The organism is Halomonas sp. GT, assembly GCF_002082565.1.
Classification (GTDB): domain Bacteria; phylum Pseudomonadota; class Gammaproteobacteria; order Pseudomonadales; family Halomonadaceae; genus Vreelandella.
Map to the genome: position 1 here is coordinate 3,796,152 of NZ_CP020562.1, position 115,343 is coordinate 3,911,494.

Here is a 115,343-nt window from a genome sequence, read left to right on the forward strand (position 1 = left end):
GACTGGCAACAAAGGCTTGATTACATAGCGAGGCATTGGCCGCTGGATTACCGCCTGTGGCGTGAAAGTCACTGAAAGCAGCCGACTGGTTGACGAATATCCCCCCATCCAGGTTCAACGAAAGCGGCGTCGCCACGTCCATCGCCAACTCTTCGAACTGCTCGGCCACTGCCTCATCAGTCGTATAGCCACCTAGGGTTATCGCGCCCTTTTCCCGGATCACGTCACGCGCCAGTTCAATGCTATGCGCGGTGTTCTCAGTCGCGATAACAAAGCTGATGGGGCCGAAGCGTTCCTCACCATAGGTAGCCTTCTGTGCTGCATCTACCTTGAGGATAAGCGGCGTGTGAATGCGGGCGTCAGAGTATTGGGCGTGTTTTCGTGACTCGCTATCCAGGACTATTTCGCCCAAACCACGGCACTCATCAATCCGTGCTTGCGTGTCTACTGACTGCAGGGCACCTAACACCGTGCAGGCGCGGTCATTGTCACTCAGAAATGCCTGTACAGCTTTCGCAAGCGCTGCCGCCACGTCGTCAAAACTCAAATGGCCATCCGCTGTTTCAATACCATTTTTGGGTACATAAATAGCCTGAGGGGTCGTGCACATCTGCCCGGAATAAAGGCTCAGCGAGAAGGCAAGATTCGCAGTGACCGCTTTAAGGTTATCCACGCTGTCGATAATGACCGTGTTGACACCGGCTTTCTCAGCGAACACCTGAGCCTGAGTAGCGTTATCTATCAACCAATCGCCAAAGGTATTGGAGCCGGTGAAATCGATCAGCTTGACCGCAGGATCAAGCGCCAGCGTTTTCGTCAGCGGCGCATCTACCGTGTCGGGTGCCAAACTCACCAGGCAGGGATCAAAGCCCGCTTCTTCAAGCACCTGCTGAGCAACTCGTGTCGTTATCGCCAATGGCAGAATAGCGCCAGGATGCGGTTTAAGAATGACGGGGTTGCCTGTCGCCAGACTGGCAAACAAGCCGGGATAAGTATTCCAGGTGGGAAAAGTAGAACAGGCCACCACCAACGAGATGCCGCGTGGCACGATGTGAAAACGCTTATCCATGACAATGGGATCATGCTTGCCCTGGGGCTTAACCCACTGTGCGGTAGCAGGAATCTGCGCCATCGCTTGCCAAGCATAGGCCACGGCTTCAAGGCCGCGATCCTGAGCATGCGGCCCACCTGCCTGAAACGCCATCAACGGCCCCTGGCCGCTGGTATGCATCACCGCCTGGGCGATCTCCGGGCTCATGGCATTAAGGCGCGACAGGATTTCCAGACATACCCCCACACGCGCGTCAGCCCCGGCATCCCTCCAATCACGCATCGCCACTTGCATGGCCGCTATCAGTTCGTCGGGGTTTGGCTGGTTATAAGTAATGCCAAGCTCGAACCCATAAGGTGAGACTTCGCCGCCCACGTGGTGAGTGCTGCCAACACTATTCAGCGTAAATGGTTGGTTGAGCAGTGACTCAAATCTCGATGGTGCCGCTTTAACGGCATCTTCGGGGTATTTGCGCATGCTTTCTGGGTAGGGCGTCCAAAAATTACGGCTAGAGATGGCGCCGACAGCCTGGTCAAGAATGTCACGGTGAAGGTCAAACATCTGCTGCGCTGATTGCGTCATGGGGCGCTCCTGCACTCACTTATTTTTTTGATACGCTATACCAATTAAGACTAACTTTCCCGTAACAAAACATCAAACGCTTTCCCTGACACCCTTGCTTAAGAATTAGCCCGCCACGATCGATAAACGCGATATATACGGGCTGAAGATCGCTTTTTGGGCCAATTCTCCACCTTTCATACCATGGTCTAATAACTATCACTCACTCGCTATAAATACATACAAATCATTGTTAACAAGACATAAATTATCAAAAAAACCGTTAAGCGACACACTAACAACAATGAAGATATATTGATGTGTATCAAAATAAATCTATACTCGGCAGATATTCATCCTGTGCGCCACAGGCCGAACTGAGGTAAAAATGCCCACTACTCTAAAAATAACTCCGCCCCTGGAAGGCGTTTTATGCATCACGCTGAATCGCCCAGACGCACTGAATGCGCTGAATACCCAGCTGCTTGGCGAACTCGCCGACACCCTGAACAGCGCCGATAGTGACGACAACGTTCGCGCCGTGGTGATCACCGGAAGTTCGAAAGCATTCGCCGCCGGTGCGGATATTAATGAAATGGCTGAGCGTGACCTAGTCGGCATGTTGGAAGATCCTCGCCAGCACCACTGGGCCACCATTACGCGTTTCCGCAAACCAATCATTGCTGCCGTTAACGGCTACGCCTTGGGCGGTGGCTGTGAGCTAGCCATGCATGCCGACATCATTATTGCCGGTGAAAGTGCCCTGTTCGGCCAGCCTGAAATCAATCTGGGCATCATGCCCGGTGCTGGTGGTACCCAGCGTCTGCTTAGAGCGGTGGGCAAATCACTGGCTACCCAAATGGTGCTAACTGGCGAGCCCATTTCTGCTCGCCGCGCCCTTGAAGCAGGCCTGATTAGCGAGATTACCCAGCCCGAATTAACCCTTGAGCGCGCCATGGCCATTGCAACGCGCATTGCCGCCAAGGCACCGCTGGCCGTGCGCTTGGCGCGGGAATCGCTACACAAGGCGATGGATACCGACCTAGCCACTGGCCTGCGCTTTGAACGCCATGCGTTCACCTTATTGGCGGGCACTGCCGACCGCAAAGAGGGCATTCGCGCTTTCCAAGAAAAACGACCTGCCACTTTTCAAGGGCACTGACACAAGGATATTACCCATGAGCCAAGCGCCCCTGCTTTACACCGTGGAAGATGGCGTCGCCTGTATCACGCTGAACCGCCCCGATAGCCTGAACAGCTTCAACACTGAAATGCATGCCGAGATGCGTAAGGCGCTAAAAGCCGTGCGTCAGGACTCAAGCGTTCGCGCTTTGTTACTGACCGGCAACGGACGAGGCTTCTGCGCTGGTCAGGATCTTTCCGACCGAAGCGTCGCGCCCGGCGAGCAAGCCCCCGACCTCGGCGAGTCGCTTGAAAAACGCTACAACCCTATGTTGCGCGCTCTTAAAGACATGCCGTTCCCAACCATTTGTGCGGTGAACGGTGTGGCGGCGGGAGCCGGTGCCAACATCGCCCTGGCCTGCGACATCGTATTGGCTGCTCGTTCGGCAAGTTTTATCCAGGCTTTCTGCAAGATTGGATTAATTCCCGACTCCGGCGGCACCTGGACTCTGCCTAACTTAGTCGGCATGGCCCGGGCTAAGGGCCTAGCCATGCTTGGCGACAAGCTGCCCGCCGAGACTGCCGAACAGTGGGGCATGATCTGGCGCTGCGTCGATGATGAGGTGCTTCAGGAAGAAGCCATGAACATGGCTCGCCACTTGGCCACTCAACCAACGCGCGGCTTGGCGCTTATCAAACGTGCCCTGCACGCCAGCAGCGATAACAGCTTCAACGAGCAGCTCGACCTGGAACGCGACCTACAGCGCCTTGCCGGACGCACGGAAGATTACCGCGAAGGCGTCAGCGCTTTTATCGAGAAACGTCGCCCCACCTTCAAGGGAGAGTGATATGCCAGCCCTTCCCACGTCGGCCGTTATTGGTGTGATTGGCGCAGGTGCCATGGGTGCCGGTATCGCTCAGGTTGCCGCCCAGGCTGGTCACTCAGTCATCCTGCATGACAATCAACCGGGCGCCGCCAAAGCGGGCATTGAGAACATTCGCCGCCAGCTGGAAAAGCGTGTTGCCAAAGGCAAGATGACCCAAGGCGATGTGGATAACATCATTACTCGCCTGCAGCCCGCCGAGGCTATCGATGCCTTGGCCGACAGCCGTTTGGTTATCGAAGCTATCGTCGAGAATCTTGAGATCAAACGTCAGGTGTTCGCTCAACTTGAAGCGTTATGCTCACCGGATACCTTGCTCGCCAGTAATACCTCGTCGCTGTCGATTACCTCCATTGCCGCAAACCTTGAACACCCAGAGCGCATGGCGGGACTGCACTTCTTCAACCCCGCCCCCGTAATGAAGCTGGTGGAAGTGGTGTCTGGCCTGGCGACTACCGCTGAGGTTGCTGAGACTCTTTACGCCACTGCCAATGCCTGGGGCAAGATTGCAGTTCACGCCAGCTCCACCCCTGGGTTCATTGTTAACCGCGTGGCACGACCATTCTATGCCGAAGGGCTACGACTGCTGCAGGAAGGTGCCAGCGATGCCGCCACGATAGATGCGCTGCTGCGTCAGGCGGGTGGATTCCGTATGGGGCCTTTCGAGCTAATGGATCTGATCGGTCATGACGTTAACTACGCGGTGACCCGCTCGGTGTTCGATGCCTACTACGGCGATACCCGTTTCGAGCCTTCCTTAGTACAGCAAGCACTGGTGGAAGCAGGACGCTTGGGGCGCAAATCCGGCCAAGGCTTTTTTGACTACGCGGGTGAAAACGCTGCGAAGCCACAGCCTAAATTTGCAGCACCAGCAAACGTGGAACTACCAGCACTTGTCGTACAGGGCGACCCTGGCGTGATCGCTCCACTGTTGGAACGCGCCCAGGAAGCTGGCCTCGACGTCGTTCGTCGCGAATCACTCCAGCCAGATGGCACGCCTCGCTTATATCTGGGTGATCTAGTGCTGGCCCTTAGCGACGGGCGGTGCGCCGCCGAGCGCGCGGTCAATGAAGGGCTCGACGCCCAGGTACTGTTCGACCTGTGTTTGGACTACCGCAGCGCCAGCGCCATCGCACTTGCTGCCAGCCACACCACATCACCCGAGGCTCGCCAACTGGCGACGGCTTTCTTCCAACGCTTGGGGATAGACGTGGCCTGGCTAACCGACACCCCGGGGCTGGTGGTACTGCGCACCGTAGCCATGCTCGCCAATGAAGCTGCCGATGCCGTACTCCAGGGTGTCTGCAGTGCCCAGGATGGCGACCTGGCCATGCAGGCTGGCGTCAACTACCCCCGCGGCCCCTTGGCCTGGGCAGACTCACTGGGTCTGCCCTTCGTTCACCGCACCCTGACGCATCTACAGCAGAGCTACGGCGAAGAGCGCTATCGCAGCTCGTTTCTGCTGCGGCGCAACGCCTTGAGCGAGGAAAGCTTTCATGAGTGATACCCAACTGACCCCACAACAGCTGGCGGAAGCCTGTGCCGACGCGATGTTTTCCCGCGACCATGCCAGCCAAGGACTGGGCATGCGTATTACTCGCGTGGCCCCCGGCTTCGCCGAACTGACCATGACCGTGCGTCAAGACATGGTGCAAGGGCACGGCAACTGCCATGGCGGATTTCTATTTACCCTGGCCGATTCCGCCTTTGCGTTCGCCTGCAACAGTTACGATGAAGCCACCGTCGCCGCTGGCTGCAGTATCGACTATCTCGGCCCCGGCCAGCTAGGCGACGAGATCACCGCCACTGCCGAAGAGCGCAGCCGCCGTGGGCGCACCGGCATTTACGACATTACGTTGCGCAATCAGCACGGCGATACCATTGCCTTGTTCCGCGGACGTTCCTACAAAATTCGCGGCAGCGTACGCCGCCTGGAAGATACTGACGCAGAAAATACTGCTGCTGGAGATAACCGATGAAAGACGCGCTGATCATTGATGCCATTCGTACCCCGATAGGTCGCTACGGCGGCGCACTTTCCAGCATGCGTGCCGATGACCTGGGGGCCATTCCCATGCGCACCCTGAGGGAACGCAACCCAGGTGTCGATTGGTCGCTGATTGACGATATCTTTTACGGCTGCGCCAACCAGGCGGGTGAAGATAACCGTAACGTGGCGCGCATGTCCGCGCTGCTGGCCGGGCTGCCGGTCGAGGTGCCCGGCACCACCATTAACCGGCTTTGCGGGTCTGGTATGGATGCAATAGGCAATGCCGCCCGCACCATTAAGACCGGCGAAGCGGGGTTGATGATCGCCGGAGGGGTGGAGTCGATGTCCCGGGCACCCTTCGTGATGGGCAAGGCCGAACAAGCCTTCTCACGCCAAGCCGATATTTTCGACACCACCATCGGCTGGCGCTTCATCAATCGTGCCATGAAAGCCCAGTTCGGCGTGGACTCCATGCCCGAAACCGCTGAAAACGTGGCGGAACAGTTTGGTATTTCCCGGGAAGACCAGGACGCCTTCGCCCTGCGCAGCCAGCAGCGTACCGCCGCCGCTATCGAGGCTGGCCGCTTGGCCGAAGAGATTGTTCCGGTTGAAATCCCCCGCCGCAAACAAGACCCGCTGGTGGTGGATACCGATGAGCACCCGCGCGCTACCACAACTGCCGAGCAGCTTGCCAAGCTACCCACACCTTTCCGCGAAGGCGGCAGCGTGACAGCAGGTAATGCCTCTGGGGTTAACGATGGCGCCTGTGCGCTGCTGTTGGCATCTGTCGAGCAGGCTGAACGTTTCAGCCTCACGCCACGCGCTCGTGTGGTGGGTATGGCCACCGCTGGCGTGGAGCCGCGCATTATGGGGTTCGGCCCCTCTCCCGCTACCCGTAAGGTACTCGCCCAGGCCGGACTTACTCTCGACCAAATGGACGTTATCGAACTCAATGAAGCCTTTGCTGCTCAGGCGCTGGCAGTCATGCGTGACTTGGGGCTGAGCGATGATGCTGAACACGTCAATCCCAACGGAGGGGCCATTGCACTTGGCCATCCGCTGGGTATGAGTGGCGCTCGATTGGTGACCACCGCTCTACATGAACTGGAACGTCGGCAAGGGCGCTTTGCGCTATGCACCATGTGTATTGGTGTTGGACAGGGCATTGCTCTGATCATTGAGCGCTTATAAGCCCCTCATCCTGACCATGGCTCATAAAACGTAGCCCAATAACAACTTGCTTGACCGGAGATCCTGATGAATCAGCCCGCTACGCGTATCGACACTGCGACTCTCGACCCCTTGGAAACCGCCAGCGTCGACGAGCTACGCGCCACTCAGGTCAAGCGCCTGAAGTGGAGCTTGAAGCACGCTTACGACAATGTGCCGTTCTACCGTCAGTCTTTCGACAAGGCTGGGGTACATCCCGACGATATCCACACGCTGGCAGATCTCGCCAAACTGCCGTTCACCACCAAGGCCGATTTGCGCGACAACTACCCGTTTGGCATGTTGGCCACGCCGATGAGTGAGATCGTTCGCATCCATGCCTCTAGCGGCACCACCGGGCAACCGACGGTGGTGGGCTACACCCAAAAGGATATTGATGTGTGGTCCGATGTGGTGGCGCGCTCAATCCGTGCCGCGGGCGGCAGCCGCAACGACAAGGTGCATGTCGCCTATGGCTACGGCCTGTTCACCGGCGGGCTGGGCGCTCATTACGGTGCCGAGCGCCTGGGCTGCGCGGTCATCCCCATGTCGGGCGGACAGACTGAGAAACAGGTTCAGTTAATTCGTGATTTCCAGCCGGACATCATCATGGTCACCCCCTCGTATATGCTCAACATCGCAGACGAGATGGAGCGACAAGGGATTGACCCGCGCACACTGCCCCTGCGCACTGGCATTTTCGGTGCCGAACCCTGGACCGATAGCATGCGCACGGCCTTAGAGCAGCGCCTGGGCATTGACGCCCTCGATATTTACGGCCTCTCTGAAGTAATGGGGCCCGGCGTGGGCATGGAGTGCCTGGAAACCAAAGATGGCCCGACCATCTGGGAAGATCATTTCTACCCCGAGATCATCGACCCAATCAGCGGTGACGTCCTGCCAGACGGCGAATACGGCGAGTTGGTGTTCACCACCCTAACCAAAGAAGGCCTGCCGGTGATTCGTTACCGCACCCGCGATCTGACCCGCCTGCTGCCGGGCACAGCGCGCCCTATGCGCCGCATCGACAAGATCACTGGCCGCAGCGACGACATGCTGATTATTCGCGGTGTGAATGTGTTCCCCTCTCAGATCGAAGAGCAACTGCTCAAGATCGCGTCGCTTTCACCCCACTACGAGATCGAAGTCAGCCGCCAAGGCAATATGGACATGGTGCTTGTCCGGGTAGAGGCGAATCATCATGACATCGCCCGCGACCCCGTGGCCTGTGAACAAGCAGCGAAACAGCTTCAGCATGCCATCAAGACATATATTGGTATCAGCACCCAGGTTGAAGTGTGCCCGGTAGAGAGCGTGATGCGCTCGCTAGGCAAGGCCAGACGCGTCAAGGATCTTCGCTGATTCAGGCACTAATGCTTAAAAGCCTCGTATTGCCATAGATCGACAAGCTAGACCAATGCCCTTGCAGGCACCCTTGCAAGGGCTTTTTTATTCCCAAACAGCCAGCTTTGATGAAAAAAGATAGAACATTAAGAATCACTTAATTTACCCCCCTTTTCCTTTACAAACCAACCACATTGGCTTTATCCGTAATCACAAAGTCTTAAAGTGACACACAAAAATAGTTATTGATAAAATATTTTGTGTCACTATACTTTAAACAAGATAAGCCACACTCCCTGATAGTCCGACGCCGCGGAGGTCTCTATGTACGCGCAGCTCGTTGAAACCGGCTCTAACAAACTTAAAACGCTTGATGAGATGGGTCCTGAGGAACGCCAGTTCCAGGAGCGCATCAATGATGAAATCAAAATAGAACCTAAGAATTGGATGCCGGACGCCTATCGCAAGACGTTGATCCGTCAGATCTCTCAACACGCGCACTCCGAGATCGTCGGTATGCTTCCGGAAGGTAACTGGCTGACACGTGCGCCGACCCTTAAGCGCAAGCTGCAGCTAATGGCCAAGATTCAGGATGAGGCGGGTCATGGCCTGTACCTCTATAGCGCCATGGAAACTCTGGGTGCCGACCGCGACGAAGAGATCGACAAGCTTCACGATGGCCGCGCCAAGTACTCCAGTATCTTCAACTACCCAACGCTCAACTGGGCTGACATGGGCACCATCGGCTGGCTGGTCGACGGCGCAGCCATCGTCAATCAGGTACCGCTACAGCGCACCTCTTACGGCCCCTACGCGCGCGCCATGATTCGCGTGTGCAAGGAAGAGAGTTTCCATCAGCGCCAGGGTTATCAAATTCTGTTGACCATGATGCAAGAGGGCACTGACGACCAGAAAGCCATGGTGCAGGACTCCATCAACCGCTTCTGGTGGCCATCACTAATGATGTTCGGGCCATCTGACGAAAACTCACCCAACAGTGCTCAGTCGATGGCCTGGAAGATCAAACGCCACAGCAACGATGAGTTGCGCCAGCGCTTCCTCGATCAAACCGTACCGCAGCTAGAGTTGCTGGGCTGCACCGCTCCCGACCCGGATCTCAAATATAACGAAGAGACCGGCCACTATGAGTTCGGTGAAATCGACTGGCAGGAATTTTTCGATGTCGTGAAAGGCAACGGCCCCTGCAACCGCGAGCGCATTGAAGCACGTCGTAGCGCCATTGATAACGGTGCCTGGGTGCGTGAAGCCGCCGTGGCCTATGCTGCCAAGCGTCAACGCCGAGCAGCCTGAGCTGGCAACGTCTGATTTTTAAAACCCGACTTTTAAAACACTATTTTTTAGAACAATAGGGAGTCTCGCGAGACTCCTATGACCACTGAGGCATCTCTCATGGCTGACTGGCCCCTCTTCGAAGTTTTTATACGCAGCAAACACGGCCTTAACCACAAGCACGTCGGCAGCGTACACGCCGCTGATCGCAGCATGGCAATCGAAAATGCCCGCGAGCTTTATACCCGTCGTAATGAAGGGGTGAGCATCTGGGTGGTTCCGGCCAGCGAAATCACCGCGTCTTCTCCTGATGAGAAAGAGCCGCTGTTTGACCCGTCTAACGACAAGGTCTATCGCCACGCATCCTTCTACAAACTGCCGAAAGAAGTCGGCCACATGTAAGGAGGTAGGCTGTGATGAAGAACATGGCTCTGAAGAACATTGCTCAAAAAACACAAACCCCGTTGACCGACTACCTGTTACGCCTTGGGGACAGCGCTTTGGTGCTTGGCCAGCGCCACGCGCAGCTGTGTGGCAAGGCTCCAGCGTTGGAAGAAGAGCTGGCCTTAATGAATGTAGGGCTCGACCTCTTCGGACAGGCACGCAACTGGCTTGGCTATGCGGCTGAACTGATGGTTGCTGACCTGGTAACTGACAATATCGATGCCGATCATCTGGCCTTTCGCCGCGATGCCCAGGACTTTCGTAATCTGTTGATCACCGAGCAGCCCAACGGTGACTTTGCAGACACCATAGGACGTCAGTTCCTGTTCGATGCTTGGCACGTTCATCTACTTGATGGCTTGGCTGGGTCCAGCGACCCGCGAATTGCCGAAGTGGCTGCTAAATCGCTTAAAGAAGCAACGTACCACCTTCGCCGCTCCTCTGAATGGGTGATTCGCCTGGGCGATGGCACCGAAGAAAGCCACACCCGTATGCAGCGCGCGCTCGACAACCTTTGGCAGTTCACCGGCGAGCTATTGCAGGTCGACGAGATTGATCAGGCCATGATAGAAGCCGGCATCGCGCCTGATCCTGAAACCATTGCCGTGCGCTGGAAAGCGACGATAGAAGAAGTACTTGAGGAAGCCACGCTGGAGCGGCCTTCCTACGACGCCTGGATGTATACCGGCGGCAAAGTCGGCCATCACACCGAGCACCTGGGCTTTCTGTTGGCGGAAATGCAATACCTGCCGAGGGCATATCCCGATGCGACCGTCTGGTAACCCACCGCCTGCGCCTGTCAGTGATGGACCTATCGATAACAGACCTATCGATAACAGGCCTACCGATGATTGGCCTTCAAGCGACTTGATCGGCAGCGACCGTCGCGGGCTGCCACCCGCCGGTGAAAAAGGCGATATCGACGCCGTGCTGGCGGTTTTAGAGCAAGTGCCAGACCCAGAAGTGCCGGTGGTCAGCGTGGTTGAACTGGGAATTGTGCGCGATATCGACTGGGTGGACGATCGGCTGGCGGTCAATGTGACCCCCACCTACTCCGGCTGCCCGGCGACGGAAGTTATCGAACAGCATATTCATGAAGCGTTGGTGGCCGCTGGTTACTCAGACCCGCTGATTCAGCGCCGCCTTTCACCTGCCTGGACCACCGATTGGTTGACCGACACCGGGCGAGAAAAATTGCGCGCTTACGGCATTGCACCACCGGTGGGAAGTGCTGGCAAACGCAGCCTGACGGGGCAGTCTGACCCGGTAGTGCCCTGCCCTTTATGTGGCAGCAACGCGACCGAACGCGTCAGCGAATTCGGCTCTACGGCTTGCAAGGCGCTCTACCGCTGCCTCGATTGCCTGGAGCCTTTCGATTATTTCAAGTGTCTGTAAAACGACGAGACCATTTCCCATGAGCCGATTTCACGCCTTGACCGTCAAGGATGTACGCAAGGAAACCCATGATGCCGTTTCCATTGCTTTCGACATTCCCGACGACCTGCTGGACGCCTTTCGCTTTACCCAAGGCCAGTACCTGACACTGCGCCGCGACATCGACGGAGAGGATGTCCGCCGCTCATATTCAATCTGCACCGGCGTCCACGAACACGAGCTAAGAGTCGCCGTCAAGCTGGTGCCAGGCGGTAGCTTCTCCACCTTTGCCAACCAGCAACTGCAGCCTGGGGAGCAATTAGAAGTGATGCCGCCACAGGGCAAGTTCTTCGTGCCTCTCGACCCAAGTCGTGAAGGGCACTATCTGGCGGTGACCGCAGGCAGTGGCGTCACCCCCATCATGTCGATTGTTGCCACGACGTTGGAAAGCGAGCCGAAAAGTCGTTTTACCGTGATTTATGGCAACCGCTCTACCACGGGCACGCTGTTTCGCGAACGTCTGCAGGATCTCAAGGATCGTTACCTCGAACGCCTCAACATCATTTACGTGTTCAGCCGCGAACAACATGAAATCGATCTTTACAACGGCCGTATCGATGCCGATAAGTGCAACGCGCTGTTTGACCGTTGGGTAGACGTACCCAAGCTCGACGCTGCGTTTATCTGTGGGCCGCAAGAGATGACCGAGATCGTGCGCGATGTCCTGACCCAACATGGAATGCCAAAGGAGAAGGTGCACTTTGAGCTGTTCACTACTGGGCTGCCGACAGCAGGCGCCAAGCGCCGCCAGGCAGCCAGAGCCGGTCAACTTGAGGCTGAAACTTCGCATATCAAGGTGATTATCGACGGCCGCACCATCGAATATAACCTGCCCCGCAATACCCAGAATATTCTGGACGCGGGTAACGAGCACGGCGCCGACCTGCCGTTCTCGTGCAAGGCGGGCGTGTGCTCTACCTGCAAATCAAAAGTCATCGAAGGTGAGGTGGAAATGGACGCCAATTACGCCTTGGAAGATTACGAAATAGATGCCGGCTACGTACTGTCCTGCCAGTGCTATCCGATCAGCGACAAAGTGGTGCTCGATTTTGACGAGGTATAACCCCTAGTCCACCTACTTCCAAGCCGGCGACTGCGTCGGCTTTGTTTATGTTGTACGGGAGAACACGCAATGCCAGTTTTGCAAAGTTACATCGCAGGCCAGTGGCTCGGACAAACCGAGTCCAAAGCCCTTATCAGCGCCATCAACGGCACCACCGTTGCGCATACTCACCAAGAAGAGATCAATTTCCGCGAAGCGGTGGCGTACGCCCGCAACACCGGCGTGAAGAACATTCTGGCGCTGGATTTTCAGCAGCGGGTTGCCATTCTTAAGGCGCTGGCCGCCTATATCCAAGAGCGTAAGCGTGAGCTCTATGCCATCTCTCACCACACCGGCTGCACCAAGGCCGACTCCTGGATCGACATCGACGGCGGTTTCGGCACCCTGTTTACCTACGCTTCCACGGGCCGCAAGGAACTGCCCTCAGGCAATGTGGCCCACGAAGGCCCAGTGACCCAATTAGGCAAAGAGAACCACTTCAACGGCACCCACATTCTGGTACCCCGCCGCGGCGTCTCGGTGCATATTAATGCGTTCAACTTCCCTATCTGGGGTATGTTGGAGAAGTTCGCGCCCGCCTTTCTGGCAGGCATGCCGTGTATCTTCAAACCGGCAACGGCGACGAGCTACTTAACCGAAGCAGCCGTACGCGTCATCAACGATTCTGGCCTGCTGCCGGAAGGTGCGCTGCAACTGGTGATCGGTGGAGCCGGTGACCTACTCGACCACCTGGAAGAGCAGGACTTTGTCACCTTTACCGGCTCGGCAAGCACTGCCCTAATGCTGAAAAGCCACCCTAACATCATGGCCAAGAGCATTCCGTTTAACGCCGAGGCGGACTCGCTCAACAGCGCCATTATGGCGCCAGATGTAAGTCCTGAAGACGAAGAGTTCGAGATTTTTGCCAAAGAAGTGGTCAAGGAGATGACCGCCAAGTCAGGCCAGAAATGCACCGCGATCCGCCGAATTTTAGTGCCTGCCGAGCATCTCGATACATTGGCAGACACAATCAAGGCGCGCCTTGCCAACATCGTCGTCGGTGATCCTCATCAAGAAGGCGTGCGCATGGGTGCACTCTCTTCCCGTGATCAGTTGAGAGACGTTAATCATGCGATCGAACAGCTGCTAGAAACCAGTGAGTGTGTCTTTGGCAGAGACGGCAGCTTCAAGCCTGTCGGCCAAGAGGTGGAAAAGGGCGCGTTCATCTCCCCCCACTTACTGATCAACCGCCAGCCACTGAACGACGGTGGCGCGCACGACATCGAAGCTTTCGGCCCCGTCGCGACGTTAATGCCCTACAGCGGCATTGATGAAGCTTTGACCATCGCCGCCAAAGGCAAGGGCAGCCTAGTAACCACGCTGACCACCAAAGACCCCGCCATTGCTGCCAAAATGATCCCCGTGCTGGCGGCCCAGCATGGCCGCTTGCAGATTCTGGATGCCCAGGCAGCAAAGGAATCCACTGGCCACGGTTCTCCGCTGCCGATGCTCAAGCATGGCGGCCCCGGCCGCGCAGGTGGTGGCGAGGAGCTCGGCGGCATTCGTGCTGTTCACCATTACCTACAACGCACCGCTATCCAGGGCTCTCCGACCATGCTCGCGGCCGTCACAGGGGAATATGTGCGTGGTGCGAAGGTGATCGAGAACGATATTCATCCGTTCCGCCGCCACTTCGATGACCTGCAGGTTGGCGAGTCACTGTTAACCCACCGTCGTACCGTCACTGAAGCCGATATCGTCAATTTTGGCTGCCTTTCCGGCGACCACTTTTACATGCACTTCGACGATATTGCCGCAAAAGAGACCCAATTTGGCCAACGCATTGCCCACGGCTACTTTGTACTGTCGGCAGCTGCTGGTTTGTTTGTTTACCCAGGCGAAGGTCCCGTATTGGCTAACTACGGCCTGGATACGCTGCGCTTTATTACGCCTGTGCTGGTTGGCGACACCATCCGCGCCCGCCTCACCTGTAAGCGTAAGATTGACCAGGGCCGGGCATCTCCTGACGGCCACCCGCAAGGCGTGGTGATGTGGGACGTGGCAGTGACCAATCAACATGATGAGCTGGTCGCCAGCTACGACATTTTAACGTTGGTCGCTAAACGGCAGTAACGGCTCAGCCTAATAGCCAGACATAAAAGCAAGGCAAAAAAAATGACAGGGCAAACGCCCTGTCATCTTTTTGTATCGTACGAAAGTTAATAAAACCGTTTTAATACATCAGTCGCGGTAGGAAAAGCACGATAGCAGGGAAGATAAGCACTAACAGTGCGCGTATGGTTCCCGCGACCCAGAACGGGGTGACACCGCGGAAGATCGTGCCTGTGGATACGTCTGGCAACACGGCTCGCAACACGAATACATTCATACCGACAGGGGGCGTTATCAAACTGATTTCGATAACGATGACCACAAGAATACCGAACCACACCAAGTCGTAACCCAGCCCTGCGACGACAGGGAAGAATACTGGTACGGTGAGCAGCAGCATCGACATACTTTCAAACACGCACCCCAGCACGACATAGATCGCGATAATCACCAGGATGACCACAAAAGGCGCCACATTCAGGCCGTTAACCAGTGCTAGCAGGTCGCCAGGCAGCCCTGCTCGGTTGATGAAGTTGGCAAAAATCAGCGCCGTTAGTACTACTGCAAACAGCATCGCGGTGGTGCGCACGGTGTCCATTAATACATTCATCAATACTTGCGGGGTCAGCGCCCGACGCATTAGCGCGATCAGGAATGCACCCATTGCACCGATACCGGCAGCCTCAGTGGGCGTAAACACCCCGAGGTAAATACCGCCAATCACGAGTACAAACAGTGCTAGCGTACTGCCTACGCTTTTTAGTGCCTTAATCCGCTCTGGCCATGGCACTTTCTCTGCCGCAGGGCCAGCAGTGGGGTCGCGCCAAAGAACCCACTTGATGGCACCAATATAAAGAAAGATGCCAAGAATGCCGGGGATAAAGCCAGCGGCAAAAAGCTCGCGAATACTGGTTTCGGTCAGGATCCCATAAATCACTAGCATGACGCTGGGTGGTATCAATATACCCAAGGTGCCACCCGCCGCGATGGAAGCGGCAGCAAGTGAATCCTTATAGCCATACTTGCGCATTTGCGGCATGGCGACTCGGCCCATGGTGGCACACGTCGCTAAGCTCGATCCGCATATCGCGCTAAAACCACCGCAAGCGACGATTGTCGCCATTGCCTGACCACCCTTACGGTGACCTAGGAAACCATTTGATGCTCGAAACAAAGCATCGGATAAGCCTGCATGAGAAACAAAGTTGCCCATTAGAATGAACAATGGAATGACGGACAGGCCGTAATCCATGGCGGTGTCTACTACCCGGCGCGCCGCCATTGCTTCAGCAGCATTCCAGTTACCCGTTAATAGATAGAACCCGGCGAAACCAACGATCCCCATCGCGAACGCCAGTGGCACACGCAGGAACACAAGTATCAACAATACTGCGAAACCGTACAACGCTTCAGTCATGGGGCTCTCCTATACTCAATGGGCCACCTTTTTCGATTACCTTAAGCCCCTCAAGCAAATAGAAAGCGGCTCGCATAAGGGTCAGTAGTGCTGAAAGCGCGAGCATGATAGCGATCAGCCCGATCAGGTAACCCCGAGGTATGCGCAGAAACTCCGTCACATCCCCCCATGAAAAGGCACGCTCTGCCAACGCCCATACACGCTGAGCCATCAACCACAAAGCTGCCGTCACTATCAGGTTAACGATCACTTCACGTAGCCAGATAAGTTTTGCAGGAAATACCGCATCGAGCAGATCAACGCTGACATGCTCTTGACGCCAACAAACGACTGGCAGCGAGAGAAATACCAATGCCGCCAGCATTAGCTGGGTTAATTCAACAGCACCTAGAATGGGGGAATTAAAAAAGTAGCGGCCGCCTACGTCAGCAGTGGTCAACAGCATCATGCCAAAGAGGGTAGCGCCAGCCACCCCCTCTAATGTCAGCTGCAGAACCCGACTAACGCGCGTAGCACGTGCCATTTGGGTTTGCATGGTCACTCTCCATCTAGCGCCAGTGGGGATTTACTTTGCGTCGTCTGGTACTAATTCATCTGGCACTAGGCTGCTAACACTCTCTTCTTCCGCTGCAGCGTTAAGCTGTTCGCGATAGAACTCGATGGCGGCCATCGCATCCACATTGCGGTTTTCTGAAACAGACTCCGCCCACTCAGCGATCATGCTGTCACTCATGCTTTTCAGTGTATTGAGATCTTCGTCACCGAGTTCAGTAAAGGTATGGCCAAGCTCTTCAGCAAAGTCGACGCCACGGACATCCGACACATCCATCATGTAGCCGAACAGACGCGATAAGCGCTCACCTGAGACGGATTCAACGGCTTCACGATCTTCTGGCGACATTTCATCCCAGATCATGGGATTAACAACGATGGTGAAACTACCGCGATAGAAGCCACCATCTACTTTGAGGGTGTAGGGGAAAATCTCTGCGACACGGAAGCTACGCAGCCCTTCAGGAACAAGCATGGCCCCGTCGATGACGCCCTGAGAGCCCGCTTCATAAACACCTGTGGGCGGCAAGGCGACACCGGTTAACTCTAGGGCGTTGGAGAGATCCCCCATCACGCCACCGCCAACGCGAATGCGCTTACCTTTAAGGTCTTCTAAGGTTTCATACTGTTCGCTGCTGAAGATCCAGCCGGGACCGTGGACACCGGCAGCAACAACATCTACACCACGGTGTTCACCAGCGGCTTCCAGGTACTCTTGATGCGTATGCCAATAGGCACTGGAGGCATTTTCAGATGAAAACTCTTGAAAGGTGGGAAACTCCGGCAGCTTGGTTAACTGAAAGCGGCCAGTGTTATAGCCGTGGAAAACCCAGGTAGCATCAGCGATACCATCAGCGACCATCTCCATTTGTGACGCTGGGGGCCCCATATCATGTATCACGTCTACTGTAACGCGGCCTTCTGTCGCTTCTTCAATCCACGCTTTCCAGGTTGGCCAGACGATGGTGTTAATGCCGTGATTAGGGCCCGCCCAGGTACTCACGGTGATTGTCGTTTGCGCCAAGGCGGTGGTGCTCAGCGTTGCAGCGGCGATAGCGCCAATCATCAGGTTTGTTGTTTTATTCACTTTTCTTTCCTCTGGTCGTCACGAAGTGGTAGCGCAAAACATGATACTTTATTTTTATCTTTTTCAAATCTAGTGAATCACGTTATTTATCACAATGCCTGCAGATATGTGGATCATGCAACGACCCATCGACTAATAGATGTTAATACTTAAGTATTAATCCTAATATAATTATTAATTTACATGGTGTTATATGAAAAACAGTCGACTTTTTGAGTCACTACCAACGGCTATTGGGAGATCATTTAGAGCCCGCCTTTTGTTACAAAAATCACATTCTTTTTGATATCAATGACACGCCACTAACAAAATACGGGCACTTTTTACTATCTTGGCTGGTCTTTCCTGTGTCTCGCTTTTAACCAATTCTCTCCAACTGACGCTCAAGCTTGCGCATGGTATTGAGCAAGTCACGATATTCGCCAACGCTTAGGGTAGACACCAGATCGGCTTCCCACGCCTGAGCTTCGGGCACTAGTTTATTAAGTAGCGCTTGCCCTGCATCTGTCAGATGTAAATCATGAAGTCGCTGATCTTGCTGGGATGGCGTGCGGCTTATCAGCCCACGTTCTTCCAGCGACTGAATAGCGCGAGATACGCGAGCCTTATCCATATTGGTGTAGGCACAGACCTTCTTCGCGGTTAAATCATCACAGTGGCTTAACCACGCAAGCACGCGCCACTGGGCGATGTTGAGATCATAAGACTCGGCATATAGCTTCTCTAACGCCTGACTGATGCGGTCAGCTAAACGGTTAAGCTGATAGGGTAAAAACTGGTTGAGATCCAGCTCTGCCCTGGATGAAGACTCCAGAGCCGTATCGCTTTCTGCTTTATCCATCGTCATTGTGTTTCTCCTAGAGCCACCGCTTGTCAGGGGGTAGTGATGATAAAAATCAGCACCATAGCTGGGAATATGGGCACCAGCAACGTACCTATCCATACTGCCCACCTTGAGGAAGAGAGTCCTCTTGGCTCCATCCAATAACGCTGTTTCCAACAACGCTGTTTCGAATAAAACGACTCATCGCTTACTCGCCGTCACCACACAAAAATGTCATCAGCGTTAGGCTGCCCACGCTCGGAAAAGTCCTAACAGGGTAAGGCAGAACAGTGCCGACAGATACTCTCTTATGCAACCAATTTACCGATTTTAATTATTATACTTAGGTATTATTTTGCAATAATCGTCTGATTTATTGAGATTTATTGTTAATTTTATGCATAAGAAAGACCGGCTCGGCCATGGAGTACTGGACATTTAGTTTCATTAGAAACTATCCTCCTGGCATATAACATTCCAATAAACACCTGAACCACCCTGTTAGCACCGGAGATACCATGAGTAAGAAATTCGCGTCCCATGCCGATACCGAAGAGAAACAGATCAGTTTCACCAAGCTGGCAGAGGGGCTCTATGCTTACACGGCCGAAGGTGACCCCAACACGGGCATCGTGATTGGCGATGACAGCGTGATGGTCATCGACACCCAGGCAACCCCCATCATGGCCCAGGACGTTATCCGCCGAATCCGCGAGGTGACTGACCTACCGATTAAGCATGTGGTAATGACCCATTACCATGCCGTGCGTGTTCTCGGCGCTTCTGCATACGATGCCGAAAATATCTATGCTAGCCAGAACACCTATGACCTGATTGTCGAGCGCGGCCAGCAGGATTATGAATCCGAGGTTGGCCGGTTCCCCCGCCTGTTTAAGGGAGTGGACTCCGTACCTGGTTTGACCTGGCCAACCATTGTCTTCCAGGAAAAGCTGACGGTGTTTATGGGTGAGCGTGAGGTACAAATCATCCACTTAGGCCGCGGACACACCAAGGGCGACACCGTTGTCTGGTTACCGAAAGAAAAAATCATGTTTTCCGGTGACCTCGTTGAGTATGGCGCTACCCCATACACCGGCGATGCTTACCATGAGGACTGGCCTACAACACTTGATCGCCTGCAGGCCATGCAGCCTCAAAAGCTGGTACCCGGACGTGGCGATGCGCTGCAAACTGCCGAGCAGTGCCAGGAAGCCATTCAAGGCACCCGCGACTTCTTGAATGATATGTATGGAAGCGTCAAAGCAGGCAAGGCGGCGGGTAAATCGCTCTCCGAGTGCTACGCCGAGACCTACGCGGTTCTTAAGCCGAAGTATGGCCACTGGGTTATTTTTGATCACTGTGTACCTTTCGATATCACTCGCTGCTACGACGAGGCAGGAGGCGAATACCCTGATCCACGTATCTGGACGGCAGAGCGCGATACCGCTATGTGGCACTCCCTGCAGGACGCCGTCGAAAATCAGTAAGTGCTTACTAGAGACACCCACTGATCATGCCCAGCTGTCGGGTGTAACGCACCCGACGCTGTAGGGGAGCAATAGATGCCAACAACCTATAAAAATCCTGTCTATCCTTACCGACGCCCGTCTGAACTCGATGTTCAAGACGTTCGCCATTGTCCAGTGGTGATTGTCGGAGCTGGTCCTAGCGGCCTCGCCGCCGCCATCGATCTGGCTAAGCAGGGCATTCACTCAATTGTCCTGGACGATAACAACACCGTAAGCGTGGGGTCGCGAGCGCTGTGTTTTGCCAAGCGATCACTGGAAATTATTGACCGTTTAGGGTGCGTCGAGCCGATGCTTGAAAAAGGCGTCACTTGGCAACATGGCCGCGTTTTCTTTCAGGACCGCGAGGTCTATGACTTCAACCTGCTGCCAGAAGATGGCCACCGCATTCCCGCCTTTATCAACTTGCAGCAGTATTACTTTGAAGAGTTTCTGGTCAACCGCGCCCACAACTTTGCTGAGCAAATTGATCTGCGCTGGAAACATAAGGTCATTGAGGTCGATGCTCAGCCTGACAGCACCGCTCTCACAGTCTCTACTCAGGATGGTGATTACTCGCTGACCTGTGACTACCTGCTTGTCTCGGATGGCGCCAACAGTCGCATCCGCGACATGCTAGGCCTTGAGTGCAAAGGCCAGGTATTTCAAGACCGCTTCCTGATTGCGGATGTGGTGATGAAGGCTGACTTCCCGACAGAGCGCTGGTTCTGGTTTGATCCGCCCTTCCATCCCAACCAATCGGTGCTGCTGCACAAAGAACCAGACAATGTTTGGCGTATCGACTTCCAGCTAGGCTGGGATGCTGACCCGGAAGAAGAAAAGAAAGAAGAGAACATTCGCCCGCGCGTGCAGGCAATGCTTGGCCAGGATGTGGAGTTTGAGCTTGAGTGGGCCAGTGTCTATACCTTCCGCTGCCGGAAGATGGATAACTTTATTCATCACAGCGTGATATTTATGGGCGACGCCGCTCATCAGGTATCACCCTTTGGTGCCAGAGGTGCCAACGGCGCCCTGCAGGGCGTGGAAAACTTAGCCTGGAAACTGGCTCGCGTTCTCAAAGCCCAGGCGCCAAAAACACTGCTGTCCACGTATAACACCGAGCGCCAGCACGGCGCGGCAGAAAACCTGCTTAACTCTACCCGTGCCACTGACTTTATTACCCCGAAGAGCCATATCAGCCAAGTATTCCGCGATGTGACGCTAGAGCTGGCTGAGAAACATGCCTTCGCACGTAGCCTAGTCAACAGTGGCCGCCTTTCCATGCCGTGTCGCTATGACAGCTCACCGCTGAATACCCCCGATGTTGATGGTGGCCCAAGCGAGGTGCGCCCTGGCAGCCCAACCAAAGACGCGCCTATTCGATTGGGCGAACAGAACGCCTGGCTACTCAACCAGTTTGGCGATGGCTTTACGTTGCTGCTTGACGGCCGCGTTGAGGATGAACATGCCGCCACATTATTCAAAGACCTGGGTGTCCTGCTAGACCGCTGCTTTGATATAAACCTAGTGATCGTTGGCCCCACGCCACATGCGCTTAGCACGCTACCGCGTACTACCGTTATAAACGATACCCAAGGATTAGTGACGCAACGCTACGGCCTGAAAGCAGGTGCCGGATACCTTATCCGTCCTGACCAGCACGTTGCTGCTCGCTGGCACGCTATCACTGCCCACCAGGTTGAAGACGCATTAGACCGCGCGCTAGGCGTTTATCTTGCGGGTACCGCTGACACTACCTTTCAGGAAAGCTGCCATGCCAAAGCTTGAATTAAATCCCAACTTCACTGACCCGGATGCTTTTTACGCGGCACTCACCGCGCTACATCGCGACCGCAGCGAAGCCGAAAGCGAACGCATCAATGCCCGCCTGATTCTGCTACTGGCTAACCACATCGGCGATCAAACCGTGCTCGAAGAAGCAATTTACCTTGCGGTTGGTGATGGCGATTAATCGCCGCTTCTTAGATCTATAAAAAGATAGATCTATAAAAAGATAGATTTATAAATAGATAGGTTTAACAAAATATAGATTTAACAAAATAACGTTCAAATAAAGCAGGCCTTAACAATGACTGAACAATTGAAATATCAAAATGGCTTTCATAACCACTTTTCAAGCGAAGCGCTGCCGGGTGCACTGCCGATTGGGCAAAACTCACCGCAAAAGTGCGCTTACGGTTTATACGCAGAACAACTCACTGGTTCCGCTTTCACTGCGCCCCGGCATCAAAACTTTCGTAGCTGGCTTTACCGCATTCGCCCTTCAGTTGTTCAGAGCGCGTATCAGCCACTGGAAAATAACAACGTACACACAGCCCCGTTAGAGAAGCCTGCGGCGGACCCCAACCAAATGCGCTGGGACCCGGTTGCGATACCGGATGCACCGACTGACTTTATCGATGGCCTGTTTACCATTGCGGTAAACGGAGATGCGGCCACCCAGGCTGGTGTGGGCGTGCATGTTTATACGTTCAATGAAGACATGACCGAACGTTTTTTCTACAACGCGGATGGCGAACTGCTCTTCGTTCCGCAAATGGGCGCTATTCGTTTACGCACCGAGTTTGGTGAACTCGAGATCGATAACGGTGAGATTGCCGTTATTCCTCGCGGTGTGAAATTTCAAGTGCGTAAAGCGCAGGGTGTTGACGCTGCACGGGGGTATATTTGCGAGAACTACGGCAGTCCTTTAGAGCTACCCGGCCTCGGCCCCATCGGGGCCAACGGCTTAGCCAACCCGCGTGACTTCCAAAGCCCCGTGGCAGCCTATGAAGACCTGGAAGGTGATTACCGTTTAGTCGCTAAGTTCTCTGGCCGTTTCTGGGAAACTAAACTAAACCATTCGCCGTTAGATGTGGTGGCGTGGCACGGCAACTGCGCGCCGTATAAATATAATCTCGCTAATTTTAACACCATCAATACGGTGAGCTTCGATCATCCAGATCCGTCAATCTTCACCGTATTAACGTCCCCCTCCGATACGCCGGGAATGGCCAATCTTGATTTTGTGATCTTCCCGCCGCGCTGGATGGTTGCCGAGAACACCTTCAGGCCGCCATGGTTCCATCGCAACCTGATGAGCGAGTTTATGGGGCTTATTCATGGCGAATACGATGCGAAAGCGGAAGGCTTCACTCCAGGTGGTGCCAGCCTGCACAATTCAATGTCACCACACGGCCCGGATGCTGAGACATTTGAGAAAGCTTCCAACGCTGAGCTGAAGCCACAGTTCCTGGGGGATACCCTGGCCTTCATGTTTGAAAGCCGCTACTTCTTCCACCCAACCCCTGCGGCTCTGGATGCTGACTTCCGCCAACGTGACTATGTGGATGTTTGGTCAACGCTGCGTTCGCACTTCAACCCAAACCAGCCCTGAAACTTATCGCCCCCTGACGACAAGGATTGAATGACCATGAAACTTGCAACACTTAACAAAGGCCGCGACGGCGAACTTATCATCGTCTCCCGTGACCTCTCCCGCGCGGTGAGCGCTGTTGATATTGCTCCCACGCTTCAGGCGGCCCTTGAAAGTTGGGAAGCCGTTAGCTCGCAGCTCGAAGAACGCTATGCACAACTGAACGGTGGCGATGCCGACGGTGCTTTTGAGCTTGACCAGCGTGCCCTGCACTCTCCTTTACCACGTGCCTATCAGTGGGCCGACGGCTCCGCCTATCTGAACCATGTCCAGCTGGTGCGTCAGGCACGCAATGCCGAGATGCCCGAAACCTTCTGGACCGATCCGCTTATGTACCAGGGCGGTAGCGACTGCTTCCTGGCCCCCACCGAAGATATTGAGGCGGTGAGTGAAGAGCATGGTATCGACTTTGAAGGTGAGATTGCGGTCATTACGGATGACGTGCCGATGGCAGTCACTCCCGAGGAAGCCGCTAAACACATTAAGTTAGTGATGCTGGTCAATGATGTCAGCCTGCGTGGCCTCATTCCGGGTGAACTCGCGAAGGGCTTCGGCTTTTTCCAAGCTAAGCCCGCCTCTTCTTTTTCGCCCATCGCGGTGACCCCAGATGAGCTGGGCGATGCTTGGCAGGATGGCAAAGTACACCTGCCGCTGACCGTGCACCTGAATGACGAGAAGTTTGGCGAGCCAGAAGCCGGGCCGGATATGATTTTCAGCTTCCCTCAGCTGGTTGCCCATGCCGCCAAGACTCGTTATCTCGGCGCGGGCGCTGTGATTGGCTCGGGCACGGTTTCCAACCCAGACCCTGACGGCGGCCCTGGAAAGCCGGTGGCTGATGGTGGCGTAGGCTATAGCTGCTTGGCCGAAGTGCGTATGGTCGAGCAGATACTGTACGGCCAGGTGAAAACTCCCTTTATGCGCTTTGGCGACCGGGTACGCATCGAGATGTTTGACCGCGATGGCAACAACCTATTTGGTACCATCGATCAGCAAGTCGTAAAGTACCAGCCCAAATAAAAAAGCAATATGAGAAAGACAACATAAGGAAGGCAACATGACGACGCTCTACGGCTATTTCCGCTCGTCGGCTGCTTACCGGGTGCGGATCGCCTTAAACCTGAAAGGCTTGGACTACGATCAGGTTCCGGTCAATCTGGTGAAAGGCGAGCAGCGTGGTGGCGAGCATCTGGCGCGGAACCCTCAGGGGATGGTGCCTAGCCTGGTACTGGACGATAGCTCAGTAGTTAACCAGTCGCTGGCGATCTGCGAGTATCTCGATGAGGTACACCCCGAGCCCGCGCTGCTACCGGTTGATGCGTTAGCGCGCGCAAGAGTTCGTGCGCTTGCGCAGTCGGTGGCTTGCGAGATTCACCCACTCAATAACCTGCGGGTACTCAAGTATCTCGTCAGGGAGCTGGGGGTGGATGAGGCGGCGAAGTTGGCGTGGTATCGCCATTGGATTACCGAGGGCTTCGCAGCCCTGGAAGCGACGCTCTCTACTGACCCCAGCAGCGGCGACTTTTGCCATGGCGACACCCCAACGCTTGCGGATATCTGTCTGATTCCCCAGGTGTATAACGCAGAACGCTTCGAGTGCGATTTGTCAGCCTACCCGACGATCCAACGCATCGCTGCCAATTGTCGTTCGCTGCCAGCCTTCGAAAAAGCGGCACCCGAGGTGCAGCCTGACGCCAGCTAAATCAAGCAAAAACACGCTATACTAAGCAGGCTAACATAAGCGGGCGTCTTTCCATTCGGGAAGGCGCCCGCCTCGTGTCCGAAGGGGCATCACGTCCAACCATAAGGAGTTAAGGGGTGCTAAAGCTGCCCTCTACCGCCACCGTCATGGCCCTGGCCGCGGTGACTGCGCTCGGTCCGCTAGCGACGGATATGTACTTGCCAGCCATGCCCGCCATGACAGAAGCGCTGAATACTGGCCCAGACCGAATACAGCTGACCCTTAGCCTCTATATGGCTGGATTCGCTCTGGCCCAACTATTGTGCGGGCCAATCTCTGATCGCTTTGGCCGCCGACCGGTGATGATCGCAGGTTTATCGCTGTTTCTCGCTGCGAGCCTACTGTGTGCCTGGGCGCCTAGCGTCGAGTGGTTGCTGATAGGTCGCTTTCTACAAGCCTTCGGCGGTGCTGCTGGGCCGGTATTAGCACGGGCATCGGTGCGTGATATTCATGGCCCTATCGAGGCTGGGCGCATTCTCTCCTATATGGCAAGCACGATGGCCCTCGCCCCTGCTCTGGCCCCTGTGGTGGGCGCAGGGTTACTGCTGTTTTTTGGCTGGGAATCGGTGTTCGTGGTGCTGGCGCTCTACGCGGCAGTGATGCTGGCGGTGCTCATTTTCATGCTGCCCGAACCCCTGGCGATAGAGCAGAGGCAGTCGATCCATCCAAGAACAATAATGGCAAACTTTCGCCTACTGCTAAGCCAACGCGCCTTTCTTGGCTACACCTTGGTGAATGCGGCCGCTTTTTCCGGGCTGTTCGCGTACCTTTCTGGCTCATCCTTTGTGCTCATCGAGTACATGGGCGTCGCTCCTACGTTGTATGGCGTGCTGTTTACGCTGATTGTCGCGGGCTTCTTCGTCGGCACTCTGGTCAGCGGCCGCTATAGCCACCGCTTGGGTCGTGATCGCCTTATCACTCAGGGAACAGTGGTCTGTGCAACGGGAGGCATCGTCATGGCGGGTTTGGCTGCCGTTGGCGTTCATCATCCGTGGGCGGTAGTGGGGCCGCATATGGTGTTCATGCTGGGAGTAGGCATTTTGATGCCGCAAACAATGGCTGGTGCACTGGCGCCCAACCCTCAGTGTGCAGGCGCGGCGTCTTCTTTATTTGGTTTCTTGCAAATGACGATTGCCGCTGTGGTAGGCGGATTAGTCGGGCAATTCCACGACGGCAGCTCGCGCACCATGGCCTTGACGATCGGGCTGATGGGGCTACTCGCCTTGCTAAGCCACTGGCTGCTGGTACGCCGCCGAAAAGAGACGTAGCTGAATCAACTGTATCTACCTAGCAAAAGGCCACGCATTGCGTGGCCTTTTTTACCTATATTGAGTTGCCTTAAGCAGCTTCGACAGCGATGGTCTTCGAGCGACCTTCACGTAGTTCCTTCAACAACGTCTCACGGCGCTCGTTGGCTTTCTCAGCGGCAGTTTCGCGGACTGGCCCGAAACCACGAATCTCTTCCGGCAGCTTAGCAAGCGCTAAGGCCGTGGCGTGATTCGTGCCATCAAGACGGGCCACTAACTCATCAATCAACTGCTCATAGTCAGCCAATAAAGCGCGGTCGAGCTTCCTGTCAGCGCTGAAGCGGAAAGGGTCAAGCGCGGTATTGCGCAAACCGCGCATCTTGGCCAACGCACCCATTGCCTTCAGCACCCAGGGGCCAAAACGGCGCTTCACCGGACGCCCTTGCGCATCTTTACGACCACCCAGCAGCGGCGGTGCTAAATGGAAGGTTAGCTGGTAATCACCTGAGAACGTCGCTTTGACCTCATCCAGAAAATCGCTCTGGGTGTAAAGGCGCGCCACTTCATACTCATCTTTATACGCCATTAAACGATAGAGCTGATGGGCGACGGCTTCACTCAATGATTGGCCACCTTTTAGCGCGGCTTCTGCTTCACGCACTTTCGTTACCTGAGTAACGTAACGCTCAGCCCAGGCACGGTTCTGATAGCGCTCCAGGTGGCGACTATTACGTGCAACCACGTCGTCCAGTGTGGCATTCGCGGACAGTGGCATCGTGTCCAAATGCTGCTGAAGGTAGTCGGGCTCCACTGCTGCCAAGCGGCCCCAGGCAAATGCCTGACGGTTCTTCTCCACGGCGACGCCATTAAGCTCCAGAGCACGCTGCAGTGCAGGTTCAGAAAGCGGCACCAGCCCCTGCTGCCAGGCAAATCCAAGCATCATCATATTAGAAAATACCGTATCGCCCAGCAGCTGTTCGGCTAGGCGATTGGCATCCAGAGAAGCAAAGCGTTCATCTCCTACCGCTTCACGCAACATGTTAAGGCGCTTGCTGGGCTGCATATCAGCATCGCGATAAAGGACATAATCCGCCGTGGCTAGCTCGGCCAGATTCGCCACAATACGCGTGGTCGGCTGCAGCACATTCAGCGCTTTCTGCGAACTCGCCACAACCATATCGCAAGCGATCATCGCATCGGCCTGACCGGCTTCGATACGTACCTGATTCAGCTCACTGGGCTGGGATGCCAGACGCACATAACTAAGGACTGCCCCGCCTTTTTGCGCAAACCCCATAAAGTCGAGCACGCTGCTGCCCTTGCCTTCCAGGTGAGCTGCCATGGTGATCAGCTGGCCGACAGTCACCACGCCCGTGCCACCAACGCCCCCCACCAGCAAGTCATAAGGGGCCGTCAAAGTGGCAATGGCAGGGTTAGGCAAATGCGCTATACGTTGCCAAAAGGCGTTATCGGCCGTGACGCCCTGGCCTTTACGCAGCCCGCCACCTTCAACAGTGACAAAACTGGGGCAAAAACCACCGACGCAGGACATATCCTTGTTGCAGGACGACTGATCGATTTTGCGCTTGCGACCTAGTTCGGTCTCGCGAGGCACCACCGATAAACAGTTGGACTGTACGGAACAATCACCACAGCCTTCACAAACATGATGGTTAATGAACACTCGGCGGGCTGGGTCTTCCATCAAACCACGCTTGCGCCGACGACGCTTCTCAGCCGCGCATGCTTGGTCATAAATCAATACGGTGCAGCCAGGAATTTCGCGCAGTTCACGCTGCAACGTGTCCATTTCTTCGCGGCCGTGAAAGGTAACGCCCTTGGGGAATTCCTTTTCATGCCCCCGGTATTTCTCCGGTTCGTCACTGACCACCATGACTCGGCGAACGCCTTCATCCAGCGATTGCCGAGCAATCATGGGCACGTTGATTTGCCCATCCACAGGTTGGCCGCCCGTCATGGCGACTGCGTCGTTGAATAAAATTTTGTAGGTAATATTGACGTTGGCAGCCACTGCTTGGCGCACCGCCATTGAGCCCGAGTGAAACCAGGTGCCTTCGCCTAAGTTCTGGAAAATATGACCGTTGCCGGTAAAGCGGCTCTTGCCCACCCAGTTAACACCTTCGCCACCCATCTGAATTAACGATTCGGTGCTGCGGTCCATCCACGACGCCATAAAATGACAGCCGATCCCCGCCAGGGCTTTACTGCCTTCCGGCACCTTGGTCGAGCTGTTGTGTGGGCAACCAGAGCAGAAATACGGCATGCGGCGTACACCACCAAGCTCTTTAACGCCGGCGCGGCAAGCATCAACGGTTGCCAGCTTGTCGCTAAAATCAATGTTGAAAAAGCGCGCTAAACGCTCGGCGACAAAGCCTGCCAAGAGGCGCGGGCCCAGCTCTCCAACAAAGGGAATCAGCGGTTTGCCAGTTTCATCCTGCTTGCCGGTAACGATGACCTCGCCTGGATGGTCGGGTTCCGACATGTACTCCTTCAACTGGCTTTCAATAATGCCGCGCTTCTCTTCAATGACCAGCACTTCGCGCTTGCCATGAATAAACTCAAGAATGCCGGGGCGATGGAGCGGCCACACCATCCCGACCTTGTATATTTCTACCCCCAATTCACGCAGCTTCGCTTCATCCAGCCCCAATAAACGCAGCGCCTCAAGTAAATCCAGGTGGCCCTTGCCTGTGGTAACCAGCCCAAATGTCGCCTGTTCTTGGCGAAATAAGTACTGATCAATCGGGTTGGCCGTGGCAAACGCCTGAACGGCGGCCAGCTTGTGCTCAAGACGGGTCTCAAGCTGCGGCCCCGGCAAGTCAGGCCAGCGATAGTGCAGCCCTCCTTCCGGCGTATCGAAAGCTGGCGTTACATACTCAGGCAAAGGTGGCACCTCCACCGACGCGCCGCTCTCTACGGTTTCAGAAACGGCTTTGAAACCCACCCAGCAACCCGAGAAGCGTGACAGTGCATAGCCCCACAGCCCAAAGCGCTCATATTCCGCCAACGATGCGGGGCTTACGACCGGCATAAACCACGCCATAAAGGCGACATCCGACTGGTGTGGCATTGAGGATGACACACATCCATGGTCATCACCCGCGACCACCAGCACACCACCCGTCGGCGAGCTACCGTAGGCATTACCGTGCTTTAACGCATCGCCCGCGCGATCAACGCCTGGCCCTTTGCCGTACCACATGCCAAACACGCCATCTACTTGCTTATCGGGGTCTGTCTCCACCTGCTGGCAACCAAGCATCATGGTGGCAGCCAAGTCTTCGTTGATCGCAGGGACAAAATCGATGTGATGCGCTTCCATAGCGGCTTTCGCCCGCCAAATCTCTTGGTCCACACCGCCCAAGGGCGAACCACGATAGCCACTGATAAGCCCTGCCGTGTGGCGGCCATTGTGGCGATCAAGCTCCGCTTGGCGTAAGGCGATGCGCACCAATGCCTGGGTGCCCGTTAGAAAGACACGGCCTTCACCGCGGGTATAGCGATCAGCGAGCTGATAGTCATCAAGAAGATTGTCATTGAGAGAATTGTCATCGAGTGCATTATCGAGAGGCGGGGTAATAGAACCCGCCTGCTCAGCAATTGAGGGGGTTGTCATGAGAGTTCACCAGTACGGTTGAAGAGTTATGGTTGTAATACGCTTGAGTCTAGCCAAGAGCGCACTAAAGGTGCTTGCTAATTCACTCTTCAAACATCTGGTTATTAATCATTACTTTCATTTTTTTAGTTTTGACGCAATGATGTTCAACAAACCACAAATAAATGAAATGACACGATGAAAGAAGTAACCAAAGAAATCACCTTAGACAGGCATGATCAGCGCATTCTTACCCTGCTTCAGCAACAGGGTCGCATTACCAATAATGAGCTTGCCGAACAGATCGGGCTTTCCCCCGCCGCCTGCTGGCGACGCGTAAAGGCCTTGGAAGAGAGTGGCGTTATTCGCCGCTTTGCAGCGTTGGTGGAGCCCAGCCTAGTGGGCCAGCCACTGTCGGCACTGGTCATGGTGACGTTGGTTCGCCACCACATCGACAATACCGTCGAGTTCGAAAATCGCATTCTGCAATATCCAGAAGTGCTGCAGTGCTATGCCACCACCGGCAACGCCGATTTCGTATTGCGGGTAGTGATCGAAGACATGGCGGCTTATGACCGTTTTCTGAATGAAAAACTCTTCACCTTGGATGGTATTTCCCAGGTTAGCTCTAATTTCGTGCTACGTAATATTAAAGAAGAGACCGCTATCCCGATTCGTTGAAACCAGACGCGCACCGTAGCGTTGACATAATAGCGATAGCTAAGCCATTCCAGGTTAAAGAGGGGAAGGACTTTCTCCTCTTAACATCCCCCCTTATTTATATCCCCCTTTATATCCCTTTCTTAACTCGCCTGTGCTTGCCTTTAACTGCCCTCTTCATCCATTTGAATACCCTCGCGTGCCTCATTCATCGCTGCTATTACCTGGTTGATATCGGGTATCCGGTGGGCCAGTGCCAGTGCCAGCTGGGCAAGCAATCGTGTGTGCTGCGCCTCAGGCACCGAATCTAGCGTGACAGCCAGCTGTTCATAAACCTGTTCAAGGTCGGCAAACGGCAAAGCCGCTTGTGAAGAGGCTGTTGATGTCGATATCGCTGTCATGAGCATTCTTCTCCCAGTGCTGTCTTGAAGGCGGTGCTAAGGGAAGCAGCGTTAAGTGCTTTCCAGCGGGCAGTAATATGACGGTCAGGTCGTACTAAGTAAGCGCTTCCAGCACTGGCATCATAACCATCAAAGCAAGCACCCTGGTGATCAATCAATGTAGTAAAAAACGCCGGGCTGGCATGACGGGCAATCACCAACACATCCAGACTGCTGTAGTGTTTCTGAAGGTCAACTAAGGCGGCCTGTAGTTCAGGCGTGACGCCACCATCCTCACTAAACACCAGCAGGTTAAACCCCGTTCCCAAGTGGTCGAGCAAGAAGTTGTTTTCGCCTAATCGGCGATTGATTAACGGTGCGCCAGGTATCGGGCCTGCGCTAAACCCCTTGTCATCCTCTGCCGTCACTGAGCTTTCAGCATAGGTGTAGGGAGTGACCTGCCGTGGGTCGGCAAAACGACTTGCGTAGTCGTTACGTAGAGCCAACGATAACGCGGCATCTCGCATCAATCGATACCCCTGACTGGGAGGGGTCATAAAGCGGGTGCTCTTACCGGCATTCGCGAAGACCTCTAATGTGGCACCACGCCGCTCTGGACTATAGCTCTCCAACAGTTTCTCGGAAGCCTCGCCTTTGAGCACCCAGGCTAGCTTCCAGGCGGCGTTAACCGCATCGGCCAGCCCGTTGTTAAGCCCACGCACACCAAAAATAGGGACTAAATGGGCGCTGTCGCCAATAAACAGCACACGACCATGGCGATAATCGTCGAGGGCCAGCGTGTAGGCTTTGTAAAGGCTCCACCACTCAAGCTCCCACTCCCCCTCTTCGCCTAGCATCTCAATGATCATACCAACGCGTTCGCGAATAGCGCTCTCGGTAACGGCTTGATCCGGGTTTTCACCGGGCAACAGTTGATAGTCGATGCGCCAGATATCATCAGGCTGTTTATGCACCAGCAGAGTAGATTCAGGCATTACCGAAGGACTAAAAAAAGCCCTGCGCTCAGTTGGAAAGTCAGATTTCATGCGTACATCAGCAATCACATAGCGCCCTTCATAGGACTCACCGTGCAAGGGCAGGTCAAACGACTTGCGCACAACACTACGCCCACCATCCGCCGCAAGCAGATAGTCGGCTTCTAAGTGATATTCGCCCTCTGGGGTAGTCACACGCAGTGTTACGCCGGTATCACTTTGCGTGACATCGCTAACGGCCTGCTGCCAGCGCATTTCAATTAACGGACTTTCCATCGCCTTGTCGACCAGAAACTGCTCAATATACTGCTGTTGCAAGTTATACATTGGCAGAAAGCGCTCGTGCTCTGAGTGTGGCATCTCAAAACGATAGACTTCCTGATCATGGAAATAGGAGCGCCCTCGCGTCCAGCCAAGCGCTTTGTCGATAAATTGCTGCTCGACGCCTAATTGTTGGAGTATTTCCAAGCTATGACGGGAAAGACAGATCGCCCTGGAACCGTCATTGAGCGTCGCCTTATCATCAAGCAGTACAGACTGAACACCTTGACGCGCGAGTTCCAGCGCGGCGGCGACGCCAACGGGCCCTGCCCCCACAATGGCAACCCGGTGCTGCTTTCTCTCACCTTTCAATTCACCGGGACATACAAAGGGAAAATGCGGATAATCAAAATACAACGAGTCAAGCTCACCCTTGCCTGCTGGTCGCATGACATACTCCTATTACTGTTATTTTTAAAATTGGTGTTTTACGGAGGGCATATGGGCCGTATAGAGCGCTAGCCTACACTGAAGGTTTCGGGGGGGTTGTCCCGTAAAAAACGGGACATGACTGCCTTTAGCCACCAGCAGCTTTAGCTCATCTCGTGATGGCGGGGGACATATGAAAGAAACGACTAACACCCAGCTAATCGAACTGGGAAACCTTCTGCCAAGTGTGGCGACCTGCATTGAGGCCGTGGAAAGGGACAACTTCGAAAGCCAACTGCTCGCGTTACTGCATCAAGCCGTTGGTATCGAACAATGTATGATTTTTGGCTACTCGACGAGCGGTGAGATCGATTGTTTACTGGCCGCCAATCATCAGCTTCCACGCGTTGCTGATCGTCTGGCTCACATCTACGTAAGTGGCCTGTTCCGGCAGGATCCGAATTACCTGCAACTAAGCCAACTGGCAGGCCAGCCGGAAAATACATCTACCGACGCCTTGACCACCATGCAGGTTGAGGCAATGTCACCGGCATATCGTAGTCATCTATTTGCGTTTCCAGATCTTGTTGACAAGGTATCACTCAACATTGCCGCCAAAGAGGGCGCTTATTATCTTAATCTTTATCGAGGTACACGGAGAGGCCCCTTCACCTCAGCTAATCTGGATTGCTTAAATAGCTTAGCCCCGCTGTTGACCAGTTTAATTCGCCGCCATTACAGCAATGCCCCTGCCAGGCCCGAGCGGCTTAGTTCTTGCGAGGCTGCCGCGCTGGCCCCGCTATCCGAACGCGAGCGTCAGCTGTGCCTCTATCTACTACGTGGCCACACGCTCAAAACAGCGGCGGCCAAACTCGATATCGCTTTTTCAACCACTGAAACCTACCGCAAGCGTGCCTACGCCAAGCTCGGCGTAGCATCTAAGGCAGGCTTAGTCGCACTTTGCAAAGCGGGTACCTAGAATAAGATCTTCATAACGCTGTCATCGTCACTTGGTAGCAACCACGGCCCCGCCTTTTTGTTTCACTTGAAACCAACTTGATCCGCGTCAAGATAGTTTATCTCTCGTCGGTTGATACTGATGTCATCATCAAGAACCGCCGAGGGAGATTGACCATGGATACTGCTCAGCACACAGATACCACCTCTTGGTGGGGACGCCTCACAGAGCGCTGCTATACATCATCAACCACGACGTTAGCCCGCAACATAAAGCAGGAAGCAGGGGCTAGCTATGATGCACTTATCAATGATCTGGAAAGACCGCTAGAGCCACGCTTTGAGCAGGCAGTGGCAAGGCAGCTAGCCGCAGGCCAACCCGCCCATTTCAGACCAGCCAAAACCTTAATGCCTGTCATGATGCAGCGCTTCGGTCTTAAAGAAAGTGAGCTTCATGGAAATGGTCTGATGAATCATGCCGACTATGTTGCACTGCGTGACACCTGCAACGCCTGTGCCGCCGTTAGCGATTGCTGGAAAGCAATGCGAGCAAATGCAGAGCTAGATGAGTGCCGTCACCTATGCCCCAACGCAACTGCCTTTGATGCCTTAGCGGCACGTTAACGCAAAGCGCTCCCTCGATAGTCGATGGGAGCGCTTTAATGTCTTACGAGGCCTGATGACGCAGTCGTGGGCTAGCCAATTCTCCCACTACGGTAATAACCACCAGCAGCGCTAGCAGCCACGGCCACTGAGTGCCTACCTGGAGGGTGGCGAGGCCCAGCGCATCGATGAAGATTAATACGATGCCTAACGGGCTGACATAACGCACCATAAACAGCCACAGCATGTGCTGGGTGTGGGAGAGTCCTAGTTCTTCCCTGAATAGCTCAGTACGCAGCAGGAAGCCAGCCATCAGTGCCATACCTAAGCCGCCCAACGGCATCATCCAACGGGAGGTCAGGTAATCCAGCCAATCGAAGAAAGTGCGGCCTGCTACCGTCCAATCCGCGCCCATGTTGAACGACAGCATAGCCAAGGTGCTCACCAACCACAGCACGATGCCCACACCCCAGGATGCCCGTTTACGCGTCATCCCTTTGCTTGCAACGAGCCAGGCCACGGTCGCTTCGATCATCGAAATTGACGACGTAAGCGCGGCCATCGACAACATCACGAAGAACAGGACGCCAAACAGCGTACCAAACGGCATTGCTTGGAAGGCCAAGGGCAAGCTCATAAAGATCAATCCTGGCCCTTGGCCGGGATTCATTCCGTTAGCGAAGATAATCGGGAAGATAGCCAAGCCAGCCATCAGCGCGACAACGGTATCAGCAATAGCCACACTGAATGTCGTGCGCGCAATAGAGTGACCTTCTGGCAGATAAGAGCCATAGGTAAGAATGGCACCAGACGCAAGCGACAAGGTAAAGAAAGCATGCCCCAGTGCCGCTAAGAGCCCTTCACTGCTTAACCCGTCGGTATTGAAAGAGAACAGAAAAGACCAAGCTTCGGCAAAGCCACCAGAGAAAGCACCGTAGCCAATCAGTATGCCCAGCATGATCACCATGCCCGGCATCATCCAGCTGACACTCCTTTCAATCCCTGCTTGTACGCCTTTACCAACGATTAACATGGTCAGCACCGTTACTAGCGTGCTCCAGGCGCCTAACGTGAAAGGGTTCGCATTATTAGCGGCGAAAATTGCCGCCATGTCATCGACGCTGTTGCCCGCCAGTCCGCCGCTCAGCATTTTCCACAGATAGGAAAATGACCAGCCAGCAACGACAACGTAGAACGACAGAATCATGAAACCACACAGCATGGCCATCCAACCGAAAATCGACCAGAAACTGCCACGTCCCGACTCGTGCACCACTCGACGGATAGCATCAATCGGGCTGCCCCTGCCACGTCGGCCAAAGCTTATTTCAGCCATCATGATAGGAACACCTACCGCCAATATGCAGGCCAGATAGACCAGCACAAAAGCGCCACCCCCGAACTCGCCAGTGATGTAAGGAAACTTCCAGATATTACCCAAGCCCACTGCAGAACCAGTGGCTGCCAGCACAAACCCCCAGCGGCCCAGCCACAGCGTTTTGGGGGGCGTATTTGTCGTTGTCATTGGGAAACCTTATAAATTTGTATTGTTTTTAGGCTATTTATTATGAGCAGCTAGAACAGCTACTTAAGAGCGATTAGCTGCCTATAAAAGCCAACCAACTGCGGTCAACCAGTCATAAAGAGCAATCTATAAAGAGTCTATGGAGATAGCCATAGAGCAGGAATGGGGTTAAATCGCATTCGGGAAGATGTTACCCGTAGAACCGGCGCGCAGCTGTAAACTAATCGTTACACTCAAAAGAAAATACCCAAGGGCGGGGTCTTACTGTTGTATTTTTCTGACAAACTGTAAACAAATCGTGACAGTTAATTCGCCTGTCGTAAGGACTTTTTTAAGAATTCTCTTAAGTAGTGTCTTGAATGTGGTTTCACGTACGGTTTCAAGTGCCGTCTTGAGCACCAATACCGTAACGTTTGAGTTTATTGGCGATGGTTGTGTGGGAAACACCCAACCGCTTTCCTAGCTGGCGGCTGGAGGGGTACTGCTGATACAGCGTACTCAAGATATTTCTTTCTACCTCGCCTAGCATGTCGCTCAAGCTTCCCTCTAAAGGAATACCCGCCAGCTCAGAAGACTCCTCGCTGTGAGGAAGGCGCAAATGCACCGGTTGAATGGCTTTCTCTTCACATAGCGACACCGCCTGGAACAACACATTTTCCAGCTGACGCACATTGCCCGGCCAGTCGTAGCGGGTGATCTTTTCCAACGCAGCAGGCGAAAGTTCAGGCAAAGGGCAACCTATCTGACGCGCTGCACGATCAAGCACATAAGCTGCCAACTCTTCGATGCCATCTAAACATTCGCGTAAGGGTGGGACCTGTAGCAACAGCACATTAAGCCGATGATAGAGATCCAGCCGAAACAACCCTTCACTACACAGCTGCGGCAGGTTCTGTTGAGTGGCACAGATTACCCGGACATCCAGGAAGGTTTCCTCGTCACTACCCACACGCCGGAAGCCGCCATCTTGAAGAAAACGCAACAGTTTCGTCTGCAACCGCGGGCTCATTTCACCCACTTCATCGAGAAAGACGGTGCCACCTTCGTTAAGCTCCAGAAGGCCAAGCTTGCCTTCTGGCCGAGCGCCCTCGAAGGCACCGGGTGCGTAACCGAAAAGCTCTGTCTCGGCCATTGATTCAGGCAGCCCGGCACAGTTAAGTACCACGAACGGCGCTTGCCCGCGGGGGCTTGCCAAATGACAGGCTCTGGCCACCAACTCTTTTCCAGTCCCCGTTTCCCCTGCAATCAGCAGCGGGGCATCCAGTGGTGCCATGCGCCGCGCCTCATTGATCACAGCTTCCAATCGCGAACTCGATTGAAAGATGGCCTCAAAGCCACGCAGTTCCTGGCGCTGCACTTGATAAATACGTGCACCAATACGGTCGGCACGGTGCAACGTCACCACCGCCCCGGCTAAAGAGTCTACCTTGGTATCTTCAGTGTGCAGTGGCGCGATATCGGCAAGATAAGTGTCGCCTTTCAGTTTGATTCGCAGCCCATTGATACGTGAGTTGTTGCGGCGAATCACATCGGGAAGGTCGACTTCGTCAAGGTAACGATCTAGCGAGAGCCCTGGCACTTCTTGAACGCGCACCCCCAGTACCTGAACGGCGATACGGTTGGCCGCTACAATCCGCCCCTGCATATCTATCGACATGACAGGGTCGGAAAGCGAGGACAACAACGCATCTAACTCCAAATGACGACGCTCGCTAGGCATCAAGCTCGCGCGTTTGACGCCAAAGACGCCTGGGATAGCTTCTAGTACCGGCTTAAGCGTACTCAACTGGGCATTAAGCAACTTTGGGACATGCAAATAGATGGTATTGCCCTGCTCGCCCCCGACTTCGCCCCGCGCGACATTTATGCGGTAGTCAGCAAACTGGGCCACTATATCGCGAAGAATGCCGATACGATTCTGGCAGTAAAATTTAAGACGCATAGATCCCTCACGGCATAAAAAAGCAGCTACCTAAGGAGCCTCTGGTAGGCGTTACCTGCAAAATCGGCGATTTCAGACTCAGCCTAGCCACCACCCACCGGCAGCCCCTGCTCTTCTTTCATACTACGCAGTATGATTTCAGAGCGAACCTGGGTGACATTAGGATGAGGTAATAAATGATGGTGAATAAAGTCTGAAAACTCGGTGAGATCCTTGGCGATAACGTGCAACACATAATCTGCATCCCCCGATACAGAATAGGCCTCACGCACCATGGCGTGCTTCGTCAGTAACGTCACAAAATCATCATCCATGCTTTCACCATGCGCTTTGAGATTAACGCGAGTGATCGCACGCAAGCCAAACCCTAGACTGGAGGCATCCAGCCTCGCCGAATACCCCTTAATCACCCCTTCGGCTTCTAACCGCGCTTTGCGCCGGGAGCATTGAGAGGGAGACAGACTAACGCGCTCTCCCAGCTCTGAGTTAGTGAGGGCCGAGTTCTTTTGTAACACTGATAAAATTGCAAGATCATATCGATCCAAAGAAATCCCGTGCATATAACACTCCAGTTGCGCACAAGCTGTGCGCTATTTGGCGTTATCTTAGGTTAGTTTGCAACCTAATTGCACCGCCTCTTCCCTATACTGAGTTTGTTCACTTACAAGACAATACTTGTCCACTTATAAGACAATAATAGGAGAGACAGCGATGGGCCCTTTTCCTCATGACGCGCCAAAAGTAACCATAAGCGATGCAAACCCAGCGGGCACCGATGGTTTTGAATTTGTTGAATTTGCCCATCCTGAGCCGGAAAAATTAGACAGCCTGTTTAGGCAAATGGGCTTCGTCCCCGTTGCAAAGCATCGTGACAAATCAATCACCGTTTATCGCCAGGGTGACATCAACTACCTGCTTAACAGCGAGCCTAACTCCCATGCGTCAGCGTTTATTGAAGCGCACGGCCCCTGTGCACCGGCAATGGCTTGGCGTGTTGTTGATGCTCAGCATGCCCTAAAACGTGCCGTTGCTTTAGGGGCTGAAGAGTTCACTGGCAATAAGTCCATCGATGCACCTGCCGTTATTGGCATTGGCGGTTCGCTGCTTTACTTTATTGATACGTATGGCGAAAAAGGCAGTTGCTACTCAAGCGAGTTTGAGTGGTTAGATGAGGAAGATCCTAAGCCTAAAGGGTTTGGTTTTTACTATCTTGATCACCTCACTCATAACGTTATTCGCGGCAATATGGACACGTGGTATAAGTTTTATCACGACACCTTTAACTTTCGTGAAATACGCTACTTCGATATCACCGGTAAAGTCACCGGTCTTACCAGCCGCGCATTAACCTCTCCCGATGGTAAAATTCGCATCCCGATTAACGAAAGTGCCGACGATCACAGTCAAATTGAAGAGTACTTGCGCGAGTATAACGGCGAAGGTATTCAGCATATCGCCATTGCAACGAACGATATTTATACCGGCACTGACTTAATCGCGGACGCGGGGCTTGAATTCATGCCTGGCCCGCCGAGCATCTATTATGAAAAATCACTTGAGCGCGTAAAAGATCACCAGGAGCCTCTCGATAAACTTCGTAACCGCGGCATTTTGATTGATGGCGAAGGTGTCGTGGGCGGTGGCGAAACCAGAATTTTGCTACAGATTTTCTCAAAAACAGTGATTGGCCCGATCTTCTTCGAGTTTATCCAGCGTAAAGGCGATGATGGGTTTGGAGAGGGCAATTTTAAAGCACTTTTCGAATCCATCGAAGAGGACCAAATTAACCGAGGCGTGTTGCAAAGTACTGCAGAATAGCAAAAACGCTAAATAACAAAATTAGCGCTGACGAAAAGGAAACACTGTGCAAGACGCTTGGCGTAATTATGCAAATGCCCCCCAAGAGGGGGCTATTGTTTGCCCTTCTCATCTTATAGAAGAAGGCAATGCACACTGCATAGAAGTTATTAGTAACGATGAATCTTTCCCCGTCATTTTAACGCGCATAAATGGTGTCATTTATTGCTACGTTAATGCCTGCCCCCACCAGTATTTACCATTAAACTACCGGTCAGACAGTATCATTTCGTCAGATAGAAGCCGTTTGCTATGCAGTGCCCATGGCGCAGCGTTTGATATTAAAACAGGCAACTGTTTAACGGGGGCTTTTGATATACTTGATGCAATACCGGTATTTGAAGATCTAGAAAGTAATGTATGCATTGGTTAAGCTGATATTAAATTAAACTCTTTTAAGAAACTTCTCCTCTTTCTAGCAATTATCAATTAACACCTACTCGCGATGACCAAGTAGGCGTCTTCTGACGCCTATAAATCGCGATACTCATTTGCCCTCCTTTTCCTCGTTAGACGCTGATGCCCGCCACCTTACAAAAAAATTGCCCCTGTCGGTTCAGAAAGCGACGGCTGATACGTCGTGTGTTATGAACAAAATGTAATGATTATCATTTCATGAAATTTACTGGCGTTACTAACACTCGGCGCCACAGCAAGAGACGCAATCAATAGCTACCGGCGAACCTGCTGCTTTGCAGCGCAACGGATAAACGAGATGACACCATGACGACAAAGGTTCTAGACGAGAGCAAGTCCCTCAGCAGCGCATTCGCCCCGCTGGCAACAAACCAACTGTTCAATGCCGACCATTCAGAAGCCTATTGGCAGCAGGCCACTCGTTGCATCGACTTAGTAAGGCGCAAGGTCGCCCAAGTAGACCGCCCCTTCACTGGCGCTCGCCCAGAAGAGCTGCGCGGATTGTTCCAGGCCATCGATCTTGACGCTCCGCTTGGCAGCCTAGAGCCTGCGCTGCAAGAGTTGTCACGGCTCTATTTGGATGACGCCGTTTACTTCCACCATCCTCGCTACGTGGCACACCTCAACTGCCCCGTTGTGCTACCAGGCATCCTCGCCGAGGCGATTCTCTCACCGATCAACTCGTCCCTGGACACCTGGGATCAGAGCGCCGGAGGCACCTTCGTCGAACAGTCGCTCATCGACTGGACCGCTGCCCGCATTGGCTTAGGCCAGGACGCCGACGGCGTCTTCACCAGTGGTGGTACCCAATCGAACCTGATGGCGTTGATGATCGCCCGAGACCATTACGGCGCATCTCTTGAGGGGCACGGCGGCAATAAACATGAGGGCCTGTCGGCAGACTTTCGGCGACTGCGCATTCTCGGCTCGGAGGTCAGTCACTTTAGCTTGCAGAAGTCGGCGGCAATTCTTGGGCTTGGCTATCAGGCGGTGATGCCGGTGGCTTGCGACGACCACTACCGTATGAGCCCCGAGTCCCTCAAGACGCGCCTAGAAGAGTGCGTGGCGATGAACCTGATTCCCATCGCTGTGGTCGCCACTGCTGGCACCACCGACTTCGGCAGCATCGACCCCCTTGAGGAGATCGCCGCACTTTGCCGGGAGCATGGTATCTGGCTGCACGTGGATGCCGCTTACGGCGGTGGGCTGCTGTGCTCGCGACGCTACCGTCACCGTTTAGCGGGCATCGAGCACGCCGACTCGGTCACTATCGACTATCACAAAACCTTCTTTCAACCAGTGAGCTGCAGCGCGTTCCTGGTAAGGCGTCGCAGCGACCTGCGCTATCTGACCTATCACGCCGACTACCTTAACCCGCAATGCCAAGCCGAGGCGGGCACCCCTGACCAGGTCAACAAGAGCCTGCAGACGACCAAGCGCTTTGACGCCCTCAAGCCATGGCTGACCCTGCGCATCATGGGCGCCGATGCGCTCGGCGAGATGTTCGAGCGGGTCATCGACTTGGCTAGCGAGGCTTACAACGAGCTGGTCCGCCACCCAGACTTCGAGGTGCTGCTCGATCCTCCCATGAGCACCGTGGTGTTCCGCTACCGCCCGGCGAGCCTGCAAGAAGCAGAACGACATGAACCAGAACGACACGAAACAGAGCTAGACGAGCTCAACACCCACGTGCGCTCGACACTGTCCCGCAACGGCGAAGCGGTAATTGCCGCCACTCGCGTCGGAGGGCGGCTTTACCTCAAGTTCACCCTACTCAACCCGGATACCAGCCTGAAAGATCTGGTGGCCATCATCGAGCGTATCTCTCACCACGGCCAAGCATGGTGCGATGCCCAGACGCCAACCCGCGCAGTAGCTTCCTGATTCCAGCGAGATATGACCATGACACAGACTGTCCACGACTTTATCGCCATTGGCCTTGGCCCCTTCAATCTTGGCCTAGCCTGCCTCACCGACCCAATTGATGAACTTGATGGCCTCTTCCTAGAACGCCAAGACGGCTTCGACTGGCATCCCGGCATGCTGCTTGAAGATGCCACTCTGCAGACGCCTTTCATGTCAGATTTGGTCACCATGGCCGACCCCACCAGTCGCTTCAGCGTCCTCAACTACCTTAAACAACAGGGTAAGCTCTACAACTTCTACATCCGCGAGAACGTCTTCCTGCTGCGTAAGGAGTACAACCATTACTGCCAGTGGGCAGCCGCCCAACTAGACAGCATCCGCTTCGGCACCGAGGTGACTCGCATCGATTATGACGAGCTCACGGGAATTTACCGGGTGAGCTGCTGCGATACCCGTAGCGGCAAAGCCCACATCCACCTGGCACGGCGTCTGGTACTTGGCACTGGGACTAGCCCTTATCTGCCAGAGGGCTGCCGAGAGGTGGACCCACGCCCGCTGCACTCCAGCGAGTATTTAAAGCATAAGGCCGAGTTGCAGCGCCAGGAGGCTATCACCCTGATTGGCAGCGGCCAGAGTGCCGCCGAGATCTACCATGATTTGCTCGCTGACATTGACCGCTTCGACTATCGCCTCGACTGGATCACTCGCTCGCCCCGCTTCTTCCCACTGGAGTATGGAAAACTGACCCTTGAGATGACATCACCGGACTACATCGATTACTTCCATTCCCTGCCCGAAGCCACCCGCAACGGGTTAATGCAGCGCCAAAAGAGCCTCTACAAGGGCATCAACCTGGAGCTGATTGATGCAATTTACGACCTGCGCTATGCCAAGGCGCTAGGCGGCGAGGTTCACTCTGACCTGCTCACCAACACCAACCTAGAAACCTGCCGCTATGATGCCGAGCGCGGCGAATACGACCTGACCCTGTGGCACACCGAGCAGCAGCGCCACTACCGTCACCGCACCCCAGCGCTGATCATGGCCACCGGCTACCGCTACCATATGCCGGACTTCTTAACGCCCATCACCTCGCGCATTGCCTTCGACACCGCCGGACGCTACGCCGTAGGCCGTTTTTATGACATCGACGGCGGGCGCGGCGAACTTTTCGTGCAGAACGCCGAACTGCACACCCACAGCCTGGTGGCTCCGGATTTGGGCATGGGGCCCTATCGCAATGCCTGCATCATCCGTGCCTTGACCGGTAGAGAGGTCTACCCCATCGAGAAGCGCATCGCCTACCAGCACTTCGGCGCTCCGAGCGAGGCTGTCTTTGAACCGATGGACGCGGAGCCTGCATGAGACCGACGCCCTGGCTGGTAAGTGTCACTGCCGTGGCGGTGGTCAGCGACTCCATGCTACTGCCCTTCTACCCGCAGTTCTTTGCCGATAGATTCGGTGTGACCGACCCCGCCCACGTCGGCGGCTACCTGGCCATGAGCTGCCTGGTGGTGATGCTGGCACTGCCCATCTGGGCATTGCTGGCCCGACGGTTCGGCACTCTGCAGCTGCTGGTGGGCACCCAACTCGTCGCTGGCGGTCTGAGCCTGTCCTGCGCGCTGGTCACTTCACTGCCGCTTTTCTGGGGGCTGTCACTGGCCATGCTGGTGGCCAAAGCCAGCTACCTACTGGTCTACCCGTACCTCATGCACTTTGAACCCCAGGACCGCCACGCCACCCTAATCGGCATGCTCTCAGTGGTGGTACATGCTGGCGGCATTCTTGGTGCCATCGTCGGTGGCCTGGTACTGGAGCTCTGGCACCCGGCTCGCGTGTTCCAGCTGATGGCGGTGAGCGATATTCTCCAGGTGGCGGTTTGCCTGCTGTTGCTCAGCCGCGGACAAGTGCCCCACGCGGCGCCCGCCACCCCAACCTCTCCCAGCGCCAGCGGCGCTATTTTGCGCCTGGGTGTGGTGATGCTGCTGTTCACCTTCAGCGCCTATCTGGCACGCCCCTTTTTCGCCCAGTACTGGGCGCTAGTCTCAGGCCAACCAAGCGCGACGCTAGCTGGCGCTGTCTTCGCTATCCCCGGCGGCGTTGCCGTGGCACTGCTGGCGTTCGACCTGTTGGGCCGACGCCCAAGTGGTGCGGCCATTGTCCTGCCACTCGCAATTGGCCTAACGGGCCTGCTGCTCCAAGCCAGTGGCGACATTATCGCCATTCTCGCGGGTCGGCTGCTATTCGGCTGGGCACTGTTCCGCGTCTCTGTGCGCCTAGAAGTGCGCCTATTTCAGCTCAGCACACCAGCACGCTACGCCAGCGACTTCAGCAAAATCCATATCTTCCAGGGTCTCGGCGTGCTCATCGCCTCCTGGGGCGCTGGTCGCTTGGTCGATACCCAGGGCCTGGCCAGCCCCTTTTTCGTCGCGGCGCTAGGTTTCGCTCTCTGCGCCCTCGCCTATCGTCTGCTGCTGGCCGGATCACCGGCGAACCACCAAGCGCAGCCAACTGATCCCGTTTCTGCAAGGACCTAACCATGAATCTCTTTCAACCAACCCCGACCACACGCATCACCTACAGCCGCCACGCTCAGGGGCTAGGCTGCTTCAGCCTCCGCCCGCTGCACCTACCCGAGGACCTGCCCCTGATACACGATTGGGTTACCGCACCCCGAGCAAGTTTCTGGGGAATGCAGGGCCACTCGGCTGAGCGCGTTCTTGCCTTCTACCGCGACCTGCAGGAAAGCAATCAAGCACAGAGCTACCTAGGACTATTCAACGATCAACCTGCCTTTCTGGTGGAGTGTTACGACCCGCGCCACGACCCTATCGGTGAGCACTATGATGTGGCCGAGGGCGACCGCGGCATGCACTTCTTGGTGGCGCCTACCAAGACGCCACTGACCGGCTTCAGCGTCCAGGTGATCACCACCATCCTGGCCTTTATGTTTGAGGACCCCGCTACACGGCGCATCGTGGTAGAGCCGGACGTCAACAACCGCAAGATACATCCGCTCAACCGCCGAGTAGGTTTTGTTTACGAACGCGAAGTGCAGCTGCCCGAGAAGACCGCCCACCTCGCCTTCTGCGACCGCGAAGCGTTCGCCTCGGCGGTGAGCCGCGAAAACCCGCGCCTCACCCAGGTACTGGCCGCCGACCCCACACGGGTCACTTCCCACCTAACCCCCGACCACTGGGCTCAGGCCAACCGCTGTCTGACCCGCAAGGCGATTGCTGAGTTCTCCCATGAGCGCCTGCTGGCCCCCGAGGCACTGCACGTGGATACCAAAGGCAACGGCAACTACCGACTGACCGCCCCGAACGCGGCGGTCGAGTACCACTTCCGCGCCCGTCGTCTGGCGCTGGATCACTGGATGATCGACCTCAACTCTCTTGATAAGCGGATCGATGGCGTCTCAGCCGAGATCGACGCACAGCACTTCATCCTCGAATTCCGCCAGCCCCTGGGGATCAGCGATGAGATGCTGCCGGTTTACCTGGAAGAGATTGCCAGCACCCTGTTTGGTGGCGCCTACAAGCTCGACGACAACCGCCCAGATGCCGACGGGTTGGCCGATGCCGACTTCCAGACGCTGGAGGCGGCCATGACGGAGGGCCATCCTGTCTTTGTGGCTAATAATGGCCGCATGGGCTTTGATGCCGTTGATTACCACGCCTTTGCCCCGGAGGCCGCAGCACCCATCACCCTGGTATGGCTCGCAGTACATCGCGAAGACGCTCATTTCAGTGTCATCGAGGGCCTAGACTACGAAACACTGCTACGCGAGGAACTCGGCACAGCAACATTGAATGACTTTCACCAACGGCTGGAAGATCGTCATCTCGACCCCACGGACTACCTGCTGATGCCCGCTCACCCGTGGCAGTGGTTTCACAAGCTAGCCATCACTTTCGCCGCTGAAGTGGCGCGGAACCGCATTGTTTGCCTGGGCTACGGCCACGATCAGTATCAGGCCCAGCAGTCGATCCGTACTTGGTTCAACGTGAGCCAGCCAAATCGGCGCTATGTGAAGACCGCACTGTCGATTCTCAACATGGGCTTTATGCGCGGCCTCTCGCCCAATTACATGCGCGCCACACCGACCATTAACGACTGGATCAAGGCATTAGTCGACGGCGACCCTGAGCTTCGTGCCCAGAGCTTCACGATTCTGCGCGAAGAGGCTGCAATCGGCTTTCGCCGCGATGCTATCGAGCCAGCCTTCGATAGCCGCAGTGCCTACAAGAAGATGCTGGCCTGCCTTTGGCGAGAGAGCCCCATGCGCTACCAGTGCGAAGGTCATCAGCTGATGACAATGGCCGCCTTGCTGCATGTCGATGCACATCAACGCGCGCTGCTACCGCAACTGATCACTATTTCCGGGCTTTCCACTGCCGACTGGCTGGGTCGCTACTTAAGAGTTTATCTGCGCCCGTTGCTGCACTGCTTCTACGTCTACGACCTAGTCTTCATGCCCCACGGTGAGAACCTGATTTTACAGCTCAAGGACGGCGTACCGGTACGCGCCATCATGAAGGACATTGCCGAAGAGATCGCCATCATGAATACCGAGGTGGAGCTGCCCGAGGCCATTTCGCGAATCCGCCTCGATATGCCCGAGTCGCTCAAAATATTATCGATATTCACCGATGTGTTTGATTGTTTCCTACGTTTCATGGCGGGGATTCTTGTCGAGCAAGGCGGCATAACGGAAGACGCCTTCTGGGAGCAAGTTGCACGCTGCGTCGTTGATTACCAGCAGGACCATCCTGAGTTCGCAGAGAAATTCGACCAGCACGATCTGTTCGCACCTGCGTTCACCCTCTCCTGCTTAAACAGGCTGCAGCTCAGCGACCATCAGCAGATGCTCGACTTGGCCGACCCCGCAAAAAATCTCAAATTTGCCGGCAACCTAGCCAACCCCATTGCTGCTTTCCGGCCCACCACATACGCCAAGGCAACTCAACCAATGGCGCTAACCTGAGCTGTCACCACCGGGCCCGCAGCAAGGGCGGGCCCTACAAGCACCAACATCATTCGAGACCCTGACACTATGACCGTTTTCCCATGACTGACCGCCTGGATCTCACCCGACTTTATCGATTGCACGCCGGTGATCTAAATGGCTATTTACGACAACGGCTTCGCTGTCCTGCCCTCGCCGATGATCTCTGTCAGGAGGCGTTCTTGCGCCTGAGCCAACGGCCATGCAACGAAGGCCTTGAAGAGCCACGCGCCTATCTGTTTCGCATCGCCAATAACCTGATGATTGATCATCATCGCCGCTGTTACTCACGTATTGACCACCAGCCACTCGATGACCCTCATCTTTGCCTCGCCTGCCCCTACTCTTGCCCAGAAACGGCGACCGAAAGCGCCCTGTGCCAGCGCCAATTGCGGCGAGCCATGGCATCGTTGCCACCACGGCTTCTCCAGGCGTTGACCTGGCACCGTCTTGAAGGGCTGACCCAAGCCGAGATCGGCCAACGCATTGGCGTTTCTGAACGCATGGCGGGGCGTTACATCGCCCAGGCGCTTGAACGCTGCCGCAATGAGCTGGCCGGGTCTGCGCCCTTGTGCCAGGAATAGACGCAAATCTGATCATTGCCTATCATTTTGCCGGCCTGTGCGTCAGTCTATTCACTGACACTTGTTATCGATGAACAATTACACCGCCAAGGCATAACGTTGGCGCACAAGGAGAACGGCAAGCGATGGGGCGCAACCAAACGGTACTCAATGCCTTACTTCTCCTGCTACCTCGGCTGGCGCATTTTGCTTGGCGTGTAGTGTGTCATTTCCTGAAAAATCGCGGCATCCTGCTTGCCGGTGGCGTGGGTTACAACATTTTGCTCTCCATCGTGCCGCTATTTGCAGTGTTGGTCGTGCTGTTAACACAAGTAGTGGATCAACAGCATTTGCTCAACGTTCTTGCGGTACAAGCGCGCCACCTCGCACCGGCCCATGCCGAGGTTTTGATGGACGCCGTTCGCGGCTTGCTGGAGTCTCGCGACGTCATCGGTATTCTTAGCTTACCCATTCTGCTGCTCTTCAGCTCCTTTGCCTTTCGCATGCTTGAAGATGCCTTGGCGATTATCTTCCATGCGCCAGAAAGCCCCCACATCAAGCGCAGTGTGTGGGTGTCGGTGATGCTGCCTTATGCTTTCATGTTGGTGTTAGGGGCAGGGTTGCTGGCCTTAACGCTGGTAGTCACCCTGGCCAGCTCGCTCAATACACTGATGATGGCGCTCTTTGAGCGAGAACTACCGTTTGCGGGCTTCTCCGAACCAGTACTCAACTTATTCAGTTTTGCCGGGGTTTTCTTGTTGTTCAGCGCTATCTATAAGGTGCTACCGGTCGTGCGTATCGCGTTGCGCCGAGCGATCATCGGCGGTTTCGTCGCGGCACTGCTATGGGAAGGCGTGCGGCTGCTCCTGGTTTACTATTTCACCCACCTCTCGTTCGTCAACGCCGTTTACGGCTCCCTAGCAACGCTGGTCATTGTGCTGCTCAGCTTGGAAGTCGGCGCTATCATTTTATTACTAGGCGCTCAGGTCATTGCTGAGTTGGAGCGCAACACGCGCCTCGGCCTGCCTTGGCATATTGACCCCGACCGACAACCCATCACCCACGTTGATTAAGACATTGCATTTAAATGCCGCCATCTTTTGATGGCGGCATTTATTTGAGCGCTATTTATAAGAGGGCTGCCCTCTTTATGCTCGCCTAGCGTCAGGCCGTCGCATGAACCATCTGGCGGTCACGTCTGGCACTCCACACCAGCGTCATCAGAAACAGTGCCAAGCCCAAGAAGTCCAGTAGCAAGTTTCCGTGAGGCCACAGCATTAAAGCACCAATGGGGAACATGGCTAGGCGCAGCCACCAGGGCAACTCGCTTTCCAGATAACCTTCCAGCCCTGCGATAATGGCGTAAATACCGAATAACGCGAAGGCAAACACGACCAACATCTCGGTCGGCGTCCCGGTGATCATTGGCGACCACACAAACAGCAAGGGAATAATGTAGAGCCCCTTGGCGATTTTCCAGGCAGTAAAACCGGTACGCATAGGCGGTGTTTTCGCGATAGCCGCCGCAGCGAAGGCGGTAAGGCATACTGGTGGAGTCACATTGGAGTCCTGGGAGAGCCAGAAAATCACCATGTGTGCGGCCACCAGCATCATCGATATCGTGTGCGGCGAAAGCGCTTGTTCGTAAAGCTGTGAACGGAAATCATCCGGCACCACTGCCAATAGCTGTTGAGCACTGGCGGCGTCCATCGGCGCATTCAGCGCGTCTAGAGCATCTGGCGCAGCAAGCATAAAGATCGCACGCGCCTGCTCAGGCAAATCACCGGCCATCATCAGCTCTAACAGCTGGCTTTCTGCCATCAGGCCATACAACGCAGGTGCCGATAGCGTGCCCAGTACGATATAAGCGGCCGTCACCGGTAGGCCCATACCCAGTACAAGAGAGGCCAGCGCGATCAACACGATGGTGATTAACAGACTGCCACCTGCCCAGTCTGAGATCATCAACGAAAAGATGTTACCAATGCCGGTCGTCGACACCACATTGACGATCAAACCCACCGTTAGCAGTAAAATAGCGGTGGAAATCATGTTGCGGGTGCCCAGTACCAAAGCGTCGATGATTGCCTGGAGCTTCATGGGTGAACGTGATAACCAGGACGCCACTACCACTGACACGATAGCGATACCGGCAGCGTAGGTGGGAGTGAAGCCATTGATAAGGGCGATGACCAGCACCGCAAGTGGCAACAGGTAGTGCCAACCGCCCTTCAATACATCCATCAGTTTTGGAGCTTGTTCCGTTTCTACCTGATGAGTACCGCTACGCTTGGCTTCGATGCGCACGAACATGGCCACCGAAAGGAAGTACAGCAGTGCAGGAAGCGCAGCGACGCCGATGATGGTGAGATATGAGACCTGGGTGTAAGAGGCCATGATAAAAGCCCCCGCCCCCATAACGGGAGGCATAAGCTGGCCCCCGGTTGAAGCAGCGGCTTCAACGCCAGCCGCAAAACGTGGTGGAAAGCCTGCCTTACGCATTAAGGGAATAGTAATCACACCGGTGGAAACTGTATTGGCTACGCTGGAGCCAGACACTGACCCCATAAGTCCTGAAGCGAATACCGCTACAAACCCCGGGCCACCAACAAAGCGACCGGCGGCACAACGTGCCAGCTCGATGATGAACTCTCCAGCGCCCGAACGAACCAGGAAGGCACCAAAGAGAATAAACATGAAAACGTAAGACCAGGAAATCCGCGCAATCGAGCCCAGCATGCCGTCACCGCCGAGGAAGCTGCGAAACAGAACAGTTTCCCAGTTCAGTCCGGGGAAATTGAACACCCCGCCGACATAGCGCCCCCACCAGGCAACGTACGTCAGCGCAATGATACATAGCAGCGGGATAAACCAGCCGGTAGTCCGGCGGGCAAATTCTAGTACCAACGCCAAAGCGGTAATCGACACGATCCAGTCAGCCAGGGAAAAGCGTACCCCACGGGCATAAAGCGCATCCTCAAAGCCAATTAAATAGAACGCACAGCCTAGGGCAGCTAAACCAAGGCATACGTCAACTGCAAGTAACAGGCGCTGACCAGTTGCAGAGCGCGCTTTGAACATCGGTACGGAAAGCGCGCACAACAGGCCGAACATACCGAAGTGTAATGCACTAACCCAAATCTCTGAGACAGTACCCAGGGTGTTGAAATAGATATGCGAGAAAGCAACGACGATGGCGAGCAGGCTCAGAATCCGCCCAAGCCAGGGGTGCTCAAGGCGCTCTGAAGCGCTGCTTGCAGATTCATCGCGCACCGAATCAGGTGTCGAATGGCTCATGGTGTACCTCATGAAACTAAGAACGGCATAGGGATGGCATCGGCGTGGCATCGAGATGGTCTGCCCGGCTTACGCTAGGCAGATGCAGGACGATAGGCCATCAGCCTTCGAGAAGATGCTCAGGAATTTCTATGCCTTGTTCCTGGAAATAGCGCGCGGCGCCGGTATGCAGAGGCATCGGCAGGCCGTCGAGGGCTTTTTCCAGTGCCATATCACGCGTTGCAGGATGAATATTATTTAGAAACGGTAGGTTCTCGAACATTGCCTTGGTGATCTGATACACATGCTCTTCTGGAACATCGGCGTTAACCACCAGAATGTTGGGCTGAGCAATGGTGTTGATCGGGGCGTCCTGACCAGGATAAGTGTCGGCAGGGATATCAAAAGCGTTCCACACTGGATATTGGCGGTTAATGCGCTCAAGTTGCTCAGCGGTCACGTTCAGGGTGGTAATGTCATCACCCATATTGGCATAGGCACTGGTCACCGCAGAAGCCGGAACTCCTGCGGGTATATTCATGCCGTCAATATTGCCGTTCTGCATAGAGTCAGCGCTGGCACTGTAACCCAGGTAAGCGATATCCATCTGTTCTGGATCAATATCCAAACCCGCTAGAATTTGCCGACCAGAGCCTTCGGTACCGGAATTACGCGCACCGATAGAGAAACCGCGGCCGTCTAGCTGTGCCAAGTCATCGATAGTGCCAGTATCAACAAGGGCATTGCGCATCACGAAGTGCTCAACGTTCTGCCACAACATGGAGACTGAGCGTACATTGTCATAGGCTTTGGGCACTGGCCCCTCGCCAGACCATGCCCAGGCGCCATAGAGCGCTTGAAGAATACCGAACTGGGCTTGATCATCATCCATCAGGCGCAAGTTTTCCGCAGAACCCGCAGAGCTAATCGCGGAAACGGAAATACCGTGGGTAGGTTCAAGCTTGACCCGTATCAGCGTGGAAAGCGCAACGCCTACTGGATAGAACGTGCCACCGGTAGTGGCGGTGCCCATGATGTACTGGCCGCTTTTGGGGGCCTCCTGGGCGGTAACGGCGGAGGCACTGACGCCTAATGCAGCGGCGGTGACGAGACAAAGAGCGGTTTTAAGAAATTGGCGTTTCAGCATGGTGTTGCTCCCAGCTTATTGGAATTGTTGAAGTAATCATTACTCCCTTCCCAATAGAGCGAGAAGCCAGCCAACTTTAACCAAAGCAATGAAAATCAATTGGTTAGCTTTTTTCTTATTCGACAAAAGGCGAAGATGATGGCTCGGCTGTCGGCTATTTTTCGCCGATGCTTTTTACCCTCATCGGCAAAAAATGGCCGATGCATCGCCCCTAAAATTAGGGTGCGAGAAAGTCTTCGCGGCGTAACTGGTGGCGCTGCATTTTCTGATTGAGCGTACGGCGAGGCAGATCGAGTTCGTCGAGCACCGCTTGAATATTGCCATTATGGCGCTGTAGCGCTTCTTTCAAGACGGTAGCCTCAAATGCTTCCATACGCACCGAAAGCGCAGACGCTTGATGTGTCGGCATAGGCGAACTTTCCCAAGGCAGATCCAGCCCAAGAATATAGCGGGTGGCGATATTACGCAGCTCCCGGAGGTTGCCCGGCCAACGACGCTGACTGAGAGCCGTCAGCAGTTCTGTGGTGGGTTCGCGTAGTGGCCTTTCGTGAACATCAGCGGCTTGATGGCAGAAGTGGCGAAACAGTAAGGGAATGTCTTCGCGGCGCTCACGCAAGGGGGGTATCGCCAGCTCAGCAATCGCTAAACGATAATAAAGATCCTCACGAAAATCCCCCTTCGAAACCAATTCCAGCAAGTTCTCTTTACTGGCCACCACGACCCGAAGCGTTAGGTGAATGACTTGGTTGCTACCTAGCCGAGTAATTTCGCCTTCCTGAAGTGCGCGCAGCAACTTGACCTGGGCAGACAGTGGTAGTGACTCTATTTCATCCAAAAAGAGCGTGCCGTGACTGGCGGTTTCTAGCCGACCTATGCGCCGTTCTCCCGCACCGGTAAAGGCGCCTTTTTCATGCCCGAAAAGCTCTGATTCGATTAGCTCACTGTTCATCGCACCACAGTTCAACGCCACAAAAGCGCCTTGGCTACCGGTGCCAAAGTCGTGCAAGGCGCGGGCCACGACTTCCTTACCACTGCCCGTTTCCCCATTAATGACCACGTTAGCGCGACTTGCGGCTAGGTTTTCCACTTGGCGCCGTAGCGCCTGCATCAGCGCAGAGTCACCGAGCAGGCGCGTACTCAAAAAGTTATGCCGTAACGCCTGCTGTAATTGTAGGTTTTCCAGCGCCAGCGCACGGTGCTCTAGCGCCCGCCGCACACACTCTTCAAGGCGTTCAGGATCGAAGGGCTTTTGCACAAAGTCCCAAGCTCCTTGCTGAATCGCGGCGACCGCCATGGGAACATCGCCGTGACCTGTGATCAAAATCACCGGGGGCGGCGTATCGAGTTCTTGCACGGCACCGAACAAGGCCAAGCCATCCATCTCGGGCATTTTGATATCGCTGACGATAACACCGCACGGCTGGCCGCCTTGAAGTGCACTCAGCGCCTTAAGAGCGCGCGAGAACGTGCGAACTTCTAATCCCGACACCTCCAACCATTGGCTAAGAGAGTCACGAACATCGGCTTCATCTTCCACCAGCCAGACGGGCAGAGAAGCAGCGGGTAGTCGAGATAAGGTGCTAGAAGATGCGTGCGTCATGAAGGTTCCTCACCATGCGGTAATGCCAGACGAAACCAAGCGCCTCTAGTGGAATGATTGCCCGCGCTGAGCTTACCGCCAAGATCCTGAGCAATGCCGTAGCTGATAAACAACCCCAGCCCTAAGCCTTCCCCAACCGGTTTAGTCGTAAAGAATGGATCAAACATCTGCTCAATCACTTCTTGAGGCAAGCCAGGGCCATTGTCATGGATCGTCAGCTGCACTTGCTCCGTAGTTACCTCAACATGAAGACGAATGACGCCATTGGATATGTCGTTCAGGGCATCCAGCGCATTACGCAGCAGGTTGGTGAGCAACTGCTCAAGACGAACGTCATCGCCACGTACCCATAGGGACTGCTGCCAATCACCGTCACGCTCCAAACGCACTTTTTGCTGCTGGAAACGCTCCTCCAGTAGTTCTAGTACAAAGTTCAGGCTAGCCGGAAGATCCACACTCTCACGGCTCTCGCCCTTGCGAGCAAAGAGCTTGAGCTGCTCGATTAACCGAGCAAGACGTTTGCTCAACACCTGAATACGTTGAAAGTTGTCGCCCGCCATCTCCTGGCGGCCAAGCGCCAACAACCGCTCACCGTTGGCAGCATAAGTACGTATGCCTGAAAGAGGTTGATTAAGCTCATGGGCAATGCCTGCCGCCATGGTACCCAAGGCGGCCAATTTACCCGCTTGGACCAGTTCAGCTTGCGCATCCTCTAAGGCCTGGGTGCGTTCCTGGACACGCTCTTCCAGGCGAATATTGGTTTGCTGGATGATTTTCGCCTGGGCATCGCGCATGTGCTGGCGTTTTTGGCGTTCACGTAGCCACAAGCCAAACAATAAAAGCGCGGAAAGTGTGACTAAGCCCGCCAGGAGTATGTTGCGAGCACTGGTGTAAAGCGGTCGCACCGGGCTTAGATAATGCATCGACCAACCCAGAGTAGAAAGCGGCAAGGAAGCAACCAGAAAACGCTCGCCTCCCCCTTGCCCTTGGTTGCCTATTACCAGCGTATCATCACGCAGGCGCTGGCCGAGTGGGGAGAGCGGTTTATCAAGAAATTGGCGCTGGGCATTAATCTGCGCCAGTGCCTCATCAGAAAGCCCATCAATGTGTTGAAACCGCCACTGCTCGCGGCTGGAAAGTATCACAACGCCATTGGCATCCGACAAAATGACGTTCTCTTGTGCTCGACGCCAATCCTCTTGAAGTGCTTCCAGTGAAACTTTAACCACCAGGACACCCGCAGAAACAGTGTCGTCGCCAAGCGTGACGACATACGAGGTGAAATAACCCGGCTGCCCGGTTGTGTCACCTATCGCAAAAAATTCACCGCTACCGTCCTGCATGGCATCGAAAAAATAGGGGCGGAAGTGATAATCGTGGCCAATGAAACTTTGCTCGAGTTCATAGTTGCTGCTGGCCAGAGTGACACCTTGCTCATTCATCAAAAAAATGGTGTCGGCGCCCGAACGCTCAGCGACCTCTGCCAGATGCTGATTAACTGGAGATAAAAATAGATCACGGGGTTCGCGTAGGGCAGCTTGGACCAAGGGCTGCTGAGCCAGTAAGCCAGGTAAATAGGTAAAACGCTCAAGCGCGCCTTGAAGGCTACTGGTATAGAGCGCTAGGCGATTGTTAGCGTGGCGTTGGGCATCCGCTTGGGCGTGGTTGTATTGCCAATGCCATAACCACCACAACCCTACAAGGCTCAGCACCACTAAAGATGCCAGAACCAAGGCACGCAGCCAAAACTTTCTGCTCACAGTGATGTTGCCTCAACGGTTGAGTTATTAGGCCTAAGAGCTTATCACCCAGGCGTGAGCACTCCCATGACGGAGGCATCGCTAGCGCCTGGGTGAATAGCGTAAGACTCTCGCCCATGACCTAAAAAACCAGCAGATACAGCTGAATTAACTATTATCTACCAAGAAAAACGATTCCTACCTTTTCCCTTCAAGCCATCCACCGGCTCATTAGGCTACTTCTGATTAGCAGATGCGCTTGGCATGATCAGCGAATAACTCCTACGTTGTTTTAAAGGCCAGTTTTAAAGACCAGTTTTAAAGACGACCGCCTTAACGACCAAGCATAACAACACAGGGAGACGTAGCGATGGATGCACTTGCGAGGAAGCTGGGCCTCAAGACAGATCCCGTCATTTTTTTCACGTCCGCAGGGATCATGATCATTTTCCTGATGGCGCTATTGATTGCGCCAGACGCAATAGGTGAAGCTTTCGGCGCAGGGCGGCAGTGGATCGTTACTAACCTTGGCTGGTTCTTTATTTTAGGGGTGACGAGCTGGGTAGCGTTCCTACTGTGGATAGCGCTTAGCCGTTATGGGGCGATCCGCCTGGGTGGCAATGATGCAAAGCCGGCCTATACCAATATTTCCTGGTTCACTATGCTGTTTGCTGGCGGTATCGGCACAGTGCTGATGTTTTGGGGCGTGGCCGAGCCCATCTCCCACTTTGCAACGCCCCCGCGGCCGGATGTTGAGCCCTTCTCGGTGGACGCCGCCGACGATGCCATGAGTTTTTCAATCTACCATCTAGGGCTGCATACCTGGTCAATTTTCGCCATGCCGGGGCTGGCCTTTGCGTACTTCATCTATCGTTACAACCTGCCAATGCGCTTCAGTTCGGTTTTTTACCCGCTGATAGGCGAGCGCATTTACGGCCCTGTTGGCAAAACCCTCGATATCTTTGCCATTCTAGGCACCCTGTTTGGTGTGGCAGTTTCGATTGGCCTAGGTACCCAGCAAATCAATGCGGGGCTAACAGAACTGTTTGGCGTACCAGATGCAGTAATGACGAAAGTCATCATCATCGCCGTTCTAACGACTGTCGCCGTGGGGTCGATCGTCGCGGGGCTGGATGCCGGCGTGAAACGGCTTTCCAATATTAATATCGGCATGGCCATCGGCCTGCTGATATTTGTGCTGTTTACCGGATCCACCGTTTTCCTGCTGCGTGCTGTTGTCGAGACCTTCGGCCTCTATATATCGAACCTGTTGCCCATGGCGTTCTGGAATGACACGCTGGCCAGATATACCAGCAATGACGGCAGCGGCTGGGGATGGCAAGGCAGCTGGACTGTCTTCTATTGGGCCTGGACAGTCACCTGGTCGCCCTTTATCGGCATCTTCGTCGCGCGCATTTCCCGTGGGCGAACCATCCGCGAGTTTGTTCTTGGGGTGCTGTTCGCGCCCTCCATTTTCACGCTGGTTTGGTTTGCGATCTTTGGCTGGTCTGCAATGGAAATCGATGGGATTGGCGCTGAGGCCCGCGCAGCCATGGGGGCTCAAGCCGGCACATTGTCCGCTGCCGTCGGCGAAAGCATCCCCCTCGCTATGTTCGCGTTTTTTGAAAACTTCCCAGCCGCCACTTTGATTCAGGGCTTAGCAGTGGTCATCGTCGCCATCTTCTTTGCCACCTCATCAGACTCCGCTTCTCTAGTCGTCGATATGCTGTGTACCGGCAGTTCCGACCCGGGCCCTTGGCATCAGCGGGTATTTTGGGGTGTCTCTGAGGGTATGCTGGCAGCCATGCTTATCGTGCTGGCGGGGGATGCTGGGCTTACCGCCTTGCAAGAAGTGATTACCGTGGTTGGCTTACCGATGTTTATCCTGGTGTTCGCCATGATGTTCTCACTGTTCCGCAGCTTAGCCCATGAGGACCTCAGCGAAGTACGCGTCGGTACGCCACCCAGCCCGAAGGAGTTACGGCCGGAGAAATAGATCATACAGCGCGATCAACCGCCTTTTCGGCCGTCCTGCAGGTGCGATTCACTCCCTTCACGGAGGCGCTCGATGGAGGCGCTGCCCTGCTTGGACAAGGCCGCCAAGCGGTCAATCTGCTCATCCAGCCGCGGCAGCGCTTCTTGGCGATAGGTCGAGAGATCATCAATAGCGCCCATCACCTCACCAAAAGCGTCTTCCAGCATTTGCATATCGAGCATCGCCGAAGAAGCACGCTTCTGGATATCCACGCCCTGCTGACGCAGCGCCTTGGCGGTTCCACCAATCATCTGCGAGGTCGTGGTATTGAGGGCTTCAATGCGATCCAGCACTAGGCGCTGATTAGCCATGCCCATCGCCACGGTGACCGCAACGGTGAGCGCCGAGACGGTGACGTTAATGGCCCTGTCCACCCCACGCATCAACTCCCGGTTGTTGCGAATGATGACTTCCAGCGCCAGTACGCCTTGCTGGCTAACAGCCAGTTGCTGCTGAAGATCGACGATGCGCTGACGGAGGGGAAAGAGCAGTTCCTCCTCAAGAAAGTGACGCCGCGGATCATCGACAGCGCGCGTGTCGATGTCATCTTTCAAGCGACGGTCAATCAGGCGACCCAGCGTAACCTGGCGGTTCAATTGGGACAAAATGTCCCTCAGCGCTTGCTGGTCGTCGTTCAAAGTGAGGTTGTCACGATGCAACATGTCGCGACCGCTCTCTAACTCGTCGATGATCGCATCCAGCGCCTGCTGAGCATTCTCAAACTTGCGAAAGTAGCGCTGCAGGCGGCTGTCGAGGCCAGGAATAATCGCCATCACACGATCCAGGGCACTCGGTGCCAGACGATGGCGGGCAGGGTCAAGCCCTTCCATGCGACCACGCAGATCAGATAGTGCCTTGGCGACTGGCCCGCCTTCGTCGCCTTGATGCGCCAGCTGTCGCAGTGGCGTCTGTAGCATGGCACTGCGATGGGCTGCTTGCTGCTGCAGTTCAAGCCCCATCTCGTCCACGGCACGACGCTGGTTAACCACCGATGCTTCGTCACCTTCAGCCAGAATTTCCGTGACAAAGCGCTCAGCCATGGCCTCAAGTTCAGGATCAGCACCGGGATCATCGGAGGTAACTGCGTCAGCAATCTCCTCGACTGGCGGTAAGGAAAGGCGACCTGTGTCATCAGATGGCTGAGTCATTGGCATCTCCACTGTCCTTGAAAATCGTTCTTGAAACCGTTCCTAAAAACCGTTCCTAGAAACCGTATGGCAGCACGCTATCGAATTAATCTTTACGCGCATAGCGACCCGCGCCTTCGACGAAATGGCGCAAGTCATCCAGTGCTTTCTCTGTGGTGACCGATGCCTGAGGGCGTGCGGTTTCGATACGCGCCATGGAAACGGCCGTGTCGTCGAGCACGGTCAACGCCGACTCCACCTGAGCCGAGAGCTCCTGAAGCCGCTTTTCAGTCTCGCCGAGCAGATCCAGACGCCGCATCAAGGCAGCCCGTTCTTGCGTACTCAATCGCTGGCTTTCTCGTGTCAGGCGGTCGCGAACGTAATTACCGTCCACACTCACCACGCTGCGCGCCTGAGAGGCCATGGTGGTCAGCGTATCTACCGAACCAAGACATACCTGCGCGACCAAGCCTTGCGAGCGCTCAAAAGCCAGCTCACCACGTTGAAATCGGCCACTAAGCACCTCCATCACATGGTGGTAACGGCTATAGAGGCGGTCAGCCAGGATCGCCAGATCAGGACGCTGAACGTCGAGCAAGCGCTGTTTAGCGTGGCACATTGCCATTACCAAATCATCGGCTCCCTCGGGCGGCGCAGTTGGGTCGAGCACCAACACGCCTGCTTCATGGGCATTGCGCGCTTGTTGAGCACGGCGCTGTTGCGCTTTGGCGGTCATCTCGGCCTGCTGACGACGCGCGCGACGGCGAGCCAGCCAGCCTCTCAGGGTTCGCTCAATGGGCAGTGCCACCGGGATGGCGACAATCCCCGCCAGCCACCCCAGCAGGCTTGGGCTGAAACCGCCCCACAGCGAGGTCAGCCACAGCAACATGCTGATGAAAGGCACTGTCAGGCAATAGCGCAAAACAACATGCAGCCGACCAGGCGCTGCCACCGGAACTGCCAAGCCAGGATTGAAGAGCCCTACCAACAGCCAGGGCAGGCAGGTCATAAAAAGACCATAGGAAAATCCCTGCAGGAATCCCAACATTGCTCGGCCACCCTTATGCGTGGAACGCAAATAACAAGATGCAAATACCCAGAATAGTATCACTAAAAACAGAGTATCCAAGATGAGACATAAATCACTCGGGTGCTGCCAAGCGTTGAAGGTGCAGTGGCAGCTAACTGTTCCACGGCCTAGCCCACAAGGATCTCAGCGAAGTACGTGTTTGTACCCCATCCAGCCCGAACTGAAGGAAAAGGGAATCGTTGAAACTTATTCTCATGGGCCTCAGCCCACTTAGCCAGCTTGTGCTAGGTTAAGTTTAGTAGGGAACTAGGTATAAAAGCTGCTAACGACCCTGAACAGACATCAGATGTGTCATGCGTTTAACTTTCCGGCCCGGTCTGGAGATGACTGCTAGCCAGCTATGCTATTCAGTTGCTTTGCCATTAAAGACTAGAACTGACGAATTGAGATGTATCAAAGTAGCCTATGTTGATGCCAAAACATAATAGAGGCGTTCCATGTCAGCACACAGCGGTGACGTAAAAATCCTTAGCCTAAATGGCGGGGGAGCAAGAGGTCTGTTTACCATCAATGTACTTGCTGAAATCGAGCGCATCATTGAACAGCAAACTGGCCAATCGAACGTAAAAGCAGGCGAGTACTTTGATCTGATTACTGGCACCTCAATTGGTGGAATTCTGGCGCTGGGACTTGCAGCTGGAAAAAGCGCAAGAGAGCTAGAGTCAGTTTTCCGCGATCAGGCACCTTTAATTTTTCCGCACAGAAGATCTTGGCGTAAAAAATGGATGGCTGCTTTTGGAGCCCGATACAATAGCGAACCGCTCTTGAAAGCGGTAGCCAGCATGATAGGGGCGGAGACTACCTTCGGTGACTTGGACCGTAGGGTAATGATTCCAACAGTGAACCTCTCAACTGGGAAGCCTCAATTCTTCAAAACTCCACATAACCCATCATTTAACCGCGATGCTCGCCTTACGCTTCTAGATGCGGCAATGGCTACATCAGCCGCGCCTACGTATTTCGCTCCTCATTATTGTGCGGATCTGGATGCATATTTCGCTGATGGAGGTCTGGTTGCTAACAATCCCAGCTTCATCGGTTTACATGAGGTCTTCAGAGATATGACCTGTGATTTTCCAAACGCCACGGTAGCCGACGTCAAAGTATTGAACATTGGTACCCTGGGCGAGGAGTACACCGTGAGCCCTGCCGCTTTGGCGGCAAAGTACAACAATGGATATCTGGGGCTGTGGGGGTTTGGTGAACGGCTGGTATTAACCACTATGACTGCAAATCAGCAGCTTCATAAAGCAATGCTAGAACGGGAGCTATGGACTCATAACGCATTAGACAACTATGTCTACCTTGACGATATCATTCCAAACGAAGCAGCATCCGACATTACTTTGGACAACGCGAGCGAAAGCAGCCTGCGCAACCTTGCTAGCCGTGGAAAGCAGCTGGCCACGAACGAGTTCACCAAAAACAGTCGATTACGGGCCTTCTTCGATCAGCCCTCCCCCCCCTTTGGCAGCGGCAGGCGCTCCCCTGCTCCACAGGAGACAAAGAAATGACTTGGAACTTCCATCGCTATTATAACGATCCCAGTGACGGGCTTATTGGCAAGTTGAAATTGAGTGATTCACGCGTTACCGAACTCAAACAATTACGCGCGAAGATCAGAGATCGCACTAAAAAGGTGTTTGAAGAAGCGAAAGAGCTTGTCCAAACGTCGAGCCTGACGAGCTCCTTAGAGAGCTTTAAGGCGCGTCTCTCTGATACAAACCTCAAATACCTCAGCGATGAAGATCAGGCTGAAATAGCAACATTGCTGTGGCACATGGATGAAGACGCAAGAAATTCATTCCGGAATCTCAAGCCACGTTTCTGGACACAAGGGAGCTTCCAGTACGATACCCTTAATAATCCCTATGCCACACCGCCCCAGGAGATGGACATAGACGATGGTACCTACCTTCCTATGGAAGTTTTTAAAGGCAAACCTGTCATTGGTCACAGGCTTTTAATACTGCTTGTAGACTCTTCATTGAAGTCCTTGGAGAAAGAAAATGCAGGCTGGCAGTTTGATTCTTCAAAGGCCACCTGCGCGCGCTTGAAAATTCCTGCTAAGCATACTCATATTGACGTTCCCATGTATGCGATACCGAAGGATCAATTTTTACACAAAGAGGAATCTATAGCGGTAGCAAAATCGCGTGGGTCCGGTATGGAAGCTATGGATTCAATTAGCGGGTCCATCATGCTCAATCGTGAGGATTACAGGCTTGATGAAGATTGCGTGAACCTTGCTTTGCGCGAAGGTGAAAAGAAATGGATAAAGAGTGATCCAAAAGTTATAGAAGACTGGTTTATTGAAAGTTGCGAACGGATAGGCCCTGATTTGCGCAAAGTCTGCCGTTTTATGAAGTCCTGGCGCGATGCGCAATGGCAGGAAGGTGGCGGTCCTTCTTCGATTTCACTTATGGCAGCAACCGTTAGCATTTTCGACAGAGTGCCGCTCCAGAAAGGAGATCTTGGAGCGGCTATGATGTCGCTTGCCGAGAATCTTCCAGGGGAGTTTTCCAATGGAGTAGAAAGCCCAGATGACACTGATGAAAAACCTTTATTTCCAGGCCATCGAGAGCATGGTGATAATGAGCGAGAGGTTATTAAACGACTCAGCGAACTGCAGGGGATTTTAGTAGAAGCTCAGAACTCTTCGACCAAGGTAATTGCTCTGGATTCAATCAATAGGGCATTCGGACAGCGCGTAATTAAGAGCGAACTGATCGTTAGAGAAGTATCTGCTCCAGCGTTTGCATCTGAACCTTCTCGTGGAAATGAAGCCGCTAGCATCAGTTCAACCATGGCAAGTGGTTAATACTACGTGTCTAGTGAACTGCATCAGATATTGCTGGGTTGCGGGTATCAGTACACCAAGGCTCAGCATATTTCTGAAATCACACCTCTGCGCGCCCTCAACTCCTCCAAAGGTTTTTACGTTAAAAATTATGGAACTGCAGGCGGTCAGTTCAGTATTGCACTAAGCTTACCTGCCGATCCGCATATCACTTTACCTACCGCACACATCCTTAAAAAACCCAAAAAATTCAACGGCCTATTATTGCCTCATGTTAACTTGGGGTGGTACCTCTGCTACGTTCGGGAGATGGAAGCAGACTGGGATGCTAATAACCTGCATGGACTTTATTTGCAGGTAGATGATCAGATCCAACGAACATTGGAGGCAACAGTCGCTTCAGTGATGCATGGCTCACCGGATGATCAAGAGATGGAAGGAGAGTTCGCTTCCTATTGGTTACCTGAGAAGGAACTCTATCTCCTATCAGATGCTGTAGAGAAGTTGGAGATGCAGTGTCATGTAGCAATCAATGTGCGAGAAAATGAGAAACCAGAAAAGGGAGCAGGTGAGGAGTGGGTTGTCTTTGAGAAGGAAGAGGAAAATGAGTTCAATGAGTGGATGAAGCAAAGGTGCCTAACGCGAGGTAGTAATAGGAGCATTCTCACCCGTTATTTCAAAGTTAATCCGTCGCGCCTAGCTGGAGTGGAGTGGCCACCGCAAAACCTCCGGGCTTTACTCCAATGGCTTAGCGAAGTAGACCTGAGCGCCCTCAGCCGCCTCCTAAAACACTTCGTTGATAATCCTGTTAAACGCCACGTAATCCTGTTCGACGTACACCATCAAGATCTAGTGGGCCTCTATGTTGAACTTGATCTTGCTGCGACCGGGCTGCTTACCTATCCCAAGAAAAAAAATCGAAAGAAACATACGAGACGCGTAGTAAATAGTAAGAAATTGATCACCTGTCTTTCCGGCAAACGTTCGGTACATAAATTTACTAGAATAGGGGTCACGAAGGCGGATAAAAAAACAATTCTTAGCCGCAACCGGCGTCGTGTAACTAGTGGTGATTTGAGCACTAAGCATATCGCGCTTATAGGCTGTGGAACCATTGGTGGGCATCTTGGTGGGCTACTGCTTCGCTCTGGGGCAGGATGTGGACAGGCGAAGTTTGACCTCTACGACAACGACTCTTTCGGGCCTCAAAATTTTGGCCGACATCCCTTATCCACCAAGGATTTTGGCCAGAACAAAGCAATATCGTTAGCAATGACACTTAAATCATCTACACATATGAACTGCATTGTTGAGGGCAAATCTTATCAGTTTTCGATTGTTCCTGAGCTATTAAACCAATACGACATTGTCATCGACGCTACTGGTCGTCCCCCAGTTGCGAAGCGTCTGGCCCATGTAGTTCGCACCATGGTGTGCGATGAGAGACCTAAGCTCATCCATGGGTTTAATGACGGCAATGGCCGAGCATCAAAAGTCTTAATTGACGACGGCATGTGTTGCTATGGTTGCCTATTAAACGCTCCTGCATTTTACAAAAATGGCTTGGATCTACGTTTTAAGAATATTGATGTTAGCCAGGAGCGTTTCGTCAGTTGCGGGAGCACTTTCACACCTTATGATGCGGCGGTCAGCGTAATAACTGCGGCAATGGTGCAGGAAGCTGTCCTGTCACTCTTGGAGCCCAGTTTGAGCTGGACGTACAGCGAGCATATGCTCGATGGCAGCCGAACTAGGCGACCTCGCCTTTTACCGCGTAACTCCAATTGCCCAATCTGTCATGATTGAGATGGAACTAACATTTACAGATAGTCAGGGCAGGCTGCTTGTGGTTTTGCCTTCAGTTCTGAGTAGCTTACTAAGCTATCGCCAGTTTAATTTGAGTAGCAACGAAGCCGCTGGTGTGCTCATTGGCGAGCGCCGCGGCTCGCACTTAGTAGTGCATCAAGTCTCGGAGCCGGGAAAAGGAGACATTAGACGTCGATGCTTTGTTGATCGACGAGGGCCTCATCATCAAGCAGCCGTCGAAGATGCCTTTTCACGTTCGTCCGGCCGTCTTCAATACCTTGGGGAATGGCACACCCATCCTGAGGATATTCCCTCCCCGTCTTCAACCGATTTAAATTCATGGAAACGATATCTGGTTGCTGATGAACCCATGGTCTTGCTCATAGTGGGTAGGAAAGAAATATGGGCTGCTAAAAAATGCAACGCAAAAGTCATTCCGCTTCTCAAGATTCGCTAATAATTTTAGGTGCTCAGCTATTAACGTAACCTAATGTTAAATATCCTACCAACTTCCTGTGTAATAAAAATTTCAATTGAAACGTTCATTGCATCGACATTCATTAACTAACATTTGGAGAATTTATGTCTCAATATTGGCGTGACCGTTTTTCTAGTTGGTCTAGACCACCAAGTGATAGTGAAGAGGACAAAGCGGACCGGGCAGCAAGGATGATAAACGATGCTATATCCAGATGCGTTTCGTTGGAGAACAAACGAACAAGTGTCTACGGAACAGGTTCCTACAAAAACAACACTAACACTCGAAACGAAAGTGATATCGATATTGCAGTAGTCCTACATGACTGTTTCTTTTCAGAATATCCCGTCGGGCAGTCGCCTCAAGCAGAAGACTTAGGTCATGAGGGGGGAGTGACGTACGGATTAAAAGCATTTCGTGAAGATGTGGGACGCGCTCTGGAGGCTAAGTTTGGGCGTGACGGAGTGACCGCTGGTTCAAAAGCATTCGACGTTCACTCTAATACTGCTCGTTTGGATGCTGATGTAGCGGTCTTTTTGGAGCACCATAGGTACACCGGAAAGATAAACGCTGATGGAACATGGCACTATTTGGAAGGTGTCGAAATGCGGGACAGGGATGGCTCAAGAATTATTAACTGGCACCAGGATCATTATGCAAATGGCGTTAACAAAAATTATCGCACCAGTCGCCGATATAAGCGCATTGCGAGAGTCCTAAAGTGTCTTCGCAATGACATGAAAAACAGTGCTGAACAGTCGGTGCAGCAAGCCGCCGACGTACCATCATTTTTTTTAGAGTGCTTAGCTTTCAATGCATCAGATGCTTGCTACCAGCAAGGCGATTTGTACAATATTTTAAAAGCTGTAATCACCGAACTTTGGAATGGTACTAAGCCAGAGGGGGATGATTTCGTTTATGTGGAGGTTAGCGGCTTAAAATGGCTTTTTGGTCGAGAGCAGCCGTGGACAAAAGCTACTGCACATTGCTTCCTTTTAAACGTTTGGCAGCATGTAGGGTTCACCAAATGAATAGAGCCTTCGCAATTATCATAGTAGGCCTCGTCGCAGCTACATGGGCCGCATATTTGTTGCTACAAGGTGAAACTTTGACCTGGAGTTATTTGGGGCCTTTTTCGCTAGCTGTTGGCGTGCTTACTGGAGCGGGAGTCGTATTTAAACACTTGGCATGGCATTGGCCTGTTGTTCACTTTTTAACTAAGACTCCACACATAACCGGAACATGGATCGGCAAGCTTAGATCCGATTATATTCATGAAGGAGAAACTGAACCACGAGGGGCTATTGATGCTGTATTAGTCGTGACTCAAACGGCTGATGAAATTAATATTCGTCAGTACACTAAAGAGTCATCATCCACAACTGTCACGGCATCAGTGACGGCTGAACCCGGGGATAAGTTTATTCTCGCCACTGTTTTTTTGAATGAGCCTGATATCGAACTACAGCAGACCCGTAGCCGCATGCACTATGGGGCTACGCGATTTTCCATAGAGGGTCCTCCACGATCGCCGGAGCAACTAGTTGGAAATTACTGGACTGCCAGAAAGACCTCCGGATCACTGGAGTTCCAGCTTGTGAGTAGAAAGCGTGCGCACTCTTTCGAACACGCATACCGACTTCAAAAGGCTCTAAAGTGAGACTCAATTTGGTGTCAGCTTGCAGGATTCCTAACCAGTGGCGTCTTTCGGACTGGTTTGTTTCATGCAGCCCACAAACCTACCGCTGCGCGCAGCCGCTAGATTTCTTATGAAGGACTGTCGATGACCCCACCCAAACGATTAAGAAGCCTGCTGCTGAGAGTCCGTGACTCCATCCCAAACGAGGAGTTCTGCGGAGTTGGAGTTGTTGTAACGTCAGATTTAGAGCGTCTGCCTATTGTTTCACTTTGTACTGATGCAAATATTCCTGCCCAACAGGATCTTGCCGAGCAGATTGCCGAATGCAGCTTATACAGCCAGCTTTGTCATGATGGATTCCAAATCGTTTCTGGACAGTGGCAGTTGATAAAGCGAAATCAGTATTTCGCACCTTTTCCCGCTGCAGAATGTCGAGAGCTTATTGGTAATGTAAACGTAGGTTCTCGGTACATGGCAGCTAGATTAGGGTCGCTAATCGAGGGAGTTGTGTGCACCGGCCTTCTGAGCGAAAGAGACGGAATCTTGGTTTTTGAAGGTGGTCTGCCCGTTGATTAATCTACTACCAATAACACAGTTAATCGCTTGGATAGCCGGTCTTTACGCGGCTATTGTGGTGCTAATTTCCTTACTGATTGGAGCATCTGGGGTCGCATCATTTGAAACAGCTTTAAAAGGCGTGGCCATTCTGAATCTAGTACTGCTCGGCATAGCAATAGGTGGGTGGAGGACAGTGTGGCGGTGTATTCCTAAGCTAAACGGCTGGGTCTTCCCCGATCTCAACGGTAAGTGGACGGTTGATATTCATTGGAACTGGGGTAACAAATCTGGCGAGAAGACTGCGACTGCATTCATCAAACAGAGTCTTTTGAAGGTAAGTATCGAACTGTCTTCGGACGAATCAGAGTCTGAGACATTGATGGTCACTCCCCATAAAGATGCCCAATCTTCGCGTCCTGGCTTGTATTACATCTACAGAAACGTGAGCACTGCTGGTGCGGCAAAGAAGCAGGATCCTCACATAGGGGCAGCAATTCTCAAGGTCAGCCAAGAATCACATGACGTGCTTCATGGAAATTATTTCACCGACAGGTCAACAAATGGTCAGTACACTATGCGCCGTGCCGGCGAAATCTAACAAATCGATGCAGGTGATGTTTGACGCGCCACCTAATTTTGCTGAAGCAAAAACGAGTGACGCCTCACACACCTGAGTCCAGGTGCTATCACAGTGACGCCTAATAGGCCGCTTTTGGCCGAAATCGGAATGCTCGTGTACTAATCCCTTCGCTCCTATTCAGATGCTTAGCGTTGTTGCAACATTGTGTAAACTGTAAGAAAAAAGATCGCTTCCTGGTCATTAGACACCTCGCTTATGGTGGTGATATTACCATCTACCTTGTTTCCGGAATTAGTGAACCACTACAGCGGAAGGGCATTCTGCATCCTACCTAAGATTTCGGCGCTGTTAAAAAAAGATTTGATGTATTTTAGTTATCAATAGTCTTTGGCTACTGCTCGTACCTGAACGTCCGCTTCATGGACGGATGAGGGAATTTGATCTAAGCTATATAAAAACTAATTTTAATGAGAATGCAAGGTGTTTATGCTGGTGAAGACGAAGATACTTCTATTTTTCCTTCAGATATCATGGTGAATTTAGCACTTTAAATTTAGTTTTATCCGCTATTAAACATAAGAAAAAATTATCAATTTTTTCGCGAATTGTAAATTCGATCATTAGTTGTTTTGGAGTTACTCTAATATATATATAGTTAAGACTAACTCTTCTGGCTTAGCCAATAAATCCCTAACCATATCAGCTTCAGCTGAATTAAACCTAGTTAGAAAATATGGGGAAAATAAAATGCTAGTCTTAGATGAGACATATACGGGGGCCCTTTTTAGCCAGGCTGCAAAAGATGGATTCATTAAGCATGCCATCCATGAAGGTTCTTTGCACAAGGATCCAACGACTTCCATATTGCTAAAAAAAGGCCTAAGCCCTATAGTGAGGCAAGATGTCTTATGGGACTTACTGCTTTTTCACCCCGCCATATGCTTTCCATTCGATAATTTTAATGTGGATGCATTAGTGACGGAGGGGTTGATAAGAGATCAATTGTCACTTGAAGAACAGTCTGAGTACACAAAGGTAATTGATAATAGTCCAGAATCTATCCTTCTATTTGAAAAGCTTATTTTAGGAGACTTGAAGGATCAAGGCCTAAAAGCTATAAGTCAGGCTGATATTAAAAAATATATTAACGGCGCCAAAAAGTATAATTTTCCAAGACTGTATTCCGATGGAATATTATATTGGAACCATTCAAGTTATGAGGAGTTATTAAATTTTTATCGTTCAGGTTTTTCTGGGTTGGAATTAAATTTACCTGGTTCGACAACCGACACAACGATTTCAGGTGATGATTTTTCAGATTGTTTGCTTGCCCAATTAACAAAAGAGAAATTTAATTTTTATAAAGAAAATGAACAACTCCTCAAACAGGTAAAAGCAATTAGGGATTCGGCATGTAAATGGTTCATGATGACTGGCGCTGCAAATAAATATAATGCCGTACTAAAGATAAAAACACCAAAGATAAAACTAATCGAAAAAACTCCATATCCAGTGCAGACAACTTCTGCAACAAGTGCTGTAGTTAAAATATGGCTTTCTGAAGTAGAAGTCCTCCCAAAGTTAACAAAAATAGAAGATGTGCTTAGGCTTAGAGAGGATAAGTCAATAGAAAACTTTAAAAGCTCAATACTGGAGTGGGCTGATGCCATAAGTTGTGGACATGAAAAAGCGGAAAAGAACCTACGTTCTTATATAAAGACTGCAAACAAAGAGTTAATAAAAATTAAGAAAATTCAAAAAGTTGCAGGTTGGGCTACACTTATATCTCTGCCAATCGAATTTGCTTTGTTAATGAATGGTAGTCCTACTATTCCAACATCACCGATCGGATTTGGGCTTTACGTCTATGAAAAAACCCAGCACAAAAAATACGACTGGATTATGTTTGGAAGATAATGGTTCGCGATTCCTACTAAAAAAACTTTATACGCTGTGTTTCTAAAAACCTTCAAAGCGCAGCGTTATATCATACCTTGCTGAATGACAGCCCCTGGCCGATAACAAGCAAAACGAAAAAGGGTCTGCGATGTCTCACAGACCCTTTTTCGTTAATTCTGGCGCGTCTGGCAGTGTCTTACTGCATTTCTCATTTTCTTAAATCACAGGTTTTCGTAAGCGTGATCTGATGAAAATCGAGGGGGCACGCCCCGGTGCCCTCTTCTGTGCTTTTCGATAGAACCTGTGTCAGTTAATCGCCAAGCTATGTATCAACCTTAGAATAATTAGCTACTCTAATAACAGAAGCTGTAGCCATGTTCCCTACTGGACAGGAGCCTGCAGCCATGCGCAGATGATGGCTATTAAAGACAGCTCACTCTTATATCCATGATTACACTACATCATTGAAAGAGATAAATAGCGCTATGCAACGTCTATACATCCACCTCCCCCTACTCGCTACTCTACTGGCTAGCACTGTCGCTTACGGTAACAAAACATCGCTCTCGTATGAGGCATGCATGCAGCAAGCCTATAGCACTCTCGATATGGTCACCTGCATTTCAAACGAATATGAGCGTCAGGATCAGAGACTCAATGAAAACTACCAGCAGCTTCGTAGTCAGTTGAGCAGCGAACGGCGCGACCAGTTGCTTACCGCCCAACGCGCATGGATTACATACAAGGAAGTCAACTGCGACTTCTATGCCGATCCAGAAGGGGGAACGCTAGCCCGCATCAATGCCAACTCATGCTTACTCAACGAAACCACTAAACGCGCGGATGAGCTGAAAAACCTGATGCAGCCCTACTAAGTCAGATTTGAGATCAGGATTATCAAGGCTTCCCCAATCTGGCTACTATGCATCCACCGGAGGAATGAACTTAGCGCGCATAAAAAAGGGCCTGCGATATCTCGCAGACCCTTTTTCGTGCATTTTGGCGCGCCCGGTAGGAATTGAACCTACGACCTTCGGCTTCGGAGGCCGACACTCTATCCAACTGAGCTACGGGCGCTTTGGGTGCGTATCGTACCCGCGTGGACGCGCTGTGTCCAGCGAGTCAGGGGTTTTACAGGCGCTTTGATTGACCGTTTTCGTTTCTCTAGTGCATGCTTTGAAAGCACTTCCTATCCTTAGTGAAACTGGGAACACACTATAATGAAAACTTTTGCACGTAACACGCTGGCACTGGGCATTTCACTGGCGCTGGTAAGCGCCGCGAATGCCGCTGATTTTGCTGATATGGACCCCGTTACCCTGCGTTTGGCCCACGTGGTCAACGAGCAGGATGGTTTCCATATCGCCGCGACCAAGTTTGAAGAACTGGTGGAAGAACGCACCGATGGCAAGGTCAACATCGAGATCTACCCCAATGCCTCGCTGGGCGACGAGCGCACGCTACTGGAAGGCATGCAGATCGGCACCGTGGATATGGGGCTGATTACCAACGGCCCGGTGGCCAACTTTGTGGAAGAGATGGCAGTGTTTGAACTGCCGTTCCTATTTCCTTCACCAGAAGCCGCTTATGGCGTGCTCGATGGCCCGATCGGCCAGGAACTGCTTGATAAGCTGTCTGACGTGAACCTGAAAGGCCTGGCCTACGCAGAGCGCGGCTTCCGCAACCTAACCAACAGCGAACGCGCGGTGAATTCACCGGAAGACCTGGATGGCCTGCGTATTCGTGTGATGGAAAACCCGGTGTACACCGACACCTTCCGCGAGCTGGGCGCCAACGCGATTCCCATGGCGTGGACAGAAGCACTGACCGCCATGCAACAGGGCACCATCGATGGACAGGAAAATCCGGTGAACGTGATCCATTCGTTCAAGCTGGATGAAACCCAGAACTACATGACCCTTTCCCGCCATACGTACGCCCCGGCCATTTTTGTAATGGGCATGCCCGTTTGGAACCAACTGCCTGAACAGGCACAAACCGTACTGAAAGAAGCCGCCCAGGAAGCCGCTGAGCATGAGCGCCAAGTGAACGCCGATATGGAAGCCGACCAATTGGCGGCGCTGCGCGAAGCCGGTATGGAAATCAACGAAACGCCGGATATGGAAGCCTTCCAAGCCGCCGTGGCGCCTGTATATGAGAAGTACGGCGAGCAGTTTGGTGACTACCTGCCACGCATTCGGGAGGCGCTGAATCAGTGATGGCCTTTGCACAGCCTCTTTTGACGCTGCTGCAACGTAGTGAACGCGGGCTGGATGCCATCATCCAGCCCGTGGTCTTTGCGGGCATGGCAGCATTAATTGGCGTGATTACTCTGCAGATTGTGTCGCGGGTGCTATTCAGCGCCGTCGGCTGGACGGAAGAGGTCGCGCGCTTTCTGCTGGTGTGGATCACGTTTTTAGCCAGCACATTAGCCTTCCAACGCGGGCGGCATATCGCCGTGACCTTTGCCGTGGATGCGCTTCCCCTGCCCTTGCGCAAACTGGCGCGCTTGGCTGCACTGGCGGTGGTGCTGGCGTTTATGATCGCGCTAATCATGATTGGCTACCGCTATATGCAGGTGCAGAGCTTTCAAAAATCCGCCTCACTGCGGCTTTCGATGACCTACATCTACGCAGTCATCCCACTTTCTGCCGCCATTATGGCGTGGTACGCCCTGGTGGATATGATTGACGTGTTGGTGAACGGTGAACCGACAGTCGCCGCGCCGGAGGAGCCACTATGACGCTGGTGCTGTTTGGGCTGTTCTTCCTGTTTATGCTGTTGGGCGTGCCGATTGCGTTTGCGATTGGGGCAAGCACGCTTTATGCGCTGTACCAGTCGGGCGTGCCACTAATGGTGGTCACCCAGCAGATGTTCCAGGGCATTAACTCGTTTGCCTTGGTCGCGATCCCGATGTTTATTCTGGCCGGCGATTTAATGGCCCAGGGTAAGGTCAGCGAGCGGTTGGTGAGCTTTGCTGATTCGTTAGTCGGCTTTATGCGCGGCGGGCTTTCGGTGGTGTCAGTAATGGCAGGCATGTTCTTCGCGGCTATCTCCGGCTCTGGTGCAGCCACCACTGCCGCGGTGGGTTCAAGCCTGGTGCCAGAGCTTAAGCGTAAAGGCTACGACCCTGCCTCAGCGGCGAGCTTAATTGCTGCCAGCGGCACGATTGGCGTTGTAATCCCCCCTTCGGTGCCGATGATTATCTACGCGGTGATTGCTCAGCAGTCGGTATCAAAGCTGTTTTTGAACGGCTTTTTACCGGGGCTGGCAATGGGGCTGGGGCTCATGGCCATTGCCATCACTCAAGCCTATAAGCGTCAATACCCCAAAGGCACACCGCTGTCGCTGCCAACCATATGGCGCACACTGAAAGCGGCTAGCTGGGGGCTGATGACGCCGGTGATTATTTTGGGCGGTATCTTTTCGGGTATTTTCACGCCGTCGGAAGCGGCGGTGGTAGCAGTCAACTACGCGCTGCTGGTGTCGCTGTTTGTGTATCGGGATTTAACCCTACCCCAGGTGTATAAGCTGCTGATTCGCTCGGCGATGACCACCGCAGTGATTATGCTGGTGATTGCCATGTCAGCAGTACTCAGCTGGACGCTTTCAAGCTGGCAGGTACCCGGCGCGATTGCCCAGGCGGTGCTGTCGCTTTCCACCAATCCCTACGTGATTATGCTGCTGGTCGTGGCCGTGATTCTGCTAACGGGGGTATTTATAGAGACCGCTAGCGCTTTGATTATTCTTACCCCGGTGCTGCTGCCGCTGGTACTGCAGTTGGGCATCGACCCTATCCACTTTGGTTTGATTATTGTGGTGGGGCTGTCGATTGGCATGATTACCCCGCCAGTGGCAATCAACCTTTATGTGGCTTCGTCAGTCACTCAGCTACCGCTGGAGCGCATCACTCAGGCGATTATCCCGTATCTGTTAGGGTTGATTGGCGTGCTGCTATTGGTGGTTTACGTACCGATCCTGCTGGGCTGGTCGGGTAGTTAGCAAGCCGTTAATACTGAGCTGAAATGCGTTGATATGAACAAGGGGCTTGCCATGTGGCAGCCCCTTTTTTCTATTTCACCTGTTGGCTACTGCTGGCTTTTTAACAACGTGTGTTTTCAGCCAGCAGTGAGCATAACGTAAGGCTTAGAACTCTTCCCAATCGTCGTCGCCTGCTTTAACAGGGGCTTGCTTAGAAGAGAGCGCGGGGCGCTTGAGTTCCTGGCGTGTACTTGGCGCACCAGAAGGCAGTGCCTGACGCGGTTGATTTAACGCCGGCCGTGTCGATGAAGTTTGTGGCTCATCGTCGCCAAGCACGAAGGTGTTGATCAGCTCATTAAGGTGCTCAGCGTGACGGCGCATATTGGCCGCTGCCGTGGTGGATTCCTGTACCATGGCGGCGTTTTGCTGGGTCATGGTATCCATTTCCGCAACAGCTGTATTGATCTGGCCAATACCGCTGCTTTGCTCCTTGGCGCCAGCCGTAATCTCACCGATCACATCGGTCACCTTCGAGACACTTTCAACAATGTCATGCATCGTCGCACCCGCCTTACGCACTAGCTCGGCACCGGTGTGGGTGTGCTTAACAGAGCTATCAATCAGCGTGCGGATCTCTTTCGACGCGTTACTAGAGCGGCTAGCCAGTGTGCGTACTTCTTGCGCGACGACCGCAAAGCCACGGCCATGTTCCCCCGCCCGTGCGGCTTCCACCGAGGCATTAAGTGCCAGAATATTGGTCTGGAAAGCGATGGCATCAATCATGGTGATGATTTCGCTGATACGCGTCGCCGAGTCGTTGATATCGTGCATCGTCCGCTCGACCTGTCCCATGGCTTCTTCACCATGGTGGGCTACTTCAGCAGTAGACTGCACCAGCTGATTGGCCTGCTGGGCATTATCTGCACTGTGATTCACGGTCGAGGTGATTTCTTCCATGGAAGCCGAGGTTTCTTGCAGATTGGCTGCGGCCTGCTCGGTACGGGTAGCCAGTTCCTCGGAGCTATGGGAAATTTCTCCCGCTGAGTGATAAACACTCATTGTGCTACGGCGCACATCACGCAAGGTTTCCTGCATGCGCTCAACAAAGGCGTTGAACTGAACCGCTAGGTTGCCAACCTCGTCATTACTTTCTACCGCTAGGCGGCGGGTCAGGTCGCCACGGCCTTGGGCGATATCGTGCATAGCGCTGGCGGTGCGTTTAATCGGCCCTACAGTGCGGCGGACAAAGCCAAACGCGAGCAGTGCCACTGCAACTAATAAGACAGCCCCCAACAAAATAGCGAACAGGATAGACTGGCGTAGATCCGCGTTAGCGGCCGCCTCAAGTTCAGCAACCACTGCATCAACATCGGTGACGTAAACCCCAGCACCGATCATCCAGCCCCACTTTTCTAAACTCTCTACATACGAGTGTTTCGGCTCAATTTCACGGGTGCTTGGGTATTCCCATAAGTAGCTATGAAAACCGCCACCGTTCTTGGCAACCTGAAGAATATCGCGAATAAGGTAATTTCCGTCTGGGGTTCGTACGTCCATCATGTTGGTACCTTCACGCTCTGGCGCAGGGGCCGTCACGACATTGTTACCATCGAAGTCGTAGATAAAAACGTAGTTATTACCTTCAAAGCGCATAGCGCGCACGATCTCTGCTACCTGCTGTTTGGCTTCCTCATCATTGGCACCTGCTTGCTCATAAATAGGGGAAATGGCGGTCGTTGCCACTTGAACAATGTCGCGCACTGCATGGCGGCGCTCTTCAATCAGCACCTCACGCTGATTCGCCAGCGTCTCGCGGGTGTTTTGAATGCGCTCATAGGCGTTAAACGCGACTAACCCTGCGGTCACTATGAAAAGCGGCAGTAGGACAAGCGTCAGCACTTTAGCCTGTAAGCTTAGGCTTCTTTTTGGCGGAGTCGAAGAAGAAGGAGGAGTAGCCATAAAGTGTTTCTCAGTAGGTCATCGGAAGAATTTTTAATAGTTTTATGCATTTTTTATCGACCTAACCTGTGTCAACTTTAACCACTTCGCGTATTTTTTTGTTTATGAACAGCAAATTAACGCTCAAAATTGAGCTTTCATAACCTGCGTTAAGGTTATCTTTAGCCTATCCAGTCACTGTAGGGGTGTGGTGGCCAAGGACGGCCCGTTTTAGCAAGCCGCTAGCCACGTTTTTTTGACTGCTCTGCCCCCTCTTGGGGCAGGGCAGTTTTTTATTGGGGGCGATTTTCGCAACGCTTATGCCGTTGCTGCCTGTGGCCGACGCTCATCCAGCATGCCTTTATCGAGAATAAAGCGGATGATCTCCTCAAGCCCAACGCCATCGTAGAGGTTGGTGAACACAAAGGGACGCTCGCCGCGCATTTTCTTCGAATCCCGCTCCATTACCTCAAGAGAGGCATGTACCTGCTCGGCAATATCAATCTTGTTGATAATCAGCAGGTCTGACTTGGTAATGCCTGGCCCGCCTTTACGGGGGATCTTATCGCCTGCGGAAACGTCAATCACGTACAGCGTGAGATCGGAAAGCTCAGGGCTGAACGTCGCAGAGAGGTTGTCGCCACCGGACTCCACCAGTACCAGCTCTAATTTTGGATGGCGGGCATGTAGCTCGTCGATGGCCGCCAGATTCATTGAGGCATCTTCACGGATGGCGGTATGCGGGCAACCCCCGGTTTCCACACCTAGGATACGGTCAGCAGGCAGCGCATCGTGTTTGAGCAGAAAGTCGGCGTCTTCGCGAGTGTATATGTCGTTGGTTACGACAGCGATATCATAGTAATCCCGTAGTGCCGAACAGAGCTGCTTGAGCAGCGCGGTTTTACCGGAACCCACCGGGCCACCCACACCTACACGTAAACAGTGCGTCATTGTCATCTCCTACTCATAAGCGTTTAACTTCTAAACAAGCGTGAATATTGTGTTTCGTGCAGAGCGCTTGCCAGCGCCACGCCGGGCAGTACCGGGCCAAGATCATCATCTTCTAGCAACAGTGCCTGGTCGACGGCCGCCACCAGTTCCCCGCGCAGCTGTTCAATCACCCGCTGGGCGGCGGTATGGCCCAGGGGAAGTGCTTTGCAGGCCACTGCCAGTTGGTTTTCCAGCCACGCCCAGCCAAACCCTAATAGCGCTTGGCGCGGGGGCACACGGCGCATAAAAGCGGCGTAGCTAAATAGCGTCACATAGCCTGCATGGGCAGGTAATAAAGGCGGCAGACAGCCTTCACTTCGCTCATCCTGGCAGGGTAATAAGTCCAGGCTGCCCAGCAGACGTTTGAGTGAAGCGCCCAAGCGGCTATCCTCAGCGGCTAATTCAGCGGTTTCGCGGGTGGCGGCTAGCCATTCGTCCCACTGAGCGATTGCATCGCTGTCCTGCTGCTCAAGGGCGGTGTAAAAGCGCGCGATCAGCGGCAGTTCACAGCGGGTTAGGCCATCTTCCAGTACGCCAGAAAGCCACTCAGAAAGGCTTTGCTCATCACTTACCCAGCCTAGCTCAAAGGCACTTTCCAATCCTTGGGAAAACGCAAAGGCACCAATGGGCAGCGCGGGGCTGACCAGTTGCATTAGCCCTAGCAGGGCTAAGTCATGGCTTTCTGGTGCGGCATGCTCAGTGGGCATGATGATGCTCATGCGTGTGTGAATGATCATGTGGATGCTCATGGTCGTGGGAGTGCCCATGACTATGAGAATGACCTTGAGAATGCCCTTGTGAATGCCCGCCGCCACCTACTTGGTTATAGGCGCCTGGTTCTGGGTCGAAGGTGGCGTTGTGATGCTCAAGCTCAGCCCCCAGTAGTTCCGCCAGTTCTTCTAGCACATGGTCGGGTGGAAAACGCACCCAGCCACCCTTTTCGTCTTCGCCCAGCGCCAACTGTACATGGCGATTGCCAAGATGATACGCCAGCCGCGCCAGGGGTAAGCCGGTGCTAACTCGCGCGGTCACCACCGGCTCGATGGCGGCACGTATGCGCACCACCTCCCCACTCTCAGCTTTTAAGCCTTCGCCATCGCGCAGCACCGGGCCACGGTCTAGAAACAGGCCCAAGGCTTGGCCGCTGTCGCTGTCCGCTTTTAAGCGCCCGCGAATGCGCAGTTCGAAGGGTAGTGTCAGCGTGTCGCTGGCGGCACGCTCTTCCACCGGCCCTAAACGTTCTATCAGTTTCAGCATCTCTACCGTCCTTTCGCTATCTATGAGGCTGTGCCGGGGGTAGGCCTACGAGAGGGCGCTGTGAATACATCCCTGTACGCTACTTTTGCCATCCATGGCAAAAAACCCTCTCTTCGGCCTCCCCCGTCACCTCTACCTAAATGAAATAGCCCCAATTAAAACAAGTGATAACGCTGGGCTAGTGGCAGTTCGGTGGCGGGCTCGCAGGTGAGTAGCTCGCCATCGCAGCGCACTTCATAGGTTTGTGGGTCAACGGTGAGCTCTGGGCAGGCGTCGTTGAGCTTCATATCTTTTTTACGCACGCCGCGCACGTTCTTGCACGCCGTCAACGTGCTGTGCAAGCCCAGGCGCTCTTTAACCCCCGCATCAATGGCGGCTTGGCTCACGAAGTTGAGCCGTGTCTGGCTGGCGGCCTTTCCAAACGCCCCAAACATAAAGCGATAATGCACCGGCTGAGGGGTAGGAATAGACGCGTTGGGGTCGCCCATGGGCGCTGCCGCAATCATGCCGCCTTTTAAAATCAGGGAGGGCTTTACGCCGAAGAATGCCGGCTTCCAGAGTACTAAATCCGCCAGCTTGCCAACTTCGATAGAACCTACCTCATGGGCAATGCCGTGGGTAATCGCGGGATTAATGGTGTATTTGGCGATATAACGCTTGGCGCGCAGGTTATCAGCGCCCAATGCTTCATCTTCAGGCAATAAGCCGCGCTGCACCTTCATTTTATGGGCCGTTTGCCAGGTACGGCAGACCACTTCGCCCACTCGTCCCATGGCTTGGGAATCCGAGGCAATCATCGAGATCACGCCCAGGTCGTGGAGAATATCTTCGGCGGCGATCGTTTCACGGCGAATACGTGAGTCGGCAAAGGCCACGTCTTCGGGAATGTTGGGGTCCAGGTGGTGGCAGACCATCAACATATCCAGGTGTTCGTCGATGGTGTTAACCGTATAAGGCCGCGTCGGATTAGTGGAAGACGGCAGCACGTACTCTTTGGAGCAGGCGGTCAGGATATCCGGCGCGTGACCGCCGCCTGCCCCTTCGGTGTGATAGGTGTGAATGCCGCGCTCTTTAAATGCCGCCAGGGTGTCTTCCACAAAGCCGGACTCGTTGAGTGTGTCGGTGTGGATCGCGATCTGCACATCGTACTTTTCTGCCACGCTGAGGCAGTTATCAATGGAAGCAGGCGTGGTGCCCCAGTCTTCGTGGAGTTTGAGCCCCATGGCACCTGCTTCCAACTGCGCTTCCAACGCTTCCGGCAGGCTGGCGTTGCCTTTGCCCAACAGGCCAATGTTCATCGGCAGGTCGTCCACCGCTTGCAGCATTTTGCCAATATGCCAGGCTCCAGGCGTACAGGTTGTCGCATTAGAGCCCGTTGCAGGACCAGTGCCGCCGCCCAGCATGGTGGTCACGCCGCTCATCAGCGCTTCTTCTACCTGTTGGGGGCAAATAAAGTGAATATGCGCGTCAATACCGCCAGCGGTGAGAATCTTGCCTTCGCCTGAGATAATTTCAGTGCCGGGCCCAATCACTATATCCACATCCGGCTGAGTGTCGGGATTACCTGCCTTGCCAACCGCGGCAATGCGCCCGTTTTGCAGGCCGACATCGGCTTTAACAATGCCCCACCAGTCTAAAATCAGCGCATTGGTAATCACCGTATCCATCACCGTGGCGTCGTTAAGCTGGCTTTGCCCCATGCCGTCGCGGATGACCTTACCACCGCCGAATTTCACCTCGTCACCGTAGTGGGTAGCGTCTTGCTCCACTTCGATCCACAGCTCGGTATCGCCCAGGCGCACGCGGTCGCCCACGGTGGGGCCGTACATATCGGCGTAGGCTTGCCGACTGATTTTGTTAACCGGTTTCATTGTTTATCTCCATCGAGCGCACCCATCACATCGCCACGGAAGCCGTAAATTTCGCGCTTACCAACGAAGGGAATTAGCGTGACCTCGCGGGTCTGACCAGGCTCAAAGCGAATCGCGGTGCCTGCTGCGACATCTAAGCGAAAACCACGGGCTTTGCTGCGATCAAATACCAGCGCGGGGTTGGCTTCAGCGAAGTGGTAGTGAGAGCCGATCTGAATGGGGCGGTCGCCGGTATTGGCCACTTCGACGCTAATCCGCTCGCGGCCCACGCATAGCTCAATATCACCGTCTTTTAACTGGTACTGTCCTGGAATCATTGGGCCGGAAATCATGGCAGCCTCCTGGTTGCTGACGACTAGTTGATTGGCGTGTGAACGGTCACGAGCTTGGTGCCATCCGGAAAGGTGGCTTCTACCTGCACCTCATCCACCATTTCCGCCACGCCATCCATGACGTCATCACGGCTAAGGATTTCACGACCGTAGCTCATTAAGTCAGCAACACTTCTACCGTCACGGGCGCCTTCGATAATTTCGAAGCTGATCAGCGCCACGGCTTCGGGGTAGTTAAGCTTTAGGCCGCGTGCTTTGCGGCGCTCGGCAAGCTGGGCAGCAGAAAACAGCAGCAGCTTATCTTTGTCTCGTGGGGTCAGTTCCATGGGGGCTCCATTGGCTTGATCAGTGGGAGCGCTCAACAGAAACGACGGTGCAGGATTCGGAACAACGCTCCCAGACTATCGAAACCGAGCACGCCTATTTGAAGCAATACAGCGCAACCGCCGTACCAAAATGGTGAATATGAAAAATAGTTATTATTATTCAATAGTTTGAAAAATATCGACTTTCTCTTATTCGCACCAAAAGTGCACCACGCTAATTAACCAACCCTTTAATCGCACCAAAAAAGTGCAACAAAACTCCCCGTTTAGCACTTACTACCAAATAGAAATAAAACACATTACTATTTGCACGCGTCTTTTAAATAAGGCTTTTGTTGAGCCTCTATTTCTACATCAGGTTGAGACACACCACGTGACCATCAGCACCCGCTATACCGTTGATCATTTTTTGGGCTACGGACGCCGATACAGTATCGATTACTGCTTTCCCATCACCTCCAACGCTGCCTGTACGCCGAAAACATCGATCGCTCAAGGACGTGTAGAAGACGTTAGCTTAGCGGCGGGTGTGGAACTTTTTATTTCTGATTTGGAGGTGCTGCGACCTTATCAATCGTTCTCTAAGGGTAATACCGACCTGCTGATTGTGGTGATGTTAGAAGGCTGCGCACATTTCGATATTGATGGCAAAAAGCGTTGGATAACAGCAGGGGAAGCTTGCTGGCTAAGGCTGGATACAGGTTTAACGCTAAGCGCTTTTCATCCTGCTAATCAACGGCTTCGCACGCTATGCCTGTCGCTCGACGCATCAGCGATGCACGCTTGGTATGGTGCTCACATCTCATCGGCATCCCCCCATGTCTGGCAACTCAGCCCTGGGTTACAGCTAACCATCGATGAAGCGTGCCGTGCTTCCAGTAGCGCTGAGTCACAGCGCATGCGCTTTCAGGGTTTAGCACTGCAAATCATCGCCCAGGGGCTGGACTGCCGTTCGCCATACACAGCTAACAATGGCGCACTGTATCGGCAGCGCTTGGCGCTAATACGCCGCTGGCTGGATGAAGAGCCGTCGTTTGACCATACGCTGCAACGCTTAGCGGATCGCGCGGCCATGAGCCCAAGTACGCTAATGCGGCATTTCAAGATGGCTTATGGCCTAGCGCCCATCGACTATTTGCGGAAGCGTCGGCTTTCGCTAGCCCGCGAGCTGCTGCTGAGCGGCCACAGCGTTCAACAAGCGGCACATTTAAGCGGCTACCGTCATGCCAGCAACTTTATTACTGCATTCAAGAAAAACTACGGTATCTCGCCGGGTGCTTTGACAGAAAGTTCCCTTAAACGCCCCTAAAACGAGACGGCTGACGTTTGCGCATAATCAATTGCGCGGCGGGCATAACCACCCGCCCACCATAAGTGGAATAATTCTCATTATGAAATACTAACTATTGGCAACATCCACTTTGGAAAACCGCTCCATGCCATTTTCATATCGATCAACATGCACTGCGCTTATTCTTTCCTACCCGTTGCTTGCTTTCGCTGAAGCTCCTGACGAAACATTGGACAATTTGCTCGTCACCGGTGAGCGCCTCAGCACCAGCAGTGAGGGCACTCAACGCTATACAGTTCCCGCTAGTCGCAGTGCGGTTGGGCTGTCATTAACGCCACGCGAGACCCCCCAATCGACAAGTGTTATTACTCGCCAGCAGATCGACGACCGTGCGGTACAGACAGGCGGTGATGTTTTAGCCCAAGTACCCGGTGTTTCGCCAAGCCGAGCTGACAGTAACCGAATTAGCTATGCCGCGCGTGGCTTCTCGATACGTAGCGTGCAGTTTGACGGACTCAGCATTCCGCTCAGTGGTTTTTGGAATTTTGGCGATACCGACTGGGATGCTGCGATTTATGACCGTGTTGAAGTGGTGCGCGGGGCAACCGGTTTATTGACCGGCGCTGGTGAACCTTCGGCAAGCGTTAACTTTATTCGCAAACGTCCGTTATCCGAAGCCGCTGCGTCTGTTTCCGCAGGCATCGGCCGTTGGGATCGTCGCCGCGCCACTGCGGATGTGTCTGTACCGTTAAGCAGCGACGGCACAACAGGGGCCCGCTTTGTCGTGGCCAAAGGTCAGAACGATAGCTTTATCTCTCATCTCGAAGATGACCATGAAACACTTTACGGTGTTATCAGTAGCGAGCTTACCCCCGCTACTCAATTAACCGTAGGGGTTGAATATCAGCACAACGAGACGGTTGGCGCAGGGGCCAGTGTCCCGGCTTTTTATGCTGACGGCAGCCGAACGGACTTTGACCGCAGCGCATCTAACAACACCGACTGGTCAACGTTTTACAACGAGACCACGCGCGTGTTCGCTGACCTTAGTCACCAATTGGATAACGGCTGGACGTTACGCGCCGCCGTTAGCCATAACGATGGTAACTATGGCCTAGAGTACCTTTATCGCGGCGGTTTCCCAGACAGGGAGACAGGCCTTGGAATGTCCAGCTCCTTCTTGAATTACCGCGGCAACCGCACTCAACAAACCGTGAACATTACAGCCGAAGGTGATTTCAGCTTATTTGGCCGCCAACATGAGCTGGGCTTTGGCTGGATGCATAACGAAGATGACTTTGAGATAAAACTGGCCACGCCAGTTGGCACACCGCCTTCCGCGGGCAGTTACTTTAATTGGCGAGACAGTGTGGTGGCCAAGCCTCAGTGGGGGGAATTCAGCAGCTCAGACAATATGCAGGTAACGCAAAGCGGCGGCTATATGGTGTCGCGCTTTTCGTTGAGTGATCCGCTTAATCTCATTCTTGGCGCACGCCTGAGCGATTGGGAATTGGATCAGACTTATTATGGGTCTGAGCGGCAATACCGATACAGCAACGAAATAACGCCTTATGCAGGCATTATCTACGATATTAATGACTATGCCTCTGTTTACGCGAGTTATACCGAGATTTTCCAGTCTCAGAATGCCCGGCGTGAGGATGGCTCTCTGCTGGATCCTATTCAGGGTCGCAGCTATGAGCTGGGCGCTAAGGCAACCCTTCTGAACGGCCAATTGGATAGCAGCATTGCACTGTTTAGAACAGAGCAAAACGGTGTAGCCGAAGCCATTCCTGGCGTTGATGTGATCGGCCAGCCTGGAACCTCAGCCCACCGCAGTGTTGATGGTAATCAGGTCAATGGCGTAGAGGTCGAATTGATTGGCGAAGTGGCCTCTGGCTGGAATGTGAGCGCCAGCTACACGCTAGCCAATGCAGAAAATTCCGACGGCGAGCGTACCAACACGACCCATCCGCGCCAACAGATCAAACTGTTTACCACCTACCAACTGCCGGGCGCATGGAGTGGCTTAACATTGGGCGGCGGGGCACGTTGGCAAAGCGATATTTGGCGGAACACATCTAGCCCCAATGGCCAGGTTAAGGTTGGGCAAGACGCTTACGCCGTTGCTGATCTGATGGCACGCTATCGCTTCAACGATCAATTAAGCGCGCAGTTGAACATCAATAACGTGTTTGACAAGGACTACTACGAGCAAATTGGTTTCTACAGCCAGTATTGGCTTGGCGAACCGCGTAGTGCCGTCATGTCAATCAACTGGGATTGGTGAGAAGCTAATGATGCTGCGCTCATTCATCACGCTGCTCATTGCGGCTGCCCCCATGACGGGGGCAGTGGCTGATGCCTCTCTCTTTCCCGTTGTCATCCAAAGCCCACTGGGAACAGCCACTATTGACGAGCCACCTCAGCGCGTCGTTACCCTTGGCGTTGGTGCTGACGACATTGCTATTTCACTTGGCATTGTGCCGGTAGGCATCAGCCGTGCAGAGTGGGGCGGCGATGAGGACGGCTATTGGCCATGGGTACGAGATGCTCTGGAAGCACAGGCAACGCCGCTACCCACGACGATTACGCAATACCCCGAGCTGGATGTTGAAGCACTGCTCGCGCTGGAGCCGGATGTCATTTTGGCGCCTTCCAGTGGTGTTCCAGACGCCATTTATGATCTGTTGTCGCCACTGGTGCCCATTGTCGCTTACCCGGAGCGCCCTTATCTCACCTCTGTCGATGAGCAGATTGAACGTATTGCAGAAGCGCTTGGCGTGCCGGCGGAAGGTGCTGCCTTAATGCGTCATCTCGACACATCGCTGAGGACTGCAGGCGAGGCTTACCCAGGCCTTGCGGAGACCACTTTTGCTTATGTACGACCCGACCCAGCCTCTGGAAATGTCTCCGTGTATTTAGCAGATGACCCTCGCGTTGGCACGCTGACAGGCCTTGGGCTTCAGTTGTCACCAACGGTTGAAGGCCTATCACCAAGCGGCAATCACTTTGCGCACTACCTAGGGTTTGAGCATCTTCCCATGCTGGAAGATGTCGATTTAGTGGTCTCTTGGTATCACAGCGAAGAGCAGCGCGATAGAGTGGCTGAGCTACCGCTTTTTGCGTCTTTGCCAGCCATTTCACATGGCCGCTATCTGGCGCTGACCGATCAACCATTAATCGTTGCTAGTTCTGCCGGTTCGCCACTAGCGACTCAATGGATGATCGAGCGGCTATTGCCACGCCTTGCCGAGGCAGCTGAACGGCGATGAATGCTGAAGCTGGCATGGTGAACGGCCTATCTCCTTCTCTATCTCCTTCTTTACGGCAGCGAACACGCTGGCTGGCAGGGCTAATAGGGGCGATGCTTCTGTTTGGCTGGGTCAACCTCTCGGTGGGAGCAGAACACCTTTCCCCTTATCAAGTATGGCGGGCGCTTCAAACGGCAGGCCCCAGCTACGCCAACGACTTAGTGGAAGCTCGTCTCTCACGCACACTGCTCGCTATCGCTACCGGCGCTGCGCTTGCCGTCGCCGGTACGCTGCTACAAAATTTGACCCGCAACCCGCTTGCCGAGCCGGGGCTTCTGGGCATCAATGCAGGCGCAGCCGCGTCTCTGGTCACCGCTGGCTTGGTGCTTGGCTCGTTGCCTGCAGGCGCTTTTTGGTTAGCGCTACCTGGTGCGCTTATAGTGGCTGTTTTGGTAGGCGTTCAGAGCGCTTATCGCCAGCATGACCCATCACACCTGCTGCTGTTAGGGGCGGCGCTTAACGCCGTTCTATTTGCCTACGTACAAGCCATTACCCTTACCCACCCTGCCTTATTTGCCAACTATCGCTTCTGGATCGTTGGGTCCATCAATGGGCATACGCTAGATGAGGCCCAGCGGCTATTTGGCTGGATAGCGGTCGGGCTAGGCCTGTCGTTTATCCTCCCGCGCTTTTTGCACGTCCTACAAATGGGTGACGGCGTGACGAAAGCGCTGGGACTGAATGCGGGTTGTTTGAGGCTGGCGGTGCTTAGCGGTAGCGCGTTGCTAGCGGCAATTTCAACCGCCACAGTAGGCCCTATCGCCTTCGTGGGCTTAGCCGTGCCGTTATTGGCCAAAAAAATTGCCGGTCATTACATTTATTGGCAACTTGCCATCGCGCTGGTGATGGGCCCCCTAATGATGATACTCGCAGACCTGCTCGCACGCCTTTTGCTAAGCCCTTCTGAAATCATGACTGGGATCCTGACGGCGCTGCTAGGCGCGCCATTTCTATTAGTCGCTTTGCGCATTAACCAGCGCGCTGTGTGAGCCATGATGAAACGCTTTAATACGTTACTGCCAGCCCCCCGTCGTTTGCCATCCCTAGCTTTAGCCCCCTACATGTTGGTCAGCATCATCGCTTTAGGGCTATTACTTGGTTCTCTGATGCTGGGAAGCCAAGGACTTAGTAAAGAAGCGCTTGGGCACCTTATCCAAGGTAATGCGACACCGTTTGAACAGTGGCAGGCGTTTACGCTGCGCTTACCCCGGGCATTCGTCGCGCTGTGTGCTGGGTTTGCGCTAGGCGTATCGGGTGCCCTGTTTCAAGGCATCACCCGTAACCCATTAGGCAGTCCCGACATTATCGGCCTTACCGCCAGCGCTAGCCTCGGAGCACTGCTGGCAAGCAGTTGGCTGACGGGCATTGTCTCTACCACGATGGGGGCCGCACTGGGTGCGATCATCGGCACGCTAGCGGTCTATAGCGGCTCTGGGCACGGCTTTCGCCACCCCTCTTCAATGATTATTGCTGGCATCGCTATCAATGCCTTAGCCCTAGCAGGCGTGCAGCTAAATTTGACGTGGCTGGGCCAAGAGCAAGCGCGAGATGCGATGATTTGGCTTAGCGGTAGCTTAGCAGGACGCCAGTGGCACGACCTTTGGCCAATGCTTAGCCTGTGCTTGCTGTTACTGCCCGGTATTGTGCTGATAGCGCCCCGGCTGCGCCTTATGGCACTTGGCGATCCAGTCGCCAAAAACCTCGGCGTTAACTTGGCAGCATCACGCTTATTAAGTGCCGTAATGGGGGCTTTTCTTGCGGGTGGCGCGGTTGCGACGGTAGGGCCGATTGCGTTTGTATCCCTTGCCGCGCCCCAGTTGGCGTTACGCCTTTGGCGAAAACCCGGGCCTCTCCCCTTAGCGGCAGGTGTGGTCGGCGCCCTACTGCTATTAGCGGCAGACTTAGCGGCTCAGTACTCATTGCCTTCTGGGGCGTTACCCGTCGGTGTTTTAACGGCTGGGCTGGGCGGTGTCTATTTGGTTTATTTATTAAATCGCCAGCGGCGGGGGTAATTACGGCTGCTGGCGGAAACGCTCAAACATCGCCAGACCAAGAAATACCACTCCCGCCGAGATGCTTAGGCAACCAAGCCATAGCGTTATTGCCAGCCCTGTGCTCCAGGTTTCCATTGCCAACCAAAGCGGCCAACCAAGTATCGCGCTGCCCGCCCAGAACCAAGGTTTTTGTTGAGCAGGCTTAAGGCCACAACGGCGTCGATGGCGGCTATCCGATAGCGCAATTAATGCAAAACCCAGCGTACAGAGTGCCAGAATCGTGAGGAGCATCATGACGCCACCTGAATAGTCTGCACACGGGTGCTCGCTTTTTTAGCGGCTCGTCTCATTTGCCATACGATGATCAGCGCGCTGACCAAGCAGATCAGGTCAACGCTAACACGCTGCCAGTTACCTGCAACAAGATCACCTAAAACACGATAGGAAGGAACCAAGAGATTCAGTATTGGCAAGCAAAGCAACAAGATAACGGTCAGTGTTAACTGCTCCCGCCATGCCTGCGAGGCCGAGCGCCTGAAGACAGCGTGTAGCAACGCGAGCAGCCAGGCGGCAAAGAAAAAATGAATTTCCCATTGGGCACGCCCACTAAGCGCCACCGGTAAAAGTCGGTTGCTGGCTAAAAAGACCAACACGGCAATCGGCATGCCCGCCAGCGTCGCTATGTTAAGCCGCTCGACACACCAGATCCCCACCACACTGCCCTTCTTGTGCTTACGCTTTGACGTCCATAGCAATAGTCCGGTTGCCACCATGCCACACCCAGCAGCGCCCAACGCAAAATAGATCCAGCGCATACCCCAGTCGGCAAAACGTCCTGCATGTAACCCCACCATGACGCCGTGTGCTTGTTCATCAACACGTTGCGACTGCGTTTCTGCTAACAACGCGCCCGAACTTGCCTCATAGATACGTTGTGGGCGGTGTGCGGATAACGCCTCGTAAGCACTCTGCCAAACTACGACACGCGCGCCCGCATCGCCAGGGTGGCTGACCCTCAGGGACTGCACCGGCTTGTGCCAATGCGATTCAGCATCACCGACTAGTTCACTTAGAGCATGTAACGCTGCAGGCTGCCCAGTGGCTGAGTCAGAGAGGGGAAAGGCATGCAGTTCACTGGTCGCTTGGCGACGCGCGTCAGCATCGGGAAACGCGTGTTCTACTCCCCAAGGCATATAGAGCGACATGAGCGTTATCAAGCCGGTATAGGTAATCATTAGCTGAAAAGGCAGCGTTAACACAGAAAATGCATTGTGAGCATCTAGCCAGCTACGGGCGCCCTTCTGGGGTCGGAAAGCAAAAAAATCCCGCAGAATTTTTTTATGGGTTATCACGCCGCTGATGATTGCCACGAACATCATCATGGTGGCGATACCAATGATCCAGCGACCATAAACGGCGGGGAGGTGATGCAATTGAAAATGGAATCGGTAGAAAAAATCACCCCCACGCGTTTCACGCGGGGTTACCAACGACAAAGTGGTTGGGTCAAGCACCAACTGCTCTCTCCCATCCTCCCCAAACCAAACGGCTGTCGAGACCGACATGCGCTCATTAGGAAAGGTAATCTGCCAGCTTCTCGCCGATGAGGCATGTTCAGCAAGATAGTGCTGCCAGTAATCAGCCAGACGTCGGTTATCCCACTCAGCGTTCGCGGCGACACTCGGCAGCTCGGGCTGCATCCATAACGAGATACTCTCTTTGAAGTAACTCAGTGTTCCCGTCAGAAAAACGGCAAACAGCAGCCAAGCAGCTAACAAGCCGCACCATGTGTGCAGCTGAGCCATATTACGCCTCACGCTGCGCTTAGTGGATACCATAGTTAGCCACCAATAGAAGGCCGCAAGCGGCTAGACCGATAGCCCCCCAAAGGCGAATCAAACTCGGCGCGATGAATGACCAGGTCGCCACGCCCGCCCAAATAATGAAGCTCCCCATCATGCCGATACGCAGAGACATCATGATATCTAGCGGTAAGCCAAGCGCTGCCACCGAGAACAGTGCAGCGACTATATAGCCGCCAAGCGTCGCGGCCAGGATGCGTAAGATAAGCAGCCAATACGAGGAGGGTAAAACGTTGAGCAACATGGTGCATCTCGGTGCAGGTCACAAAACAACACTTTAATGCAAAAGGTTTTCATTTGCATTAGTGGAGGTAACTTATTTAGCACCTGCTGCACAACGTTTAGGTTAACCAAATGCGCGGCGTGTGGGCGGCACGTGAGATCCAGCGCGGACGTAATAGGTGCCAGGCCTGTTCACACAGCGCCCAGGCTTCATTACGGGAGTTTCCAAGGTAGCGTAGCAGCAGAACACCATGGCGTACGGTAACTGCCCAGCGTGGGTTGTCCGGCAGCGCTTCGCGTAGTTCATCAATCGCCGCACCGGCATCTTCTAAACCAACCGCCCACAGCGTGGCTTGCACCGTGGCGCCCCCCTGCCCCCAGCGCCCGTTAAAACGCGGATGTACAGGGTCCAACGGTTGGCGTTCAAGCCACAACGGCTTGCCATCTAGGGTTAAACGAAAGTGCTGCTCAATGCGGCCTGTTACATAAGGAAGCTCACTGGCAGGGCGACCCAGCGCCATGATTTCCCAGCCCAGGCAGCGGGCGCTGCCATGCAACGCAATATGGGTTCGCTGAGTGCCTTTGGAGCCATCAAAGGCAATGGTTTCCTGGGGCAGCCATTCAAGGATGCCGCCATCATCCACGTTCAGTTCGGTATCTTGATTCCAGGCGACGCCCTGACTGTCAGCTTTATAAAGCTTGTTCGCCGCAGGCGTGGTGAGTAGCGCGTGGGCGCCACGCTCGATGTGGGCGCGAATCGTCAGTGCATCACCGCTAACCAAGCCACCGGGCGGGTGAAGCACATACACATGGCAAGCTTCTGTGCTGCCTTCTGGGTAAAACGGGCGTTGTACTCGTAGAGGTCCTTGATGACGGGCCTGCACCAACCGGGTTGTGCCCTCACGGTTAGCAAAACGAAGCGCCAGCGATGCCGCCCAGTGACGTTCGCCATCAAAGCGATGACCTGAGCCAGCAGCGGGTGTCGCAAGTTCACACAGAATCATGGGCGCTATCGCTTCCTGTTGATAAATATTTCAACTTGAAATGCAAGGAATGCGCCAAAATGGTGAAAAATGTGAATACACTGCCAAAGCGCCCGTTTTAGATGAACAACGGCACGTTCATTCTGCCCATTTCGCACCAAAAAGAGTCAATACAGCGGTAGATCGCACCGCAATTGAACATTTATGTATTTTGCACAATTACCCGATCACGCCCACCCCGCTTCGCTTGGTACAAAGCTTGATCAGCGCGCTGTATCGAACGCTGATAATCAGGATGACCGTCGTGAAGCGTAACACCTACGCTGACAGTCACGTTCAATAGTGTATCAGCGGCAGCTAGCATGGGTTCTTTGGCCACTGCGCGACGCAGGCGCTCGGCAAATAGTCGACTGCCATCTTGATCAGTATCGACCAATACAATTAAAAACTCTTCGCCGCCCATACGGAATACATAGTCACCGCCCCGAGTAGAGCGATCGAGTATACTCGCCACCTGCTGTAGCACATGATCGCCAGCATCATGACCATGGGTATCATTAATCGTCTTGAAGTGGTCTATATCTACCATGAGCAGGGCAAAGCGTTTTTCTGAATGGCGAGCAATTTCAATTTCCCGACTCAGCACCACGGACAGAAACTTACGATTCAACAAGCGCGTCAAACTATCGCGTCCCGCTTCTAGCCCCGACGCACGCTCGAGTACGTCATCTAGCAACATGAGAATAGTGCGCGCCGCATCGCGAATATCACTCAGGGCATTAAGCCGCTGGCCCATGTCATCCTGACCCAGTGCAACAAGCCACTCTTGATCGACCTGACGGATATGTCGCGAAATCGTGGTGATTTCTGGCGCGCCTTCAAAGGCATGGCAGGCTTTGTGAAAATACCACAAGCCAAATTCCGATTTGGAAAGTTTGGGCAGTGTTGCCGTTTCCTGCTGCGCGGCAACGGCAAACATTAGTGTATTTTCCCAGTTCAGTAACGCAGAGCGCTGACGCTCGCGTTCATCACCAATATTCTGGGTGAGCGCGAATAGCTTGTAGGCTTCTTCAGTGCGCGCATTACGGTCATTGGCGACGGAGTAGGCGTGGCTCATTATCTCCATGGCCATATCGATATGATCTGAGACGTAGACGCAGGCATCACCTGGCGAAAGAGGTGCTGTTAGCGTGGCGTTAATTTGTTGATAAAACGCTTTTTTTAGCTGCCTTGCCCCGTTAAGCACCAAGTTGACGGGGATATCGACGCGGGCATGCACATGCCCCACCTTCTCCTGCTGTTCTACCAAGGCGTAAAAATCGGCATGCTCAACGGCAAACATTGCCTTCAGCCAGCGCCGCATAGACGGATTTAAACGCTCTCGCACCTGATCATTGGAGAGAAAAAGCGATGCATGGGGGTCTTCCAACATTACCCCATAAAAATGATCCGCAAAGCGGTCACAGTGGTGCTCTACCAGCGTTTCCACTGCTTGGCGCAGCAATAGTGGCGTGCGCTCTAAAAGCACTTGCCATTCGTCGGCGAGCTGATATTTATCTTTATAGCGCATTGCGCACCCAATTATTATTACGAAGACAAGCCATCTTACACGCAAAATAATAGTGCCAATGCTTACTCAGCGCAGGGTTTTAATAATAAGCCCGCCATTGCCTTGAGTGAGGCAACATTGTGAATAAGGCAACGCTGTGAATAAGACAGTGGCGGACGTCAGTGAAACCAGCTGTGGATAACTTAAACGGTCAAATGCTGTTTGATCAGTTCGTTGGAAAGCTCAGCGATCTCGCCTTTGGCGACCGGTCGGCCGCGATCCATAATCACAAAGCGGTCGGCGTACTTGCGGGCAAAGGGCAGCTTCTGCTCGACCAGCAATACCGTTAAGCCATCCTCTTTGATCAGTTGGCGAATCACCTGACCGATTTGCGCCACAATATTGGGCTGAATACCTTCCCCTGGCTCATCCAAAATCAGCAGCTTGGGCTCTATCACCAGCGCACGGCCAATGGCCAGCTGCTGCTGTTGCCCACCGGACAAATCACCGCCACGGCGATGCTTCATCTCTTTTAAAACAGGGAACAGTTCATAGATACGCTCGGGAATTTTTCTCAGCCCATCACTGCGTGCTGCCAAGCCGGTGCGTAGATTTTCTTCCACGGTGAGCAGCGGAAAAATCTGCCGCCCCTGGGGGACAAAACCAATGCCCAAACGGGAACGTGCCTCAACGGCTTTCTTCGTTAGTTCAACCTGACCTTCTTTACCGTTGTGATAGCGTAGCTGGCCACTCTTTACAGCCACTTCGCCCATAATGGCTTTCATCAAGGTAGTCTTACCCACCCCGTTGCGGCCCATCACACAAGTGCACTGGCCTTCAGGCACATCGAGATCTAAATCCCACAGCGTGTGGCTTTCTCCGTAAAACTGGTTGAGTTTTTCAATCGCCAGCATTAGGCAGCCTCCTCGTCGTCCGCACCCAGATACACCTCAACCACGTTGGGGTCGCTTGAAACCTGATCCATACTGCCTTCCGCCAGCACGCTGCCTTGGTGCAACACGGTCACTTTACGGGCAATAGAACGTACAAACCCCATGTCATGCTCTACCACGACCACCGACTGCTTACCAGCGAGGCCCGTCAACAGCTCTGCGGTACGCTCCATCTCCTGTTCCGTCATCCCGGCAACGGGCTCATCCACCAGTAGCAGGCGCGGGCGCTGCATTAACAGCATGCCAATTTCCAGCCACTGCTTTTGGCCGTGGGAAAGAATCCCTGCTGGCTGGTAGCGCAGCTCGGTCAGGCCAATCGTTTCAAGTACCTCATTGATACGGTCTTTAATTTCACCCGTCATGCGGGCCGTCAGCGTGGGGAAAATACGCTTGTCGGCGGCCATCGCCAACTCCAGGTTTTCAAACACGCTCAGCGCTTCAAATACCGTAGGCTTTTGGAACTTACGACCAATCCCCAAGCTGGCGATATCCGGTTCATTCATTTGCAGTAGATTATGACGGCTACCAAACCACACGCTGCCTTCGTTGGGGCGCGTTTTGCCAGTAATGATGTCCATCATGGTCGTTTTACCGGCCCCGTTAGGGCCGATAATGCAGCGCAGTTCACCATCATCAATGGTTAGGTTTAAGTTGTTGATTGCCTTGAAGCCATCGAAGCTCACCGAGACATCTTCCATATACAGAATCGGGCCATGACGCACATCTACCGGTGAGGCCTGAGGTGCCATAAAATCAAACACCCGATCCCGCGTGGTTAGCGATTGCAGCAAGCTCATGCGGTAGCCTCCTTCGGCAAGGTCTCGGATTTTTTGCGGCGTTTTAGGTGGAGCAACAACCCCGCCACGCCTTTGGGTAGAAACACGGTGACCAAGACAAACATCGCGCCCAGGGCAAATAACCACGCATCCGGCATCACGCCAGTGAAAATTGTTTTGGCGTAGTTGACTAAGATCGCCCCGATAACCGCCCCATAAAGCGTGGCACGGCCACCCAGTGCCACCCACAGCACAATTTCAATCGAGAAAATAGGCGAGAACTCACTGGGGTTGATAATCCCTACCTGAGGAACATAAAGCGCGCCAGCCAAGCCTGCCAGCATGGCGGAAACCACGAATACAAATAGCTGGAAGCGTTCGACCCGATAGCCAATAAAACGCGTGCGGGCCTCGGCATCCCGGGTTGCCACGCACACTCGACCTAGTTTGCTGGTGACAATCGCTCGACACAGGATATAACCCAGCGCCAGCGCAACGCCGGTGGCAATAAACAGCCCTAAACGTGTGTCGTTACTGCGCAGGTTGAAGCCCAGCAGCTCGCGGAAATCAGTCAGCCCGTTGTTGCCACCAAAGCCCATCTCATTGCGGAAGAATGCCAGCATCAGGGCAAAGGTCAGCGCCTGGGTAATAATCGACAAATACACCCCAGTGACCCGCGAGCGAAACGCTAAAAAGCCGAATACCAATGCCAATAACCCAGGGGCTAACAGCACCATGGCAAACGCAAACCAAGCCATATCAAAACCGAGCCAGTACCAGGGCAGGCTGTCCCAACTGAGAAACACCATAAAATCCGGCAGTACCGGGTCGCCGTAAGTACCGCGGTCACCAATTTGGCGCATCAGGTACATGCCCATGGCGTAACCGCCAATGGCAAAAAACGCCCCGTGGCCCAGGCTCAAAATACCTAAATAGCCCCATACCAAATCCACCGCCACTGCCAGCAGCGCGTAGCTTAAGTACTTGCCGAACAGGTTCACGGTGTAAGCATTGACGTGCAGCGGGTGGCCTTGGGGCACCGCTAAATGCAGTACCGTGACCAGCAGCAGTGCGGCAAACAGCACCCCAAGAAAAATCTGCGTGGCCCGTTCGCCAAACGGGCGGGTTAGCCAAAACTGGCTTGAAGATGAGTGCGTCATCATAGGTTAGCCCTCCGCAGCCCGGCCCTTCTGCGGGAAGAGTCCACGCGGGCGTTTTTGAATAAACAGAATGATAAATACCAGCACGATAATTTTGGCCAGCACGGCGCCTGCCCAGGGTTCCAACACTTGGTTGATAATGCCCAGGGAAAGCCCGGCCACCAACGTGCCCCACAGGTTACCTACGCCGCCAAACACCACCACCATGAACGAATCAATAATGTAGTTCTGGCCCAGATTGGGGCCGACGTTGGTAAGCTGTGATAACGCAACGCCTGCCAAACCTGCGACGCCAGACCCTAACGCGAAGGTCATAATATCGACCCGGGTGGCGCGGATACCCATTGAACGTGCCATGGCGCGGTTTTGGGTCACTGCGCGCACTTCAAGCCCTAGGCGCGTGCGGCGCATAATCAGCATCAGCGCGGCAAACACCACAAGTGCAAAACCGAGTACAAACATACGATTAAGCGTCAGCGACAGGGCGTCGTTAATCACTAATGAACCGCTCATCCATTCGGGCGTTATGACCGTCCGATTTAGCGGTGAAATCACCGTTCGCACCAGCTGTTGTAAAATCAGGCTGATACCGAACGTCGCCAGTAGGGTTTCCAACGGACGGCCCTTCAGAAACTGAATAACGCCTCGCTCAATGGCAATACCCACAAGCGCAGCCACCATAAAGCCCGCGGGAATCGACAGAATTAGCGCCAGCCCTGGCTGGCCGGGCAACAGTTGCTGCATCATCCACGTGGTATAAGCACCCAGCATGATTAGCTCACCATGGGCCATATTGATAACGCCCATTACGCCGAAGGTAATGGCCAAGCCAATCGCCGCCAGCACTAACACCGAGCCAAGCGAAAGCCCAAAGTAGAGCGTTTCTAAACCACGATTAATTTTGAGATTCTGCTCAATGCTGATCAGCGCTTCATTGGCGGCATCGGCAATAATAGGGTCATCGCTATTAGCTGCCCGACTAAGCGCTACGCGAACACGTGGGTGCAAACTGCCTCGCAGCGTTTCAACGCCTTCAAGCTCGCCGCTTTCAACCTGGTAAATCGCCAGCGCCTGGGTAAGCCTACGCATTACCTCAGCATCTTCTTCCTCAGCGATAAGTTCATTGAGCGGTTCAGCCAGCTCTTCATCGACCTCACCCAGTAGTCGGCTGGCTGAAGTACGACGGCGCTCAACGTTTGGCGAATACAAATCCACTACGGCAATAGCGCTACGTAACTGATTACGCAGTGCATTGTTAATGCCAATACGATCTAAGTCACGCCGAGACATTTCTCCAAGTGGTTCACCGGTTAACGCATCTGCAACTGGCCAATCGCGACCTTGATTATCGAGCACCACCACAAAACGGCCGCCGTCAGTGCGCTGCAAGCGTCCATCCAACAATGACTGCAGCCAATCACGCGCGCGCTCGTCATCGCTTTGCAAAATAGCGATAATCGCTTCGCCTTTGGCTGGATAAGAACGCACATCTAGCGCTTCTAGTAGCTCAAGTGCCGCTGCGTCATCAGCCTCAGCGGTGCCGCTTGTTTGTGCCTGGGCGGTAACTGTGACGCTTAACAACAGCAGGCACAGCAACCCTAAGGAAAGGAAACGCCTCATGGGGTTCTTCCTTTGGTTATATTAGAAACAGTGATCTAAAAAAGGGAGGTAGCGTGCTCCCCCACCACTCAGCGTTTAACCAAGCAGCGAGGGATCATCATTTACTCAGCGAGGGCGGCTTCGGCTTCTTCCGCTGCGGTGCTACCACCACAAGAGCCGTTCACCACGTTGAAGTTGCCGCACTCCATGGGCTTGCGCCAATCGGCAATCAAATCACGTGAGCCAGGCAAGTAGTCAGACCATGCATCGCCCGCCACGGTAGAAGGCGTTTGCCAGACGATATCGAACTGACCATTGTCTTGAACTTCACCAATCAACACCGGCTTAGTGATGTGATGGTTGGGCATCATCGCCGCATAGCCACCGGAAAGATTAGGTACAGTGACACCGATAATCGCGTCTTTCACCGCATCCACGTCGGTAGTGCCTGCTTTACGCACCGCTTCCGCCCACATGTTGAAGCCAATGTAGTGCGCTTCCATGGGGTCGTTGGTGACGGCCTCTTCGTCGCCGGTGTAGTCAATCCAGGCGTCGATAAAGTCGTAGTTGTCATCAGTATCGACGCTCATGAAGTAGTTCCAGGCCGCCAAGTGGCCGACTAACGGACCCGTATCAATGCCGGTGAGTTCTTGCTCGCCTACAGAGAAGGCGATGACCGGAATATCGGCAGCATCAATGCCTTGGTTAGAGAGTTCGGTGTAAAACGGCACATTGGCATCGCCGTTAATCGTTGAGATAACAGCCGTGGGTTTACCCTCTTCACCAAAGCGGCGTATTTCTGACACGATATTCTGCCAATCTGAATGGCCGAACGGCGTGTAGTTGATCATGATGTCCTCATCAGCGATGCCATGCTCATCTTTGAGGAAAGCTTCGAGAATACGGTTGGTGGTACGCGGATAGACGTAGTCGGTACCCACCAGCGCAAAGCGCTCGATGCCGACTTCATTAATCAGATACTCAACCGCAGGAATCGCCTGCTGGTTGGGGGCGGCACCGGTATAAAAGACGTTTTCCGAGGACTCTTCACCTTCATACTGCACTGGGTAGAACAACAGGCCGTTAAGCTCTTCCACTACCGGTAGTACTGCCTTACGGGAAACGGAGGTCCAGTTGCCGAAGATCACGTCGACCTCTTCTTGCGCCAGTAGCTCTCTAGCACGCTCGGCAAATAGCGGCCAGTTAGAGGCTGGGTCGACAACAACCGCTTCAAGTTGGCGACCCAGCAAGCCACCCGCGTCGTTTTGCTGCTCAATAAGCATCTCAACGGTGTCTTTGAGAACAGTCTCACTGATCGCCATCGTGCCTGAAAGTGAGTGAAGAATACCGACCTTGATCGGATCGTCATCCTGGGCGACGGCTTGTGTACTGGCTCCCATGACGGCGGCGGTCATTAAGGCAGTAGCGAAACGGCCAACGGTATGAGGGTGTGTCTTGCGCTGCAATGTGGTCACTTGAACCTCCTTGCGCCCCTTATGACGGGGCTCGTTATTTGAGCTTCGCGGCCAAGGCTTCCCGTTATGTAACGTGGGTACGGCCATTACGGGGCTTGGTGCATCCACTAGCCCTTAGCTTTTGCAAGGTTTGCGCCACACTACAAAAAGAAACATTAAAAAATTTAAAATCAAAAGGTTGGCTTCAAAAAAAGCAGTCCCATCTTCGCCGGCCGCACTATCGTGGCGCGCCAACATCCAAAAAATGCACGCTGTTTATGCACCACAACGACACCTCGCACCAATAGGGCGCTTTCTATCTCCCACACCTATTGATCTAACCAATTTTTTCCACAAAAAAAGCGCCCTAGGAACCCCTAGGGCGCTTTACACGCATGTTTGTGTTCTATTCAGCAGTATTCAAGCGCTTAGTGCGGCGCTTTTTCAGCAACGGCAAACCAAGCGATAGCACCGCGATAACCAGTAACGACAGGGAAATTGGTTTGTCGATAAAGGTCATCCAATCACCACCGGAGATCTGCAGCGCACGGCGCATGGACTCTTCCATGATGTTGCCTAGAATGAGCGCCAAAATCAGCGGCGCGGCGGGGAAACCGAACAGGCGCATCCCTAGGCCAACCAAGCCAAAACCAAGCAGCAGTAATAAGTCGAACACGCTGAAGCTCATGCCGTAAACACCGATCATGCAGAAGATCAAAATCAGTGATAGCAGCAGCGGCTTGGGCAGATCGAGAATCTTAGCGATCAGCGGAATCAGCGGCAGATTAAGCACCAGCAGGAAGATATTGCCGATATACATACTGGCGACCACGCCCCAGAACACATCCGGGCGCTGCTCAAGCATCATCGGACCAGGATTAACGCCCATCACCAGCAATGCGCCAAGCAGTACGGCGGTGGTGCCAGACCCCGGCACACCCAAGGTTAACAGCGGTACAAACGAACCGGTGCACGCCGCATTATTTGCTGCTTCCGGCGCTGCAACACCCTTAATGTTGCCTTTACCAAAGGTATCACCGTCTTTGGCAATCCGTTTTTCCATGCTATAGCCAAGAAACGAACCAATGGTCGCACCTGCACCCGGCAGAACACCGGTAAAAAAGCCCAATACTGAACTGCGGCTAACCGGCCCGGCAATCTGCTTCACTTCACTGCGGGTCAATTTTAACGAGCCAATCGCATTGCGCGGCGCTTCTTTACCGCCACCACCCCGCAGTAACATGTAAAACACTTCGGCCAAGGCGAAGATACCCAGCGCCACTACCAGAAAGTCGATACCGTCAAGCAAGTGGGCAGAACCAAAGGTGAAGCGCTCGGTGCCGGTTTGCATATCAATCCCGATGATCGAGATCATTACCCCAATCACGGCCGCAATTAATCCTTTAACCAGTGACTTATCGGATAGCGACACAACCGCTGTTAGCCCCAGTACCATCAATGCGAAGTACTCAGCAGGGCCAAAACTCACCGCGACTTTGGAGAGCAGTGGCGCAATCAACATCAAGAAGACAACGGAGATAGTACCGCCAACAAAGGAGGAATAAGCGGCAATGGCTAGCGCCTTACCTGCCAACCCTTGCTTGGCCATCGGATAGCCGTCAAAAGAGGTCGCAACCGTTCCCGCCACGCCGGGGGCGTTAAGCAAAATAGATGAGGTGGAGCCGCCGAAAATAGCGCCGTAATACACCCCGGCCATCAAGATCAGCCCTGAAGAAGGCTCCATAGCGAAGGTAATCGGGATCATCAGCGCCAACGCGCTGATCGGCCCAAGGCCGGGCAACATACCGATAATAGTGCCAGCAAAGACACCGGCAAAGACGTAAGCGATATTAATAGGCTCAAGCGCGATGCCAAAGCCATACATTAGATTGTTAAAGGCATCCATGGGAGTGTCTCTCTTTTAAACCCGCTAACAGTGGGCAAGCGCGGCTTGGTTAAAACGGCAGCACGCCAGTGGGTAGGTAAACATCCATTACCCGCGTCATGGTCAAATACAGCGCCAACACCACTCCAAGTGATGTTGCCAGATTGACCCCATGGCGGCGGTAGCCGTAGTAAGCCGTTAGGCCAACACACAGTAGCGTCGAGGCCAGCACAAAGCCCAGCGGCACGAGCAGGAACGCGTAGGCAGCAATGGCGATGGCGGTGACGATCACCCGCGCCCAAGGCGTTAGCAACAGCGGCCCTTGGGTTTCGGCTTGATCAATCTGATCGGTACCCGCAATAGGACCAGGACGCTCAAAAAACAAGCACGCCGACAGCAATAGCAGGGAAACACCTAACACTTTTGGAAACAGATCAGAATCCACTGGACGGGGCAGCGGAAAGTTTGGAATTTGCCAGGCCATTGCCAGATAGGCAGCCGCCACTAACGCCAACACAAGCGCTAGCCATTGGTTGGTATTGAATCGAGTCATGGGAAAGCTCTCCGAAGATGTCATTGCTGTACAGCAAGACCCTTGCGGTATCAGACGGAAGATCCCGGTGGCACGCTGCCACCGGGGGAGCCTTTGGGACGAGCGCTTACTGGCGCATCAGCCCCAGGTCGGTCAACACGCTGCTGAACTGCTCTTGTTGCTCATCCAGAAAGGTAGCGAAGGCGTCGCTATCCTGGTAGGCATCAATCCAACCCAGCTGGTCGCTTGCTTCGCGCCATGCATCAGTTTCGAGCATCTCGGCGAAGAGCGTCTCGTAGTATTCAACCGCCTCTTCAGGCATTTCCGGCGCACCCATTACGCCACGCCAAATATCGAAGGTGTAGTCGTAACCCTGCTCTTGATAAGTGGGTACATCCGCCAGTCCACCGCCCAGACGCTCTTCGGAAGAAACGCCCAGTGCGCGCAGCTGGCTACCTTCGCCCAACTGCCCTACCGCTTCACCGGCACCGCCAATGACTGCCTCGATATGGCCACCCATCAGGTTAGTCATGGCGTCGCCACCCCCTGAGAAGGGAATGTAGTTGACCGAAGAGGCTTCCATCCCCGCGGCGGAAGCAAGACCAGCAACCGAGATATGATCCATCGAGCCCGGCGCACTACCACCGCCCACGCTTAAGCTAGGGTTCTCTTTAAGCGCTGTAAAAAGATCATCCAGGTTTTGATACTCGGAGTCTGCCGCTACCAAAATAATCGAATAGTCGGTATTGATGCGCGCAATCGGGGTGAAATCGGTGTGGTCGTAACGCGATGCGCCTGCCAGAGGTACCAAAATCATCGGCGGGCTGGTGGCGAAAAGTTTATGCGGATTGCCGTTATCACGGGCTACCTGAGCCCAAGCAACCGCACCGCCGCCGCCAGGCACGTTAATGGCTGCAAAGCTTTCGTCAGCCAGCTCTTCTTGCTGAATAACGCGGGACATGGTGCGCACTAGCGTGTCCCAACCGCCACCTGGGTTGGCCGGGGCAACAAATTCAATCGAGCGGCTCGGTGTCCACTCTTGGGCGTTGGCGGACGTTGTCATGGCAAGGGCTGCCATTGGTAAGGCAAGCACGGCAAAGCGCTTAAGGGGAAGCATGGTCATGGGCGTTCTCCACATTAGCTAACTATTGTTATAGATGGTTGTTGTCTACGTATCTTTGTGTGGTTACACCCTTCACATTAGAAGACCGCTACTCCTCGCGACAAGCTTATGACCATTAATGGCAAAAAGTGCTTTTTGTGCGTTTTGTTCATTTTGTTCACGACCGGTTTATAACGGCTCGTTTACAGTGATTCCAGCCATGTTGTGGAGGATTCCAGCAGCCGATAGCGCCGCTCAGGGCGGCCGACATCACCGTAACCAATTTCGGCGTTAACCGCTTGTTCAGCCACTAAGAACTCCAAATAACGCCGCGCTGTTGAACGGCTTGCGCCCATTGCCTGCGCTACCTGCATCGCTGTTTGAGAGTCATGTTCGGCTGCCAGCGAATCCACCACACGGCGCAGGGTCAAGCGGTCGATGCCTTTAGGTAACGTGCGCGTCGCTAGCCGCGGAGGTTCACCTGGTTGTAAGCGAGCAAGCACTTGATCCAGCTCGTCTTGACTCATTTCAGCTCGATTCGCCAATGCCTCTCGCTCGCGGCGAAAACGTGTCAGCATTTGCGTCATACGCGTCGCTTCAATTGGTTTAATCAGGTAATCAAAGACGCCACCACGCAACGCTTCGCTGATAGTTTCTACTTCCCGGGCGGCTGTCACCATGACGATATCCACATGTACATAGTCGCGGCGAATGGCCCATAGCAGCTCCAGACCCTCCACATCAGGCAAGTAAGCATCTAATAAGATGAGTTGAACAGCATCAGCATGCTGGGCCATCAAGGCTTTTGCTTCGTTGCCGTTACGTGCTAACCCCACCACATAAAAGCCGTCACTTTGCTCGATAAAAGCCTTGTGGATATCGGCAATGCGAAAATCGTCTTCGACGACCAAAATACCGTATTGCGTCGCAGACATAGTGTTTCCTCTTCCTGGCGTCGTTATTATGATTTAAGGCGTTGTGGCTACTTCGTCGCAAAGCGAACGATCCAGCACGGCAATAAAGCACGCGCCACCTAACTCGCTCTCTTCTAATGTCACCTCACCGCCATGCTGACGGCACAGCCGCGCGACCAGTGCTAAACCAATGCCACGATGTTTACCGGTTTTGGTAGAAAACCCATCTTGAAAGATCGATTGTGCATGCTCGCTGGGGACACCTGAGCCGTTATCCTCTACCTCAATCAACAGCTGCTCACCCAAATCCGTGAAGAAAAGACGGACTTTCGGGGTGTCTCTGCTGGGGCCATTAAGTGCGGCATGGCAGGCATTATCTAATAAGTTGCCCACAACGCTCATCATGACTTCTTGCCCAGTGACCGTCAGTGGGCATGAGAGCGAACTCTGTTCATCAATTTCCAGCGCGACGCCTAGCTCTCGGGCTCGCGTCAATTTACCCAATAAGATGCCGCTGAGTACTGCGTCAGCCACGTGACGCATTAAAAAGCTCATTTGCGCTTGAGCACGTTCGGTTTCGTGATGAATCAGCGCTAGCGCTTCATCAACGCGGTTAAGCTGCAAGAGACCAGAAATGGTGTAAAGTTTGTTGGAAAACTCATGGGCCTGGGCACGCAGCATATCCACATCACGGCTTGCTTGGGTAAGTGCCTGGGAAAGATCAATAATTTCACGGCGACTGCGAAATGTCGCAACCGCTCCTTCAATCTCGCCTTCGTGCAAAATGGGCACGCGGTTGGCCACCACGGGATGGTCACCCAGCCACATTTCCTGGTCAAACTCCTGCTCGCCGTGCTTTAACACCTCGATTAAGCGTGAGTTGGGCACCACCTCCCGAATTGGCTGCCCCAGCAAAACCTTTTCATCCGATAGCCCTAGAAAACGGCGTGCCTGCTGATTTACTAATGTGATCTGACCATCGCGGTTAACCGCCAGGATCCCCTCGTGAATAGATTGTAGGATGGCCTCTTTTTCCATAGCCAAGCGGGCTATTTCATAAGGCTCTAAACCAAGGATGACTTTTTTAAGATGCTGCGACAGCCAATATGCCCCAGCAAATCCTAGCAAAATCATCAGCGCCACCAGCGCCCACCCCAAGCTGGTATAGCGAGCCACATCCATGTCAACTCGCTCTAGCATGAAGCCCACCGAAACCACCCCGATGATGTTGCCTTCTTCATCCCAGATGGGTGTTTTGCCCCGCATGGCGGTCCCTAACGTTCCGGTAGCTTCCGACACATATGACTGACCGTAAATCAGCGCCTGATCGTTATCCCCTCCCACCATTGGCTGGCCAATGCGCTCAGGCACCGGGTGCGAGTAACGAATCGACTGGGCATTACCGACCACCACATAACGAGCACCGGTCTCGTGGCGAACGCGTTCTGCAAGCGGCTGAATAATCAGCGAAGGATTGGGAGTCGAGAAAGCATTAACAATTTGCGGCATACCCGCGACGGTCTTGGCCACTGCTAATGCCCGCTCGCCCATTTGGTGGGTGATAATTTCAGCTTTACGGTGGTTCAGATAGGTGCCTTGCGCTAGTAACATACCCGCGAGCAGCAAACCGACCAGCAGCATGACCTGCAGGCGAAAACTTCGCTTATACCAGCGGCGTTTGGCACGAGTACGGCGCCAGCGCTGTAATTCAGCCAGCGTACGAGGGCGTGGAGCGGTCATAAAGGAACTCACTAGGCGCGATAGCGTCATTATGGCATGCAGCGCCAAGCGACGTTAGCCACTGCGCTTTTTCGATTGTTTGCTTATTTAGCAGCCACTGATTTTGCTTTTACCGATATACTCACCACTTTTAAAGCGTGTATGACGAGCTCTCATCCTGCAGCATCGCTGCCTCTCACAAAGTCCGCTACTCACGGAGGAGTTACGTGTTGAGTTTATTAAGAAATGTCTTTTTAGTTAGCTTGTCGTTGTGGGCAACGTCCGCCGCCGCTTATCCGTTTTATGCCCCACCACCGCCACAAGATGACACACCCGTATTCAGTGGCGATGCCGAGCTTGGTTTTACCCACCTTTCCGGCAACACCAATAGCCAAACCTTAATTGGAAAGACACGCCTGACGTGGCTGACGGGTGATTTCACCCATTCGTTGCGAGGCGAAGTTCGCAATGTGAGCAAAAATGGAGAAACCAGTGCTGAGCAATATTTAGTGGCCGGCAGAGAGCGTTTTGACTTTAGCGGGCCCCACTACCTGTTTGGCTTTGCCCGCTGGGAAAAAGACCGCTTTGCTGGCTACGATCAGCAGCTTTCTGCCATTGGTGGCTATGGCCGTCAATTGCTATCCGGTGAGCAACACTCACTATCGTTAGAAGCAGGCCCTGGGTATCGTAATGACCGATTACGCGACGCCGATAATGAGCAATTGGCGGTTGCTTATACGGCGCTCGACTATCGATTTGGCTTCTCAGATTATGCTGATATCGCCCAAGAAATGTCGGTGGAATATACCCGAAAGAACACCACAGCACGTTCATTAACGGCACTAACGGCCCGGCTAAACTCGCGACTTTCGCTACGCCTTTCCCATGAAATCAAGCACAACTCGCAGCCACCTGAAGATGCCAGCGAACGCACTGACAGCACCACCAGCGCATCACTGCTCTATCACTGGTAACGCGCGCCTGCTTCCCTTCTAAGCAACGCCTGCATTTTTTACTTTATTATCAGCAATTTGACTTGCAACTCAATCAGCTATGACTGCCCCTAGCCTATTCATAGTGGTGCATCTCTCTCATTTTTCGCACCATTTTCATGCAAATCCTCTCTCATCGTTAGACTTTGGTCTATGATAAAGATATACTGAACACAGTTTCCTGTCCTCGCGCCATTCATTGAATGGCGCTTTTTTTTGTTTCGAAAACCGGATGCTTTTAGGCGTTAAGCCTACTCACGCACGGTTTTGTTAAGCTCAGTGCTCTGCTTACCCATCCCCCTCATTAAACATAGGTGTTCTTAATGAACCACCCTGCCAACACAAGCGAGGGTACTTCGCGGTTTTCCCTCGGCGATCCCATCGTACTGGTGCTTAGCATCGGCTTTATCGTGGCGTTTCTTGCCCTCTCCTTTTATGACATCGATCTTGTCGCTAACTCAATCAGCGCTGGCTTTGCTTGGACAGCCCTGGTGCTGGGCAGCTACTTTCAATTGTTACTGTTACTGACATTTTTTATTGCCATTGGTCTGGCAGTTACGCCAGCGGCAAAAGCCAAGATTGGCAATCTCGATGCACCAGAAATGAGCACATTTAAGTGGCTATCGATCATTCTGTGCACATTACTAGCAGGGGGTGGCGTCTTCTTCGCCGCCGTAGAGCCGGTCTACCATTTTGTGGTCACACCACCTGCCTTTGACACCGAAGCCGGCACCGCCGAAGCCGTCTCAAGCGCCCTTGCTCAATCGTTCATGCATTGGGGCTTTTTGGCCTGGGCGGTGCTTGGCTCGCTAACCGCGGTGGTGCTTGCTCACGCCCACTATGTGAAAGGCCAGCCTCTGCAGCCACGCACGCTGCTTTACCCTGTTTTAGGCGAGCGGCTTATGCGTGGTCCGCTAGGCGGCGTAGTGGACGCATGCTGTGTGATTGCGTTGGTAGCTGGCACGGTCGGCCCCATCGGGTTTCTAGCTACTCAAGTAAGTTTTGGTTTACATGAACTGTTCGGTCTTCCCGAAGGCTACCCCGGACAGCTCATTATCCTTGCGGTACTAGGTTGCATTTACGTGCTCTCTTCAATGAGTGGCGTTCATAAAGGTATTCAACTGCTGAGTCGCTTTAATGTACTGCTAGCACTTGCCATTGGCGCGGTGATCATCGTGTTTGGCCCCACGCTGTTTTTGGTCAACACTTATGTATCTAGCATGGGCGCTTACATAAGTGAGTTTTTCACCATGGCAACTATGACCGCCGACACTGCCCCCGCTTGGTGGATGCAGTGGTGGACAGTCTTTTTCTTTGCTTGGTTTATTGGCTATGCACCGCTGATGGCGATTTTCGTGGCACGTATTTCACGCGGACGGAGTATTCGCGAAATGATTCTTGCCGTGGCGGTACTCGCCCCTATTGCGACTACCATATGGTTCACACTGCTTGGTGGCTCAGGCATTTATTATCAGCTCACGGGCGTCATTGATCTGACAGAGGCACTGAATAATTTCCAGTTTGACGTAGCGACGCTTACCGTGGCCCAAGCACTTCCCGGCGGCACCTGGATGGCTCTGGCAATTTTGTTATTGACTACCATTTTTGTGGCCACCACCGGTGATTCGATGAGTTATGCCATTGCCGTAGTAGGGGCTGGTCATGATGACCCAAGCCCTTACGTGCGTGCTTTCTGGGGGATTGCCATGGCGCTAATGGCGGCGGTGCTTCTGTACATGGGAGCGGGGCAAATTGGCGCCTTACAGCAATTTATCGTGATTACCGCGATTCCCGTTTCACTAATTTTACTACCATCGTTGTGGAATGGCCCGCAGGCAGCTTATGCCATGGCACGCGAGCAAGGTATTATCGAGTAACGGTTGATGGTTCTTATGTAGCCCTTATGTTATAGACCTTCCAGTAGGCGCAAAATCATCTGCGGCTGCTGGTTGGCCTGGGCCAAAATAGCGATACCGGCCTGCTGTAGAATTTGCGCGCGAATTAGATTGGAAACTTCACGTGCATAATCAGCATCTTGGATGCGCGACTGAGCAGCAGAGGTGTTGATAATGTTGGTATTGAGTCCATCGATCACACTTTCGAAGCGATTTTGCACCGCGCCTAAATAGCTCCGCTGGCGATCCACCTGTTTAATAGCGTCATCCATCACCGTTAGCGGGCTTTCTGTTGCGCTACCACCCTCCAAAACACTAAAGTTTTCCAGTCCCAATGCCTGCCTATTCATGGCTGCGAAGCGCACCTTAATGCTATCGCCATCGTTAGCACCCACCTGAATATTCACCGCCTTGGTACTATCAAACAATTTGATGCCGTTGAAATTACTCTGCTCGGCAATGCGATCAATCTCTTCTAGGCGTTGATCGATCTCATTTTGAATTGAACCAAGATCATCAGAAGAATTAGTGCCATTAGCCGCTTGAACACTCAATTCACGAATACGCTGCAAGTTATCATTAATTTGGTCGAGCGAACCTTCTGCTGTTTGCACCATGGAAATGCCATCATTGGTATTGCGAATGGCTTGCTCCATACCACGCAGCTGAGCCCCCATGCGATTGGCAATCGCCTGGCCTGCCGGATCATCCTTGGCACTATTAATACGTAGCCCAGAAGAAAGGCGCTCCATAGCGGTCTGCATCGCTTGCTGACTGCCACGCAGATTATTCTGCACGATAAGAGACATCAGATTTGTGTTTAGGCTTAGCAACGCTCGCCTCCGGGGAAGGACAGCCTGCCCAACAATAGGAGGCTACATTGCTATTATCGGCCGTTGCGCGAAAATCATGAACATTCTCGTTGTTTAAGCGTACGGCAACTGGCAGCAAGCACTTCATCTACCGGGCGACGTACATAACTATGCTGATAATACCCCTCATCGATAACGTTACCGTCCCACGCCACAATATCCAGATCCATGGTTCTCGGCCCTGATTTAATGGGGCCACGCACACGTCCAAGGCGATCTTCTACATCTTTTAGGTAAGCACGGAAAGCGTCGTGATCAAGGGAGGTACGCACAAGTAACGCTGCATTTAGGAAATCGGGCTGGTGTTGATAGCCAACTGGCGTTGTGCGAATCGCCTCTGAGCTGGCTATCAGCTCACATTCGCTGCGCAAAATGGTGAGTGCTTCGTGAAAGTGGTGTTCCGGCTCAATGTTGGTACCGAGAGAGATTAAGCATTCATGGAGAGCCGTACCTGGCGAAGTGTTTAACGACGAGAGTGGCATAGCGGCATCCTAATGTTATAGACCCTGCTCTTAGAAACAAAACCCAAGAGGCCAGTTATCAAGTCAGACTGATGAAACGTAAGATTAGCTTGCCTGTTATTTTGTTCAAGCTCTGTACAAGATATTGACAAACGCTACGCTCACGCAGAAAGTCATGCTTACCGCTAAATACGCTGAAACGTTAATCCACTGAGGGGAACCTTGCATGAGTTCATCAGCTGCACTTGTCACTGGCGGCGCCACACGTTTGGGGCGCTATTTCGCCGAAGCTCTGGCAAATAAGGGCTATGATATCGCCTTGCATGTGAATAGCTCCCGTGGTGAAGCTGAAGAGGTTGCTAAGACGATTCGCGCCAAAGGACAGCGCTGCGAAATACTGCCATGCAACTTTTTGAGCGACTCTCTTGAAGAGCTTGTAACAGCTGCCAAACAGCACTTCCCAAGCCTAAATGTGCTTCTGAATAGCGCCTCTGCTTATGAGCCGGCACCCATTGCAGACACCGACTTGGCTATGCTGGAAATGCAGTTTAGGGTCAATATGTTTACGCCGTTGCTACTCACTCGGCACTTTGCAGATGCCGTCGATAACGGTCAGGTCATTAATATCATTGACAATAAAGTGGCCTACCACCAGTACCCCTATGCCGCGTATTTGCTGTCGAAAAAGAGCCTTGCTGACATGACGCGTATGGCAGCATTAGAGTTCGCACCTCGCCTGCGTATTAACGGTATTGCCCCCGGCGTGGTACTGCCCGCTTCTCAACGCACCAGCGACTACGTTCAATGGCGTATTGAAGGCATACCCATAAAACATCAGGGCGCCCCCGCCCACCTTGTACAAGCTTTGCACTACTTATTGGACAATGAGTTCGTTGCTGGGCAAATCCTATTTGTCGACGGCGGCGAGTCGATCAACCTTGAAGGGCGGCATTCCGAAAATTATCCAGGCTGACAGACATTCAATCTGTCTTTCAAAACTGACTTTCAAACCGGTCTTAAAAGCCCTCCTACGCTATGTGCTGCCGATGCTTATCAACCGCATTCGGCAGTTTTTTCGTTGATGGTAGATTAAGCCCCACACGATTTAACCAAAGGCCACATTTCCCGCCTTCCATGGGCAGAAGGATTGTCTGTAGACTCCTGAAAGTCGTCTTATTTCAGCTGGAATACAACTTATCTAGTCGACTATTCCAACAATAAAAAGGAATTTCTCATGGAAAAACTCGCGCAACGGCTGGGGCTGCGCACGGACCCAACTATTTTCTTTGTCTCTGCAGGGTTGATGCTACTGTTTCTTGTCGCACTCATCATTGCCCCCGAGACGATCGGAAGCATTTTTGCCACTGGCCGCAGCTGGGTGGTTACCAACCTTGGCTGGTTCTTTATTTTTGGAGTTAGTTTCTGGCTGGTTTTCCTGCTGTGGATAGCACTCAGCCGTTACGGCAATATTCGCTTGGGCGGCGAAGACGATCGGCCGGAGTACGGCAATATTTCCTGGTTCACCATGCTGTTTGCTGGCGGTATCGGCACGGTATTAATGTTCTGGGGAGTCGCCGAACCTATTTTCCACTTTGCCAACCCTCCCCACGGCGATATTGAGCCACATACGGTAGAAGCCGCCCGTGAAGCGATGGGCTTTTCGCTTTACCATTTGGGCTTGCATACCTGGACCATTTTCACCTTGCCAGGCCTAGCCTTTGCCTACTTCATTTACCGTTACGACCTACCTGTGCGCGTCAGCTCGGTGTTCTATCCGCTGCTCAAGGAGCGTATCTACGGCCCAATCGGTAAAACGATCGATATCTTTGCGGTGCTCGGAACGCTATTTGGAGTGGCCGTTTCTATCGGGCTAGGGACCTCTCAAATTAATGCAGGGCTAAGCGAACTCTTTGGTATTACTGATAGCGTGACCACTAAAGTCATTATCATCACCGTGTTAACGGCGGTTGCGGTAGCCTCTATTGCGGGCGGGCTGGATAAAGGCGTAAAGCTGCTTTCCAACGTCAATATCGGCCTGGCCGTAGGATTGATGTTGTTTGTATTGTTTACCGGTTCTACGGTTTTTCTCCTGCGCGGCATTATCGAAACGCTTGGCATTTATATTTCCAATATCGTGCCTTTGTCGTTCTGGAACGACACGCTGGCGCAATATACGCGTGAAGAAGGCAGTTGGGGCTGGCAGGGCAACTGGACGGTCTTTTACTGGGCCTGGACAGTGACGTGGTCTCCCTTTATCGGCTTGTTTGTTGCTCGTATTTCCAAGGGTCGTACTATTCGTGAATTTGTCCTTGGTGTTCTGTTTGCACCTTCGGCGTTTACGCTGGTGTGGTTTGCTATTTTTGGCTGGTCGGCGATGGAAATAGATGGCATCGGCGCAGCCGCTCGCGAACAGCTGGGTGACCAAGCTGGCGTAATGACGGCCGCCGTCATGGAGAGCGTGCCCTTAGCGATGTTTGCGTTCTTTGAACATTTCCCTGCTGCTAAGCTGATTCAAGGACTTGCCGTGGTTATCGTGGCAATTTTCTTTGCTACCTCATCAGACTCTGCTTCGTTGGTCATCGACCTGCTGTGTACCGGTGATACAGAACCCGGACCAATTCATCAGCGGATATTCTGGGGAGTCTCGGAAGGGGCCGTCGCTGCCATGCTGATCGTACTCGCAGGGGATGCGGGACTAGTGGCGCTTCAGCAAGTGATTACCGTCATCGGCCTCCCCATCTTTATTATGGTATTTGCCATGGTGTTTTCACTCATGAAGGCGCTAATGAAGGAAAATATCAAGATTGTACGCCCCCGGCAGGCTCCACACCTGGATAATCTGTAAGCGCTTCCCGCCATATAATAGCAGTGCCGCACGAACAACAATGCCGCCCTTTCGGGCGGCATTGTTTTCTAGTCAACCGTTTCAATGACCGGCATCCTAGTGATTACACATCATCAACATCACCATGATCAGGTTTTAGATGATCAGGCTCATTTGTGGCCTGAGCTGACTGATTTGATGGCTGTTCGCTTTCCTGACGGATTGGCGATGTTTCTACCTTTTTCCGTTCAGCAGTGGAGTCCAACACGCGCACATTAGCGGGGGGTGTTTTGCCACCTTTCGTTTCACCAAAATAGAGCGTGGTATGCGGGAATGGAATCTCGATACCTGCTGCATCAAAGCGCAGCTTCACTAAGCGGTTGTAGGCACGTCCAACCCCCCACTGATCGCCCGGCGTCGTTTTGATCACCACACGAATATTGACAGAGCTGTCGGCCAGCGCGGTAACGCCTGCAACTGTCAGGTCAGCCAGCAGCTTATGGCTGTGTTCTTCGCTCTCTTTCAGATCTTCGAACGCCAACTGCAGCTGCTCAATCGCCTCATCAATGCTCTCGTTATAGCCAATACCGTATTCGCCGACGTGGTTACCGTACTCACGCATATAGTTCGACACAGTATCAACACTGGAGAACGGCACGATGTGGTAGGTGCCCGACAAATCACGTATCCCTACCGAACGGATACTTAATCGCTCAGCAGTACCGGTGACACCGCCTACTGTCACCACATCACCGGTATTCATGGCATTCTCTATCTGAATAAAGACACCCGTAATAACATCCTGCACCAACTTTTGGGCACCAAAACCAATCGCCAAGCCCAGCACACCGGCACCAGCAATGAGCGGCCCGATATTAATGCCTATTTCCGATAATACGATCATGCCGGTAATCGTCACCATGGCAATCACTAGGGCGTTACGGAACAGACTCAGCAGCGTTTTAGCACGCGCAGAAGGCTCGCCATGCCCCGTTTCCGGGTTGAGCTTATGTTCGATCAAACTCGCTAGCCCCAGCCACACACCGAACGCAACGATCAGGATTATGGCAACGCTGGTAAGTTTCCCAACGAGGTTAGCGCCACGTTCAGAGGCATACCATGCCGCTAAGTTAAACACTCCCCAGGCATCCAACACGACCATAATGACCGCTATTAATAACACGGTGCGCAGCACGCGTAAGGCATTGGGCACATAGCTATTTAAGCGCACTTCCAGCATCGGTAGCTTACGACGCAGATCATCGGATAGCTGTATACGACGGCCAATCGTTTGCGTAAGGAACGCCGAGATCAACAGGCCGATGACCACGGCTGCCAATGTCTTCAATGTGGCGAACAGTACAAACGGCAATGCATCCCCAGGGCGTGTCAACGTAAGCACAAACACCATCAGGAAGTAGAGCAATGCGAATAAGTGCCAGGTTCGAGCAAACAAGCGCAGCGATACTCGGCTGGCGGTCATTGTCGCTCGCGCTGCCATCTGGTTAAGATTATCACGCAGGCGTACGCGGTTTTTAAGCACGACACCTACCGCATAGATGAAGGCCAACAGCATAATAAAGGTGCCGACTGCTTGGCCCAAGGTTGCCGCAATATAGAAATTAACCAGTGGCACGACCACCATCAAGCCATAGCCAACCATGCCGATTAAACGCGCTAACCAGCGATTCCAGTAGGAAGCTTCTTTTGCTGAAATAGGTAACAAGCGCAGCCCTTCATAGCGGGAAGAGAACAGCATACGCACACCGGCTTTCAACAGTTCAATAACCAGGAAAGCGTTTAGGAATAGCGAGGCACGAGTAGAGAGTTCGCCCGTTTCCCCTACCGCAAACGCCGCCACCAAGTTACCGCCAACATAGGCAAAAGCAACCAATAACACATCTACGACGGCAGCAATAGCGACACACAACACCAAACGCAGCACGGGCGTTAAACCACTGCCCTGTTGAGACCAGCCACTGATTTTAGTGAATAACGGTTTAGCCAAACGACGGGAAAGTAAAAATATCGCGAATGTCGTAACAATCACGATACCTAGATTAATTGCCGCACTAACAAACGCGGCCATGTCGAAGGTGCCCGCCCCTTGACCGGTAAACAGGCCACCTACAACGGACACCGCCTGCTCTATCTGGCCGCCAACATCCCCCACTACGCGGCTGGTTAGCTCTGCAAGCTGCCGGGGCAGCGACACATCCTCAGGGGCAAGGTCGCTGCCCTGGGCGGCGGCCTCCGGTGATAATTCACTGGTAAGCTCATTGGGTAATGCTGACGCTTGGTTTCGCAACAGCTCAATCAGCTCTTGGCGCGCCTGCTCATCTTCCAGCAGATCGGCAAGTGCCGAATAGGAGGGTTGCTCTTCTGCGTTAGCGGTGTCTTCGCTCTGCGCACTTAGCGACGTTTGCGCCAGTGCAGGCGTTGTCAGAAAGGCGAATAGCATCAATAACCAGACGCCTAGCCAGGGGAATAAACGTAATGGCGTCACACCTAAACCTCCCTTTGGGTGAGTCTTTTACTCAATGTCATAACTAACTCGTTTTATGCACATCATAGTGCACGCTATTCACATTGCACTCCACGTGGGTGCAAGATTTGTATAAAAGATAAACAGGGTAACATGAGAAAAAGAGCGTGGCTCGCCACTAGCCTCGTCAATATTTGTTACGTCAACGCTACTTAAGTGGGCATCTACTGTAGATTTATCCGCAAAGCGGTGCCAACCATTGGTGGGCTAGCGCTAACAGCAACGCATAGCGCGCCCCTTTGGCCACCACAATCCAGAGAAGCGCACGCCACCAGGGCAGTCTAAAGATACCTGCGAGTACCGTAAGGGGATCACCCAGTACGGGCGCCCACGAAAGCAGCAAGCTAACTTCACCAAAACGTTTATACCAACGCTCTGCGCGCGCTAGCCCAGTAGGCGACGCAGGGAACCAGCGACGATGTTGAAACTGACGAGCATAACGTCCCAGCGCCACGTTAATCATACTGCCTAGTGTGTTGCCAGCGGTGGCGACGAACCAAAGCCCAAGCGCGGGCTCGCCTAAGCACCACAACCTTGCCAGCCACACTTCTGAGCCGCCAGGTAGTAAGGTGGCGCTAGCCAGCGCCACCCAAAATAGGCTAAACATAATGTGCGTCGTCTTTGTCAGTCACTACAGGTGGGCAAAGCACTGCTCATTGAGGCAATTGGCCACCCAGCTGAAGGGTGATTTCATTGGCGATGGTGCGCACTAACGCACCTAGCGCCAATAGACGCTCTTCAGGAATACGCGCCATGGGTCCAGAGACTGAGATAGCCGCTAGCGGCGTACCATGCTCATCATGAATGCAGGCAGCCACACAATGTAAACCTACTGCGTGTTCCTCGCGGTCACAGGCAAACCCCTGAGCACGAATTGTGGCCATTTCGATCAACAGCTCATCGGTTTGATGCAGCGTATTTTCAGTCACCCGGGCAAGGTCGTAACCCTTAAGCAGCGCGGTACGCTCGTCTTCGCTCATCCAAGCCATTAGGGCTTTTCCCACCCCAGAAGCATGCAGCGGCGCCCGCGAGCCTAGACGAGTAATCATTCGCATCATCTGCGGTGACTCATGCTGGGCAAGAAATACCGCCGTCGCACCATCCCGAATCCCTAGATTCGCGGTTTCACCCGTTTCTGCGGTTAAACGGCGTAAAAAGGGCCTGCTATGGGCGACAACGTCACGTGCTTCTAAAAAGCTATTACCAATGCGGAAGGTTTTAACATCAATACGCCAAAGCCCCTGCTCACTCTCTTGAGTCACGAACCCTTGGCTTTGTAGCGCTTGTAACAACCGGTGAGTGGTGGATGGCGCAAGATCAGCCATTTCCGCCAACTCCGATAAAGCTAACCCTAATGGGCTTGCTGACAAATGCTCTAATAGCGTGAGGCCACGTACTAATGATTGGCTGTGCCCACCGCTCGCCTTGGTGGCCCCCGCCGGACGTCCGACTGACCTACGCTTTACGTCACTCACCTTACTTTCTCCTGAAAGCGCCTCTCCTGAAGGCATAAAGTGAGGGAGGATAACGCGCCAGCGGGGCCGCTGTCGCGTTTACGGAAACAAATTCCACCAATGATATCTCGAGAGTTACTAGCGATGGCGCCACTGAGGTGGGCGTTTGGCGATAAAGGCATCAATACCCTCAGCTACATCGTCGGCCAGCATGTTGCACGCCATGGTTTCGCCAGCAAAAGCATAGGCTTCCTCTAACGGCATCGCTAGCTGGCGGGCGAACATGGCTTTGCCAGTGCGCACCGCCACTGCGCTCTTGGCGCAGATGCTCGCAGTCAGTGTTTCCACGGCACTATCGAGTTCGCTCTCATCGGCAACCCGGTTAATGAGCCCCCAGTCCATGGCCTGGGAGGCACTGATAAACTCTCCAGTCAGTAGCATTTCCATCGCCCGCTTTCGTGACAAATTGCGCGACAGTGCCACTGCAGGTGTCGAACAGAAAAGCCCCACATTAATCCCTGACACGGCAAAGCGGGCATTGCTAGCCGCTACAGCCAAATCACAGCTAGCAACGAGCTGGCAGCCAGCGGCTGTCGCAATGCCCTGAACTTTAGCAATCACAGGAACAGGCAAGTTAACAATGGCCTGCATCACCGCGCCGCAGCGAGCAAACAGCGCCTGGTAGTAGGCTTTTTCAGGGTTCGCACGCATCTGCTTTAAATCATGCCCTGCGCAAAATGCCTTGCCGTTCGCGGCCAACACCACGCAGCGCACATGCTCATCCTGGGCAATGTCATCAAGCGCATGTTGCAACGCCGTCAACATGTCCTCAGACAGTGCATTAAAGCGTTCAGGCTGGTTTAAAGTAAGGGTCGTTACCCCTTGATAGTCAGTGCGTTGCAGCAGATCTGAAGACGCCAGTGGCGCATCTGAAGAGGCAGACATAGAAAGCTCCTAGACAGTCGAGTGTTGCTCAGTCTAGCGCGTACAAAAGCTAATGTTGGCGAGATACGACCAAAGAGGCCTCCTGAAAAGCAGGAGGCCTCATGCGTTACGTGTTTGCGCGGCTGCCTTGGCGATGGTTATAGCCTAGAGGGTGAGGTTCGCCACGGGCCTTAGCCAGTTCGATTTGGCGTTGACGCTCTCGGGCGGCAG

Annotated in this window: 99 protein-coding genes and 1 tRNA gene (2 of these 100 cut by a window edge); 53 read left to right on the top strand and 47 right to left on the bottom strand. The window is 53.6% G+C overall.

What is annotated here, in order from left to right:
• Positions 1-1,633 carry the 5' portion of a phenylacetic acid degradation protein PaaN gene (gene paaN, locus B6A39_RS17175; protein ID WP_083007529.1) on the bottom strand. Its footprint begins 44 nt before the window's first position, so only the first 1,633 of its 1,677 coding nucleotides appear in the window; its start codon is at positions 1,631-1,633; the stop codon falls past the left edge of the window.
• Between the two features lie 367 nt (positions 1,634-2,000).
• On the opposite strand from paaN, the gene paaF reads away from it, so the two are divergent.
• The 12 genes from paaF to paaZ all read left to right on the top strand — a co-directional run bounded on the left by paaF (position 2,001) and on the right by paaZ (position 14,504).
• Positions 2,001-2,774 carry a 2,3-dehydroadipyl-CoA hydratase PaaF gene (paaF, locus tag B6A39_RS17180; protein WP_083007530.1) on the top strand — a complete coding sequence of 258 codons (774 nt, stop codon included), beginning with the start codon at positions 2,001-2,003 and terminating at the stop codon, positions 2,772-2,774.
• 16 nt (positions 2,775-2,790) lie between these two features.
• Positions 2,791-3,582 (top strand): 2-(1,2-epoxy-1,2-dihydrophenyl)acetyl-CoA isomerase PaaG, encoded by a 792-nt coding sequence (gene paaG / locus B6A39_RS17185; RefSeq protein WP_083007531.1) that lies wholly within the window; start codon positions 2,791-2,793, stop codon positions 3,580-3,582.
• A 1-nt stretch (position 3,583) separates the two neighbouring features.
• A complete protein-coding gene (gene paaH, locus B6A39_RS17190; RefSeq protein ID WP_083007532.1) occupies positions 3,584-5,122 on the top strand; it encodes a 3-hydroxyacyl-CoA dehydrogenase PaaH in 1,539 nt (512 codons plus the stop codon).
• Positions 5,115-5,597, top strand: coding sequence for a hydroxyphenylacetyl-CoA thioesterase PaaI (gene paaI, locus B6A39_RS17195; protein ID WP_083007533.1), 483 nt, complete (start codon positions 5,115-5,117; stop codon positions 5,595-5,597). The genes paaH and paaI overlap by 8 nt, the downstream gene beginning before the upstream one ends.
• The gene (pcaF, locus tag B6A39_RS17200; protein ID WP_083007534.1) at positions 5,594-6,799 is read left to right on the top strand and encodes a 3-oxoadipyl-CoA thiolase; all 1,206 of its coding nucleotides are present in this window, start codon (positions 5,594-5,596) and stop codon (positions 6,797-6,799) included. The genes paaI and pcaF overlap by 4 nt, the downstream gene beginning before the upstream one ends.
• Positions 6,800-6,865: 66 nt before the next feature.
• Positions 6,866-8,179, top strand: a complete 1,314-nt coding sequence (gene paaK, locus B6A39_RS17205; protein WP_083007535.1) for a phenylacetate--CoA ligase PaaK — start codon at positions 6,866-6,868, stop codon at positions 8,177-8,179.
• Between the two features lie 306 nt (positions 8,180-8,485).
• Positions 8,486-9,472 carry a 1,2-phenylacetyl-CoA epoxidase subunit PaaA gene (gene paaA / locus B6A39_RS17210; protein ID WP_083007536.1) on the top strand — a complete coding sequence of 329 codons (987 nt, stop codon included), beginning with the start codon at positions 8,486-8,488 and terminating at the stop codon, positions 9,470-9,472.
• A gap of 99 nt (positions 9,473-9,571) precedes the next feature.
• On the top strand, positions 9,572-9,853 hold the full coding sequence (paaB, locus tag B6A39_RS17215; RefSeq protein ID WP_009723077.1) for a 1,2-phenylacetyl-CoA epoxidase subunit PaaB: 282 nt from the start codon (positions 9,572-9,574) through the stop codon (positions 9,851-9,853).
• 14 nt (positions 9,854-9,867) lie between these two features.
• On the top strand, positions 9,868-10,677 hold the full coding sequence (gene paaC, locus B6A39_RS17220; protein WP_083007537.1) for a 1,2-phenylacetyl-CoA epoxidase subunit PaaC: 810 nt from the start codon (positions 9,868-9,870) through the stop codon (positions 10,675-10,677).
• Positions 10,661-11,290, top strand: coding sequence for a 1,2-phenylacetyl-CoA epoxidase subunit PaaD (gene paaD, locus B6A39_RS17225; protein ID WP_232318732.1), 630 nt, complete (start codon positions 10,661-10,663; stop codon positions 11,288-11,290). Before paaC ends, paaD begins: the two co-directional genes overlap by 17 nt.
• Before the next feature lie 19 nt (positions 11,291-11,309).
• The gene (gene paaE, locus B6A39_RS17230; RefSeq protein ID WP_083007538.1) at positions 11,310-12,392 is read left to right on the top strand and encodes a 1,2-phenylacetyl-CoA epoxidase subunit PaaE; all 1,083 of its coding nucleotides are present in this window, start codon (positions 11,310-11,312) and stop codon (positions 12,390-12,392) included.
• Positions 12,393-12,461: 69 nt separating this feature from the next.
• Entirely contained in the window at positions 12,462-14,504 is a 2,043-nt protein-coding gene (gene paaZ / locus B6A39_RS17235; RefSeq protein ID WP_083007539.1) for a phenylacetic acid degradation bifunctional protein PaaZ, read from the top strand.
• 100 nt (positions 14,505-14,604) lie between these two features.
• On the opposite strand, the gene B6A39_RS17240 is transcribed toward paaZ, so the two are convergent.
• From B6A39_RS17240 to B6A39_RS17255, 4 genes are all read right to left on the bottom strand, one after another.
• Positions 14,605-15,900, bottom strand: coding sequence for a TRAP transporter large permease (locus tag B6A39_RS17240; protein WP_038479103.1), 1,296 nt, complete (start codon positions 15,898-15,900; stop codon positions 14,605-14,607).
• Positions 15,893-16,435: a TRAP transporter small permease gene (locus tag B6A39_RS17245; RefSeq protein ID WP_083007540.1), complete on the bottom strand. Its 543-nt coding sequence runs from the start codon at positions 16,433-16,435 to the stop codon at positions 15,893-15,895. Before B6A39_RS17245 ends, B6A39_RS17240 begins: the two co-directional genes overlap by 8 nt.
• Before the next feature lie 30 nt (positions 16,436-16,465).
• On the bottom strand, positions 16,466-17,539 hold the full coding sequence (locus tag B6A39_RS17250; RefSeq protein WP_083007541.1) for a TRAP transporter substrate-binding protein: 1,074 nt from the start codon (positions 17,537-17,539) through the stop codon (positions 16,466-16,468).
• Between the two features lie 358 nt (positions 17,540-17,897).
• Positions 17,898-18,482 (bottom strand): MarR family winged helix-turn-helix transcriptional regulator, encoded by a 585-nt coding sequence (locus tag B6A39_RS17255; protein ID WP_232318733.1) that lies wholly within the window; start codon positions 18,480-18,482, stop codon positions 17,898-17,900.
• A gap of 398 nt (positions 18,483-18,880) precedes the next feature.
• On the opposite strand from B6A39_RS17255, the gene B6A39_RS17260 reads away from it, so the two are divergent.
• The 7 genes from B6A39_RS17260 (at position 18,881) to B6A39_RS17290 (ending at position 26,309) form a co-directional block, all read left to right on the top strand.
• Positions 18,881-19,849 carry an MBL fold metallo-hydrolase gene (locus B6A39_RS17260; protein ID WP_083007543.1) on the top strand — a complete coding sequence of 323 codons (969 nt, stop codon included), beginning with the start codon at positions 18,881-18,883 and terminating at the stop codon, positions 19,847-19,849.
• Between the two features lie 75 nt (positions 19,850-19,924).
• Positions 19,925-21,655, top strand: a complete 1,731-nt coding sequence (locus B6A39_RS17265; protein ID WP_083007544.1) for an FAD-dependent oxidoreductase — start codon at positions 19,925-19,927, stop codon at positions 21,653-21,655.
• Positions 21,642-21,839 (top strand): DUF2783 domain-containing protein, encoded by a 198-nt coding sequence (locus B6A39_RS17270; RefSeq protein ID WP_083007545.1) that lies wholly within the window; start codon positions 21,642-21,644, stop codon positions 21,837-21,839. Before B6A39_RS17265 ends, B6A39_RS17270 begins: the two co-directional genes overlap by 14 nt.
• Positions 21,840-21,956: 117 nt before the next feature.
• Positions 21,957-23,264 (top strand): homogentisate 1,2-dioxygenase, encoded by a 1,308-nt coding sequence (hmgA, locus tag B6A39_RS17275; RefSeq protein WP_083007546.1) that lies wholly within the window; start codon positions 21,957-21,959, stop codon positions 23,262-23,264.
• Positions 23,265-23,300: 36 nt separating this feature from the next.
• Complete coding sequence (locus B6A39_RS17280) at positions 23,301-24,320, top strand: fumarylacetoacetate hydrolase family protein (RefSeq protein ID WP_083007547.1); 1,020 nt, start codon at positions 23,301-23,303, stop codon at positions 24,318-24,320.
• Between the two features lie 37 nt (positions 24,321-24,357).
• A complete protein-coding gene (gene maiA, locus B6A39_RS17285; protein WP_083007548.1) occupies positions 24,358-25,002 on the top strand; it encodes a maleylacetoacetate isomerase in 645 nt (214 codons plus the stop codon).
• Positions 25,003-25,118: 116 nt separating this feature from the next.
• Positions 25,119-26,309 carry a multidrug effflux MFS transporter gene (locus tag B6A39_RS17290; protein WP_083007549.1) on the top strand — a complete coding sequence of 397 codons (1,191 nt, stop codon included), beginning with the start codon at positions 25,119-25,121 and terminating at the stop codon, positions 26,307-26,309.
• A 70-nt stretch (positions 26,310-26,379) separates the two neighbouring features.
• On the opposite strand, the gene B6A39_RS17295 is transcribed toward B6A39_RS17290, so the two are convergent.
• On the bottom strand, positions 26,380-29,925 hold the full coding sequence (locus tag B6A39_RS17295; protein WP_083007550.1) for an indolepyruvate ferredoxin oxidoreductase family protein: 3,546 nt from the start codon (positions 29,923-29,925) through the stop codon (positions 26,380-26,382).
• A 177-nt stretch (positions 29,926-30,102) separates the two neighbouring features.
• On the opposite strand from B6A39_RS17295, the gene B6A39_RS17300 reads away from it, so the two are divergent.
• Positions 30,103-30,585, top strand: a complete 483-nt coding sequence (locus tag B6A39_RS17300) for an Lrp/AsnC family transcriptional regulator (protein ID WP_008957187.1) — start codon at positions 30,103-30,105, stop codon at positions 30,583-30,585.
• Between the two features lie 143 nt (positions 30,586-30,728).
• Here the strand turns inward: B6A39_RS17300 and B6A39_RS17305 are convergent, their stop codons facing one another.
• Positions 30,729-30,965: a hypothetical protein gene (locus B6A39_RS17305; protein ID WP_232318734.1), complete on the bottom strand. Its 237-nt coding sequence runs from the start codon at positions 30,963-30,965 to the stop codon at positions 30,729-30,731.
• Positions 30,962-32,650: an FAD-dependent monooxygenase gene (locus B6A39_RS17310; protein ID WP_083007552.1), complete on the bottom strand. Its 1,689-nt coding sequence runs from the start codon at positions 32,648-32,650 to the stop codon at positions 30,962-30,964. Before B6A39_RS17310 ends, B6A39_RS17305 begins: the two co-directional genes overlap by 4 nt.
• Positions 32,651-32,822: 172 nt before the next feature.
• Here B6A39_RS17310 and B6A39_RS17315 point away from each other — a divergent pair, with 172 nt between their 5' ends.
• Both B6A39_RS17315 and B6A39_RS17320 read left to right on the top strand, forming a co-directional pair.
• Positions 32,823-33,608 carry a helix-turn-helix transcriptional regulator gene (locus tag B6A39_RS17315; RefSeq protein WP_083007553.1) on the top strand — a complete coding sequence of 262 codons (786 nt, stop codon included), beginning with the start codon at positions 32,823-32,825 and terminating at the stop codon, positions 33,606-33,608.
• A 155-nt stretch (positions 33,609-33,763) separates the two neighbouring features.
• Complete coding sequence (locus B6A39_RS17320) at positions 33,764-34,210, top strand: DUF6455 family protein (protein ID WP_083007554.1); 447 nt, start codon at positions 33,764-33,766, stop codon at positions 34,208-34,210.
• Positions 34,211-34,253: 43 nt separating this feature from the next.
• On the opposite strand, the gene B6A39_RS17325 is transcribed toward B6A39_RS17320, so the two are convergent.
• The 3 genes from B6A39_RS17325 to B6A39_RS17335 form a co-directional block, all read right to left on the bottom strand.
• Positions 34,254-35,714, bottom strand: coding sequence for a sodium-dependent transporter (locus B6A39_RS17325; protein WP_083007555.1), 1,461 nt, complete (start codon positions 35,712-35,714; stop codon positions 34,254-34,256).
• 379 nt (positions 35,715-36,093) lie between these two features.
• Positions 36,094-37,656: a sigma-54-dependent transcriptional regulator gene (locus B6A39_RS17330; RefSeq protein ID WP_083007556.1), complete on the bottom strand. Its 1,563-nt coding sequence runs from the start codon at positions 37,654-37,656 to the stop codon at positions 36,094-36,096.
• A gap of 83 nt (positions 37,657-37,739) precedes the next feature.
• Complete coding sequence (locus B6A39_RS17335; RefSeq protein WP_083007557.1) at positions 37,740-38,216, bottom strand: Lrp/AsnC family transcriptional regulator; 477 nt, start codon at positions 38,214-38,216, stop codon at positions 37,740-37,742.
• A 151-nt stretch (positions 38,217-38,367) separates the two neighbouring features.
• Here B6A39_RS17335 and hppD point away from each other — a divergent pair, with 151 nt between their 5' ends.
• From hppD to B6A39_RS17375, 8 genes are all read left to right on the top strand, one after another.
• Positions 38,368-39,474: a 4-hydroxyphenylpyruvate dioxygenase gene (gene hppD, locus B6A39_RS17340; RefSeq protein WP_083007558.1), complete on the top strand. Its 1,107-nt coding sequence runs from the start codon at positions 38,368-38,370 to the stop codon at positions 39,472-39,474.
• A gap of 46 nt (positions 39,475-39,520) precedes the next feature.
• Positions 39,521-39,886, top strand: coding sequence for a Rieske (2Fe-2S) protein (locus tag B6A39_RS17345; RefSeq protein WP_083007559.1), 366 nt, complete (start codon positions 39,521-39,523; stop codon positions 39,884-39,886).
• A 350-nt stretch (positions 39,887-40,236) separates the two neighbouring features.
• Positions 40,237-41,814 carry a pyridoxal phosphate-dependent decarboxylase family protein gene (locus B6A39_RS17350; protein WP_083007560.1) on the top strand — a complete coding sequence of 526 codons (1,578 nt, stop codon included), beginning with the start codon at positions 40,237-40,239 and terminating at the stop codon, positions 41,812-41,814.
• A gap of 18 nt (positions 41,815-41,832) precedes the next feature.
• Positions 41,833-43,161 carry a lysine N(6)-hydroxylase/L-ornithine N(5)-oxygenase family protein gene (locus B6A39_RS17355; RefSeq protein ID WP_083007561.1) on the top strand — a complete coding sequence of 443 codons (1,329 nt, stop codon included), beginning with the start codon at positions 41,833-41,835 and terminating at the stop codon, positions 43,159-43,161.
• Positions 43,158-44,333, top strand: a complete 1,176-nt coding sequence (locus B6A39_RS17360) for an MFS transporter (RefSeq protein ID WP_083007562.1) — start codon at positions 43,158-43,160, stop codon at positions 44,331-44,333. The genes B6A39_RS17355 and B6A39_RS17360 overlap by 4 nt, the downstream gene beginning before the upstream one ends.
• Before the next feature lie 2 nt (positions 44,334-44,335).
• Positions 44,336-46,783 (top strand): GNAT family N-acetyltransferase, encoded by a 2,448-nt coding sequence (locus B6A39_RS17365; protein WP_083007563.1) that lies wholly within the window; start codon positions 44,336-44,338, stop codon positions 46,781-46,783.
• Between the two features lie 83 nt (positions 46,784-46,866).
• Positions 46,867-47,388 carry an RNA polymerase sigma factor gene (locus tag B6A39_RS17370; protein WP_083007564.1) on the top strand — a complete coding sequence of 174 codons (522 nt, stop codon included), beginning with the start codon at positions 46,867-46,869 and terminating at the stop codon, positions 47,386-47,388.
• Positions 47,389-47,513: 125 nt separating this feature from the next.
• Positions 47,514-48,440: a YihY/virulence factor BrkB family protein gene (locus tag B6A39_RS17375; RefSeq protein ID WP_083007565.1), complete on the top strand. Its 927-nt coding sequence runs from the start codon at positions 47,514-47,516 to the stop codon at positions 48,438-48,440.
• Positions 48,441-48,531: 91 nt separating this feature from the next.
• Here B6A39_RS17375 and B6A39_RS17380 read toward each other — a convergent pair whose 3' ends face one another.
• The 4 genes from B6A39_RS17380 to B6A39_RS17395 form a co-directional block, all read right to left on the bottom strand.
• Positions 48,532-50,664, bottom strand: a complete 2,133-nt coding sequence (locus B6A39_RS17380; protein WP_083007566.1) for a TRAP transporter permease — start codon at positions 50,662-50,664, stop codon at positions 48,532-48,534.
• Positions 50,665-50,764: 100 nt separating this feature from the next.
• Positions 50,765-51,790, bottom strand: coding sequence for a TAXI family TRAP transporter solute-binding subunit (locus tag B6A39_RS17385; RefSeq protein ID WP_083007567.1), 1,026 nt, complete (start codon positions 51,788-51,790; stop codon positions 50,765-50,767).
• 217 nt (positions 51,791-52,007) lie between these two features.
• On the bottom strand, positions 52,008-53,390 hold the full coding sequence (locus B6A39_RS17390; protein WP_083007568.1) for a sigma-54-dependent transcriptional regulator: 1,383 nt from the start codon (positions 53,388-53,390) through the stop codon (positions 52,008-52,010).
• Positions 53,387-55,150, bottom strand: coding sequence for a sensor histidine kinase (locus B6A39_RS17395; RefSeq protein WP_083007569.1), 1,764 nt, complete (start codon positions 55,148-55,150; stop codon positions 53,387-53,389). Before B6A39_RS17395 ends, B6A39_RS17390 begins: the two co-directional genes overlap by 4 nt.
• Positions 55,151-55,499: 349 nt before the next feature.
• Between B6A39_RS17395 and B6A39_RS17400 the strand changes: the two genes are divergently transcribed.
• Positions 55,500-57,125, top strand: coding sequence for a BCCT family transporter (locus B6A39_RS17400; RefSeq protein WP_083007570.1), 1,626 nt, complete (start codon positions 55,500-55,502; stop codon positions 57,123-57,125).
• A 14-nt stretch (positions 57,126-57,139) separates the two neighbouring features.
• Here B6A39_RS17400 and B6A39_RS17405 read toward each other — a convergent pair whose 3' ends face one another.
• Complete coding sequence (locus B6A39_RS17405; protein ID WP_083007571.1) at positions 57,140-58,312, bottom strand: toxic anion resistance protein; 1,173 nt, start codon at positions 58,310-58,312, stop codon at positions 57,140-57,142.
• Between the two features lie 85 nt (positions 58,313-58,397).
• On the bottom strand, positions 58,398-59,339 hold the full coding sequence (locus B6A39_RS17410) for a cobyrinic acid a,c-diamide synthase (RefSeq protein WP_083007572.1): 942 nt from the start codon (positions 59,337-59,339) through the stop codon (positions 58,398-58,400).
• A 479-nt stretch (positions 59,340-59,818) separates the two neighbouring features.
• Here B6A39_RS17410 and B6A39_RS17415 point away from each other — a divergent pair, with 479 nt between their 5' ends.
• From B6A39_RS17415 to B6A39_RS17460, 10 genes are all read left to right on the top strand, one after another.
• Positions 59,819-60,895, top strand: a complete 1,077-nt coding sequence (locus tag B6A39_RS17415; protein ID WP_083007573.1) for a CBASS cGAMP-activated phospholipase — start codon at positions 59,819-59,821, stop codon at positions 60,893-60,895.
• Positions 60,892-62,202, top strand: coding sequence for a CBASS cGAMP synthase (locus B6A39_RS17420; RefSeq protein ID WP_083007574.1), 1,311 nt, complete (start codon positions 60,892-60,894; stop codon positions 62,200-62,202). The genes B6A39_RS17415 and B6A39_RS17420 overlap by 4 nt, the downstream gene beginning before the upstream one ends.
• 6 nt (positions 62,203-62,208) lie before the next feature.
• The gene (locus B6A39_RS17425) at positions 62,209-63,987 is read left to right on the top strand and encodes an E2/UBC family protein (protein ID WP_083007575.1); all 1,779 of its coding nucleotides are present in this window, start codon (positions 62,209-62,211) and stop codon (positions 63,985-63,987) included.
• Positions 63,980-64,444: a CBASS system CD-NTase/cGAS isopeptidase Cap3 gene (gene cap3 / locus B6A39_RS17430; protein ID WP_083007576.1), complete on the top strand. Its 465-nt coding sequence runs from the start codon at positions 63,980-63,982 to the stop codon at positions 64,442-64,444. Before B6A39_RS17425 ends, cap3 begins: the two co-directional genes overlap by 8 nt.
• A gap of 125 nt (positions 64,445-64,569) precedes the next feature.
• The gene (locus B6A39_RS17435; protein ID WP_083007577.1) at positions 64,570-65,496 is read left to right on the top strand and encodes a nucleotidyltransferase domain-containing protein; all 927 of its coding nucleotides are present in this window, start codon (positions 64,570-64,572) and stop codon (positions 65,494-65,496) included.
• Positions 65,493-66,125 carry a hypothetical protein gene (locus B6A39_RS19230; RefSeq protein WP_083007578.1) on the top strand — a complete coding sequence of 211 codons (633 nt, stop codon included), beginning with the start codon at positions 65,493-65,495 and terminating at the stop codon, positions 66,123-66,125. The genes B6A39_RS17435 and B6A39_RS19230 overlap by 4 nt, the downstream gene beginning before the upstream one ends.
• A gap of 123 nt (positions 66,126-66,248) precedes the next feature.
• Positions 66,249-66,680: a hypothetical protein gene (locus tag B6A39_RS17445; protein WP_083007579.1), complete on the top strand. Its 432-nt coding sequence runs from the start codon at positions 66,249-66,251 to the stop codon at positions 66,678-66,680.
• Positions 66,673-67,260, top strand: coding sequence for a hypothetical protein (locus B6A39_RS17450; RefSeq protein WP_083007580.1), 588 nt, complete (start codon positions 66,673-66,675; stop codon positions 67,258-67,260). The genes B6A39_RS17445 and B6A39_RS17450 overlap by 8 nt, the downstream gene beginning before the upstream one ends.
• Before the next feature lie 729 nt (positions 67,261-67,989).
• Positions 67,990-69,159, top strand: coding sequence for a hypothetical protein (locus tag B6A39_RS17455; protein ID WP_083007581.1), 1,170 nt, complete (start codon positions 67,990-67,992; stop codon positions 69,157-69,159).
• A gap of 563 nt (positions 69,160-69,722) precedes the next feature.
• Positions 69,723-70,016: a lysozyme inhibitor LprI family protein gene (locus B6A39_RS17460; RefSeq protein ID WP_198036737.1), complete on the top strand. Its 294-nt coding sequence runs from the start codon at positions 69,723-69,725 to the stop codon at positions 70,014-70,016.
• 125 nt (positions 70,017-70,141) lie between these two features.
• Here B6A39_RS17460 and B6A39_RS17465 read toward each other — a convergent pair.
• Positions 70,142-70,218, bottom strand: a tRNA-Arg gene (locus B6A39_RS17465).
• Positions 70,219-70,361: 143 nt separating this feature from the next.
• Here B6A39_RS17465 and B6A39_RS17470 point away from each other — a divergent pair.
• The 3 genes from B6A39_RS17470 to B6A39_RS17480 are packed head-to-tail and all read left to right on the top strand — an operon-like array spanning position 70,362 to position 73,143.
• Positions 70,362-71,360 (top strand): TRAP transporter substrate-binding protein, encoded by a 999-nt coding sequence (locus B6A39_RS17470; RefSeq protein ID WP_083007583.1) that lies wholly within the window; start codon positions 70,362-70,364, stop codon positions 71,358-71,360.
• A complete protein-coding gene (locus B6A39_RS17475) occupies positions 71,360-71,884 on the top strand; it encodes a TRAP transporter small permease (protein ID WP_083007584.1) in 525 nt (174 codons plus the stop codon). The genes B6A39_RS17470 and B6A39_RS17475 overlap by 1 nt, the downstream gene beginning before the upstream one ends.
• Positions 71,881-73,143, top strand: coding sequence for a TRAP transporter large permease (locus B6A39_RS17480; protein WP_009723126.1), 1,263 nt, complete (start codon positions 71,881-71,883; stop codon positions 73,141-73,143). The genes B6A39_RS17475 and B6A39_RS17480 overlap by 4 nt, the downstream gene beginning before the upstream one ends.
• Positions 73,144-73,287: 144 nt before the next feature.
• Here the strand turns inward: B6A39_RS17480 and B6A39_RS17485 are convergent, their stop codons facing one another.
• From B6A39_RS17485 to B6A39_RS17515, 7 genes are all read right to left on the bottom strand, one after another.
• Positions 73,288-75,081 carry a methyl-accepting chemotaxis protein gene (locus B6A39_RS17485; RefSeq protein ID WP_083007585.1) on the bottom strand — a complete coding sequence of 598 codons (1,794 nt, stop codon included), beginning with the start codon at positions 75,079-75,081 and terminating at the stop codon, positions 73,288-73,290.
• Between the two features lie 297 nt (positions 75,082-75,378).
• Complete coding sequence (gene ureG, locus B6A39_RS17490; RefSeq protein WP_038479289.1) at positions 75,379-76,011, bottom strand: urease accessory protein UreG; 633 nt, start codon at positions 76,009-76,011, stop codon at positions 75,379-75,381.
• Between the two features lie 23 nt (positions 76,012-76,034).
• A complete protein-coding gene (locus B6A39_RS17495) occupies positions 76,035-76,757 on the bottom strand; it encodes an urease accessory protein UreF (protein ID WP_083007586.1) in 723 nt (240 codons plus the stop codon).
• Complete coding sequence (locus B6A39_RS17500) at positions 76,747-77,307, bottom strand: urease accessory protein UreE (RefSeq protein WP_083007587.1); 561 nt, start codon at positions 77,305-77,307, stop codon at positions 76,747-76,749. Before B6A39_RS17500 ends, B6A39_RS17495 begins: the two co-directional genes overlap by 11 nt.
• 155 nt (positions 77,308-77,462) lie before the next feature.
• On the bottom strand, positions 77,463-79,178 hold the full coding sequence (ureC, locus tag B6A39_RS17505; RefSeq protein ID WP_083007588.1) for an urease subunit alpha: 1,716 nt from the start codon (positions 79,176-79,178) through the stop codon (positions 77,463-77,465).
• Positions 79,175-79,495: an urease subunit beta gene (locus tag B6A39_RS17510; protein WP_009723132.1), complete on the bottom strand. Its 321-nt coding sequence runs from the start codon at positions 79,493-79,495 to the stop codon at positions 79,175-79,177. The genes ureC and B6A39_RS17510 overlap by 4 nt, the downstream gene beginning before the upstream one ends.
• Positions 79,496-79,533: 38 nt before the next feature.
• Entirely contained in the window at positions 79,534-79,836 is a 303-nt protein-coding gene (locus B6A39_RS17515) for an urease subunit gamma (protein WP_009723133.1), read from the bottom strand.
• Positions 79,837-80,209: 373 nt separating this feature from the next.
• On the opposite strand from B6A39_RS17515, the gene B6A39_RS17520 reads away from it, so the two are divergent.
• From B6A39_RS17520 to B6A39_RS17540, 5 genes are all read left to right on the top strand, one after another.
• On the top strand, positions 80,210-81,145 hold the full coding sequence (locus B6A39_RS17520; protein ID WP_083007589.1) for an AraC family transcriptional regulator: 936 nt from the start codon (positions 80,210-80,212) through the stop codon (positions 81,143-81,145).
• A gap of 127 nt (positions 81,146-81,272) precedes the next feature.
• On the top strand, positions 81,273-83,417 hold the full coding sequence (fauA, locus tag B6A39_RS17525; protein ID WP_083007590.1) for a TonB-dependent alcaligin siderophore receptor FauA: 2,145 nt from the start codon (positions 81,273-81,275) through the stop codon (positions 83,415-83,417).
• A 7-nt stretch (positions 83,418-83,424) separates the two neighbouring features.
• On the top strand, positions 83,425-84,402 hold the full coding sequence (locus tag B6A39_RS17530) for an iron-siderophore ABC transporter substrate-binding protein (RefSeq protein ID WP_083007591.1): 978 nt from the start codon (positions 83,425-83,427) through the stop codon (positions 84,400-84,402).
• Positions 84,399-85,430, top strand: coding sequence for a FecCD family ABC transporter permease (locus B6A39_RS17535; RefSeq protein ID WP_083007592.1), 1,032 nt, complete (start codon positions 84,399-84,401; stop codon positions 85,428-85,430). The genes B6A39_RS17530 and B6A39_RS17535 overlap by 4 nt, the downstream gene beginning before the upstream one ends.
• Before the next feature lie 3 nt (positions 85,431-85,433).
• Positions 85,434-86,453, top strand: a complete 1,020-nt coding sequence (locus B6A39_RS17540) for a FecCD family ABC transporter permease (RefSeq protein WP_083007593.1) — start codon at positions 85,434-85,436, stop codon at positions 86,451-86,453.
• On the opposite strand, the gene B6A39_RS17545 is transcribed toward B6A39_RS17540, so the two are convergent.
• From B6A39_RS17545 to B6A39_RS17615, 15 genes are all read right to left on the bottom strand, one after another.
• The gene (locus B6A39_RS17545; protein ID WP_083007594.1) at positions 86,454-86,729 is read right to left on the bottom strand and encodes a DUF3325 domain-containing protein; all 276 of its coding nucleotides are present in this window, start codon (positions 86,727-86,729) and stop codon (positions 86,454-86,456) included.
• Entirely contained in the window at positions 86,726-88,240 is a 1,515-nt protein-coding gene (locus B6A39_RS17550) for a PepSY-associated TM helix domain-containing protein (protein ID WP_198036738.1), read from the bottom strand. Before B6A39_RS17550 ends, B6A39_RS17545 begins: the two co-directional genes overlap by 4 nt.
• Positions 88,241-88,259: 19 nt before the next feature.
• Positions 88,260-88,541 (bottom strand): hypothetical protein, encoded by a 282-nt coding sequence (locus tag B6A39_RS17555; RefSeq protein ID WP_083007596.1) that lies wholly within the window; start codon positions 88,539-88,541, stop codon positions 88,260-88,262.
• Positions 88,542-88,638: 97 nt separating this feature from the next.
• Complete coding sequence (locus B6A39_RS17560) at positions 88,639-89,523, bottom strand: urease accessory protein UreD (RefSeq protein ID WP_083007597.1); 885 nt, start codon at positions 89,521-89,523, stop codon at positions 88,639-88,641.
• A gap of 181 nt (positions 89,524-89,704) precedes the next feature.
• Positions 89,705-91,072 (bottom strand): diguanylate cyclase, encoded by a 1,368-nt coding sequence (locus tag B6A39_RS17565; RefSeq protein ID WP_083007598.1) that lies wholly within the window; start codon positions 91,070-91,072, stop codon positions 89,705-89,707.
• Positions 91,073-91,254: 182 nt separating this feature from the next.
• The gene (urtE, locus tag B6A39_RS17570) at positions 91,255-91,965 is read right to left on the bottom strand and encodes an urea ABC transporter ATP-binding subunit UrtE (protein ID WP_083007599.1); all 711 of its coding nucleotides are present in this window, start codon (positions 91,963-91,965) and stop codon (positions 91,255-91,257) included.
• Entirely contained in the window at positions 91,965-92,801 is an 837-nt protein-coding gene (gene urtD, locus B6A39_RS17575; protein ID WP_083007600.1) for an urea ABC transporter ATP-binding protein UrtD, read from the bottom strand. Before urtD ends, urtE begins: the two co-directional genes overlap by 1 nt.
• The gene (urtC, locus tag B6A39_RS17580; RefSeq protein WP_083007601.1) at positions 92,798-93,943 is read right to left on the bottom strand and encodes an urea ABC transporter permease subunit UrtC; all 1,146 of its coding nucleotides are present in this window, start codon (positions 93,941-93,943) and stop codon (positions 92,798-92,800) included. Before urtC ends, urtD begins: the two co-directional genes overlap by 4 nt.
• A gap of 3 nt (positions 93,944-93,946) precedes the next feature.
• A complete protein-coding gene (gene urtB, locus B6A39_RS17585; RefSeq protein WP_083007602.1) occupies positions 93,947-95,560 on the bottom strand; it encodes an urea ABC transporter permease subunit UrtB in 1,614 nt (537 codons plus the stop codon).
• A gap of 101 nt (positions 95,561-95,661) precedes the next feature.
• Positions 95,662-97,014, bottom strand: coding sequence for an urea ABC transporter substrate-binding protein (gene urtA / locus B6A39_RS17590; protein WP_083007603.1), 1,353 nt, complete (start codon positions 97,012-97,014; stop codon positions 95,662-95,664).
• A 385-nt stretch (positions 97,015-97,399) separates the two neighbouring features.
• Positions 97,400-98,899, bottom strand: coding sequence for a tripartite tricarboxylate transporter permease (locus B6A39_RS17595; RefSeq protein WP_083007604.1), 1,500 nt, complete (start codon positions 98,897-98,899; stop codon positions 97,400-97,402).
• Between the two features lie 49 nt (positions 98,900-98,948).
• Positions 98,949-99,431 (bottom strand): tripartite tricarboxylate transporter TctB family protein, encoded by a 483-nt coding sequence (locus B6A39_RS17600; protein WP_083007605.1) that lies wholly within the window; start codon positions 99,429-99,431, stop codon positions 98,949-98,951.
• 106 nt (positions 99,432-99,537) lie between these two features.
• Positions 99,538-100,533: a Bug family tripartite tricarboxylate transporter substrate binding protein gene (locus B6A39_RS17605; RefSeq protein ID WP_083007606.1), complete on the bottom strand. Its 996-nt coding sequence runs from the start codon at positions 100,531-100,533 to the stop codon at positions 99,538-99,540.
• A gap of 182 nt (positions 100,534-100,715) precedes the next feature.
• Positions 100,716-101,447 (bottom strand): response regulator, encoded by a 732-nt coding sequence (locus B6A39_RS17610; protein ID WP_083007607.1) that lies wholly within the window; start codon positions 101,445-101,447, stop codon positions 100,716-100,718.
• Between the two features lie 33 nt (positions 101,448-101,480).
• Positions 101,481-103,166 (bottom strand): ATP-binding protein, encoded by a 1,686-nt coding sequence (locus B6A39_RS17615; RefSeq protein WP_083007608.1) that lies wholly within the window; start codon positions 103,164-103,166, stop codon positions 101,481-101,483.
• A gap of 209 nt (positions 103,167-103,375) precedes the next feature.
• Between B6A39_RS17615 and B6A39_RS17620 the strand changes: the two genes are divergently transcribed.
• Both B6A39_RS17620 and B6A39_RS17625 read left to right on the top strand, forming a co-directional pair.
• Positions 103,376-104,119, top strand: a complete 744-nt coding sequence (locus B6A39_RS17620) for a DUF481 domain-containing protein (protein ID WP_083007609.1) — start codon at positions 103,376-103,378, stop codon at positions 104,117-104,119.
• Between the two features lie 341 nt (positions 104,120-104,460).
• Positions 104,461-106,014: a BCCT family transporter gene (locus B6A39_RS17625; protein ID WP_083007610.1), complete on the top strand. Its 1,554-nt coding sequence runs from the start codon at positions 104,461-104,463 to the stop codon at positions 106,012-106,014.
• A gap of 29 nt (positions 106,015-106,043) precedes the next feature.
• Here the strand turns inward: B6A39_RS17625 and B6A39_RS17630 are convergent, their stop codons facing one another.
• Positions 106,044-106,865, bottom strand: coding sequence for a flagellin N-terminal helical domain-containing protein (locus tag B6A39_RS17630; RefSeq protein WP_083007611.1), 822 nt, complete (start codon positions 106,863-106,865; stop codon positions 106,044-106,046).
• 74 nt (positions 106,866-106,939) lie between these two features.
• Positions 106,940-107,386 (bottom strand): 2-amino-4-hydroxy-6-hydroxymethyldihydropteridine diphosphokinase, encoded by a 447-nt coding sequence (gene folK, locus B6A39_RS17635; RefSeq protein WP_083007612.1) that lies wholly within the window; start codon positions 107,384-107,386, stop codon positions 106,940-106,942.
• Positions 107,387-107,591: 205 nt separating this feature from the next.
• Between folK and B6A39_RS17640 the strand changes: the two genes are divergently transcribed.
• Positions 107,592-108,338 (top strand): SDR family oxidoreductase, encoded by a 747-nt coding sequence (locus B6A39_RS17640; RefSeq protein WP_083007613.1) that lies wholly within the window; start codon positions 107,592-107,594, stop codon positions 108,336-108,338.
• A gap of 261 nt (positions 108,339-108,599) precedes the next feature.
• The gene (locus tag B6A39_RS17645) at positions 108,600-110,210 is read left to right on the top strand and encodes a BCCT family transporter (protein ID WP_083007614.1); all 1,611 of its coding nucleotides are present in this window, start codon (positions 108,600-108,602) and stop codon (positions 110,208-110,210) included.
• Between the two features lie 103 nt (positions 110,211-110,313).
• Here B6A39_RS17645 and ybiO read toward each other — a convergent pair whose 3' ends face one another.
• The 5 genes from ybiO to trhO form a co-directional block, all read right to left on the bottom strand.
• On the bottom strand, positions 110,314-112,695 hold the full coding sequence (ybiO, locus tag B6A39_RS17650) for a mechanosensitive channel protein (RefSeq protein ID WP_083007615.1): 2,382 nt from the start codon (positions 112,693-112,695) through the stop codon (positions 110,314-110,316).
• Between the two features lie 214 nt (positions 112,696-112,909).
• Complete coding sequence (locus B6A39_RS17655; protein WP_083007616.1) at positions 112,910-113,341, bottom strand: YqaA family protein; 432 nt, start codon at positions 113,339-113,341, stop codon at positions 112,910-112,912.
• A gap of 46 nt (positions 113,342-113,387) precedes the next feature.
• On the bottom strand, positions 113,388-114,209 hold the full coding sequence (locus tag B6A39_RS17660) for an IclR family transcriptional regulator (RefSeq protein ID WP_083007617.1): 822 nt from the start codon (positions 114,207-114,209) through the stop codon (positions 113,388-113,390).
• A 117-nt stretch (positions 114,210-114,326) separates the two neighbouring features.
• Positions 114,327-115,133 (bottom strand): enoyl-CoA hydratase, encoded by an 807-nt coding sequence (locus B6A39_RS17665; protein ID WP_083007618.1) that lies wholly within the window; start codon positions 115,131-115,133, stop codon positions 114,327-114,329.
• A 106-nt stretch (positions 115,134-115,239) separates the two neighbouring features.
• Positions 115,240-115,343 carry the end of an oxygen-dependent tRNA uridine(34) hydroxylase TrhO gene (trhO, locus tag B6A39_RS17670; RefSeq protein ID WP_083007619.1) on the bottom strand. It continues 856 nt past the right edge of the window, so the window shows 104 of its 960 coding nt (coding positions 857-960); its start codon lies beyond the right edge, outside the window; the stop codon is at positions 115,240-115,242.

Excerpts from the sequence above, each read along its gene's own strand:
- B6A39_RS17255 (WP_232318733.1), bottom strand. The coding sequence starts at position 18,482 with ATGGATAGGTACGTTGCTGGTGCCCATATTCCCAGCTATGGTGCTGAT.
- B6A39_RS17480 (WP_009723126.1), top strand. The coding sequence starts at position 71,881 with ATGACGCTGGTGCTGTTTGGGCTGTTCTTCCTGTTTATGCTGTTGGGC.
- B6A39_RS17415 (WP_083007573.1), top strand. The coding sequence starts at position 59,819 with ATGTCAGCACACAGCGGTGACGTAAAAATCCTTAGCCTAAATGGCGGG.
- B6A39_RS17320 (WP_083007554.1), top strand. The coding sequence starts at position 33,764 with ATGGATACTGCTCAGCACACAGATACCACCTCTTGGTGGGGACGCCTC.
- paaB (WP_009723077.1), top strand. The coding sequence starts at position 9,572 with ATGGCTGACTGGCCCCTCTTCGAAGTTTTTATACGCAGCAAACACGGC.
- ureC (WP_083007588.1), bottom strand. The coding sequence starts at position 79,178 with ATGAAACCGGTTAACAAAATCAGTCGGCAAGCCTACGCCGATATGTAC.
- B6A39_RS17605 (WP_083007606.1), bottom strand. The coding sequence starts at position 100,533 with ATGACCATGCTTCCCCTTAAGCGCTTTGCCGTGCTTGCCTTACCAATG.
- B6A39_RS17265 (WP_083007544.1), top strand. The coding sequence starts at position 19,925 with ATGCCAACAACCTATAAAAATCCTGTCTATCCTTACCGACGCCCGTCT.
- B6A39_RS17410 (WP_083007572.1), bottom strand. The coding sequence starts at position 59,339 with ATGTTGGGATTCCTGCAGGGATTTTCCTATGGTCTTTTTATGACCTGC.
- B6A39_RS17325 (WP_083007555.1), bottom strand. The coding sequence starts at position 35,714 with ATGACAACGACAAATACGCCCCCCAAAACGCTGTGGCTGGGCCGCTGG.
- B6A39_RS17365 (WP_083007563.1), top strand. The coding sequence starts at position 44,336 with ATGAATCTCTTTCAACCAACCCCGACCACACGCATCACCTACAGCCGC.
- B6A39_RS17405 (WP_083007571.1), bottom strand. The coding sequence starts at position 58,312 with ATGACTCAGCCATCTGATGACACAGGTCGCCTTTCCTTACCGCCAGTC.
- B6A39_RS17280 (WP_083007547.1), top strand. The coding sequence starts at position 23,301 with ATGAAACTTGCAACACTTAACAAAGGCCGCGACGGCGAACTTATCATC.
- paaD (WP_232318732.1), top strand. The coding sequence starts at position 10,661 with ATGCGACCGTCTGGTAACCCACCGCCTGCGCCTGTCAGTGATGGACCT.
- B6A39_RS17500 (WP_083007587.1), bottom strand. The coding sequence starts at position 77,307 with ATGCTGAAACTGATAGAACGTTTAGGGCCGGTGGAAGAGCGTGCCGCC.
- B6A39_RS17455 (WP_083007581.1), top strand. The coding sequence starts at position 67,990 with ATGCTAGTCTTAGATGAGACATATACGGGGGCCCTTTTTAGCCAGGCT.
- B6A39_RS17240 (WP_038479103.1), bottom strand. The coding sequence starts at position 15,900 with ATGACTGAAGCGTTGTACGGTTTCGCAGTATTGTTGATACTTGTGTTC.
- B6A39_RS17550 (WP_198036738.1), bottom strand. The coding sequence starts at position 88,240 with ATGGCTCAGCTGCACACATGGTGCGGCTTGTTAGCTGCTTGGCTGCTG.
- B6A39_RS17400 (WP_083007570.1), top strand. The coding sequence starts at position 55,500 with ATGGATGCACTTGCGAGGAAGCTGGGCCTCAAGACAGATCCCGTCATT.
- B6A39_RS17555 (WP_083007596.1), bottom strand. The coding sequence starts at position 88,541 with ATGTTGCTCAACGTTTTACCCTCCTCGTATTGGCTGCTTATCTTACGC.
- paaC (WP_083007537.1), top strand. The coding sequence starts at position 9,868 with ATGAAGAACATGGCTCTGAAGAACATTGCTCAAAAAACACAAACCCCG.
- urtB (WP_083007602.1), bottom strand. The coding sequence starts at position 95,560 with ATGAGGCGTTTCCTTTCCTTAGGGTTGCTGTGCCTGCTGTTGTTAAGC.
- B6A39_RS17545 (WP_083007594.1), bottom strand. The coding sequence starts at position 86,729 with ATGATGCTCCTCACGATTCTGGCACTCTGTACGCTGGGTTTTGCATTA.
- B6A39_RS17615 (WP_083007608.1), bottom strand. The coding sequence starts at position 103,166 with ATGACCGCTCCACGCCCTCGTACGCTGGCTGAATTACAGCGCTGGCGC.
- maiA (WP_083007548.1), top strand. The coding sequence starts at position 24,358 with ATGACGACGCTCTACGGCTATTTCCGCTCGTCGGCTGCTTACCGGGTG.
- B6A39_RS17640 (WP_083007613.1), top strand. The coding sequence starts at position 107,592 with ATGAGTTCATCAGCTGCACTTGTCACTGGCGGCGCCACACGTTTGGGG.
- B6A39_RS17655 (WP_083007616.1), bottom strand. The coding sequence starts at position 113,341 with ATGTTTAGCCTATTTTGGGTGGCGCTGGCTAGCGCCACCTTACTACCT.
- B6A39_RS17610 (WP_083007607.1), bottom strand. The coding sequence starts at position 101,447 with ATGTCTGCGACGCAATACGGTATTTTGGTCGTCGAAGACGATTTTCGC.
- B6A39_RS17510 (WP_009723132.1), bottom strand. The coding sequence starts at position 79,495 with ATGATTCCAGGACAGTACCAGTTAAAAGACGGTGATATTGAGCTATGC.
- B6A39_RS17390 (WP_083007568.1), bottom strand. The coding sequence starts at position 53,390 with ATGACGCACGCATCTTCTAGCACCTTATCTCGACTACCCGCTGCTTCT.
- urtC (WP_083007601.1), bottom strand. The coding sequence starts at position 93,943 with ATGATGACGCACTCATCTTCAAGCCAGTTTTGGCTAACCCGCCCGTTT.
- folK (WP_083007612.1), bottom strand. The coding sequence starts at position 107,386 with ATGCCACTCTCGTCGTTAAACACTTCGCCAGGTACGGCTCTCCATGAA.
- B6A39_RS17645 (WP_083007614.1), top strand. The coding sequence starts at position 108,600 with ATGGAAAAACTCGCGCAACGGCTGGGGCTGCGCACGGACCCAACTATT.
- B6A39_RS17445 (WP_083007579.1), top strand. The coding sequence starts at position 66,249 with ATGACCCCACCCAAACGATTAAGAAGCCTGCTGCTGAGAGTCCGTGAC.
- pcaF (WP_083007534.1), top strand. The coding sequence starts at position 5,594 with ATGAAAGACGCGCTGATCATTGATGCCATTCGTACCCCGATAGGTCGC.
- B6A39_RS17360 (WP_083007562.1), top strand. The coding sequence starts at position 43,158 with ATGAGACCGACGCCCTGGCTGGTAAGTGTCACTGCCGTGGCGGTGGTC.
- paaK (WP_083007535.1), top strand. The coding sequence starts at position 6,866 with ATGAATCAGCCCGCTACGCGTATCGACACTGCGACTCTCGACCCCTTG.
- B6A39_RS17485 (WP_083007585.1), bottom strand. The coding sequence starts at position 75,081 with ATGGCTACTCCTCCTTCTTCTTCGACTCCGCCAAAAAGAAGCCTAAGC.
- B6A39_RS17270 (WP_083007545.1), top strand. The coding sequence starts at position 21,642 with ATGCCAAAGCTTGAATTAAATCCCAACTTCACTGACCCGGATGCTTTT.
- B6A39_RS17665 (WP_083007618.1), bottom strand. The coding sequence starts at position 115,133 with ATGTCTGCCTCTTCAGATGCGCCACTGGCGTCTTCAGATCTGCTGCAA.
- paaI (WP_083007533.1), top strand. The coding sequence starts at position 5,115 with ATGAGTGATACCCAACTGACCCCACAACAGCTGGCGGAAGCCTGTGCC.
- B6A39_RS17305 (WP_232318734.1), bottom strand. The coding sequence starts at position 30,965 with ATGACAGCGATATCGACATCAACAGCCTCTTCACAAGCGGCTTTGCCG.
- paaE (WP_083007538.1), top strand. The coding sequence starts at position 11,310 with ATGAGCCGATTTCACGCCTTGACCGTCAAGGATGTACGCAAGGAAACC.
- urtE (WP_083007599.1), bottom strand. The coding sequence starts at position 91,965 with ATGCTGGCGATTGAAAAACTCAACCAGTTTTACGGAGAAAGCCACACG.
- B6A39_RS17300 (WP_008957187.1), top strand. The coding sequence starts at position 30,103 with ATGAAAGAAGTAACCAAAGAAATCACCTTAGACAGGCATGATCAGCGC.
- B6A39_RS17315 (WP_083007553.1), top strand. The coding sequence starts at position 32,823 with ATGAAAGAAACGACTAACACCCAGCTAATCGAACTGGGAAACCTTCTG.
- B6A39_RS17375 (WP_083007565.1), top strand. The coding sequence starts at position 47,514 with ATGGGGCGCAACCAAACGGTACTCAATGCCTTACTTCTCCTGCTACCT.
- B6A39_RS17245 (WP_083007540.1), bottom strand. The coding sequence starts at position 16,435 with ATGCAAACCCAAATGGCACGTGCTACGCGCGTTAGTCGGGTTCTGCAG.
- B6A39_RS17600 (WP_083007605.1), bottom strand. The coding sequence starts at position 99,431 with ATGACTCGATTCAATACCAACCAATGGCTAGCGCTTGTGTTGGCGTTA.
- paaA (WP_083007536.1), top strand. The coding sequence starts at position 8,486 with ATGTACGCGCAGCTCGTTGAAACCGGCTCTAACAAACTTAAAACGCTT.
- B6A39_RS17595 (WP_083007604.1), bottom strand. The coding sequence starts at position 98,899 with ATGGATGCCTTTAACAATCTAATGTATGGCTTTGGCATCGCGCTTGAG.
- paaF (WP_083007530.1), top strand. The coding sequence starts at position 2,001 with ATGCCCACTACTCTAAAAATAACTCCGCCCCTGGAAGGCGTTTTATGC.
- B6A39_RS17625 (WP_083007610.1), top strand. The coding sequence starts at position 104,461 with ATGAACCACCCTGCCAACACAAGCGAGGGTACTTCGCGGTTTTCCCTC.
- B6A39_RS17565 (WP_083007598.1), bottom strand. The coding sequence starts at position 91,072 with ATGCGCTATAAAGATAAATATCAGCTCGCCGACGAATGGCAAGTGCTT.
- hmgA (WP_083007546.1), top strand. The coding sequence starts at position 21,957 with ATGACTGAACAATTGAAATATCAAAATGGCTTTCATAACCACTTTTCA.
- B6A39_RS17515 (WP_009723133.1), bottom strand. The coding sequence starts at position 79,836 with ATGGAACTGACCCCACGAGACAAAGATAAGCTGCTGCTGTTTTCTGCT.
- fauA (WP_083007590.1), top strand. The coding sequence starts at position 81,273 with ATGCCATTTTCATATCGATCAACATGCACTGCGCTTATTCTTTCCTAC.
- B6A39_RS17540 (WP_083007593.1), top strand. The coding sequence starts at position 85,434 with ATGATGAAACGCTTTAATACGTTACTGCCAGCCCCCCGTCGTTTGCCA.
- B6A39_RS17560 (WP_083007597.1), bottom strand. The coding sequence starts at position 89,523 with ATGATTCTGTGTGAACTTGCGACACCCGCTGCTGGCTCAGGTCATCGC.
- B6A39_RS17470 (WP_083007583.1), top strand. The coding sequence starts at position 70,362 with ATGAAAACTTTTGCACGTAACACGCTGGCACTGGGCATTTCACTGGCG.
- B6A39_RS17530 (WP_083007591.1), top strand. The coding sequence starts at position 83,425 with ATGATGCTGCGCTCATTCATCACGCTGCTCATTGCGGCTGCCCCCATG.
- B6A39_RS17535 (WP_083007592.1), top strand. The coding sequence starts at position 84,399 with ATGAATGCTGAAGCTGGCATGGTGAACGGCCTATCTCCTTCTCTATCT.
- paaH (WP_083007532.1), top strand. The coding sequence starts at position 3,584 with ATGCCAGCCCTTCCCACGTCGGCCGTTATTGGTGTGATTGGCGCAGGT.
- B6A39_RS17295 (WP_083007550.1), bottom strand. The coding sequence starts at position 29,925 with ATGACAACCCCCTCAATTGCTGAGCAGGCGGGTTCTATTACCCCGCCT.
- paaG (WP_083007531.1), top strand. The coding sequence starts at position 2,791 with ATGAGCCAAGCGCCCCTGCTTTACACCGTGGAAGATGGCGTCGCCTGT.
- B6A39_RS17420 (WP_083007574.1), top strand. The coding sequence starts at position 60,892 with ATGACTTGGAACTTCCATCGCTATTATAACGATCCCAGTGACGGGCTT.
- B6A39_RS17475 (WP_083007584.1), top strand. The coding sequence starts at position 71,360 with ATGGCCTTTGCACAGCCTCTTTTGACGCTGCTGCAACGTAGTGAACGC.
- hppD (WP_083007558.1), top strand. The coding sequence starts at position 38,368 with ATGGGCCCTTTTCCTCATGACGCGCCAAAAGTAACCATAAGCGATGCA.
- B6A39_RS17495 (WP_083007586.1), bottom strand. The coding sequence starts at position 76,757 with ATGCCCACTGAGCATGCCGCACCAGAAAGCCATGACTTAGCCCTGCTA.
- B6A39_RS17330 (WP_083007556.1), bottom strand. The coding sequence starts at position 37,656 with ATGCGTCTTAAATTTTACTGCCAGAATCGTATCGGCATTCTTCGCGAT.
- B6A39_RS17350 (WP_083007560.1), top strand. The coding sequence starts at position 40,237 with ATGACGACAAAGGTTCTAGACGAGAGCAAGTCCCTCAGCAGCGCATTC.
- B6A39_RS17370 (WP_083007564.1), top strand. The coding sequence starts at position 46,867 with ATGACTGACCGCCTGGATCTCACCCGACTTTATCGATTGCACGCCGGT.
- B6A39_RS17310 (WP_083007552.1), bottom strand. The coding sequence starts at position 32,650 with ATGCGACCAGCAGGCAAGGGTGAGCTTGACTCGTTGTATTTTGATTAT.
- B6A39_RS17460 (WP_198036737.1), top strand. The coding sequence starts at position 69,723 with ATGCAGCAAGCCTATAGCACTCTCGATATGGTCACCTGCATTTCAAAC.
- B6A39_RS17380 (WP_083007566.1), bottom strand. The coding sequence starts at position 50,664 with ATGAGCCATTCGACACCTGATTCGGTGCGCGATGAATCTGCAAGCAGC.
- B6A39_RS17260 (WP_083007543.1), top strand. The coding sequence starts at position 18,881 with ATGAGTAAGAAATTCGCGTCCCATGCCGATACCGAAGAGAAACAGATC.
- B6A39_RS17355 (WP_083007561.1), top strand. The coding sequence starts at position 41,833 with ATGACACAGACTGTCCACGACTTTATCGCCATTGGCCTTGGCCCCTTC.
- ureG (WP_038479289.1), bottom strand. The coding sequence starts at position 76,011 with ATGACGCACTGTTTACGTGTAGGTGTGGGTGGCCCGGTGGGTTCCGGT.
- urtD (WP_083007600.1), bottom strand. The coding sequence starts at position 92,801 with ATGAGCTTGCTGCAATCGCTAACCACGCGGGATCGGGTGTTTGATTTT.
- paaZ (WP_083007539.1), top strand. The coding sequence starts at position 12,462 with ATGCCAGTTTTGCAAAGTTACATCGCAGGCCAGTGGCTCGGACAAACC.
- B6A39_RS19230 (WP_083007578.1), top strand. The coding sequence starts at position 65,493 with ATGAATAGAGCCTTCGCAATTATCATAGTAGGCCTCGTCGCAGCTACA.
- B6A39_RS17385 (WP_083007567.1), bottom strand. The coding sequence starts at position 51,790 with ATGCTGAAACGCCAATTTCTTAAAACCGCTCTTTGTCTCGTCACCGCC.
- B6A39_RS17335 (WP_083007557.1), bottom strand. The coding sequence starts at position 38,216 with ATGCACGGGATTTCTTTGGATCGATATGATCTTGCAATTTTATCAGTG.
- B6A39_RS17435 (WP_083007577.1), top strand. The coding sequence starts at position 64,570 with ATGTCTCAATATTGGCGTGACCGTTTTTCTAGTTGGTCTAGACCACCA.
- cap3 (WP_083007576.1), top strand. The coding sequence starts at position 63,980 with ATGATTGAGATGGAACTAACATTTACAGATAGTCAGGGCAGGCTGCTT.